At 54.5% G+C, this 108706-nt stretch carries 97 protein-coding genes, 1 tRNA gene and 1 pseudogene; 47 read left to right on the top strand and 52 right to left on the bottom strand.

Annotation, left to right across the window (positions count from 1 at the left end; genetic code table 11):
• The first annotated feature begins 297 nt into the window (after positions 1-297).
• The 10 genes from CMQ96_RS23865 (at position 298) to CMQ96_RS23820 (ending at position 8991) form a co-directional block, all read left to right on the top strand.
• The gene (locus CMQ96_RS23865; protein WP_098067435.1) at positions 298-636 is read left to right on the top strand and encodes a PRD domain-containing protein; all 339 of its coding nucleotides are present in this window, start codon (positions 298-300) and stop codon (positions 634-636) included.
• An 11-nt stretch (positions 637-647) separates the two neighbouring features.
• On the top strand, positions 648-1010 hold the full coding sequence (locus tag CMQ96_RS23860; protein WP_004098072.1) for an SFCGS family glycine-rich protein: 363 nt from the start codon (positions 648-650) through the stop codon (positions 1008-1010).
• A gap of 2 nt (positions 1011-1012) precedes the next feature.
• Positions 1013-1312, top strand: a complete 300-nt coding sequence (locus tag CMQ96_RS23855) for a DUF4312 family protein (RefSeq protein ID WP_098067434.1) — start codon at positions 1013-1015, stop codon at positions 1310-1312.
• 21 nt (positions 1313-1333) lie between these two features.
• The gene (locus CMQ96_RS23850; protein WP_004098075.1) at positions 1334-2110 is read left to right on the top strand and encodes a DUF4311 domain-containing protein; all 777 of its coding nucleotides are present in this window, start codon (positions 1334-1336) and stop codon (positions 2108-2110) included.
• Positions 2111-2122: 12 nt separating this feature from the next.
• Positions 2123-2767, top strand: a complete 645-nt coding sequence (locus CMQ96_RS23845; protein ID WP_004128208.1) for a DUF4310 family protein — start codon at positions 2123-2125, stop codon at positions 2765-2767.
• 42 nt (positions 2768-2809) lie between these two features.
• The gene (locus tag CMQ96_RS23840) at positions 2810-3943 is read left to right on the top strand and encodes an amidohydrolase/deacetylase family metallohydrolase (protein ID WP_082236811.1); all 1134 of its coding nucleotides are present in this window, start codon (positions 2810-2812) and stop codon (positions 3941-3943) included.
• Positions 3927-5045, top strand: a complete 1119-nt coding sequence (locus CMQ96_RS23835) for a DgaE family pyridoxal phosphate-dependent ammonia lyase (protein ID WP_098067433.1) — start codon at positions 3927-3929, stop codon at positions 5043-5045. Before CMQ96_RS23840 ends, CMQ96_RS23835 begins: the two co-directional genes overlap by 17 nt.
• A complete protein-coding gene (locus CMQ96_RS23830) occupies positions 5042-5782 on the top strand; it encodes a KDGP aldolase family protein (protein ID WP_004137220.1) in 741 nt (246 codons plus the stop codon). The genes CMQ96_RS23835 and CMQ96_RS23830 overlap by 4 nt, the downstream gene beginning before the upstream one ends.
• 124 nt (positions 5783-5906) lie before the next feature.
• Positions 5907-7058, top strand: a complete 1152-nt coding sequence (locus CMQ96_RS23825; RefSeq protein WP_098067432.1) for a lactonase family protein — start codon at positions 5907-5909, stop codon at positions 7056-7058.
• A 22-nt stretch (positions 7059-7080) separates the two neighbouring features.
• A complete protein-coding gene (locus CMQ96_RS23820) occupies positions 7081-8991 on the top strand; it encodes a transcription antiterminator (protein WP_098067431.1) in 1911 nt (636 codons plus the stop codon).
• 44 nt (positions 8992-9035) lie between these two features.
• On the opposite strand, the gene CMQ96_RS23815 is transcribed toward CMQ96_RS23820, so the two are convergent.
• Complete coding sequence (locus CMQ96_RS23815) at positions 9036-9428, bottom strand: DUF4280 domain-containing protein (RefSeq protein ID WP_098067430.1); 393 nt, start codon at positions 9426-9428, stop codon at positions 9036-9038.
• A 576-nt stretch (positions 9429-10004) separates the two neighbouring features.
• On the opposite strand from CMQ96_RS23815, the gene CMQ96_RS23810 reads away from it, so the two are divergent.
• A complete protein-coding gene (locus CMQ96_RS23810; RefSeq protein WP_004137212.1) occupies positions 10005-10490 on the top strand; it encodes an Hcp family type VI secretion system effector in 486 nt (161 codons plus the stop codon).
• A 57-nt stretch (positions 10491-10547) separates the two neighbouring features.
• Here CMQ96_RS23810 and CMQ96_RS28960 read toward each other — a convergent pair whose 3' ends face one another.
• Entirely contained in the window at positions 10548-10682 is a 135-nt protein-coding gene (locus tag CMQ96_RS28960) for a hypothetical protein (RefSeq protein WP_255256995.1), read from the bottom strand.
• Between CMQ96_RS28960 and CMQ96_RS23800 the strand changes: the two genes are divergently transcribed.
• Positions 10681-12399: a type VI secretion system Vgr family protein gene (locus CMQ96_RS23800; RefSeq protein WP_098067437.1), complete on the top strand. Its 1719-nt coding sequence runs from the start codon at positions 10681-10683 to the stop codon at positions 12397-12399. The two genes, CMQ96_RS28960 and CMQ96_RS23800, sit on opposite strands and share 2 nt — an antisense overlap.
• Positions 12400-12416: 17 nt before the next feature.
• On the opposite strand, the gene nrdG is transcribed toward CMQ96_RS23800, so the two are convergent.
• The 3 genes from nrdG to CMQ96_RS23785 all read right to left on the bottom strand — a co-directional run bounded on the left by nrdG (position 12417) and on the right by CMQ96_RS23785 (position 16390).
• Positions 12417-12881 (bottom strand): anaerobic ribonucleoside-triphosphate reductase-activating protein, encoded by a 465-nt coding sequence (gene nrdG / locus CMQ96_RS23795; protein ID WP_049131684.1) that lies wholly within the window; start codon positions 12879-12881, stop codon positions 12417-12419.
• Positions 12882-13138: 257 nt separating this feature from the next.
• Entirely contained in the window at positions 13139-15277 is a 2139-nt protein-coding gene (gene nrdD, locus CMQ96_RS23790) for an anaerobic ribonucleoside-triphosphate reductase (protein WP_004128226.1), read from the bottom strand.
• 369 nt (positions 15278-15646) lie between these two features.
• A complete protein-coding gene (locus CMQ96_RS23785) occupies positions 15647-16390 on the bottom strand; it encodes a MurR/RpiR family transcriptional regulator (RefSeq protein WP_098067436.1) in 744 nt (247 codons plus the stop codon).
• A gap of 260 nt (positions 16391-16650) precedes the next feature.
• On the opposite strand from CMQ96_RS23785, the gene CMQ96_RS23780 reads away from it, so the two are divergent.
• The 3 genes from CMQ96_RS23780 to celB all read left to right on the top strand — a co-directional run bounded on the left by CMQ96_RS23780 (position 16651) and on the right by celB (position 19728).
• Entirely contained in the window at positions 16651-16959 is a 309-nt protein-coding gene (locus CMQ96_RS23780; RefSeq protein WP_004137208.1) for a PTS sugar transporter subunit IIB, read from the top strand.
• Between the two features lie 79 nt (positions 16960-17038).
• Complete coding sequence (locus tag CMQ96_RS23775; RefSeq protein WP_049088874.1) at positions 17039-18346, top strand: 6-phospho-beta-glucosidase; 1308 nt, start codon at positions 17039-17041, stop codon at positions 18344-18346.
• Between the two features lie 26 nt (positions 18347-18372).
• Positions 18373-19728, top strand: a complete 1356-nt coding sequence (celB, locus tag CMQ96_RS23770) for a PTS cellobiose transporter subunit IIC (protein WP_004137207.1) — start codon at positions 18373-18375, stop codon at positions 19726-19728.
• Between the two features lie 105 nt (positions 19729-19833).
• Here celB and treC read toward each other — a convergent pair whose 3' ends face one another.
• The 3 genes from treC to treR form a co-directional block, all read right to left on the bottom strand.
• Positions 19834-21489, bottom strand: coding sequence for an alpha,alpha-phosphotrehalase (treC, locus tag CMQ96_RS23765; RefSeq protein ID WP_098067429.1), 1656 nt, complete (start codon positions 21487-21489; stop codon positions 19834-19836).
• Positions 21490-21541: 52 nt separating this feature from the next.
• Positions 21542-22960 carry a PTS trehalose transporter subunit IIBC gene (treB, locus tag CMQ96_RS23760; protein WP_004128239.1) on the bottom strand — a complete coding sequence of 473 codons (1419 nt, stop codon included), beginning with the start codon at positions 22958-22960 and terminating at the stop codon, positions 21542-21544.
• 131 nt (positions 22961-23091) lie between these two features.
• Positions 23092-24039, bottom strand: a complete 948-nt coding sequence (gene treR, locus CMQ96_RS23755) for a trehalose operon repressor TreR (protein WP_049088877.1) — start codon at positions 24037-24039, stop codon at positions 23092-23094.
• 180 nt (positions 24040-24219) lie between these two features.
• Between treR and mgtL the strand changes: the two genes are divergently transcribed.
• Both mgtL and mgtA read left to right on the top strand, forming a co-directional pair.
• Complete coding sequence (mgtL, locus tag CMQ96_RS29060; protein WP_219192905.1) at positions 24220-24273, top strand: mgtA regulatory leader peptide MgtL; 54 nt, start codon at positions 24220-24222, stop codon at positions 24271-24273.
• A 145-nt stretch (positions 24274-24418) separates the two neighbouring features.
• A complete protein-coding gene (gene mgtA, locus CMQ96_RS23745) occupies positions 24419-27127 on the top strand; it encodes a magnesium-translocating P-type ATPase (protein ID WP_098067428.1) in 2709 nt (902 codons plus the stop codon).
• A gap of 67 nt (positions 27128-27194) precedes the next feature.
• Here mgtA and ridA read toward each other — a convergent pair whose 3' ends face one another.
• The 4 genes from ridA to CMQ96_RS23725 form a co-directional block, all read right to left on the bottom strand.
• Positions 27195-27581 carry a 2-iminobutanoate/2-iminopropanoate deaminase gene (ridA, locus tag CMQ96_RS23740; RefSeq protein ID WP_004137191.1) on the bottom strand — a complete coding sequence of 129 codons (387 nt, stop codon included), beginning with the start codon at positions 27579-27581 and terminating at the stop codon, positions 27195-27197.
• Between the two features lie 112 nt (positions 27582-27693).
• A complete protein-coding gene (gene pyrI, locus CMQ96_RS23735) occupies positions 27694-28155 on the bottom strand; it encodes an aspartate carbamoyltransferase regulatory subunit (protein ID WP_004137189.1) in 462 nt (153 codons plus the stop codon).
• A gap of 12 nt (positions 28156-28167) precedes the next feature.
• Complete coding sequence (gene pyrB / locus CMQ96_RS23730; protein WP_004098118.1) at positions 28168-29103, bottom strand: aspartate carbamoyltransferase; 936 nt, start codon at positions 29101-29103, stop codon at positions 28168-28170.
• A 36-nt stretch (positions 29104-29139) separates the two neighbouring features.
• Positions 29140-29244, bottom strand: coding sequence for a pyrBI operon leader peptide (locus tag CMQ96_RS23725; RefSeq protein ID WP_009652331.1), 105 nt, complete (start codon positions 29242-29244; stop codon positions 29140-29142).
• 192 nt (positions 29245-29436) lie between these two features.
• On the opposite strand from CMQ96_RS23725, the gene CMQ96_RS23720 reads away from it, so the two are divergent.
• On the top strand, positions 29437-29889 hold the full coding sequence (locus CMQ96_RS23720; RefSeq protein WP_004137188.1) for a YhcH/YjgK/YiaL family protein: 453 nt from the start codon (positions 29437-29439) through the stop codon (positions 29887-29889).
• 191 nt (positions 29890-30080) lie between these two features.
• On the opposite strand, the gene argF is transcribed toward CMQ96_RS23720, so the two are convergent.
• On the bottom strand, positions 30081-31085 hold the full coding sequence (argF, locus tag CMQ96_RS23715; protein ID WP_098067427.1) for an ornithine carbamoyltransferase: 1005 nt from the start codon (positions 31083-31085) through the stop codon (positions 30081-30083).
• 164 nt (positions 31086-31249) lie between these two features.
• Here argF and rraB point away from each other — a divergent pair, with 164 nt between their 5' ends.
• Together rraB and miaE are read left to right on the top strand one after the other, a co-directional pair.
• Positions 31250-31675 (top strand): ribonuclease E inhibitor RraB, encoded by a 426-nt coding sequence (gene rraB, locus CMQ96_RS23710; RefSeq protein WP_004098122.1) that lies wholly within the window; start codon positions 31250-31252, stop codon positions 31673-31675.
• Positions 31676-31727: 52 nt separating this feature from the next.
• Positions 31728-32486 (top strand): tRNA isopentenyl-2-thiomethyl-A-37 hydroxylase MiaE, encoded by a 759-nt coding sequence (miaE, locus tag CMQ96_RS23705; RefSeq protein WP_004136153.1) that lies wholly within the window; start codon positions 31728-31730, stop codon positions 32484-32486.
• A gap of 98 nt (positions 32487-32584) precedes the next feature.
• Here the strand turns inward: miaE and CMQ96_RS23700 are convergent, their stop codons facing one another.
• The 4 genes from CMQ96_RS23700 to pepA form a co-directional block, all read right to left on the bottom strand.
• On the bottom strand, positions 32585-33088 hold the full coding sequence (locus CMQ96_RS23700) for a GNAT family N-acetyltransferase (RefSeq protein WP_024360506.1): 504 nt from the start codon (positions 33086-33088) through the stop codon (positions 32585-32587).
• A gap of 123 nt (positions 33089-33211) precedes the next feature.
• Entirely contained in the window at positions 33212-36067 is a 2856-nt protein-coding gene (locus CMQ96_RS23695; protein WP_098067426.1) for a valine--tRNA ligase, read from the bottom strand.
• The gene (gene holC, locus CMQ96_RS23690; RefSeq protein ID WP_004098129.1) at positions 36067-36510 is read right to left on the bottom strand and encodes a DNA polymerase III subunit chi; all 444 of its coding nucleotides are present in this window, start codon (positions 36508-36510) and stop codon (positions 36067-36069) included. The genes CMQ96_RS23695 and holC overlap by 1 nt, the downstream gene beginning before the upstream one ends.
• Positions 36511-36608: 98 nt before the next feature.
• Complete coding sequence (gene pepA / locus CMQ96_RS23685; RefSeq protein ID WP_004136151.1) at positions 36609-38120, bottom strand: leucyl aminopeptidase; 1512 nt, start codon at positions 38118-38120, stop codon at positions 36609-36611.
• A 267-nt stretch (positions 38121-38387) separates the two neighbouring features.
• On the opposite strand from pepA, the gene lptF reads away from it, so the two are divergent.
• Together lptF and lptG are read left to right on the top strand one after the other, a co-directional pair.
• Positions 38388-39485 carry an LPS export ABC transporter permease LptF gene (lptF, locus tag CMQ96_RS23675; RefSeq protein WP_004128284.1) on the top strand — a complete coding sequence of 366 codons (1098 nt, stop codon included), beginning with the start codon at positions 38388-38390 and terminating at the stop codon, positions 39483-39485.
• The gene (lptG, locus tag CMQ96_RS23670) at positions 39485-40567 is read left to right on the top strand and encodes an LPS export ABC transporter permease LptG (RefSeq protein WP_004136150.1); all 1083 of its coding nucleotides are present in this window, start codon (positions 39485-39487) and stop codon (positions 40565-40567) included. Before lptF ends, lptG begins: the two co-directional genes overlap by 1 nt.
• Positions 40568-40609: 42 nt before the next feature.
• On the opposite strand, the gene CMQ96_RS23665 is transcribed toward lptG, so the two are convergent.
• Both CMQ96_RS23665 and CMQ96_RS23660 read right to left on the bottom strand, forming a co-directional pair.
• Entirely contained in the window at positions 40610-42112 is a 1503-nt protein-coding gene (locus CMQ96_RS23665; protein ID WP_049088898.1) for a helicase HerA-like C-terminal domain-containing protein, read from the bottom strand.
• An 86-nt stretch (positions 42113-42198) separates the two neighbouring features.
• Positions 42199-43020, bottom strand: a complete 822-nt coding sequence (locus CMQ96_RS23660) for a TIM barrel protein (protein WP_098067425.1) — start codon at positions 43018-43020, stop codon at positions 42199-42201.
• A gap of 361 nt (positions 43021-43381) precedes the next feature.
• Between CMQ96_RS23660 and CMQ96_RS23655 the strand changes: the two genes are divergently transcribed.
• Together CMQ96_RS23655 and iolB are read left to right on the top strand one after the other, a co-directional pair.
• The gene (locus CMQ96_RS23655; RefSeq protein WP_004136147.1) at positions 43382-44887 is read left to right on the top strand and encodes a CoA-acylating methylmalonate-semialdehyde dehydrogenase; all 1506 of its coding nucleotides are present in this window, start codon (positions 43382-43384) and stop codon (positions 44885-44887) included.
• A gap of 18 nt (positions 44888-44905) precedes the next feature.
• Positions 44906-45715 (top strand): 5-deoxy-glucuronate isomerase, encoded by an 810-nt coding sequence (gene iolB / locus CMQ96_RS23650; RefSeq protein WP_004136145.1) that lies wholly within the window; start codon positions 44906-44908, stop codon positions 45713-45715.
• A 196-nt stretch (positions 45716-45911) separates the two neighbouring features.
• Here iolB and CMQ96_RS23645 read toward each other — a convergent pair whose 3' ends face one another.
• Together CMQ96_RS23645 and iolC are read right to left on the bottom strand one after the other, a co-directional pair.
• A complete protein-coding gene (locus CMQ96_RS23645) occupies positions 45912-46769 on the bottom strand; it encodes a MurR/RpiR family transcriptional regulator (RefSeq protein WP_004098142.1) in 858 nt (285 codons plus the stop codon).
• Positions 46770-46920: 151 nt separating this feature from the next.
• Complete coding sequence (gene iolC, locus CMQ96_RS23640; protein ID WP_014227681.1) at positions 46921-48834, bottom strand: 5-dehydro-2-deoxygluconokinase; 1914 nt, start codon at positions 48832-48834, stop codon at positions 46921-46923.
• 526 nt (positions 48835-49360) lie between these two features.
• On the opposite strand from iolC, the gene iolD reads away from it, so the two are divergent.
• The 4 genes from iolD to iolE are packed head-to-tail and all read left to right on the top strand — an operon-like array spanning position 49361 to position 54213.
• Complete coding sequence (iolD, locus tag CMQ96_RS23635; RefSeq protein ID WP_098067424.1) at positions 49361-51301, top strand: 3D-(3,5/4)-trihydroxycyclohexane-1,2-dione acylhydrolase (decyclizing); 1941 nt, start codon at positions 49361-49363, stop codon at positions 51299-51301.
• Positions 51302-51349: 48 nt separating this feature from the next.
• On the top strand, positions 51350-52363 hold the full coding sequence (locus CMQ96_RS23630; RefSeq protein WP_004136140.1) for a Gfo/Idh/MocA family protein: 1014 nt from the start codon (positions 51350-51352) through the stop codon (positions 52361-52363).
• A gap of 41 nt (positions 52364-52404) precedes the next feature.
• On the top strand, positions 52405-53289 hold the full coding sequence (locus tag CMQ96_RS23625) for a sugar phosphate isomerase/epimerase family protein (protein WP_004098146.1): 885 nt from the start codon (positions 52405-52407) through the stop codon (positions 53287-53289).
• 24 nt (positions 53290-53313) lie between these two features.
• Entirely contained in the window at positions 53314-54213 is a 900-nt protein-coding gene (gene iolE / locus CMQ96_RS23620) for a myo-inosose-2 dehydratase (RefSeq protein WP_004098147.1), read from the top strand.
• A gap of 124 nt (positions 54214-54337) precedes the next feature.
• Here iolE and CMQ96_RS23615 read toward each other — a convergent pair whose 3' ends face one another.
• The 8 genes from CMQ96_RS23615 to CMQ96_RS23580 form a co-directional block, all read right to left on the bottom strand.
• Positions 54338-55648: an ABC transporter substrate-binding protein gene (locus tag CMQ96_RS23615; RefSeq protein WP_024360501.1), complete on the bottom strand. Its 1311-nt coding sequence runs from the start codon at positions 55646-55648 to the stop codon at positions 54338-54340.
• Positions 55641-56714 (bottom strand): ABC transporter ATP-binding protein, encoded by a 1074-nt coding sequence (locus tag CMQ96_RS23610; protein ID WP_098067423.1) that lies wholly within the window; start codon positions 56712-56714, stop codon positions 55641-55643. Before CMQ96_RS23610 ends, CMQ96_RS23615 begins: the two co-directional genes overlap by 8 nt.
• 5 nt (positions 56715-56719) lie before the next feature.
• Complete coding sequence (locus CMQ96_RS23605) at positions 56720-57544, bottom strand: phosphodiesterase (RefSeq protein ID WP_024360499.1); 825 nt, start codon at positions 57542-57544, stop codon at positions 56720-56722.
• Between the two features lie 10 nt (positions 57545-57554).
• Positions 57555-58442 carry a carbohydrate ABC transporter permease gene (locus CMQ96_RS23600; protein WP_004136134.1) on the bottom strand — a complete coding sequence of 296 codons (888 nt, stop codon included), beginning with the start codon at positions 58440-58442 and terminating at the stop codon, positions 57555-57557.
• Complete coding sequence (locus CMQ96_RS23595) at positions 58432-59304, bottom strand: carbohydrate ABC transporter permease (protein WP_098067422.1); 873 nt, start codon at positions 59302-59304, stop codon at positions 58432-58434. Before CMQ96_RS23595 ends, CMQ96_RS23600 begins: the two co-directional genes overlap by 11 nt.
• A gap of 190 nt (positions 59305-59494) precedes the next feature.
• Positions 59495-60514 carry an NAD(P)-dependent alcohol dehydrogenase gene (locus CMQ96_RS23590; RefSeq protein ID WP_004108819.1) on the bottom strand — a complete coding sequence of 340 codons (1020 nt, stop codon included), beginning with the start codon at positions 60512-60514 and terminating at the stop codon, positions 59495-59497.
• 129 nt (positions 60515-60643) lie between these two features.
• Positions 60644-61222, bottom strand: coding sequence for a bifunctional 2-polyprenyl-6-hydroxyphenol methylase/3-demethylubiquinol 3-O-methyltransferase UbiG (locus tag CMQ96_RS23585; protein ID WP_098067421.1), 579 nt, complete (start codon positions 61220-61222; stop codon positions 60644-60646).
• On the bottom strand, positions 61222-62235 hold the full coding sequence (locus tag CMQ96_RS23580) for an HNH endonuclease domain-containing protein (RefSeq protein ID WP_098067420.1): 1014 nt from the start codon (positions 62233-62235) through the stop codon (positions 61222-61224). The genes CMQ96_RS23585 and CMQ96_RS23580 overlap by 1 nt, the downstream gene beginning before the upstream one ends.
• A 307-nt stretch (positions 62236-62542) precedes the next feature.
• Between CMQ96_RS23580 and CMQ96_RS23575 the strand changes: the two genes are divergently transcribed.
• Positions 62543-62627: transfer RNA gene (locus CMQ96_RS23575), tRNA-Leu, on the top strand.
• 198 nt (positions 62628-62825) lie between these two features.
• Positions 62826-64088, top strand: a complete 1263-nt coding sequence (locus CMQ96_RS23570; protein WP_098067419.1) for an integrase arm-type DNA-binding domain-containing protein — start codon at positions 62826-62828, stop codon at positions 64086-64088.
• Between the two features lie 181 nt (positions 64089-64269).
• Here CMQ96_RS23570 and CMQ96_RS28715 read toward each other — a convergent pair whose 3' ends face one another.
• From CMQ96_RS28715 to CMQ96_RS23520, 10 genes are all read right to left on the bottom strand, one after another.
• Positions 64270-64776 carry a hypothetical protein gene (locus CMQ96_RS28715; protein ID WP_176519007.1) on the bottom strand — a complete coding sequence of 169 codons (507 nt, stop codon included), beginning with the start codon at positions 64774-64776 and terminating at the stop codon, positions 64270-64272.
• A gap of 84 nt (positions 64777-64860) precedes the next feature.
• Positions 64861-67731 (bottom strand): DEAD/DEAH box helicase family protein, encoded by a 2871-nt coding sequence (locus CMQ96_RS23560; protein ID WP_098067418.1) that lies wholly within the window; start codon positions 67729-67731, stop codon positions 64861-64863.
• Positions 67732-67733: 2 nt separating this feature from the next.
• Positions 67734-69347 (bottom strand): site-specific DNA-methyltransferase, encoded by a 1614-nt coding sequence (locus CMQ96_RS23555; RefSeq protein WP_098067417.1) that lies wholly within the window; start codon positions 69345-69347, stop codon positions 67734-67736.
• Positions 69348-69357: 10 nt separating this feature from the next.
• Complete coding sequence (locus CMQ96_RS23550; protein WP_098067416.1) at positions 69358-71745, bottom strand: S8 family peptidase; 2388 nt, start codon at positions 71743-71745, stop codon at positions 69358-69360.
• 9 nt (positions 71746-71754) lie between these two features.
• A complete protein-coding gene (locus CMQ96_RS23545) occupies positions 71755-72735 on the bottom strand; it encodes an AAA family ATPase (protein ID WP_098067415.1) in 981 nt (326 codons plus the stop codon).
• A 25-nt stretch (positions 72736-72760) separates the two neighbouring features.
• The gene (locus tag CMQ96_RS23540) at positions 72761-75610 is read right to left on the bottom strand and encodes an SNF2-related protein (RefSeq protein WP_098067414.1); all 2850 of its coding nucleotides are present in this window, start codon (positions 75608-75610) and stop codon (positions 72761-72763) included.
• A gap of 221 nt (positions 75611-75831) precedes the next feature.
• Entirely contained in the window at positions 75832-76218 is a 387-nt protein-coding gene (locus CMQ96_RS23535) for a putative zinc ribbon protein (RefSeq protein WP_098067413.1), read from the bottom strand.
• A gap of 140 nt (positions 76219-76358) precedes the next feature.
• A complete protein-coding gene (locus CMQ96_RS23530) occupies positions 76359-76883 on the bottom strand; it encodes an inovirus-type Gp2 protein (protein ID WP_098067412.1) in 525 nt (174 codons plus the stop codon).
• A gap of 246 nt (positions 76884-77129) precedes the next feature.
• The gene (locus CMQ96_RS23525) at positions 77130-77723 is read right to left on the bottom strand and encodes a hypothetical protein (RefSeq protein WP_098067411.1); all 594 of its coding nucleotides are present in this window, start codon (positions 77721-77723) and stop codon (positions 77130-77132) included.
• 95 nt (positions 77724-77818) lie between these two features.
• Positions 77819-78025: an AlpA family transcriptional regulator gene (locus CMQ96_RS23520; RefSeq protein ID WP_000213332.1), complete on the bottom strand. Its 207-nt coding sequence runs from the start codon at positions 78023-78025 to the stop codon at positions 77819-77821.
• Between the two features lie 498 nt (positions 78026-78523).
• Here CMQ96_RS23520 and CMQ96_RS23510 point away from each other — a divergent pair, with 498 nt between their 5' ends.
• The 13 genes and pseudogenes from CMQ96_RS23510 to CMQ96_RS23450 all read left to right on the top strand — a co-directional run bounded on the left by CMQ96_RS23510 (position 78524) and on the right by CMQ96_RS23450 (position 88286).
• Positions 78524-79630: a hypothetical protein gene (locus CMQ96_RS23510; protein WP_141522404.1), complete on the top strand. Its 1107-nt coding sequence runs from the start codon at positions 78524-78526 to the stop codon at positions 79628-79630.
• Between the two features lie 123 nt (positions 79631-79753).
• A complete protein-coding gene (locus tag CMQ96_RS23505) occupies positions 79754-80629 on the top strand; it encodes a GTPase family protein (RefSeq protein WP_098067408.1) in 876 nt (291 codons plus the stop codon).
• Positions 80630-80872: 243 nt separating this feature from the next.
• Entirely contained in the window at positions 80873-81589 is a 717-nt protein-coding gene (locus CMQ96_RS23500; protein ID WP_098067407.1) for a YafY family protein, read from the top strand.
• 35 nt (positions 81590-81624) lie between these two features.
• The gene (locus CMQ96_RS23495) at positions 81625-82077 is read left to right on the top strand and encodes a hypothetical protein (protein ID WP_000734321.1); all 453 of its coding nucleotides are present in this window, start codon (positions 81625-81627) and stop codon (positions 82075-82077) included.
• 71 nt (positions 82078-82148) lie between these two features.
• The gene (locus CMQ96_RS23490; RefSeq protein WP_098067406.1) at positions 82149-82622 is read left to right on the top strand and encodes a hypothetical protein; all 474 of its coding nucleotides are present in this window, start codon (positions 82149-82151) and stop codon (positions 82620-82622) included.
• Positions 82623-82735: 113 nt separating this feature from the next.
• Positions 82736-83557 (top strand): DUF932 domain-containing protein, encoded by an 822-nt coding sequence (locus tag CMQ96_RS23485; RefSeq protein ID WP_098067405.1) that lies wholly within the window; start codon positions 82736-82738, stop codon positions 83555-83557.
• A 30-nt stretch (positions 83558-83587) separates the two neighbouring features.
• A complete protein-coding gene (locus CMQ96_RS23480) occupies positions 83588-84028 on the top strand; it encodes an antirestriction protein (protein WP_098067404.1) in 441 nt (146 codons plus the stop codon).
• Positions 84029-84040: 12 nt separating this feature from the next.
• Positions 84041-84583, top strand: a complete 543-nt coding sequence (gene radC, locus CMQ96_RS23475; RefSeq protein ID WP_098067403.1) for a DNA repair protein RadC — start codon at positions 84041-84043, stop codon at positions 84581-84583.
• Between the two features lie 10 nt (positions 84584-84593).
• Positions 84594-84935 carry a type IV toxin-antitoxin system YeeU family antitoxin gene (locus CMQ96_RS23470; protein WP_098067402.1) on the top strand — a complete coding sequence of 114 codons (342 nt, stop codon included), beginning with the start codon at positions 84594-84596 and terminating at the stop codon, positions 84933-84935.
• 20 nt (positions 84936-84955) lie between these two features.
• Positions 84956-85042: pseudogene (locus tag CMQ96_RS23465) on the top strand (TA system toxin CbtA family protein); the annotation flags it as partial.
• Between the two features lie 463 nt (positions 85043-85505).
• The gene (locus tag CMQ96_RS23460; RefSeq protein ID WP_225733977.1) at positions 85506-85745 is read left to right on the top strand and encodes a hypothetical protein; all 240 of its coding nucleotides are present in this window, start codon (positions 85506-85508) and stop codon (positions 85743-85745) included.
• A complete protein-coding gene (locus CMQ96_RS23455; RefSeq protein ID WP_098067401.1) occupies positions 85726-87441 on the top strand; it encodes an AAA family ATPase in 1716 nt (571 codons plus the stop codon). The genes CMQ96_RS23460 and CMQ96_RS23455 overlap by 20 nt, the downstream gene beginning before the upstream one ends.
• Positions 87442-87443: 2 nt before the next feature.
• Positions 87444-88286 (top strand): hypothetical protein, encoded by an 843-nt coding sequence (locus CMQ96_RS23450; protein ID WP_098067400.1) that lies wholly within the window; start codon positions 87444-87446, stop codon positions 88284-88286.
• 927 nt (positions 88287-89213) lie between these two features.
• Here CMQ96_RS23450 and CMQ96_RS23440 read toward each other — a convergent pair.
• From CMQ96_RS23440 to CMQ96_RS23425, 4 genes are all read right to left on the bottom strand, one after another.
• Positions 89214-89957, bottom strand: coding sequence for a hypothetical protein (locus CMQ96_RS23440; protein ID WP_098067399.1), 744 nt, complete (start codon positions 89955-89957; stop codon positions 89214-89216).
• A 164-nt stretch (positions 89958-90121) separates the two neighbouring features.
• A complete protein-coding gene (locus tag CMQ96_RS23435; protein WP_004098173.1) occupies positions 90122-90556 on the bottom strand; it encodes a VOC family protein in 435 nt (144 codons plus the stop codon).
• 146 nt (positions 90557-90702) lie between these two features.
• Entirely contained in the window at positions 90703-91026 is a 324-nt protein-coding gene (gene symE / locus CMQ96_RS23430; protein WP_098067398.1) for an endoribonuclease SymE, read from the bottom strand.
• A gap of 289 nt (positions 91027-91315) precedes the next feature.
• Positions 91316-92110, bottom strand: coding sequence for a DNA/RNA non-specific endonuclease (locus tag CMQ96_RS23425; protein ID WP_176519006.1), 795 nt, complete (start codon positions 92108-92110; stop codon positions 91316-91318).
• A 386-nt stretch (positions 92111-92496) separates the two neighbouring features.
• Here CMQ96_RS23425 and CMQ96_RS23420 point away from each other — a divergent pair, with 386 nt between their 5' ends.
• Together CMQ96_RS23420 and CMQ96_RS23415 are read left to right on the top strand one after the other, a co-directional pair.
• Complete coding sequence (locus tag CMQ96_RS23420; RefSeq protein ID WP_098067396.1) at positions 92497-93528, top strand: DUF1176 domain-containing protein; 1032 nt, start codon at positions 92497-92499, stop codon at positions 93526-93528.
• A 209-nt stretch (positions 93529-93737) separates the two neighbouring features.
• Positions 93738-94751 (top strand): LacI family DNA-binding transcriptional regulator, encoded by a 1014-nt coding sequence (locus CMQ96_RS23415; RefSeq protein ID WP_004117622.1) that lies wholly within the window; start codon positions 93738-93740, stop codon positions 94749-94751.
• 136 nt (positions 94752-94887) lie between these two features.
• Here the strand turns inward: CMQ96_RS23415 and CMQ96_RS23410 are convergent, their stop codons facing one another.
• The 6 genes from CMQ96_RS23410 to CMQ96_RS23385 form a co-directional block, all read right to left on the bottom strand.
• On the bottom strand, positions 94888-95319 hold the full coding sequence (locus tag CMQ96_RS23410; protein ID WP_098067395.1) for a heme-binding protein: 432 nt from the start codon (positions 95317-95319) through the stop codon (positions 94888-94890).
• Complete coding sequence (locus CMQ96_RS23405; protein ID WP_098067394.1) at positions 95306-96217, bottom strand: dihydrodipicolinate synthase family protein; 912 nt, start codon at positions 96215-96217, stop codon at positions 95306-95308. The genes CMQ96_RS23410 and CMQ96_RS23405 overlap by 14 nt, the downstream gene beginning before the upstream one ends.
• Positions 96211-97038, bottom strand: coding sequence for an SDR family oxidoreductase (locus CMQ96_RS23400; protein ID WP_098067393.1), 828 nt, complete (start codon positions 97036-97038; stop codon positions 96211-96213). The genes CMQ96_RS23405 and CMQ96_RS23400 overlap by 7 nt, the downstream gene beginning before the upstream one ends.
• Before the next feature lie 23 nt (positions 97039-97061).
• Positions 97062-98165 carry a mandelate racemase/muconate lactonizing enzyme family protein gene (locus CMQ96_RS23395; RefSeq protein ID WP_004108723.1) on the bottom strand — a complete coding sequence of 368 codons (1104 nt, stop codon included), beginning with the start codon at positions 98163-98165 and terminating at the stop codon, positions 97062-97064.
• Between the two features lie 52 nt (positions 98166-98217).
• Complete coding sequence (locus CMQ96_RS23390; protein WP_064406608.1) at positions 98218-99669, bottom strand: MFS transporter; 1452 nt, start codon at positions 99667-99669, stop codon at positions 98218-98220.
• A 144-nt stretch (positions 99670-99813) separates the two neighbouring features.
• The gene (locus CMQ96_RS23385; protein WP_049085959.1) at positions 99814-101463 is read right to left on the bottom strand and encodes a signal transduction protein; all 1650 of its coding nucleotides are present in this window, start codon (positions 101461-101463) and stop codon (positions 99814-99816) included.
• Between the two features lie 566 nt (positions 101464-102029).
• Here CMQ96_RS23385 and CMQ96_RS23380 point away from each other — a divergent pair.
• Complete coding sequence (locus CMQ96_RS23380) at positions 102030-103394, top strand: MFS transporter (RefSeq protein WP_024360460.1); 1365 nt, start codon at positions 102030-102032, stop codon at positions 103392-103394.
• Positions 103395-103435: 41 nt separating this feature from the next.
• Here the strand turns inward: CMQ96_RS23380 and CMQ96_RS23375 are convergent, their stop codons facing one another.
• Both CMQ96_RS23375 and CMQ96_RS23370 read right to left on the bottom strand, forming a co-directional pair.
• The gene (locus CMQ96_RS23375; protein ID WP_024360459.1) at positions 103436-104779 is read right to left on the bottom strand and encodes an OprD family outer membrane porin; all 1344 of its coding nucleotides are present in this window, start codon (positions 104777-104779) and stop codon (positions 103436-103438) included.
• A gap of 84 nt (positions 104780-104863) precedes the next feature.
• Complete coding sequence (locus CMQ96_RS23370; protein WP_098067392.1) at positions 104864-105643, bottom strand: histidine phosphatase family protein; 780 nt, start codon at positions 105641-105643, stop codon at positions 104864-104866.
• A 494-nt stretch (positions 105644-106137) separates the two neighbouring features.
• Here CMQ96_RS23370 and surE point away from each other — a divergent pair, with 494 nt between their 5' ends.
• On the top strand, positions 106138-107013 hold the full coding sequence (gene surE, locus CMQ96_RS23365; protein WP_004108710.1) for a 5'/3'-nucleotidase SurE: 876 nt from the start codon (positions 106138-106140) through the stop codon (positions 107011-107013).
• A gap of 66 nt (positions 107014-107079) precedes the next feature.
• Here surE and CMQ96_RS23360 read toward each other — a convergent pair whose 3' ends face one another.
• Positions 107080-108204, bottom strand: a complete 1125-nt coding sequence (locus tag CMQ96_RS23360) for a cupin domain-containing protein (RefSeq protein WP_004133465.1) — start codon at positions 108202-108204, stop codon at positions 107080-107082.
• Positions 108205-108706: the final 502 nt, after the last annotated feature.

The following is a 108706-nucleotide window of genomic DNA, read 5'->3' as shown; positions in this document are numbered from 1 at the left end:
CCCCAAACCCCAAACCCCAAACCGTTCCGCGGGCCCTTGCAGGTGGGTAAGCTGACGTAAAAAACTACCTTCATCACATTTTTCTCTTTTCTACTCAGCGGGTTCCGCTTCAGCATCGCTGGCGTTTTTGTGATATTCATCACGCGAATTTTGTTAAGTGAATACATTCTTTGTGGTTATGTGAAATGAATCACGCCTGCCGCCGTTCTTTCCACTTCGAAGTGGAAAACAACTCGCTACAAACTCTTTCTCCCCGGCATTAGTGTTATCTCCAGAGACATCAACGGGGTAATTCAAGTGAATAACGGAGCGGTAACACACGTCCCAGAGGAGCAGGCCACGCTAACCGAGCAGCTGGCCGATAAGATGCTGCAGCAGGTTTTCGCGCTATTAAGCCGCCGCAACATCGTCCCCAACGACGTGCAGGAGCAAATGCTGACCTCCCACGTTCGGGCGATGGCCCATCGCTCAATCAGCGGCGAGCCGCTGCCGGAAGTGGATGCCAGCCTGTTCGAAGAGATCTCGGAAGATTCAATAATGCTGGCCCGCGAAGTGGTCGCACAGTTCGGCAATCTGCCAGATGAAGAAGCCTGGCTGCTGTCTGTCCACTTCGAAGTCGCGAAAGATAACCTGTAAGGAGCACTCAAATGGAACAAATCACCGTTGTTATTGGCGATCGCCTGGGTAAAGGACAAAAAGTTGCCGCAGGTGCGGAAAAAGCCGGCGCTCGCGCCGTTGTCGTCCCGGGCGTCGCCGCGGATATGAAGCTGGGCGACATGATGAAAGCCGAAAACGCCACCTTCGGTATCTCTTTCTGCGGCAGCGGCGGCGCAGGGGCGATCACCGCGCAGAATAAGCACGGCTACAAAGCAAAATATGGTATGCGTTCCGTTGATGAAGGCGTCACCGCGATCAACGAAGGCTACAACGTTCTGGGCTTCGGCTTTATGGATAAAGAAGAACTGGGCGAACGCCTGGTTGAGGCCTGGAAGAAGAAGTACGGCGCGTGAGCATGAAAGAGCAATTCACCACCACGGTGAGCGTTACCGGCAAAGGCGAGAGCAAAGCGCGCGCTTTCGCCGATGCGCTGAACCATGTTCAGGCGGCGGTGATGAAAACGTCGCCGCACATTCTACTGCGTATTGAACCACAGGATGTGGAGGTTGTTCATGCGCGTGAAGCGGTACGGAGAGAGGCGTTTTTATTCTTCTTTCTGCGCCGCGAGCGACGGAGCTACAGCGTGGAGCTGAAGGTCACCGTCACCGTGACCGCCATTAATCTCGATAAAGTGGATTTCGTCACACAAACCTGATTTTCACCAAAGGGTCAGACTATGTTCCTGATAATTTTAATAAAATCGCTCATCATCGGCGGCCTGGTCGGCGTCGGCGTTGGCGCCGGAGCGGCACGCATGTTTCATGCGCCCACCACGCAGGGGATGGGGGCGTTTCGTACATTGGGCGAGCTGAATTCATGTGAAGGCGATCCGGCTTCCCACTTTTCTTTTGGCCTGGGCTTCTTCTTCAACGCCTGGGCCTCTTCCGTCGCGGCAGGCTCCTTCACGCAGGACGTTGACCACCGCATCATCCCCAACTGGGGGGCGGCGGCCCTGATGATCAAAAACCGCAACGTCGGCGAGACGCTGCACGATCCGAAAAAGATGGCCATCGCCTGCGGCATTATCGGCATGATCGTGGTCGCTTTCCTTAACCTGACCGCCTCTTCAGTACCGGAAGCGCTGCAGGTGACGGCGGTCAAAGTCCTGGTTCCGGCGGCAAACCTGCTGGTGAACACGGTGATGCCGGTTATCTTCTGGCTGGCGGCGATTGATGCCGGTAAAAAATCGGGCTTCTGGGCGACGATTTTCGGCGGCGCGGCGCAGCTGATTATGGGTAACGCCGTACCGGGCCTGGTGCTGGGCATCCTGATTGGTAAAGGCGTAGAAGAGAGCGGCTGGCACCGCGTCACTAAAGTGATGATGGTGGCCATCGTCGCGCTGTTCGTCCTGAGCGGCTTCTTCCGCGGTTTCGACATGAAGATGATTGAATCCTTCCATCTGACCGTGCCGAACTGGCTGGAACTGATCCACAACTCGCTCAGCGGTAAATAACAGGAGCCTCTCATGGAACAAAATAAAGGTTTTTGGTATGCCGACTGGTCGTTCCCGATCTTTGTTGGCCTGCTCTCCTCCGGCGTCTTTGCCGGGACGCATATGTACTACCTCTACGGCATCGGCGCGTTTAACGAAGTCGCTTTCGTGGCGATGCTGAAAGCGGGAATCGATACCGGGGCCTACGGCGCGGTGGCGGCGTTCGGCGCCAGCTTCCTGTTCGCGCGTATTATCGAAGGCTCGCTGGTGGGGATTCTGGATATCGGCGGAGCGATTCAGACCGGCGTCGGCCTGGGCGTTCCGGCGCTGCTGCTCGGCGCGGGCTTTGTTTTCCCGGTCGCCAACTTTGCCGCCTCTCTGGCCACCGGCCTGGTGCTTGGCCTCGCCATTGGCTACATCATCATCCTGGCGCGTAAATTCACCATCAACCAGAGCGACTCCACCTACGGTGCGGACGTCATGATGGGGGCCGGTAACGCCTCCGGCCGCTTCCTCGGGCCGTTGATTATTCTCAGCGCCATGGCCGCTTCTATTCCTATCGGCATCGGTTCTCTGGCGGGCGCGCTGCTGTTCTACATCTGGCAGAAGCCGATCACCGGCGGCGCGATCCTTGGCGCGATGCTCCTTGGGTCAATTTTCCCGGTGGCGATTAGTTAAGTCCTGCGGGCGCATCGGCGCCCGCGTTAACAGGAGAGAGATATGTTTGATTTACTCCTGCGCCGTGCGCGCCTCGTCGACGATACCCTGACCGATATCGCCATCCGGGACGGTAAAATCGCGGCGCTTGGCGAGATTAGCGCCCCTGCGCGCAAAACTATTGCGCTGGACGGCAGCTGTTACGTCAGCGCGGGCTGGATTGACTCCCACGTTCACTGCTATCCGAGCTCGCCGATATACCATGATGAGCCGGACAGCGTGGGGATTGCTACCGGCGTGACCACCGTGATTGACGCGGGCAGCACCGGCGCGGACGACGTGGATGATTTCTACCAGCTGACCCGCGAAGCCGCGACCGAGGTTTATGCCCTGCTTAACATCTCCCGCGTCGGGCTGATTGCCCAGAATGAACTGGCCAATATGGCGAATATCGACGCGGAGGCGGTGAAGCAGGCGGTCAACCGCTATCCGAACTTTATCGTCGGCCTGAAGGCGCGGATGAGCAGCAGCGTGGTGGGCGAAAACGGCATTACGCCGCTGGCGCGCGCGAAGGCGATGCAGCAGGAAAACGGCGGCCTGCCGCTGATGGTGCATATCGGCAATAATCCGCCCGACCTGGATGAAATCGCCGATCTGCTGACCTCAGGCGACATCATTACCCACTGCTACAACGGTAAACCCAATCGTATTCTGACGCCGTCCGGCGAGCTGAAAAGCGCGATTTCCCGTGCGCTACAGCGCGGCGTGCGCCTTGATATCGGCCACGGTACCGCCAGCTTCAGCTTTGAGGTGGCGCGTCGGGCGATTGCTATGGGCATTCTGCCGCACACCATCAGCTCCGATATCTACTGCCGCAACCGTATCGACGGCCCGGTGCGCTCGCTGGCGCTGGTGATGTCGAAATTCCTCGCCATCGGGATGTCGCTGCCGCAGGTCATCGACTGCGTGACCGCCAACGCCGCAGACGGCCTGCGTCTGACTCATAAAGGGCGGCTGGAGGTGGGCTACGACGCCGATCTCACGCTGTTTACCCTCGCGCAGACGCCGACGGTGCTGGTGGATGCGGAAAAAGAGAGCCTTCAGACCGACACGATTCTGCAGCCGCTTGCCGCCGTTCGCGCGGGCAAGGGCTATCTGACCGAACAAGGGAGCGCGGAAAATGCCTTCGATTTTTGAGAAATATGATTTAAAACAGGTTATTAATACCTCCGGTCGTATGACTATTCTCGGCGTCTCCACGCCGCGGCCGGAAGTGGTGGAAGCCGCGATGGCGGGCATGAACCAGTACTTCGAGATGAAAGATCTGGTCAATAAAACCGGCGCGTATATTGCGAAGCTGCTGGACGTGGAAGGGGCGACCGTCGTCTCCTGCGCCTCGGCGGGCATCGCCCAGTCGGTGGCGGCGGTGCTGGTAAAAGACAGCGACTGGCTGCTGGAAAACCTGCACGTGACGCCGATCGAAAACAACGAAATCGTGCTGCCTAAGGGCCATAACGTCAACTTCGGCGCGCCGGTGGGCACCATGGTGGCGCTGGGAGGCGGCAGGCTGGTGGAAGCGGGTTACGCCAATGAATGTTCCGCCGGGCAGCTGGCGGCGGCGATTACCCCGCGCACCGCGGCCATTCTGTATATCAAATCCCACCACTGCGTGCAGAAAAGCATGCTCAACGTGGCGCAGGCGGCCACGGTGGCGCAGCGCCATAATCTGCCGCTGATTGTCGACGCGGCGGCGGAGGAAGACCTCCAGGCCTACTATCGCGCCGGCGCGGATCTGGTGATTTATAGCGGCGCGAAGGCGATCGAAGGGCCGACCAGCGGGCTGGTGATCGGCAAAACCCAATACGTTGAGTGGGTCAAACGCCAGTCGAACGGCATTGGCCGGGCGATGAAGGTGGGCAAAGAGGGGATTATCGGCCTGACCTGCGCCATCGAACACTACCTGACGGCGAGCAAAGAGAGCGGTGAGCAGATGGTGGCGAAGATGACGCCGTTTATTCAGCAGCTTAATACGCTTAATGGCGTGACGGCGCGCGTGGTCTGGGACAGCGCCGGTCGCGATATCGCGCGGGCGGAGATTAAGTTTGATGAAGCGGTGACCGGCGTCAATACCGGTGATTTGGTCAACGCGCTGAAGCAGGGCGAATACGCCATCTACTTCCGCGGCTATAAGGCCAATGAAGGCATTATTGAAGCCGATGTCCGCAGCGTGAACGCGCAGCAGCTGGAGATTGTCTCCCGTCGGATTGCAGAGGTTCTGAACAAGGAGAAAAACGCATGAAACTCACCCCTAATTTTTACCGTGACCGCGTCTGCCTGAACGTGCTGGCGGGCAGTAAAGATAACGCCAGCGAGATTTATGAGGCGGCGGAAGGTCATGTACTGGTGGGCGTGCTCTCCAAAAATTACCCGGACGTCGCCAGCGCGGTGGCCGATATGCGGGAATACGCGCTGCGGATTGATAACGCGCTCTCCGTGGGGCTGGGAGCCGGCGACCCAAACCAGTCGGCGATGGTCAGCGAAATCTCGCGCCAGGTGCAGCCGCAGCACGTTAATCAGGTATTTACCGGCGTAGCGACCAGCCGCGCGCTGCTGGGGCAGAACGACACCGTGGTCAACGGCCTGGTGTCGCCAACCGGTACGCCGGGGATGGTGAAGATTTCCACCGGCCCGCTCAGCAGCGGCGCGCCGGACGGCATCGTACCGCTGGAAACCGCGATTGCGCTGCTGAAAGATATGGGCGGCAGCTCGATTAAATACTTCCCGATGGGCGGGTTAAAACATCGCGACGAGTTTATCGCGGTTGCCGAGGCCTGCGCCCGTTATGATTTCTGGCTGGAGCCGACCGGCGGGATCGATCTGGAAAACTACGGCGAGATCCTGCAGATCGCGCTGGACGCCGGCGTGAGTAAAATTATCCCGCATATCTACAGTTCGATTATTGATAAAGCCAGCGGTAACACCCGCCCGGCGGACGTGCGTCAGCTGCTTTCGATCACCAAACAGTTAGTCAAATAGCGCCGTTGCCCCTTACCCCGGCCCTCTCCCAAAGGGTGAGGGAGAATACCGAACTGTACCCTCGCCCCTTTGGGGAAAGGGTTAGGGTGAGGGGAAACCCTTAGCGAACCATCAAGGAGCCACCATGCCAACCGCTCGTCACCTGCTTGTTGCTTCACTCTCTCTACTCGCCGCCGGCGCCGCTGCGCAAACCCACTACGCCTGGGTCGGCACCTATAACCCCAATGGCGAAGGACTGTACCGCTTTACCGTTGATAGCCAGACCGGGGCGCTGCGCGATAAAGCGCTGGTTGCTAAGCTGCCTAATCTTGCCCAGCTCGCCGTCTCGGCGGATGGCAAAACCCTGTACGCCGCCAGCGAAGTGGACAAGGGCGTGGTTCAGGCGTGGCGCATCGGCAGCAACGGCGAATTGAGCGAGCTCAATCAGGTCGCTTCCGGCGGCGCCGGGCCGGTTTATCTCTCCCTGACCCCCGATGGCCGCCATCTGCTGGTGGCAAACTACGTCAGTGGCAGTATCGCGGTGCTCCCGGTGAAGGAAGAGGGTAACCTGGGCGAAGCGGTGGATATACATCAGGATCAAGGGCCTGTGGGTGCGGAACGCCCGGCGGCGGCCGTCGAAGGCAGTTTTGCCATTAGCGATCATAACGGCCCCCACGCCCATATGGTCGCCGCCGATCCCAGCGGTAGGTTCGTTTACTCCACCGATCTGGGGCTGGACCGGATCTATCAGTACCGGCTGGATAACGCCAGCGGCAAGCTGACGCCGAACGATCCGCCGTTTATTGACGCCTCATCTCCCGGCGCCGGGCCGCGCCACTTTGTGTTTACGCCGCAGGGCGACGGACTATGGCTGATTAACGAAGAGGCATCGACGCTTACCTTCTATCATCTTGATAAGCAAAGCGGCCTGCTGCGCGAGGGGAAAACGGTCTCGGCGCTGCCTGAAGAGTATAAGGGCACCAGCTTTGCCGCCGGCCTGGTCCTGAGCCGCGATGGCAAGCAGCTGTACGTCGCCAACCGGCTGCATAACAGTATCGCCCACTTTACGGTGCTGGCCGACGGCAGCCTGAGTCACCAGGAAGATATCTGGACCCGCGGCGACTACCCGCGCACGCTGACCCTGGACAGTCAGGGGCAGTGGCTGTACGTCATGAACCAGCGTAGCGACAATATTACCCGTTTCCGCGTCGCGCCGAAGGATGGCAGGTTGACGTTCTCCCCGGACTACACTCCGGTCGGCGGCCCGTCACAGATGGTGATATCCGCTCAACCCTGAGCCGTAAGAAAAAGGAACTGACATGCGATTTCCCAATCAACGTTTAGCGCAGCTGTTTACTCTGTTGCAAAACGAAACGCTGCCGCAGGAGGAGCTGGCGCAGCGGCTGTCGGTTTCTACTCGCACGGTGCGCGCGGACATTACCGCGCTGAACGCGCTGCTGCAGCACTACGGCGCGCAGTTCACCCTCACTCGCGGCAGCGGTTATCAGCTGGTGATCCACGATCCGTCGCGCTATCAGACGCTGGAAGAGAGCGCGCCGAAAGCGCAGCACATCCCGCGAACCGCGGCGGATCGCAGCCACTTTTTGCTGGTGCGCTTTTTAACCTCCGCGTTTTCTATCAAGCTGGAGGACCTGGCCGATGCGTGGTTCGTCAGCCGCGCCACCTTACAGGGCGACATGGTTGACGTACGCGAACGTTTTCAGCGTTATCAGCTTACCCTCGAGACCCGTCCGCGCCACGGCATGAAGCTGTTCGGGAGCGAGGTCTCCATTCGCGCTTGCCTGACCGATCTGCTGTGGGAGCTGAGCCAGCACGGGCCGCTGAACCCGCTTATCGGCGAAGAGGCGTTTGACGCCAGCGTACCGGCGCTGCTGGCGGGCGTGCTGCAGGAGACGTTGACCCGCCATCACGTGCGCCTGACTGACGCGGGAGAACGTTTTGTCTGCCTGTACGGCGCGGTTGCCGTGCGCCGCGTGAGCGAAGGGTATCCGCTGGCCGACTTTAGCGCCGAGGATGTGGCGCAGAACGTGCGCGACGCCGCCCGCGAGCTGGCGAGCACCCTGCAACAGCTGGCGGGTAAACCGCTTGCCGCGGCGGAAGAGGAGTGGCTGTGCGTCCATCTTGCCGCCCGTCAGGTGCAGGACGTCGATCCGGGCACCATCAGCGCCGACGACGACGAAGCGCTGGTGAACTACATCCTGCGCTATATCAATCAGCAATATAACTACAATCTGCTGGACGACGCCCAGCTGCATGCGGATTTACTGACCCATATTAAGACCATGATCACCCGCGTGCGCTACCAGATAATGATCCCCAATCCGCTGCTCGATAACATCAAGCAGCACTATCCGATGGCGTGGGACATGACCCTGGCGGCGGTATCCAGCTGGGGAAAATATACCCCCTACGCCATCAGCGAAAATGAGATCGGCTTTCTGGTGCTGCATATCGGCGTCGGGCTGGAGCGCCATTACAATATCGGCTACCAGCGTCAGCCGCAGGTGCTGCTGGTGTGCGATACCAGCAACGCGATGGTGCGGATGATTGAAGCTATTCTTCAGCGAAAGTATCCGCAGCTGGAAATTGCCGCCACCCTCTCGCAGCGCGAATATGAACAGCGGCAAGAAGTCGCGGAAGATTTTGTCATCTCCACCGTGCGCATCAGCGAGAAAGATAAACCGGTGGTGACCATTGCGCCGTTTCCTACCGACTATCAGCTCGACCAAATCGGCAAGCTGGTGCTGGTGGACCGCACGCGTCCGTGGATGCTGAATAAGTATTTTGATGAGGCCCACTTTCAGGTAATTGATGCTCCGATGGATCGGCAGACGCTGTTTGCCACGCTGTGCCAGCAGCTGCAGCGGGAGGGGTTTGTCGGCGCGGAGTTTCATGATTCGGTGGTGGAGCGTGAGGCTATCGTCAGCACCATGCTCGGCGACGGCATCGCGCTGCCTCACGCCCTTGGGCTGCTGGCGAAAAAGACCGTGGTTTATACCGTGATTGCGCCGCACGGCATTGCCTGGGGCGATGAAACCGCGCATATCATCTTCCTGCTTGCCATCAGCAAAAGCGAGTATGAAGAAGCGATGGCGATCTACGATATTTTCGTTACCTTCCTGCGCGAACGCGCTATGGCCCGCCTGGCCGTCACCCGCAGCTTTGATGAGTTTAAAGCGGTGGCGATGGAGTGCGTCAGCCGATTTTGATTTGGCCCTTCGCCACGTTTTCCGTATCTGCCACGTTCACAACATCACGCCACGACCGTCGTCATCTGCCCAGGAAAACGAATCTGAATCACGCCGCCCCATATGCACATCAACTGTGACTGGGCGGTGAGGGCGGGTATATTCCCCACCAGCACCGTGGGTGAGCCTGGCATCCACGGCGCGGGCGTTGTCGGAATACAGGGCATCGGCGTCAGCACACCGAGTGCCGCGGCGGTAGCGGCGGCCACCGTCGGGTTGGCGATACTGTTGCACATCCCGAACGGCAAAATATTCACAAACGGTTTGTTATCCATAATATTCGCCATCGGCATGTTGCTGACGAGGGTGCGGCTGGTGAGCAGTACGTTCAGCATCGACGGCGCAACGCCAAATGAGCACTGCAATAATGCGCCGGTACAAACTCCGGGACAACTCATGGTAATACCCCCAGTTGCCGCCACAGTCGGCGGATGATGACTCGCGGAATAAACTGATGCGCTTTTATAACATTCAGCGCCCGTTTATTAGTTTGAACAGATACTACATAACCAAAGTAATAAATAAAGTAGATGCGTTTTTTGATGCATATCACTATTCATAATTTAACCTGTTAAAGAGTTGATATCAGCGAGCGGTTTTCATCGATGTATATTTTGTTGGTTGTTTTACATCTAATTGATTTTGGTTAATTAATTGTTTTAATTTGATTTTTATCAATTATCATTCGGTGCCTGGCAGTAAAGAATTTGATTGATATTTATTTGTGGTTGTGTTTTTTATATTGCTTATAGTTATCCTGAAAAAATACTATTTGAATAATGGGGCGACAGGATTAGCACTACGAATATTCTCGTAACAGGAATGGGCGAATATAGGCGAAGACGCTTAGCATAAAAGTCATTGTATTAGTTCAATGTGCGTAAAAATAATAGGAATGTGAAAAAAAGCGGTGCGATTCGGCTGATGGCGGAACTGCCGCTACCGGTTGCCGGCTGATTGATAAGGAGCAAAAGATGGATGCGATTTTTTTAAAGCTCGACGATATCGAAGGTGAAAGTCAGGCCAAAGGATTTGAAAAACAGCTTGAGATCATGAGCTACAGCCATAACGTGGCGATGCAGATCGCTAATGACGTCAGTAACACTGAACGTACCTCAGGGCGGGCGCATGTCGGTGAAATGTCGTTGACCAAGTTTGTCGATCTCGCGACGCCAAAGCTCAATGAGTACTGCTGTAGCGGGAAACCGATTACAGAAGCCGTGCTGACGTTGTGCCGTAATGATAACGGAAAAATGCTGCCATTTATCGTATATACCATGATGAACGTCGTTATCTCACATCTGAGCGTTAGCGGCGGTTCCGGCGGCAAACCGGTCGAAACGATGTCGCTGAACTTTACCAAAATTAAATGGGAAATCACCGCTCAGAAATCGGATGGTCAGAAAGAAGGCAACGTCTCTTCCGTTTGGGATGTGGCGATGAATAAGAAAGGTAGCTGAGGGTGGAAGCTTCGCACCGCCTGCCTTTGCGGCAAATTATACCGTTATAAAATCAAGCTACGTAGCGCCGGGTATCAGGTCGAGGATCAGGAGGCTGGTGTTCCTGCGATTGCCGTAGGTAGGTGCGATGGTGATGATGTTTATCATCAGGCTGACCGGCGTTAGCGCTGCTGCTGAAAAGGAATTTCCCATGCCCGAAACCACCATCATCAAACTCACCCTGACCGGCCTTACCGCCGCGACCGCGCGCACCGACTCCCAGCTTAACGGCCTGACCACCGCCACTGTCGCAGGAACCACCTCCGTGCCGTTAATCCTTGATACCGTGCTGGCGACCCATCTAACAACAACGATCAACAATGCCGACTATGACGGGCTGATTGCCGAGGCACGCCAGCTTCCGGCGACCAGCAACGCCGATCGCTATCAGTTTGTGCTGCGCCCCTGGCTGTGGTGGCTGACGCTCTCCAGCAACAACCGCGTTTTTCAGAACCTCAACGCGCAAGAAATTGTCGAGAAGGTGTTTAAGGACGGCGGATTTACCGACTACAAGTTCCAGCTGAAAAGCAAACCGGCGAAGCGTGAATACTGTCTGCAATATAAGGAAAGCGACTTCAATTTTGTCTCGCGGCTGCTGGAGCAGGAGGGGATCTTCTGGTTCTTCACCCATAAAGAAGGCAAGCATACGCTGGTGCTGGCGGATGATAACAGCGCCTGCCCGCCTATTCCCGGCGAGAAAAAAGTCAAGTATCAGGCGGCTCAGAACGGCGGGCGGGAAACCGGAATGATTCGTTCGGCGCAGCTGCGTTTACAGGCTACCGCGCAGGGGGCTCACCCCGGCAGTGATAAATCTGAGCAGCCGAAACAGCTGATCGGCGAAAGCGACTGCCCAGCGCTGATGGCAGGGCACTGGTTTACCCTCGCCGATCATGACGACAAAGCAACCAATATCGACTGGCTCATCACCACCGTCAGCCAGGAATATGACGGCGAACGCTACCGTAACCGTTTTACCGCTATCCCGAAAGCCACCCCGTATCACCCACCGTGCGCCACGCCGAAGCCGTTTATGCCTACGCAAACCGCAACGGTGGTCGGCAAAAATGGAGAAGAAATCTGGACTGACAAGCTCGGACGGGTAAAAGTGCAGTTTCCGTGGGAGCGGGAAGGCAAAAACGATGAGATCGGCTCCTGCTGGCTGCGGGTCGCCACCGCCTGGAGCGGTAACGGCTTCGGCGCGCAGTTTATCCCGCGTATTGGTCAGGAAGTGGTCGTGAGCTTTATCGACGGCGACCCGGATAAGCCGCTCATTACCGGCTGTGTGTACAACGGCGCGAATGCCCTGCCGTATGCGCTACCGGCGAATCAAAGTCAGTCGGGCATTAAAACCCACAGCGAACAAGGCTTTAACGAACTGCGCTTCGACGACAAAAAAGATGCCGAGCTGCTGGCGATGCAGGCGCAGAAGGATTTCCAGGTCACCGTGCTGAACGACAGTACAACCATCGTTGGCCATGATGAGATCCTGAGTGTGAAAAATAAACGCAGCGTAACGGTGAAGGGCGATCAGGAACACGCTATCGACGGTAATGAGACGCATAAGGTAAAAGGCAACTACACGCTCAATGTTGACGGTAATCTGACGATTAAGGTCAGCGGCACGCTCACCCTCGAGAGCGGCAAAACCCTGGACATAAAGAGTGGGGCGGGTCTTAACGCCAGCGCGTCAGGCAGCATGAAGCTGGATGCCGCCAGCATCGCCAGTGAAGCCAAATCCTCACTGTCCCAGAAAGCCGTAACCATCAGCCAGGAAGCAAGAGCGACGCTTACCAGCAAAGCCAGTGCCACCCAGACCGTTGACGGCGGCGGGATGCTGGTGATTAAAGGTGGCCTGGTGAAAATTAACTGATGAACGCCATGCTGGTATTAACGCAAATGGTGCACAACCTGGTTGCTGCTGCCGCGCCAGATTAGCGCCGGGTCTTTGAGATCCTGCACAAATTTGCCATCAACCAGCACGTTGATGAGATCCACCACCTGCATCTGCGCGTCGTTAAGTTCGGAAAGCGTGTAGCCGGTCCATACCCAGATGTCTTTACCGGGGCACTCGGCGCGAACGCGCTGAACCAGTTTAAGGATCTCCGGGACGTTCTGCGGATGCAGCGGGTCGCCGCCGGAGAGGGTGATCCCCTGGCGCTTAACGCGCGTGTCGTTGAGGTCGGCAATGATGCGGTCGGCCATCTCGGCGGTGAACGGCATGCCGGAATTTAGCCGCCAGGTGCTTTTGTTGTAGCAGCCGGGGCATTCGTGAACGCAGCCGGAGACAAATAGGGTGCAGCGGGTGCCCGGACCGTTAACGATATCTACCGGGTAGTACTGATGGTAATTCATTGTTTCCTCTTCTCATTTGACGCTGTAGCGGCGTTGGCTGCGCTCGTGCGCCCAGGTCACTTACTACAGTAAGCTCCCCGGGACTTGCTCGCTTGCCGCCTTGCTACAACGCCAACTGATTTGAGGAAACCCATATAGTGGCGGTAGCCCTGGATAAAAAGCGCGTTGCGCCGCGATCCGGGAACGGCTCCTGAGGGGCCAAACGGCTACTGGTCGGTACCCTCTCCTCGTTGGGGAGAGGGCTAAATCGCGCGGAATTAACCGATCTGCCCGTTACCCAAATGCTTCACGCGGCGCTTCACTTCTTCCTGCTTGCCGGCGTTGAACGGACGCGCGTCCGGGCTCCCGAGGTAGCCGCACACGCGGCGGGTTACCGATACGCGAGAAGCATCGTGGTTGCCGCATTTCGGGCAGGTGAACCCTTTGCTGGTGCACTCGAACTCGCCGGTAAAGCCGCACTCGTAGCATTCGTCGATTGGCGTATTGGTCCCGTAATAGGGTACGTGCTGATAGCTGTAATCCCAGACGTCTTCCAGCGCTCTCAGGTTGTGCTGAATATTCGGGTACTCGCCGTAGCAAATAAAGCCCCCGTTAGCCAGCGGCGGATAAGGCGCTTCAAAATCGATTTTATCGTACGGGTTCACCTTCTTCTCCACGTCGAGGTGGAAGCTGTTGGTGTAATACCCTTTATCGGTCACGCCTTCAATGACGCCGAACTCAGCGGTATCCAGACGGCAGAAGCGGTCGCAGAGGTTTTCGCTCGGCGTGCTGTACAGGCTAAAGCCGTAGCCCGTCTCGTCTTTCCACTGGTCTACCGCTTCGCGCAGGCGCTGAACGATGGCGACGCCTTTCTCACGCAGCGCAGCGCTATCGTACATATGCTTGTTGCCGAACAGCGCGTTGATGGTTTCATGGATGCCGATATAGCCCAGCGAAATCGACGCGCGGCCGTTTTTGAAAATCTCCGAAACGTCGTCGTCCGCTTTCAGACGCACGCCGCAGGCCCCTTCCATATACAGAATCGGCGCCACGCGAGCCTTTACCCCTTCCAGGCGGGCGATGCGGGTCATCAGCGCTTTACGCGCCAGCTGCAGGCGTTCGTCGAGCAGTTTCCAGAACTCGGTTTCGTCGCCTTTCGCTTCCAGCGCGATGCGCGGCAGGTTGAGGCTGATAACGCCGAGGTTATTGCGGCCATCGTGCACCTGTTCGCCGTCCTCGTTTTCCCACACGCCGAGGAAGCTGCGGCAGCCCATCGGGGTTTTGAACGAGCCGGTCACCTTCACGACCTGATCGTAGTTGAGGATGTCCGGGTACATACGCTTGCTCGCGCACTCCAGCGCCAGCTGTTTAATGTCGTAGTTCGCATCGCCGAACTTGTGGTTCAGGCCGTCGCGAATGGCGAAGACCAGCTTCGGGAACACCGCCGTTTTGCGGTTTTTACCGAGGCCCGCGATGCGGTTGCGCAGAATGGACTGCTGAATCAGGCGCGATTCCCAGCTGGTGCCAAGGCCAAAACCGAAAGTCACGAACGGCGTCTGACCGTTGGCGGTATGCAGGGTGTTCACTTCATATTCCAGCGACTGGAAGGCGTCGTAGCACTCTTTCTCGGTGCGGGAACGGGCGTAGCCTTCGGCGTCAGGGATGTGCCACTCTTCGGCAATTTTACGGTGCTTATTGAAGCTTTCGGTAACAAACGGCGCCAGTACTTCATCGATGCGGTTGATTGTCGTACCGCCATAAATATGGCTGGCGACCTGAGCGATAATCTGCGCCGTCACCGCGGTAGCGGTAGAGATAGACTTCGGCGGTTCAATCTCGGCGTTGCCCATTTTAAATCCCTGGGTCAGCATGCCTTTAAGATCGATCAGCATACAGTTGAACATCGGGAAGAACGGGGAGTAGTCGAGATCGTGATAGTGGATCACGCCGCGCTCGTGGGCCATCACCACGTCATGCGGCAGCAGGTGCTGGCGCGCGTAGTGCTTGGCGACGATGCCTGCCAGCAGATCGCGCTGGGTAGGGATGACTTTGCTGTCTTTGTTGGCGTTCTCGTTGAGTAACGCCGAGTTGGTCTGCTCAACCAGGCCGCGAATTTCCTGGTTCAGACGACCGCGCTTTTCACGTTGGCTATCGCGGTCGTGGCGATATTCAATGTAGGCGCGCGCCAGCTGCTTGTACGGCCCGGACATCAGTTGGTTCTCAACGGCGGTCTGGATCTCGCTGATATCCACCTGGGCGCGGCCCTGCATTTGCTGGCTAACGACTTCTGCGACGGTGGCGCAATAGTCTGCGTCATCGACTCCCGCTGCTTTAGCTGCACGTAGAATTGCTTCATTAATGCGCTCTGACTTGAACGGCACTTTACAGCCATCGCGTTTCATCACATGCGGTGTCATGATCACTCCATAATTTTTACAGAACAGGTTATCCACAGAGGCGGAAGGACAATCGAAGCCACGAGGCGCTATAGCTGCCGCCGTTTCCCTCCGATCCCGGCCCTTTTTATCCACATCCCATCACCGCCTGAGTACGATGGGCGTGGTGACATAATAGACTATTAATACAATATGTGGGGCTGGGACGCATTTTAAGTTCTATATGTAGTGCTTTGCATCAAAGATGTTTGCAATTTTATTGATGCAGAACAAAGTAAAAAGAGGAGAGCAGGAATGATGGGCGCTTGCGCTTAATGTAAATTTATCCGCTTATAAAATAAGCAAAAATGGGGCCTGAACGCAGGAAATTCAGGCCCGAAAGGGATAACGTCAGGCGAGCAGCGCGTCGTTAAGCAGGTCGACCAGCAGTAGCAGGGCGTAACGCGCGGCCTGCGCATTCTCAGGCAGGGGCAATAGCGCGGAGGCCATATTGCTCAACGCATGGTTGGCCGGGGTGAGGGCGAAAATCGTCGCTTCCTGTACCCGGGCCAGCAGGGTGGCGCCCTGCAAAATCGCGTCGGCCTCGCCGGTTGCCAGCACCAGCAGGAGATGATCGTCGCTGAGGGTACTGGCTATCATCCGCATCAGGGCGCTGTCCTGGCAGAGATTCATCACGATACCGATGGAGAGCAGCTGGTGCTGAAGCAGCGTCGCCAGCGCGATATCCTGCGCGCCGAGGGCGAAACAGTGCACGGCGCGGGCATTTTGCAGGCGCGTGCGCAGCTTTTGCAGCGTCGACTCGGGCGTGCTGACCAGCTGCTGCTCCAGATTTGTGCTAATCAGGCTTAACTTGTCGCGCCACGCGGCGGGCAGCGCGGCGCTCTCCTCGTTTAGCCAACTGGTGCGACGTTCACAGGCCTGCGCCAGCTGCTTGCGCAAATCACGAATATCTTCGCAGCCGACGGAGCGGGCAAAGCGGGTAATTGTGGCTGCGCTCACGCCAGCGCGCACCGCCAGTTCATCAATCGAAGCGCTGGCGGTAAAGCTTAAATTCTGCAGAATAAATGCCGCGACTCTTGATTCCTGAGCGCTAAAGCGCGCCATGCCTTCCTGTAACTGCCCTACGATATCCATGCTTTCAGCCTCTTTCTCCGCCACCGCCTGATTGAAAATATTTTTCAAATAATGCTGGCTTTTTATACCACTTAATCAGGCGCAACGCCTGAGATTATTGCCGGTTTCGCTTATATGGCGGGGTGAAGAGGTGAAAAATAACGCTCCGATCACGTACGTGAAAAAAATTTTCATATAGCCTTCACCCATACCGGCACCTCGTCTTATAGTCGATGGTGTCTATTTAGCGCTCGCTCAAGCAAAACCCATTGGGAGGAATTATGCCACGTATCGTCCTGTGCTGCGCCGCCGGAATGTCCACCAGCATGCTGGTTAACAAAATGACAGCCGAGGCGCAGCAGCGCGCGCTGGCGCTGGAGATTTATGCCGTGCCCGTTGCCGAGTTTGAACGCGAGTTGCCGAATGCCGACGTGATTTTACTGGGGCCGCAGGTGAAGTACGAAGCGGCCCGACTGACCGAGCTTGCTGCCCCGCACGGGAAAGCTGTTGCGGTAATCGATATGGCGGATTACGGCATGATGCGCGGGGCCGCCGTTCTTGATAAAGCGCTCGCTCTGCTGAACCACTAACGCTTTCCCATCAACGCGTTCATTTCGCAAAGCCGCTGCGGCCTTGCGCGGGGATCTGTACGCCAAAAATGAGGCCACTATGCAAACATTGAAAATTGCCGTCATCGGCGGCGGCAGCAGCTATACGCCGGAACTTATCGAAGGCATTATCCTTCGCCATCAGCAGATTCCGGTCACGGAGCTGGCGCTGGTCGATGTCGAAGCCGGGCGCGAGAAAGTGGCGATTATCGCCGCGCTGGCCCAGCGTATGCTCAAGCGCCATGGCCTCGAACAGGTTAAGGTCAGCGTCCATTTCAGCCTGGATGAGGCCATTCGCGGCGCTAAATTCGTCCTGACCCAGCTGCGGGTCGGGCAGCTGGCGGCGCGGGCGGCGGATGAGCGGCTGGGGCTGAAATATAACCTGCTGGGCCAGGAAACCACCGGCGTCGGCGGATTCGCCAAAGCGCTGCGCACCATTCCGGTGATATTGCAGGTCGCGCGCAAAGTGGAGGCGCTGGCACCCGACGCCTTTATCCTCAACTTTACCAATCCGGCGGGGATCGTGACGGAGGCGGTGAGCCGCTACAGCAGCGCCAAAATCATCGGCCTGTGCAACGTGCCGATCAACATGCAGCATACGATCGCCGGCATGCTGGAGGCAAAAGCAGAGGAGGTCAGGCTGAGTTTCGCCGGGCTGAATCATATGGTCTGGGTACACAAAGTGATGCAGGGGCGGGAGGATGTCACCCGTAAGGTTCTCGACATGCTGTGCGACGGTCAATCGCTGTCGATGAACAATATTAAATCGTTGCCGTGGCCGGCGGAGTTTCTGCGGGCCCTGAAGGCGATTCCCTGTCCCTATCACCGCTATTTCTGGCTGACGCCGGCCATGCTGGCGGAAGAGATTGAGGCGGCGAAAACCAAAGGCACCCGCGCGGAGCAGGTGATGAAGGTGGAACAGGAGCTGTTTGATATCTATGCCCGGCCTGAGCTGGATGAAAAGCCCGAACAGCTTAGCTTGCGCGGCGGGGCCTACTACTCCGAAGTGGCGGTGGAGCTGATTAACGCCATCTACAACAATCTTGGCAAAGAGATGGTGGTGAATACCCGCAACAACGGCGCGATCCACGGTTTTGATGATGATGCGGTGGTGGAAATTAACAGCCTTATTGACGCGCAGGGCGCGCGACCGCTGGCCTTTGGCGCGCTGCCGCCGATCATGAACGGCCTGACGCAGCAGGTGAAAGCCTTCGAGCGCTTGACGATTGAGGCAGCGGTCCACGGCTGCCGGGATAGCGCGCTGCTGGCGCTGGTCAGTAACCCGCTGGTCGGGAATGTGACCGATGCCCGGGCGCTGCTTGATGAGGTGTTAACCATCAACCGCCCCTGGCTAACGCAGTTTAACTAAACTTTTCCGCCTTCGGGGATACCATTATGTCTCGTACTTCATTTATTGAACGCTATGTCATGCCCGCCGCGCTGAAAATCGGCGGCCAGAAGCATGTCCTGTCGGTACGCGACGGCATTATTCTCAATATGCCGTTTATGCTGATTGGTTCGTTTTTCTTGATATTCGCCTACCTGCCGATTCCCGGCTACGGTGAGATGATGGCCAGCGTATTTGGCGATGCCTGGCGCGACAAAATGCTGTACCCGGTCAAAGCGACCTATGACATCATGGCGCTGCTCTCGGCCTTCGGCATTGCCTACCGGCTGGCGGAAAAATATCGCACCCTGGACCCGCTTAGCGCCGGGGCGATGTCGCTGGTGGCGTTTGTGATGACGATCCCGCAGGTGACGCTCTTTACGCCGGCAGATGGTTCAGCGGCGCAACTTGTCAAAGGCGTGCTGCCGGTGGGGATGATTGGCAGCCAGGGACTGTTTGTGGCGATTGTGATTTCGCTGCTTTCCACGGAGATCTACCGCCTGGTGGCCAGCCGTAATCTGGTGATCCGCATGCCGGACGGCGTACCGCCGGCGGTGGCGAAATCCTTTCTTGCCCTGATCCCCGGCTTCTGCGTGCTGGCCGTGGTGCTGGCGCTGCGCCTGATCGTCGAAGCCTCGCCGTTCGGCGATATCAATAGCATGATCACCACGCTGATTGGTATTCCGATGTCGCACGTCGGCGGTTCGCTGCCGGGGATGATTATCTCGGTGATCCTGATTGGCATTCTGTGGACCCTGGGGCTGCACGGCGACACCATCGTGCTGGTGTTTATTCGCCCGGTCTGGCTGTCGAATATGTCGGAGAACCTGGAGGCGTTTCAGAACGGACTGCCGATCCCGCATATCATCACCCAGCAGTTTTATGACCTATGGATTGCGCCCGGCGGTACCGGGGCGCTGCTGGGGCTGGTGATTTTTATGCTGCTGCGCAGCCGTAGCCAGCAGATGAAACAGCTGGGGAAAATTGCCGCGCCGGGGGCGCTGTTCAATATCAGCGAGCCGATGGTATTCGGCATTCCGCTGGTGATGAACCCGTACTTCTTCCTGCCGTTTATTTTGACGCCGGTCCTGTTGGTGATTGTCTCGTATACCGCGATGGCCACCGGGCTGGTGATGAAGCCGGCGGGGATTGCGCTGCCGTTTACCACGCCGATTTTTATGAGCGGCTATCTGGCGACGGGGGGACATATTTCCGGCGCGGTGCTGCAGGTGGTGAACCTGGCGATCTCGCTGGTGATCTATTATCCGTTTTTCCGGGTATGGGATCGCCTGAAGGCAAAAGAAGAGCAGGCGTCAGCGCAGCCGGAAGCCAGCCCGACGCTGTCTGCGGCGGAGCGTATTTAAAGCGTATTCCCGGAGGCGGCGCTTGACGCGCCTGTCCGGGCTACCGGCCCGCAGACGGCTGTGAATCGGTAGCCCGGCTAAGCGTAGCGCAAGCCGGGGAGGGGGTTACTCCTGCAGCCACCATACCGCTTCAAACGGACGCAGGGTCATAGCGGCAGGACGGTTTGCCGCTTCCGCGTAGTTGCTCATCAGCATCCCCCATTCGCCGCCCATCGCTTCCGGCTGCCAGCGCTGAAACTCGCGGCTCAGGTTCGCCACGACGACCAGCGTTTGTCCCTGCCACTGACGGCGGTAGCACCACAGCGACGGATGTTCCGGCAGCAGGTCCTGATAGTCGCCCCAGGTCAGCACCGGCGCGCTCTTGCGCAGCGCAATCAGCTGCTGATAGGTATAAAACACCGATTCCGGGTCCGCCAGCGCCGCTTCGGCGTTGATCTCGCGATAGTTATCGCACAGCGCAATCCACGGCTCGCCTGCGCTAAAACCGCCGTGATCAGCGCTGTTCCACTGCATTGGCGTACGGCTGTTATCGCGCGATTTGCTGGCCAGAATCGCCAGAAGTTCATCCGGGTCCTGACCCTGCGCCGCGCGTTCGATAAACATGTTGTGGCTCTCAACGTCGCGATAATCGGTAATGCGCGTAAAGTGCGGATTCGTCATGCCGATCTCTTCGCCCTGATAGATATAGGGCGTGCCCTGCATACCGTGAAGCACCATCGCCAGCATTTTCGCCGCCGGGACGCGGTACTCTCCCTCGTCGCCGAAGCGGGAGACGATGCGCGGCTGGTCGTGGTTACACCAGAACAGCGCGTTCCACGCGCGATTGTGCATCCCCTGCTGCCAGTGCCTGAACAGCGATTTCAAGGCCACAAAATCCGGGCTCGCCAGCGTCCACTTCTCGCCGCCGGGGTAGTCAACCTTCAGATGGTGGAAGTTAAAGGTCATCGACAGTTCGCCGCCGTCGAGCGCCGCGTACTTCTGGCAATGCGCAAGCGTGGTGGAGGACATTTCGCCGACCGTCATCAGGTTGCGCGGGGTAAAGACATCGCGGCTCATCTCCTGCAAAAATTCGTGCGCTCGCGGGCCGTCGGTATAGAAGCGGCGGCCGTCGCCATCCGTATCGGACGGAAAGGTCTGGTCTTTGGAGATCAAATTGACCACGTCGAGGCGCAGGCCGTCGACGCCGCGATCGGCCCAGAACTCGCACACTTTTTTCAGCTCCGCGCGCACCGCCGGGTTTTCCCAATTCAGGTCCGCCTGCTCAACCGCGAACAGATGCAGATAGTACTGCTCGCTTTCGGCGTGCCACTGCCAGGCGTTACCGCCAAATTTAGAGCGCCAGTTGTTGGGCGGCGTGGTGGGTTCACCGTCGCGCCAGATATAGAACTGGCGATACGGACTCTCTTTATTGAGCGCTTCGCGGAACCACGCGTGTTCGGTCGAAGTGTGGTTCAGCACCATATCCAGCACAATGCGGATCCCGCGAGCGTGCGCCTGAGCGACCAGTTCGTCGAAATCGTCCAGCGTGCCGTAGGTTGGGTCGATAGCGGTATAGTTGGCGACGTCGTAGCCATTATCCACCTGCGGCGAGACGTAGAACGGCGTCAGCCAGATGGCGTCAACGCCGAGCTTTTGCAGATAGTCGAGGCGGGAGGTCACGCCGCGCAGATCGCCGGTTCCGGTCCCGGTCGTGTCCTGGAAACTCTTCGGATAGATTTGATAAATAACGCCGTTTTGCCACCAGAGGGGAAGGGTATTCATATCGCGTTCCTGCTACAGCAAGGGGGCGCCTGGGCGCCCCGAAAATAAGAAGTCAGACAATCTGTAAGGTGCCCTGGCGGAATTTGCGCTGGTAGACGACCGTCGTCAGGACAATCGGCACCACCACGGCGATGGCCATCGCCAGCGCGTAAACCTGCCAGTAGGTTGGCTGGATAGAGAGGATGCCCGGCAGGCCGCCGACGCCGATACCGTTGGCCATTACGCCATTCAGACCGCACAGTAGCCCGGCAAGACCGGAGCCGACCATCGCGCACAGCATCGGGAAGCGGTACTTCAGGTTGATACCGTACATGGCCGGCTCCGTGACGCCGAGGTAGGCGGAAATGGCGGCCGGAACGGAGATTTCGCGTTCATTCTGCTTGCGGCTGGCGATGATGATTCCCACGACCGCCGACGCCTGGGCGATGTTGGATAGCGCAATCAGCGGCCATACCGGCGTCCCGCCCATGCTCTGAATCATCTGCATATCGATGGCGAGCGTGGTCTGATGAACCCCGGTAATCACCAGCGGCGCGTACAGGAAGCCGAACAGCGCGGCGCCAATCGGCGCGAAGCTGCCGGTTAACAGGTGACGCACGGCCCAGGCCACGCCGTCGCCAATCATGCGGCCAAACGGGCCGATAAAGGCGTGCGCGAGGAAGACCGCCAGAATCAGCGAACAGACCGGTACGATCACCAGATAGAGATAGTCAGGCACGATGCGTTTCAGCCGCGTTTCGATAAAGCCGAGCGCCAGTCCCGCCAGCAGGGCCGGGATAACCTGCGCCTGGTAGCCGACTTTCTCAATCGTGAACAGACCAAAGTTCCAGACTTCCGGCACCTGCTGGCCCAGCAGGTAGGCGTTCATCAGTTGCGGAGAGACCAGCGTGACGCCCAGCACGATGCCGAGGATCGGCGTGCCGCCCATTTTCTTGACCGCGGACCAGCAGATGCCCACCGGCAGGTAGAAGAAGATCGCCTCGCCAATCAGCCACAGGAAGTCATAAATAGTTTTCAGCGACGGGTGCATCTGCGCCAGCGTCTGGCCGTTGCTCATCGGTAGATCGCCGATCACGTTGCGGAAGCCTAAGATCAGGCCGCCGCTGATCAGCGCAGGCAGCAGCGGAAAGAAGATCTCCGCGAAGTGTGAAATGAGCTGTTCATGCCATTTCATATTTTGCCGCGCGGCTTTTTTGGCCTGCTCTTTGTCGGCGCTGGCCTGGCCGGTGGTCGCCAGCAGCGCTTTATAGTAGTCGCCAACCTCGGTGCCGATCACCACCTGGAACTGTCCGGCGTTGGTAAAGCAGCCCTTCACCATGCGTAGCTGTTCAATGTCTTTCGGTTTGGCGATGGCCGGATTATTCAGCACAAAGCGCAGACGGGTAATACAGTGGCTGACGGTGGCGATATTGTCGCGCCCGCCCACCAGTTCGATAAGTTTATCGATGTCCTGCTGATTCACTTTACTCATGATGAGGCCTCATGACCGAGGGGGAGAGATAGCATATTTAACTTGAGCTGAATCCTAACCGCTTCGTTTGAATTGCAAAATGGGAACGTTCCCGAAACGCAGCGAAGATCACATAAATCGCTCAGGCGGACTTAATTCAGTACGGCGGGAATGACGATTTGACGGGGCTCACGGTGGCCGGCGATCTGCTCGATCAGCTGCTGTGCCGCCTGGCGTCCGGATTCGGCATAGCCGGGATCGACCGTCAGGATCTCCGGGTGGAGAAACTTCATCAGCGGCGTGCTGCCGACGCTGGCAAGCTGGAGACGATCGATTCCCTGCTGCTGGAGATACTTGCTGGCCCCCAGCGCGAGGGTATCGGTAGCGCAGACCAGCGCGCTGGTCTCTGCCGATAGCACCTCTGCGACGCTTTCGTAGCCCTGTTTCATGCCCAGACCCGGCAGCGCGGCGAGGGGAGTGAGGCGTTTTTTCAGACAGAAATCGAGATAGGCCTGGTGGCGGCGCTGCCCGGTGGTCACATCGCTATGCGGCACGCCGAGGAAGCTGATATGGCGATGCCCGCGATCGTAAAGACGCTGCATCAGCATCCTGATCGACCCTTCATCGTCATAGCAGACGGAGGCGATGCCCGGCGCGTCGCGGGCCAGCAGCACCAGCGTCTCCCGCCAAGGGGTGAGCATCTCTTGCTGGATGCCGGTAAAACCAAACAGCACCACGCCGTCGATATTGCGCCGGGCGAGCATGCCGAGATGCTCCTCGACCAGCGCCGGGGAGAACTGACTTTCCATCATAATCGGATCGTAGCCCTGGGCGTAAAAGGCGGGGAGCATGGTCTGAACGGCGAGGTTTTCCGACAACGAATCCAGACGGGTGACGATGATCGCCACCACTTTATCGCTCTGGCCGCGCATCGCCCTGGCGGAACGCGAGGGCGAAAATCCGTGCTGCTGCATCACCGCTTCCACTCGCTCGCGAGTGCGTTCGCTAACGCCGCTTTCGTTATTAAGCACGCGGGATACCGTCGATTTCCCGACGCCGCTTAAGCGCGCGATATCTTTGATGGTCAGCCGGTTTTGCATGCAGGGTTCTCGTTGTGGTCCGATTAAAGTCAGCCTAATGCTACTCAAGGAAACCACAATGAGCAAAGTCTGGTTTACGTCTGGTTTAGCTACCCGGGGGTATCATCGCCATAATAGCCACAAATAGATTATCGGTGACGATATAATTCGCGCCGTTTGTATTCATTTACCGGAGATTTTATGGACCCCGAACCCACTCCCGACCCTCGATGGAGCCATCTTTTTTTCCGGTAATCCCGCTTAGCGCTGCTTTACCGGAAGCGTAAAGCAGCGACGTCCTTGATGTCCCTGCCATAAAAATAATATGCCTGACAGGTAAGGTTGACCCGCGCCTGTCGGTAGCGCTGCGTTCGCTCGCGCGAGCGCGGAGGGACTGTTTATGTTGAAAAATTTTACCCGCCAGCTGTTTGCCCAGCTTGGCCGTCATTTACCGCGTCGTTTAGTGCAACGCGATCCGCTACCCGATGCCCGCAATCTGGCGAGCGCGCCGATCCCGGATTCTCTCGGTAAGCAGTGCCTGAACGTGGCGGCAATGGATGAGAATGAAATCTGGCGCGCTTTCTCCAGCCATCCGGAAGGGCTAAACGAAGGCGAAGTGGCGCAGAAAATCGCGCAGTACGGCGAAAACCAGATCCCGGCGCAGAAGCCGTCGCCGTGGTGGGTGCATCTGTGGAGCTGCTATCGCAACCCCTTCAACCTGCTGCTGACCGTCCTGGGTATCGTCTCCTACTCGACGGAGGATCTGTTTGCCGCGGCGGTTATCGCCCTGATGGTGGGGATCTCCACGCTGCTGAACTTTATCCAGGAAGCCCGCTCGACCAAAGCGGCGGATGCCCTGAAGGCGATGGTCAGCAACACCGCGACGGTCCTGCGGGTGGTGAACGAGCAGGGCGAGAGCCGCTGGTGCGAACTCCCTATCGACCAGCTGGTGCCGGGAGATATCGTCAAGCTATCGGCGGGAGACATGATCCCGGCAGATCTGCGCATCATTCAGGCGCGCGACCTGTTTGTCGCCCAGGCCTCGCTGACCGGGGAATCGCTGCCCGTCGAAAAAGTGACCCGCACCCGCGACCCGCTACAGACGAACCCGCTGGAGTGCGACACCCTGTGCTTTATGGGCACCAACGTGGTGAGCGGATCGGCGCAGGCCATCGTTTTCGCCACCGGCGGCGGCACCTGGTTTGGCCAGCTGGCCGGTCGCGTCAGCGAGCAGGAAAGCGAGCCGAACGCCTTTCAGAAAGGCATCAGCCGGGTCAGCATGCTGCTGATCCGCTTTATGCTGGTGATGACGCCGATAGTGCTGCTGATTAACGGCTACACCAAAGGCGACTGGTGGGAGGCGGCGCTGTTCGCGCTCTCCGTCGCGGTGGGCCTGACCCCGGAAATGCTGCCGATGATCGTCACCTCGACCCTGGCGCGCGGGGCGGTGAAGCTGTCGAAACAGAAAGTGATCGTCAAGCATCTCGACGCGATACAGAACTTTGGCGCGATGGACATTCTGTGCACCGATAAAACCGGTACCCTGACGCAGGATAAAATCGTGCTGGAGAACCACACCGATGTCTCCGGCAAAGTGAGCGAACGCGTGCTGCATACCGCCTGGCTGAATAGCCATTATCAGACCGGACTGAAGAATCTGCTCGATACCGCAGTGCTGGAGGGAGTGGAACTGGAGCCGGCGCGCGGGCTGGCGGAACGCTGGCAAAAAGTGGATGAGATCCCGTTCGATTTTGAGCGTCGCCGTATGTCGGTGGTGGTGCAGGAGCAGGACAACGTCCATCAGCTGATCTGCAAAGGCGCTTTGCAGGAGATCCTCAACGTCTCGACCCAGGTGCGCTATAACGGCGACATCGTACCGCTGGACGACACCATGCTGCGGCGCATCCGTCGCGTGACCGATACCCTCAACCGTCAGGGATTGCGCGTGGTAGCGGTGGCGACGAAGTACCTGCCCGCCCGCGAAGGCGACTACCAGCGCGCGGATGAGTCAGACCTGATCCTCGAAGGCTATATCGCCTTCCTCGATCCGCCGAAAGAGACCACAGCCCCGGCGCTGAAGGCGCTGAAGGCCAGCGGCATTACGGTCAAAATCCTCACCGGCGACAGCGAGCTGGTGGCGGCCAAAGTCTGCCACGAAGTGGGGCTGGACGCGGGGGATGTGGTTATCGGCAGCCAGGTTGAAGCGCTGAACGATGATGAGCTAGCCGAGCTGGCAAAACGTACGACCCTGTTTGCGCGCCTGGCGCCGCTGCACAAAGAGCGTATCGTGACCCTGCTGAAACGCGAAGGACACGTGGTGGGCTTTATGGGCGACGGCATTAACGACGCCCCGGCGCTGCGCGCGGCGGATATCGGTATTTCCGTCGACGGCGCGGTGGATATTGCCCGCGAGGCGGCGGATATCATCCTGCTGGAGAAGAGCCTGATGGTGCTGGAGGAGGGGGTTATTGAAGGCCGCCGGACCTTCGCCAATATGCTCAAGTACATCAAAATGACCGCCAGCTCCAACTTCGGTAACGTCTTCAGCGTGCTGGTGGCCAGCGCCTTCCTGCCGTTCCTGCCGATGCTGCCGCTGCATCTGCTGATCCAGAACCTGCTGTACGATGTATCCCAGGTCGCGATCCCGTTTGATAACGTTGACGATGAGCAGATCCGTAAACCGCAGCGCTGGAACCCGGCGGATCTCGGGCGCTTTATGGTCTTTTTTGGGCCGATCAGTTCGATATTCGATATTCTGACGTTCTGTCTGATGTGGTGGGTGTTCCATGCCAATACGCCGGAACATCAAACGTTGTTCCAGTCCGGCTGGTTCGTGGTTGGCCTGCTGTCGCAGACGTTGATTGTGCATATGATCCGCACGCGCAGGATCCCGTTTATTCAGAGCCGCGCGGCCTGGCCGCTGATCGTGATGACGCTGCTGGTGATGGTGGTAGGGATTGCGCTGCCGTTCTCGCCGCTGGCAGGCTATTTGCAGCTTCAGGCGTTGCCGCTAAGCTACTTCCCGTGGCTAATTGCCATCCTGGCGGGCTATATGACGCTGACGCAGATGGTGAAAGGTTTCTACAGCCGTCGCTACGGCTGGCAGTGAGCGGGGAGCTTTACGCGCAGAAACAACAAAGGCAGCCGTTGGCTGCCTTTGTTCATACCGCATCCGATTAGCGACGAATGGCGATCGCTTCAATCTCAATCTTCACGTCTTTCGGCAGACGCGCCACTTCCACGCAGGAGCGCGCCGGGAAGGTGGCGTCATGTTCAGTGAAGAAGGCTTCATAGGCGGCGTTCACGGTGGCGAAGTCGTTCAGATCTTTCACGAAAACGGTAGTTTTAACGATATCGCCCACTTTCAGACCCGCGGCTTCAACGATGGCCTTCACGTTGTCCAGCGACTGACGCGCCTGAGCGGCGACATCTTCCGGCACGCTGCCGGTTTTCGGGTCTACCGGGATCTGGCCGGAAGTGATAATCATGTTACCCAGATCAACACCCTGAACGTACGGGCCGATAGCTGCGGGTGCATTTTCCGTCGCGATAGTTTTAGACATGAGTTCTCCTGAATCACAGCATTATATAAATCTTTCGCGTCGCTAACTGCGAAAGATGAGAGGTAAGAGACCCGGCCATTATAGGGAGCCGGGTACGCAATACCAACCTCAATTAGTTCGCCAGAACCACATTATGTGAGAACTCTTTTTCACAATATTTGCACTTCAGCGCGATATCGTTTTCACGTTTTTTTACCGCAAAGCTGGAAGAGACCGGCTCGGCGTGGCTGATGCAGTTGCTGTTGGGGCAAACCAGCACGTTGTTGATGCGATCCGGCAGATGCGGACGGGATTTACCGACCACTTCATAATCATCAATGCGGTTCACCGTCGCCTGCGGCGCGTACAGGGAGAGCTGGTTGACCTGCTCGTCGGTCAGGAAGGTGTTTTCGATTTTGATTAAATCTTTGCGGCCCATTTCACCTGACGGCAGGTTCAGGCCGATGGTGATGCGCTGATCCGTTTCGGTCAGTTTGAACAGGGTTAGCAGCTTAAAGCCGACCTGCGCCGGGATATGGTCGATAACGGTGCCACGTTTGATGGCTTCTACCTGTAATTTGTTGTCGTGTGTCATCTCTTTTTCCCCTTACAGTGCCAGATCGCTATTCAGTACCAGCGCCAGTAACGCCTGGCGCGCGAAGATGCCGTTGCCCGCCTGCTGGAAGTACCAGGCATGCGGCGTTTTATCGACATCGGTGGTGATTTCATCAATACGCGGCAGCGGGTGCAGCACCTTCATGTTGGCGCGGGCGCCTTCCAGATCGGCGGCGCGCAGGACAAACTGCGCCTTCACATTGGCATATTCCGACGGGTCGAGGCGCTCTTTCTGCACCCGGGTCATATACAGAATGTCCACCTCTTCCATCACCTCTTCAATGGCGCTATGCAGGCTCCAGGCAATGCCTTTTTCGTCGAGCATGTCGAGGATGTACTGCGGCATGGCCAGCGCGTCCGGCGCGATAAAGTAGAAGCGGTTGCCGTTAAATTTCGCCAGCGCCTGGGTTAGGGAGTGAACGGTGCGGCCGTATTTCAGATCGCCGACCATCGCGACGTTAAGATTTTCCAGACGGCCCTGGGTCTCCTGAATGGTGAACAGATCCAGCAGGGTCTGCGTCGGATGCTGATTCGCGCCGTCGCCGGCGTTGAGTACCGGAATACCGCCGGAGAACTCGGTCGCCAGGCGCGCCGCGCCTTCCTGCGGGTGGCGCATAACGATGGCATCGACATAGGTGCTGATGACCGAGATGGTATCGGCCAGGGTTTCGCCTTTTTTGCCCAGCGAGGTGTTGCTGCTGTCTGAGAAACCGACCACGCTGGCGCCCAGGCGGTGCATCGAGGTTTCAAACGACAGGCGGGTGCGGGTCGACGCTTCAAAAAAGCAGCTGGCAATCACTTTATGCTTCAGCAGCTCAGGCTGTGGATGGGCTTTGAGCTTTGCTGCGGTTGCCAGTACCAGTTCAAGGTCTTCGCGGCTGAGATCGTTTATAGAAATGATATGTTTTTGATACAGCGGATTAGCCATGTTTATCTCCTGACGCCTGGGCAAAAAAAAAGCCCCTTAAATAAGGGGCTTTACGAATACGGATGCAACGGAAAGAAAAAACGGCAGGCCAGCGCCTGTTTTCAGACGCGGTAAGACGCGATGTCGTACACACTGAACCATAATTCCTCCCGGCAAAACGGGTGGCATTATACGCAGCTCAATTTTCGGATCAAGCGATTAATCCACAAAAGGTAAACGTTTGCCTGGAGAAGAGTGCGGTAATGCAAAAAACCCTGAAAAAGAGGTGGTATGGCAGTGCGAAGGGGGGTATAAAACGGAAAATGAAAAGCTGTTTTATAATCAGAGGTTATTATGATCGTTGGGAACATTCACCATCTGCAGAGCTGGCTGCCGGCGTCTCTGCGCGAAGCTATCGAACACGTTAAGGCCCACGTCACCGACGCGACGCCGCTGGGTAAACATGATATTGACGGCAACAATCTGTTCTATCTCATATCCGAAGATACCACCGAGCCGATGGCTGACCGCCGCGCCGAGTATCACGCCCGTTACCTCGACATCCAGATTGTACTCAAAGGCCAGGAGGGCATGACCTTTAGCGTTCTTCCCGCCGGTGCGCCGGATACCAACTGGCTGGCGGATAAAGACATCGCCTTCCTGGCGGAGGGGGCGCAGGAAAAAACCGTCATCCTCAGCGAAGGCGACTTTGTGGTGTTCTATCCCGGCGAAGTGCATAAGCCGCTGTGCGCCGTCGGCACGCCGGCGAAGGTGCGCAAAGCGGTTGTGAAGATGCTGATGGCGTAAAAAATATCCCGGGCTGCTCGCCGAGGCTATGGTTGTTGCGGTCCGGTAGCCCGGACAGGCGCGTCAAGCGCCGCCTCCGGGAACGCCCACGGGCTGCGGCTGGCGCCTTGCCCGGGCTACAGATCCGTGCGGTTTGGCGGCGGATAGCCCGGATAAGCGCAGCGCAATCCGGGGAAATATCGTGAGAACGCTTACTTACCCAGCGTCGCCACCATCACCGCTTTGATGGTATGCATGCGGTTTTCCGCCTGATCGAAAACGATGCTGGCCGCGGATTCAAATACCTCGTCGGTCACTTCCATCCCGCCGTGCAGGCCGTACTCCGCCGCCATCTGTTTGCCGAGCGTGGTCTGGTCGTCGTGGAACGCGGGCAGGCAGTGGAGGAATTTCACCTGCGGATTGCCGGTCAGCGCCATCATCTCGCTATTCACCTGATACGCGCGCAGCAGCGCGATACGCTCTGCCCACTTCTCTTTGGCTTCGCCCATCGATACCCAGACGTCGGTATAGATAAAGTCAGCGCCCTTCATGCCCGCGGCGATATCTTCGGTCAGCGTAATATTGCCACCGTTTTTCTGCGCCAGCGCCCGGCACTGCTCGACCAGCTTCTCTTCCGGCCAGCAGGCCGTTGGCGCGACCAGACGCAGATCCAGACCGGTCAGCGCGGCGGCTTCGAGCATGGAGTTGCCCATATTATTCCGCGCGTCGCCGGCGTAGACCAGGGTCATCTGGTTAAAGGCTTTGCCCGGCAGGTGCTCTTGCATGGTCAGCAGGTCCGCCAGCAGCTGAGTAGGGTGGAATTCATTGGTCAGGCCGTTCCAGACCGGAACGCCGGCATATTCGGCAAGAGTTTCCACCACTTCCTGGCCATGACCGCGATATTGAATACCGTCGTACATGCGTCCCAGCACGCGGGCGGTGTCTTTAATCGACTCTTTGTGGCCAATCTGGCTGCCGCTTGGTCCGAGATACGTGACGCGAGCGCCCTGGTCAAATGCGGCAACTTCGAAAGAGCATCGGGTGCGGGTAGAGTCTTTTTCGAAGATGAGCGCGATGTTTTTGCCGGTGAGATGCTGAATTTCGATATTGTTTTTCTTATCAGCTTTGAGCCTGGCCGCCAGTTCAAGCAGGGCGGTAATTTCTGCAGGAGTAAAATCAAGCAACTTTAAAAAATGCTTCTGATAAAACGCGGACATGGTTCCCTCACATGGCTTAGACCATTTGTTGAATTAAAATTCACTTTATATGTATGAATATTCATTTGCAACCCCGTGTCATAAATCTTTCGCTCAGAAGGTGGAGGCAATCACGGCGGTATGTGACAATAGAAGCATCTGCGACACATTATGAGGAACGAGCCATGGCCAACCCGGAATTACTGGAAGAACAGCGTGAAGAAACGCGTCTGATTATTGAAGAGCTGCTCGAAGACGGCAGCGATCCGGACGCGCTGTATACCATTGAGCACCATCTCTCCGCCGATGATTTCGAAACGCTGGAGAAAGTGGCGGTAGAAGCCTTCAAGCTGGGCTATGAAGTGACTGAGCCAGAAGAGCTGGAAGTGGAAGAGGGAGATACCGTTATTTGCTGCGATATCCTCAGCGAATCCGCGCTGAATGCCGAGCTGATCGATGCCCAGGTTGAGCAGCTGATGACGCTGGCGGAAAAATACGACGTGGAATACGACGGCTGGGGCACCTACTACGAAGATCCTAACGGGGAAGACGAAGAAGGCGATGACGACGAAGATCTCGTTGATGAAGACGACGACGGCGTTCGCCACTAGGTAGCAGAGGTATACGGCGGTGCGTTATGCCGCCGTATAGCAAGGAATTTTAATGGATTACCCGCAAATACTCGCCCCGATTTTAGGTTTTCTGCATTGCCCAACTCCTCAGGCGTGGATTGATGAAGCCCGTAAACCGGAAAATCTTCCGCTGCTGTTGACCGACCATATGGTGTGCGAGCTGAAAGCGGCGCAAAACGCCATGCTGCTGGTACGTCGATACGTCGCGGATAAAGACGGCGCCGATGAGCTGCTGGCCTGCCTGAAGCCCTACGAGGACTTCACCTACCGCTGGGGCCCGGAGCCGGATTTCGTCGCGCTGCATAAGCAGATAAACAAAAGCGCCATGCCGCAGACCGACGATCCCTGGGGACGTCAGCTGCTCGACAGCATGATTTTGCTGATCAAAGAGGAGCTGCATCACTTCTGGCAGGTGCGCGAAATCATGCTTTCCCGCGATATTCCCTACGTCAAAATCACCGCCAGCAATTACGCCCGTGGGCTGCGTCGGGAAGTGCGTTCTCACGAACCGGTGATGCTGATCGATAAACTGATTTGCGGCGCCTACATTGAAGCCCGTTCCTGCGAGCGTTTTGCCGCGCTGGCGCCATGGCTGGATGACGATCTGCAGAAGTTTTATCTGTCGCTGCTGCGCTCCGAAGCGCGCCACTATCAGGACTATCTGGACTTAGCGCAGAGGATTGCCGCGGACGATATCAGCGAACGCGTGCGCCAGCTTGGCGAGGCGGAAGCGGCGTTAATTAACGCGCCTGAAGCGGAGTTTCGTTTTCACAGCGGCGTGCCGGTCTGAGCGCCAGGCCGCAGCTTCACCGCAGCGGCCTGCGCCCATCACCGATTAGCGTTGTGGTCTTTGTCTGATGCTGTGGCCGGTACAAGGAACACTCAGGGCTACAGTACTTTCAGCATCGTGACTTCGCAGTCAACGTGGCCGGTGCAGCCCAGCGGCCCGTCGATATGCTCAAAGCCGAGATGCTCATATAAACCGACCGCTTCTTTAAGGAAGGCGGTGGTTTCCAGATAGCAGCGTTTGAAACCTTGTTCACGGGCGTAATCCAGGGCCATCAGCGCCAGCTTTTTCGCCAGCCCCCGGCCGCGCGCGGAGGTCATAAAATACATTTTCTGCAGTTCGCAGATATCGGGCTCGCTGCAGGAGAGCGGCGCCACGCCGCCGCCGCCAACCACTTCACCATTCAGCTCAACGACCCAATAGGCGGAACCCGGTTGGCTATAAAGCTCATAGAGTTGATCCAGATTCGGATCGGCGACCGTATAGCCTTTATCGGCGGTCAGACCATATTCGGCGGAAACCTGGCGGATAACGTTAGCTATCGCCGGATTGTCATTAGCCGTGATGCGGCGCAGGGTTAGCGGTAGGGTTGCGCTCGTATTCATGTGAAGACTCATTGCAAAATGATGACGGATAATGTTGTTAATAACATTGCGGAAGGGGAGAGTGCAAGCGAGGATCTTTCACAGAAAACGCCCCTTACCCGGATGGGATAAGGGGCGAGTGAATTACAGCGCGGCGATAACCGCCTGCTGCTCAATCAGCTTCGCTTTCGCTTCCGCGTAACCTTCCAGCTTCTCACGCTCTTTGGCGATCACCGCTTCCGGCGCGCGCGCCACAAAGCCTTCGTTGGAGAGCTTGCTTTCGATGCGGCCAATCTCGCCTTCGATTTTTGTCACTTCTTTCGCGAGGCGCGCCAGCTCATCTTCTTTGTTGATAAGACCAGCCATCGGGATCAGCAGCTCGGCGCCGTCAATAATTTTGGTCACCGAAACCGGACCTTTATCATCGGCGGGCAGCACGGTGATGCTTTCCAGACGCGCCAGGTTCAGCAGGAAGCTACGGTTGTCGTTCACGCGACGAACCGCGGCTTCGCTGCAACCGCGCAGCAGCAGCTCCAGCGGCTTACCTGGGGCGATGTTCATTTCCGCACGGATGTTACGCACGGCGACGATCGCCTGCTTCAGCCATTCGGTATCGGCCAGCGCCGCTTCGTCAACCTGAGACGCATCGTACTGCGGGAACGGCTGCAGCATGATGGTATCGGCAGTGATACCGCAAATGACCTTCACGCGCTGCCAGATGGTTTCGGTGATGAACGGGATGATCGGATGCGCCAGGCGCAGCAGACCTTCCAGCACGGTCACCAGGGTATTGCGGGTGCCGCGCAGTTCAGACTCGGAACCGCCGTTCATCACCGGCTTGGTCAGCTCCAGATACCAGTCGCAGAACTGGTTCCAGGTGAACTCATACAGAATGCCCGCGGCGATATCGAAACGGAAGCCGTCCAGCGCCTCGCGGTAGGCTTTGACGGTCTGGTTGAATTCCGCGAGGATCCAGCGGTCCGCCAGCGACAGGGTCATTTCACCGCCGTTAAAGCCACAATCCTGATCTTCGGTGTTCATCAGCACAAAGCGGCTGGCGTTCCACAGTTTGTTGCAGAAGTTACGGTAACCTTCCAGACGCTTCATATCCCAGTTGATATCGCGGCCGGTAGAGGCCAACGCCGCCAGAGTAAAGCGCAGGGCGTCGGTGCCGTGCGGCTCAATGCCATTCGGGAACTGTTTCTCGGTGCGTTTGGCGATTTTTTCCGCCAGCTGCGGCTGCATCATGTTACCGGTGCGTTTTTCCAGCAGCTCCGGCAGGGAAATGCCGTCGACCATATCCAGCGGGTCGATAACGTTGCCCTTCGATTTGGACATCTTCTGGCCTTCGTCATCGCGGATCAGGCCGGTCATGTAGACGGTTTTAAACGGCACCTGCGGCTTGCCGTTTTCATCTTTGATGAAGTGCATGGTCATCATGATCATGCGGGCAATCCAGAAGAAGATGATATCGAAGCCGGAAACCATCACGCTGGTTGGGTGGAACTGGCGCAGGGCATCGGTATTTTCCGGCCAGCCGAGGGTGGAGAAGGTCCACAGCGCGGAGGAGAACCAGGTATCGAGAACGTCTTCGTCCTGGCGCAGCGCCACGTCGGCGCCGAGGTTATTTTCCTGACGTACTTCGTCTTCGGTGCGGCCAACGTAGACGTTGCCGTCGTTGTCGTACCATGCCGGGATGCGGTGACCCCACCACAGCTGGCGGGAGATACACCAGTCCTGAATATCGCGCATCCAGGAGAAGTACATGTTTTCGTACTGTTTCGGCACGAACTGAATGTCGCCGTTCTCAACCGCTTCAACCGCCGGTTTTGCCAGCACGTCGGCACGCACATACCACTGGTCGGTCAGCATCGGTTCGATCACCACGCCGCCGCGGTCGCCGTAAGGGACGGTCAGGTCGTGCGGTTTAATCTCGTCCAGCAGGCCCAGGGCATCGATAGCGGCAACCACCGCTTTACGCGCGGCAAAGCGCTCCAGCTTCTGGAACTCCGTCGGGATGGCGTTTGAGTAGACGTCAGACTCGTTGCCTTTGGTATCGTAAACTTCCGCGGTTTCGCGGATGTCGCCGTCAAAGGTCAGGATGTTGATCATCGGCAGGGCGTGACGCTTACCGACTTCATAGTCGTTAAAGTCGTGCGCCGGGGTGATCTTCACGCAGCCGGTGCCTTTTTCCATATCGGCGTGTTCATCGCCAACGATCGGAATGCGGCGGTCAACCAGCGGCAGGATCACGAATTTGCCGATAAGGTCTTTATAGCGCGGATCTTCCGGGTTAACGGCCACGCCGGTATCGCCCAGCACGGTCTCCGGTCGGGTGGTGGCGACGACCAGATAATCTTTACCGTCAGCGGTTTTCGCGCCGTCGGCCAGCGGATAGCGGATATGCCACATCGAGCCTTTAGACTCGCGGTTTTCCACTTCCAGATCGGAGATAGCGGTGCGCAGTTTCGGGTCCCAGTTGACCAGGCGCTTGCCGCGGTAGATCAGATCTTCTTTATACAGGCGGACAAAGACTTCTTTGACGGCGTTGGACAGGCCTTCGTCCATGGTAAAGCGCTCGCGCTCCCAGTCCACGGAGTTGCCCAGGCGGCGCATCTGGCGGGTAATGGTGCCGCCGGACTCCGCTTTCCACTGCCAGATTTTATCGATAAAGGCGTCGCGACCGTAGTCGTGGCGGGTTTTACCTTCTTCGGCGGCAATCTTACGCTCAACCACCATCTGGGTAGCGATACCCGCGTGGTCGGTACCGGCCTGCCACAGGGTGTTTTTACCCTGCATGCGCTGGTAGCGAATCATGGTATCCATGATGGTTTGCTGGAAGGCATGACCCATATGCAAACTGCCGGTGACGTTCGGCGGCGGGATCATGATGCAGAAGGACTCTTTGCTTTCATCGCCGTTAGGCTTGAAATAGCCCTGCTTTTCCCAGTGCTCGTAAAGCGGCTGTTCGATATCTTGGGGGTTGTATGTCTTTTCCATTATTTCCAGGTTGCCGTGTTCAGGTTGAAACCAGCCATGCGGTACGCTTTATAACGTTCGCGCGCCAGTTGTTTCAAAGAATCTTCATAAGGGACGAAGTCTATCACTTCTGTGAAAGCGGTGGCAAAATCTGCAAAGTTTAGCCGCAGGCTAATCAGTATATCCCGCGGGCTACTGTTGCGCTTTTGCGGCCAGGCGATCTCCACCGGCGCGCCGCCGCGCGGACCTTCTCCCGCCAGATTATGCGGAACAAAACTTTCCGCTGGCCGCGCCCACAGCGCCTCATCCAGACGAATGGCCTGCTGCTCATCTTCGCAGGCGATGAGCACTCGCTTGCCGCTGCGCCAACGTTCTGCGGCAATGTCACACACCAGTTGTTCAACGGCGCTCAGACCGTCTTGTTGTGTGTCGTTGTCCAGAAGGTAGAACGTTGCGTTTTTCATATATGGGGCTTCTTGTGATGACTTTAAATGCTTAAGCCGGGTGGACCCGGCCTACGATGTACTGTCGTTAGTAGGCCGGGTACACCCGGCACGTTGCATCACTCTTCGCCGGTAAATCCAGCGCGGTTGAGCAGGAACTGCGACAGCATCGCCACCGGACGACCGGTCGCGCCTTTGGCTTTCCCGGAACGCCACGCGGTACCGGCGATATCCAGGTGCGCCCAGTTGTACTTGCGGGTAAAGCGCGCCAGGAAGCAGCCCGCGGTAATCGCTCCGCCTGGACGGCCGCCGATGTTCGCCATATCGGCGAAGTTAGACTCCAGCTGTTCCTGGAACTCGTCGCCAAGCGGCAGACGCCATGCGCGATCGCCCGCCAGTTCGGAGGCGCCGATCAGCTCGTGGGCCAGCGGATTGTGGTTCGACATCAGGCCGGTGATGTGATGGCCCAGCGCTATCACGCAGGCGCCGGTCAGCGTCGCCACGTCGATTACCGTCTCCGGCTCGAAGCGCTCGACGTAGGTCAGCACATCGCACAGCACCAGACGCCCTTCGGCATCGGTGTTCAGCACTTCAACCGTTTGCCCGGACATCGTGGTCAACACGTCGCCTGGTCGGTAGGCGCGACCACCCGGCATGTTTTCACATCCGGCAAGCACGCCGACAACGTTCAGCGGCAGCTGAAGTTCTGCCACCATGCGCATTACGCCGTACACCGCCGCCGCGCCGCACATATCGTATTTCATCTCGTCCATGCCTTCGGCTGGCTTGATGGAGATGCCGCCGGAGTCAAAGGTCAGGCCTTTACCGACCAGCACGATAGGACGCGCATCCTCCGCCGGGCTGCCTTTGTATTCGATAACCGACATCAGTGATTCGTTCTGCGAACCGTTGCCGACCGCCAGATAAGAGTTCATTCCCAGCTCTTTCATCTGCTGTTCGCCGATAACGCGGGTAATGACGTTCTTACTGTAGGTATCGGCCAGCTGGCGCGCCTGAGAAGCCAGATAGGCAGCGTTACAGATGTTTGGCGGCATATTGCCGAGATCTTTTGCCGCTTTAATACCGGCGGCAATCGCCAGACCGTGCTGAATGGCGCGTTCGCCGCTGGTCAGCTCGCGACGGGTCGGGACGTTGAAAACCATTTTACGCAGCGGGCGGCGCGGCTCGCTTTTGTTGGTTTTCAACTGGTCAAAGCTGTACAGCGTCTCTTTGGCGGTCTCGACCGCCTGACGCACTTTCCAGTAGTTATTGCGGCCTTTGACGTGCAGCTCAGTCAGGAAGCAGACGGCTTCCATCGAGCCAGTATCATTCAGCGTATTGATAGTTTTCTGAATGACCTGCTTGTATTGACGCTCATCCAGCTCGCGCTCTTTACCGCAGCCAATAAGCAGAATGCGCTCCGACAGAATGTTCGGCACATGGTGCAGCAATAAAGTCTGGCCAGGTTTGCCTTCCAGCTCGCCGCGACGCAGCAGGGCGCTGATATAACCGTCGCTAATTTTATCAAGCTGTTCGGCGATGGGGGAGAGGCGCCGTGGTTCAAAGACGCCGACCACGATACAGGCGCTCCGCTGCTTCTCCGGGCTACCGCTTTTTACACTGAACTCCATGCACTACGCTCCTGAATCTTAAAGACAACGACGGTGGCTACGGATAGAATTGAAAGCTTTCGTAACTCATGTCCGCTGTTGTGGTGACTTCGTGTTAATCTTAACGTTATTACGGCCTTGGTTCGTCAGAAAAGATCCTGATACGCAGAACCAGCGAGTCATTTAATCTTAGCGATGTTTTCGACGACCAAAGAGAATAAATGACGTTTAAGCCATGAAACAAGCAATTTTCCTGCAATAAAACGGGTTTTTACGGGCGTATTTATAGTGATAATCATAAGATATCTGGTTCGTGAGACGCTGAAAAGCCAGTTGGCGATCCTATTCATCCTGCTACTCATTTTCTTCTGTCAGAAACTGGTCAGGATCCTCGGCGCCGCTGTTGATGGCGATATCCCGACCAATCTGGTGCTCTCGCTGTTAGGGCTGGGCGTACCTGAAATGGCGCAGCTCATTCTGCCCCTGAGCTTATTCCTCGGGCTGCTGATGACGCTGGGCAAACTGTATACCGAAAGCGAAATCACGGTGATGCACGCCTGCGGCCTGAGCAAGGCCGTGCTGGTGAAAGCCGCCATGATTCTGGCGCTCTTTACGGGCATCGTCGCGGCGGTCAACGTGATGTGGGCCGGCCCCTGGTCTTCTCGTCACCAGGATGAAGTGCTGGCGGAAGCGAAAGCGAACCCCGGCATGGCGGCGCTGGCTCAGGGCCAGTTCCAGCAGGCCAGCGACGGCAGCGCGGTGCTGTTTATTGAGAACGTCAACGGCAACCGCTTCAGCGACGTTTTCCTCGCTCAGCTGCGGCCGCGAGGCAACGCGCGCCCGTCGGTGGTGGTCGCGGATACCGGCGAGCTCTCGCTGCGTAAAGACGGCTCGCAGGTGGTGACCATGAATCAGGGCACCCGCTTTGAAGGCACCGCGATGCTGCGCGACTTCCGCATTACCGACTTTAAAAACTATCAGGCGATTGTCGGCCATCAGGCCGTGGCATCCGATCCGAACGATACCGAGCAGATGGATATGCGCACCCTGTGGCGTACCGATACCGATCGCGCCCGGGCGGAGCTGCACTGGCGCTTCACGCTGGTCGCGACGGTGTTCATCATGGCGCTGATGGTGGTGCCGCTTAGCGTGGTGAACCCTCGCCAGGGCCGCGTGCTGTCGATGCTGCCGGCGATGCTGCTCTATCTGGTGTTCTTCCTGCTGCAAACGTCGATTAAATCGAGCGGCGGTAAAGGCAAAATGGACCCGATGATCTGGATGTGGGCGGTAAACCTGCTCTATTTCGCGTTGGCCGTGCTGTTGAACCTGTGGGATACGGTGCCGATGCGCCGCTTCCGTGCCCGTTTTAACAAAGGAGCGGCGTGATGCAGGCGTTTGGGGTACTTGACCGTTATATCGGTAAGACGATTTTCAACACCATCATGATGACCCTGTTCATGCTGGTTTCCCTCTCCGGCATCATCAAGTTTGTCGACCAGCTGAAAAAGGCCGGGCAGGGCAACTATGATGCGCTGGGGGCCGGAATCTACACGATTCTCAGCGTGCCGAAAGATATCCAAATCTTCTTCCCGATGGCGGCGCTGCTCGGCGCGCTGCTGGGGCTGGGGATGCTGGCGCAGCGCAGCGAACTGGTGGTGATGCAGGCTTCAGGCTTTACCCGCCTGCAGGTGGCGCTGTCGGTGATGAAAACCGCGATTCCGCTGGTGCTGCTGACCATGGCGATAGGCGAGTGGGTTGCCCCGCAGGGCGAGCAGATGGCGCGTAACTATCGTGCTCAGCAGATGTACGGTGGGTCGCTGCTTTCCACGCAGCAGGGGCTGTGGGCGAAAGACGGCCATAACTTTGTGTATATCGAGCGGGTAAAAGGCAGCGATGAGCTGGGCGGAGTGAGCATCTACGCCTTTAACGACCAGCGCCGCCTGCAGTCCGTTCGCTATGCCGCGTCGGCCAAATTCGATACCGAGAATAAGCTCTGGCGGCTGTCGCAGGTGGATGAATCCAACCTGACCGATCCGAAACAGGTCACCGGAACGCAGACGGTCAGCGGGACCTGGAAGACCAACCTGACCCCGGATAAGCTCGGCGTGGTGGCGCTGGACCCGGACGCACTGTCCATCAGCGGCCTGCACAACTATGTCACCTATCTGAAGTCCAGCGGTCAGGATCCGGGCCGCTATCAGCTCAATATGTGGAGCAAAATCTTCCAGCCGCTGTCGGTGGCGGTGATGATGCTGATGGCGCTGTCGTTTATCTTTGGCCCGCTGCGTAGCGTGCCAATGGGCGTCAGGGTAGTGACCGGGATCAGCTTCGGCTTCATCTTCTACGTGCTGGACCAGATTTTCGGCCCGCTAACCCTGGTATACGGCATTCCGCCGATTATCGGCGCGCTGCTGCCGAGCGCCAGCTTCTTCTTGCTGAGCCTCTGGCTGATGATGCGCAAATCCTGACGTAACGCGCCCCCTTCCTGAAGTCAGAAAGGGGGCGTTTTTTTAGCGTTTCCGCCCGCCAAGCAAGCTTCCCAGCATTCCCCTGACTATCTGGTTGGTCACCTGACGCACCGCGCTCTTGGCTGCCGTTTGTACGATACCGTCGCGTTTGCCACCGCGCGGCCCGGTGGTACCGAACAGAATGTCTTTTAATCCGCCGAGCAGGCCGTCGTCATCGCCGTTTTGCTGGCCTTTTACCGGCGGCGACTGCTGTTGCTCCGTTGTGCTCTGAACGCCCTGTTGCAGCCTTTCAAAGGCCGATTCACGGTCGATCTCTTCTTCATATTTCCCGTACAGCGACGAGTGGTTAAGCAGTCCGTTACGTTCGTCATCGGTGACCGGCCCCATACGCGAGCAGGGGGCGATAACCATTGCGCGTTCCACTATTGAAGGGCTGCCTTTCTCATCAAGAAAGGAGATCAGCGCCTCCCCCGTGCCCAGCTCCTGGATCGCCTGTTCGGTATTGAACGCCGGATTCGCGCGCATGGTTTGCGCGGCGGTTTTTACCGCTTTTTGATCTTTCGGCGTGAAGGCACGCAGAGCGTGCTGCACGCGATTGCCCAGTTGCCCGAGTACCGCATCGGGAATGTCCGCCGGGTTTTGCGAAACGAAATAAACACCGACGGCCTTAGAGCGAATCAGGCGGATAACCTGCTCGATTTTATCCAGCAGCACCTGCGGCGCATCGTTAAACAGCAGATGCGCTTCATCAAAGAAAAAGACCAGCTTTGGCTTCTCCTGGTCGCCGGCCTCCGGCAGCCGTTCGTAAAGCTCTGAGAGCATCCACAGCAGGCTGGCGGCGTACAGCTTCGGCATCTGGTAGAGCTTCTCGGCGCTCAGGATATTAATCACCCCTTTACCCTCAGCGTCGACGCGCATCCAGTCCTGAATATCGAGCATAGGTTCGCCGAAAAAGTGCTCCGCGCCCTGCTGCTCAAGGGTAAGTAACCCGCGCTGAATCGCCCCAACGGAGGCGCTGCTGATATTGCCGTACTGGTTCTGAAACGCTTTGGCGTTGTCGCCAATGTATTGGGTAATGGCGCGCAGGTCTTTAAAGTCGAGCAGCAGCAGCCCGCGATCGTCGGCGATACGGAAGATGATATTCAGCACCCCGGACTGAACCTCATTGAGGTTGAGCAGGCGCGCCAGCAGCAGCGGCCCGAGATCGGAAACCGTGGCGCGCAACGGGTGGCCTTTTTCGCCGAAAATATCCCATAGAACCACCGGATTAGCGTGCGGCTGCCAGTCCGTTGCGCCGATTTTTTCCAGACGCGCCTGCAGCTTTTCCGAACTTTGGCCCGACTCGGCGATACCGGTGAGGTCGCCTTTCACATCGGCCATAAATACCGGAACGCCGATCTCCGAGAACGACTCCGCCAGCTTTTGCAGGGTGACGGTTTTACCGGTCCCCGTGGCGCCGGTAATTAAGCCGTGGCGGTTGGCCATAGCGGGCAGTAAATGCAGCTGTTTATCCAGCGTGCGGGCAATCAGCAGAGGTGCGCTCATGATCGATTTCTCCATTTATCCTGCTGCGAGTATAGGCAACCTGATGACAAAAGGAGGGAAATCACGCGCGCCTTCGCTTATTCGCTTCAGGCGCAGTGGCGCTGAATTAACGCGATGCTCTGCTCGATTTCGCGGCGGATATCGTCTTCGCTCCAGTTTGCCAGCTCCGGCGCGAAGGGCTCGAACGCATACACGCCCTGATAGCCGCGCGCCTCCAGGTTTTTGACCTGCTCGCAGCTTTGCAGCTGGTCTTTTGCGCTCAGCATGATGCGCTCATTGTCGGTAAGGGCTTCGCGCGGGCGGGTATCCTCTACGCCGGAAAGATGGACCAGACCGATTTCGCCGATATCCACCTGGTTAAACTCCTGCTCCGCCTGCGGATAAAGATGATGATGGAAGGTATCGATCAGCAGCTTAAACGGCACCCGCGCGTCGTGGATTAGCGTTTGCGCCTGCGCCGAGGAGCGCAGCGAGCTCTGCGGGAAACCGAGCGGTTCCACCAGCCCCTGAATGCCGTAGAAGGCGAATAGCGGCGCCAGGTCGCGCAGGGCGTTAAGGGTTTCGCTCGCCGGAACCTCGGTACCATCGTTCAGCGGGCACAGCACCAGCGATTTGGCGCCAACGGCTTTGGCTTCTTTTAACAATGACTCCGTCAGGCTACGAACCTCTGCGGTGCGGCAGTTGAAGGGGTAGACCGCGTTGATCGTGAGGATCTCAATATGGTAGCGGTCAGCCAACTCCCGCACCTGCTGATGGCTCAGGTTGTCGGTTACTTTTCCGCTGGGGAGGTCGTTACGTAGCTCGACTTTGTTCAGCCCGAGGCTGTTCACCAGCCGGAAAAAGGCCTCAATGCTGAGTGACGGGGCGATCTTGCGGTTGATGCAGAAACGTTGCGATGCAATAGCCATTTTGACTCTCCTGAAACGTAGGGATCGAATTCGTTCGAATGCCTCATAGTCAAAACATTTATTCCAAAATTAGCAATGTATGAAATGGCGGTTTTTTGAGCCGACTCGCAAAATATTTTTCTGTTGTGCTTTCATTGCTGCTGGTTCCAGGATGCGCTACGTCTAATCTCTTTTTAACGGACTTTAGCGCGTAAGGCGGCGTTTCCTTACAATAAATTGCGACCATCGTCACCAAAATTGAATTTCATTAGCTATCAATATTGAAATATTAATTTCATTTTACTACGGTTATAGCACAGCAGATCCAGTAATGGGCCGTACTGCGTTGGCCCCCGATACCCCATACAGATGAGGCGAGAGCATGACTATCACAGGAAACTTTATTGGCGGGAAAACCGTTACCAGCGGCAGCAACAAAACAATGCCGGTATTCGACCCCGCGACGGGCAAAGTGGTCCGCGAAGTCACGTTATCGACCGCGCAGGAAGTCTCTGACGCCATTCAGGTGGCGCGTGATGCTTTTGAGAGCTGGTCGCGCACCACGCCGCTGCGCCGCGCGCGCGTGATGTTCAATTTTAAAATGTTACTGGAACAGCATGCTGAAGAGCTGGCGGGGATTATCGTCAGCGAGCACGGTAAAGTGTTTTCCGACGCGATGGGTGAGCTGACGCGCGGCATGGAAGTCGTCGAGTTTGCCTGCGGTATTCCGCATCTGATCAAAGGGGAGTTCTCATCGGATGTCGGCACCGGCGTTGATAGCTATTCGCTGATGCAGCCGCTGGGCGTGGTGGCGGGCATTACGCCGTTCAACTTCCCGGCGATGGTGCCGATGTGGATGTTCCCGCTGGCGCTGGCCTGCGGCAACAGCTTTGTCCTCAAGCCGCCAGCGCTGGCGCCGACCGCCGCGGTGCGTCTGGCGGAATTGCTGAAAGAAGCAGGGCTGCCGGATGGCGTCTTTAACGTGGTGCACTGCAGTAATGAAGACGCTGAGCAGCTCTACCGGGACCCGCGGATCGCGGCGGTAAGTTTCGTGGGCTCGTCCGGCGTGGCGGAGCATATTTATAAAACCGCCAGCGCCTATGGCAAGCGAGTACAGGCGTTTGGCGCGGCGAAAAACCACGCGATTGTGATGCCGGATGCCGATCTGGATGCCACCGTGAACGCCATTATGGGCGGCGCGTTCGGCTCGGCGGGCGAGCGCTGCATGGCGCTGCCGGTGGTGGTCGCCGTCGGCGATGAGACGGCGGATAAACTGATTGCGCGCCTGAAGCCGCTGGTGGAGTCCCTGAAGGTGGGGCCGGGCTGTATGCGCGGAAAAGAGGAGAACGAAATGGGGCCGGTCGTCTCCGATACCCATCAGAAAAAAGTGCTGGGATATATTGATAAAGGGGTCAGCGAGGGGGCGACGCTGGTGGTTGATGGCCGTAAGCCGCAGGTGCCAGGGTTTGAAGAGGGGTACTACGTTGGCGGAACGCTGTTCGACAACGTCACGCCGGAGATGACTATCTGGCGCGAAGAGATTTTTGGCCCGGTGCTGGGGATTGTCCGCGTGGCGGATTACCACAGCGCGCTGGAGCTGGTGAACAGCCATGAGTTTGGCAACGGCAGCGCCGTCTTTACCAGCAACGGCCACACCGCGCGTGAATTTGTCCATGATGTCCAGGCCGGAATGGTTGGGGTCAACGTACCGGTACCCGTTCCCATGGCCTTCCATAGCTTTGGCGGCTGGAAACGCTCCGTATTCGGCGCACTGAACGTGCATGGCCCGGACGGCGTGCGCTTCTATACGCGTATGAAAACCGCCACCGTCCGCTGGCCGCAGGGTCAGCAAACCGTATCTGAATTCAGTATGCCGACGTTAGGCTAATCGGCGAAGGAGAGCGCCATGTCTTTACTGGCTAAAGCAAAAAAAGAAGGGCAGATTCAGCACATCACCCCACAGAGCGCGGGGTGGAAGTACATTGGTTTTGATGTCTGGATGTTAAAGAAAGGACAAACCGTCACCCTGGAAAGCGGCGATCGCGAACTGTGCCTGGTGCTGGTCGCCGGCCTGGCTTCGGTAAAAACCACGCGGGCGGATTTCCCGAACCTCGGCCAGCGTATGTCGCCGTTTGAGCGGACGCCGCCCTGGTCAGTCTACGTGCCGCCGCAGGATAAAGTCGAAGTGACGGCAGATTCAGACCTCGAGCTGGCCGTATGCAGCGCCCCGGGTAAAGGAACTTTACCGGCTCGAGTTATCTCCCCGCAGGACGTGGGCGTAGAGCATCGGGGTAAGGGGCGCAACCAGCGCCTGGTGCACAATATTCTGCCGGATAGCGCGCAGGCGGACTGCCTGCTGGTGGTGGAGGTTTACACCGAGGAAGGGGCGACCAGCTCATGGCCGTCGCACAAGCACGATACGGCGCTGCCGGGCCAGGAAACCCAGCTGGAAGAGACCTACTATCACCGTTTCGATCCGCCGCAGGGTTTTGCCTTCCAGCGCGTCTACACCGATGATCGCAGCCTCGATGCCTGCATGGCTCCCTACAACCACGATGTGGTCATGGTGCCGCGCGGCTACCATCCGGTGGCGGCGATTGCCGGGTATGACAGCTACTATCTGAACGTAATGGCCGGTCCGGATCGCAAATGGATGTTTACCTGGGAAGAGGATCACGCGTGGATCAACAGCCCTGATTATCCCCGCCACGATTAACATTGGTTGATAATAAAAAGGCCGGTTAGCAACGCTAGCCGGCCTTTTTGATCCTATAGCCCGAATAAGATCGTCGTCGCAATTCTGGCACATCCCCGGCTTGCGCTGCGCTTAGCCGGGCTACGGGTTTACCGTCGTCTGCGGACAAGTAGCCCGGATAAGACGTTTACGTCGCCATCCGGGAGGCATGAAAAATTTAAGCCAGCTGCTTCGTTTCTGCATCCTTGCTGCTGTTCAGCGCCAGCGAGACCGCCAGCGTCTGGGCCAGGCACAGCGAGGCCACCTGCGAACGGAAACCATCAACCTGCGCCTCGCGCACCACAAAGCAGACGTCGCTGAAGGCCGCCAGCGGGCTGACCTGGCTGTCGGTAATCGCTATCTGTCGTGCTTTACGCTGCGCGCCGAGCTCCACCAGTTCAACCACTTCCCGCGCATACGGAGAGAAGCTCACCGCCACCACGACATCTTTCGGCCCGACCAGGCTGAGCTGCTCGGTAAACATGCCGCCCAGACCGTCAATCAGAAATGCTTTACGGTCCAGATGGCGCAGAGCGTAGGTCAAATAGGAGGCGACGCTAAAGGAGCGGCGCAGGCCAATAACGTAGATATTCTCCGCTTCCGCCAGCAGCGCGACCGCGCGCTGCAGATCGTCGCCGGAGGTCTGCATCGCCAGCTGCTGCAGCGCCTGGGTATTGACCATGGTGAACATATTCAGGATTTCGGTCGGCGTTTCCGGCGGGGTTGCGTCATCCGTCGTGGTCTGGCGGAACAGACGCGCGCGCTCGGTATAGTTAGCCGTCTCTTCCATCAGATGCTGCTTGAACATCTGCTTCATTTCGTTGAAGCCGCTAAAACCAAAGGCGTTAGCGAAGCGGATCAGCGTGGAAGGGGGGACATCAGCTTGTTGCGCGATAGAGGCCACGGTGTCGAAAGCCACGCTATTGCTGTTATCGAGAATATAGCGGGCTACCTGTTTCAGGCGTTTGCTTAACGTGTCGTAGCGACGCCTGATTTCATCCTGCAAGATGGTAAGTTGGGTCGGATTATTGGCCATAGATTGCGCTCTGAGAAAATGAAAGGAATATAATTTCCAGTGTATCAAATGAAGCGAATTTTTCATTTACTACGATGAAATACGCGATTCATTTCACGAAGATCCAGAAAAAAGCCCGCATCTTCGAAAGAGGATGCGGGCGGGGGCTGAATCAGCCGCGGGCTTCTCGCCAGTAGCCGATGAGCGTAAGGTAGTTGCGTTTCACTTCGTTAATCAGCGCCTCGTCGCTGAGCTCGCCCTGCATCCAGCGCCGTGAAGGCTGGCCAAAAATGGTGCGTCCTACGGCAAAACCTTTGATCATCGGATGCTTCGCCGCTTCGGCAAAACCGGCGCGCAGACGGTCCGAAGGGGCGTCCAGGCCGAGGATTAAGATCCCGCGGCACCAGCTATCTTCTCGCGCGATCAGTTTGCCGATCCTTTCCCATTCCGCGCTCGACAGCGGCGGCAGCTTCCACCAGTCCGGCTGGATGCCCAGCTGATAGAAGTGCTCCAGCATGTCGTGGTAGTGGCGTTCATCTTTATCCGGGCCGTTTTCCGGCAGGATGATTTCCAGCAGCAGCTCATGCCCGGACTTGTTGCACGCCTGCCAGACCTCCAGCAGCAGCGCATCCTGTTCGGCGCGCAGCTCGGCGGGATCGGCCGGATGATAGAAGACCAGGCATTTCACCACGTGCTCCAGCGGCCAGTCGATCAGCTGGGAACCGATGTTGCCATGTTCCAGGCGCAGCGGGCGCGAGCTCGGCATTTCAATCGGCCGACCAATCCACCAGCCCTTGCCGGTGATGGCATTGAGCGAGCGCTGGCCGTAGGTGCCATCGGCGAGGATGCCGCTGCGACCGTCAAGACCGGCTTCGTCTGCGGCGGCTTCCGCGGCCGCCAGCAGCAGCAGCTTCAGTTGCGGAATGCAGGATTCATCACGCCCGGTTTCCAGCGCCAGATCTGCCAGCTGTTTACGGTGGTCAAAGGCGAAAATGCACAGCTCCGGCCACGCCTGGCGGCGGCTGGTGACGCGATGCAGATGGTTGAGGCGATCGTCGATATCCGGACGCGGGACCGATTCTGCCCGCGACAGATAGTCGTCAAGCTCGGCTTTGGTCGGCATCGCGGGCGCGCAGCCGTGGCGTGAAACCACCAGCGCGCCGCAGGCGTTAGCGTAGCGACAGGCCTGCTCCCAGCCTTCATCGTTAAGCCAGCCGCGCAGCAGGCCGGACATAAAGGCATCGCCCGCGCCCAGCACGTTAAGCACGTCTACGCGTACGCCCTGCTGTAGCGGCACGCTATCCCAGCTGTCGGGAATGGCGCCTTCCAGCACCACGCAGCCCATCGGGCCGCGCTTGCAAACCAGCGTCGCTTTCGTGGCGTTACGCACGTTTTTCAGCGCGGTCAGGGTATCGGTGCTGCCGCCGGCAATATGAAACTCTTCTTCAGTACCGACCACCAAATCGAACAGATGCAGGACTTCCTGCAGTTGGCTGGTCACCTGGCCGGATTCAATGAAACGCGTTTCACCGTCACCTAAAGAGGTTAAACCCCAAAGCACCGGACGATAGTCGATATCCAGCGCGGTGCGCAGGCCGTGACGGCGTGCGTACTCCAGCGCCTTCAGCACCGCTTCGCGCGTGTTGGCGTGCGAAAGGTGGGTGCCGGTTACCGCCAGCGCCCGGGAAGAGGCGATGTACTCTTCCTTAATATCTTCTGGCGAAAGGGCCATATCGGCGCAGTTATCGCGGTAAAAAATCAGCGGAAACGTCTCCTGATCTTTAATCCCCAGCATTACTAACGCCGTCAGGCGCTGCTTATCGGTGATCAGATATTCGGTATCGACGCCGGCGCGGCTCAGGGTTTCGCGAAGAAAACGGCCATTATGCTCATCGCCCACGCGGGCGAGCATCGCCGATTTTAATCCCTGAATGGCGGTGCCGAAGGCGACGTTGCCGGAAGAGCCACCCAGGTATTTAGAAAAACTGGCGACATCTTCCAGCCTCGCGCCAATCTGCTGGGCATAGAGATCGACTGCCACCCGGCCAATACAGATGACGTCGAGTCGCTTTACTGCTGCATTCATAGCTAGGGTTTCCTTTTGCATTTCTGCTGTACGGAAGAGTCGGACTGCCGACAGCGTCTCCGAAAACAGCCTGAGGGTTATTGGTTACCCTTAGTTTGAGAAATAAATATTTCATTTGCAAACTAGATCGAAATTAAAAAACCAAAAATGTGAGGGATATACCACTATGCCGCGCTGAGCCTCATTCTGCCTCGGATCCTGCACAGCGGCTGAAAGTTAAACGGACGTCAGTTGAACATCTATCTTTACCTATGATTTTTAAGGGGATATTAAGAGGTGGACCGCGTAATTTGCGCGTTATCCCCGATACAGGATGCGAATGAAACGGGTGAAATGCATAGAGAGTTTGATCCCTCTCGCAAAATGAAATATTTCTTCTGTATTTCTATTTAATGAAAAAAATGTTTGCCTATAATCCAAAAGTATTCCAGTGACGTTAACGATTTTCCTGACTCATCGCTCGTATCGCTGCGCAAGGCAAAACGCTAACCCACACGCAAATACTGAACAATAAGGATTGGGCAACATGGGCAAACTGAGACTGACAATGGCGCAGGCGCTGGTGAAGTTCCTGGATAACCAGTACCTGGAAGTCGATGGCGAAGAGCATAAGTTCGTCAAAGGCATCTTTGCTATCTTTGGCCACGGCAACGTGCTGGGAATGGGGCAGGCCCTTGAACAAGATAGCGGTGAAATGCGGGTCTATCAGGGGCGTAACGAGCAAGGGATGGCGCATGTCGCTACCGGTTTTGCCAGACAGTCCCTGCGTCGTCAGATTATTGCCTGTACCTCCTCCATTGGCCCCGGCGCGGCAAACATGATTACCGCCGCCGCCACCGCGACTGCCAACCGCATCCCGCTGCTGCTGCTGCCGGGCGATGTGTTTGCGACCCGCCAGCCTGATCCGGTGCTGCAGCAAATCGAACAGAGCCACGATCTCAGCATTACCACTAACGACGCGTTTCGCGCGGTGAGTAAATACTGGGATCGCATCACCCGTCCGGAACAGCTGATGAGCGCCTGCATCAACGCCATGCGCGTGTTGACCGACCCGGCGGAAACCGGTGCGGTCACGCTTTGTCTGCCGCAGGATGTCCAGGGCGAAGCCTGGGATTATCCGGAGTCGTTCTTTACCCGTCGGGTACACCGCCTTGACCGCCGCCCGGCCAGCGCCGCGCAGCTGGCGGATGCCGTGGCGGCGATTAAAGCCAGCCGTAAGCCGCTGATCGTCTGCGGCGGCGGGGTGAAATACTCCGGCGCAGGCGAGGCGTTGACCCGTTTTGCCGAGCGCTACGGCGTTCCGTTTGCCGAAACCCAGGCGGGTAAAGGCAGCGTTGTCTCTTCGCATCCGTATAACGTGGGCGGCGTCGGCGAAACCGGCTGCCTGGCGGCGAACCTGTTGGCGAAAGAGGCGGACTTAGTCATCGGTCTTGGCACCCGTTTCAGCGATTTCACCACCTCGTCAAAATGGATTTTCCAGCACCCGGGCGTGCGCTTCCTCAATATTAACGTCAGCAACTTCGATGCCTGGAAGCTGGATGGGATTCCAATGCTGGCGGATGCCCGCGAAGCCCTCACTGCCCTGGACGGCGCCCTGTCCGGCGAATCCTGGCAGGCTGGCTGGGGCGAGCAGATTGAAAGCGTGCAGAGCCGCCAGCTGAAAGAGACCCAGCGGGTTTACCAGGCGGTGTGGCAGGAAACCGCTTTCGTCCCGGAAATCGACGACCATCTGGATCGGGAATCGGTGTATCGCGAATTTCGCCAGATAACCGACTCCACCCTGACGCAAAGCAGCGTTCTTGGCGTACTTAATGAAACGCTGCTGGCGGATGCGGTGATTGTAGCGGCGGCGGGGAGCCTGCCGGGAGACCTGCAGCGCGTCTGGCGCAACCGGGCCACCAACACCTATCACGTTGAATACGGCTACTCCTGCATGGGGTATGAAGTCAGCGCCGCGCTGGGCGTGAAGTTAGCCCAGCCGCAAAGCGAGGTCTATTCGCTGGTCGGCGACGGCTCGTTCATGATGCTGCACTCCGAGCTGGTGACCTCCCTACAGGAGCGCGCGAAGATCAACATCGTGCTGCTCGACAACATGGCCAACGGCTGCATTAACAACCTGCAAATGGAGCACGGGATGGACAGCTTCGGCACCGAGTTCCGCTTCCGCTGCGCCGAATCGGGCCAGCTGCAGGGCGGCCTGGTGCCGGTAGATTTCGCCACTGTCGCTGCCGGCTACGGCTGTAAAACCTGGCGCGTCACGACGCTAGAAGAACTACGCCACGCGCTGGACGCCGCGCGCCGCGAAACCGTCAGCACCCTGATAGACATTAAAGTGCTGCCGAAAACCATGGTGCACAAATACGGCAGCTGGTGGAACGTCGGCGTCGCGCAGTCTGCGCTCTCCGAACGGATCCGCAAAGTGGCGCAAATGATCAATGAAAAACGCGCTCAGGCGCGGGATTACTAAAACAGAACACAAACCCTGAACCCTACAAATCTCGGGAGAAAACCAACTATGTCACTCAAATTAGGTGTCATCGGTGCCGGCGCTATCGGTAAAGAACATATCCGTCGTTGCACTCAGGTACTGCAGGGAGCCACGGTAGTGGCGGTTTCGGACATCAACGAAGAGAACGCGCGCGCCGCGGTTGCGCTGCCGGGCGTGCATGCCGAAGTGTACGCCGACGGTCATGACGTGATTAAGGCCAGCGATGTGGATGCCATTCTGGTCACCTCATGGGACCCCACCCACGAAGAGTACACGCTGGCCGCCATCGCCGCTGGGAAGCCGGTGTTCTGCGAGAAGCCGCTGGCGATGAGCGCGGAAGGCTGCCGCCGTATCGTTGATGCGGAAATGAAAGCCGGTCGCCGCCTGGTGCAGGTTGGATTTATGCGCCCTTACGACGAAGGCTATCTGGCGCTGAAAAAAGTGATCGATGACGGCGACATCGGCGCGCCGCTGATGCTGCGCTGCGCGCACCGCAACCAGTCGGTGGGCGAGAATTACACCACCGATATGGCGATCACCAACACCCTGATTCACGAGTTGGATGTGCTGCGCTGGCTGCTGAATGACGACTATCGCTCCGTGCAGGTGCGCTTCCCGCGCTCCACGTCCCACACCCATGCGCGCCTGAAAGACCCGCAGATCGTGTCGTTTGAAACCAAAAAAGGCACGCTGATCGATGTGGAAGTCTTTGTGAACTGCCAGTACGGCTATGACATCCAGTGTGAAGTAGTAGGGGAAACCGGAATTGCCCGCCTGCCTGAGCCGTCGGCCGTGCAGATGCGCAAAGCCGCTAACCTGTCGACCGCTATTCTGACCGACTGGAAGGATCGCTTTATCAAAGCGTATGACGTTGAGCTGCAGGCCTTTATCAATGATGTTCAGGCCGGCCAGCTGCATGGCCCATCGGCGTGGGATGGCTACGCGGCGTCCGTCGCTGCCGACGCCTGTATCAAAGCGCAGGGAACCAGCGACCCGGTTGAGGTGACGCTGCCTGAATGCCCGGCATTCTACAAACGCTAATCCCGCTTTGCTGACGGAACTTCTTTGCACAGGTAACGACGATGAAAATTGCTTTTGACGTTGATGTTATTAAAGACCTCGGGGTTACCCGCATGGTCCACCAGGTGGCCGAATGGGGCTACAAATACATTGAGCAATCGCCGCACCCGCAGATCAACCCGTTCTACAAGCACCCGCGGGCCAGCCGGGAAATTATGGCTGAGTACAAGCAGGCGCTGCGCGATACCGGCGTGGAGCTCTCTTCGTTTATCTGCGTCTATCGCTGGTCCGGTCCGGATGAGCTGCGCCGTCAGGCGGCAGTGAAAAACTGGAAACGGCTGATCGAAATCGCGGTTGAAATGGGTGTACAGGTGATCAACACCGAGTTTTCCGGCGATCCTAACCAGCCGGAGATTTGCGATGAGATGTTCTATCGCTCCATGGAAGAGCTGCTGCCGATTTTTGAGCGCGAAGGCATCCGCGTTGAAATTCAGGCGCATCCGTGGGACTTCTGCGAAGAGAACAACGAAACCGTCGATATCGTGAAGTCGTTCCGCAGCGATAACGTGAAGTACGTTTACAGCGTCCCGCACACCTTCTTCTATGACAAAGGCGTGGGCGACGTTGAGAAGATGCTGCGCTACGCGGGAAGCGATCTCTCCCACGTGCTGATCGCGGATACCCGCAACCATACAAAACATTGCCGCTATATCGTTAACCCACCGGGCGTAGATGCCGTCGTTCACCAGCACGTGGGCGTCGGGGAAGGGGATGTTGATTTCGACGCGCTGTTCCGCACTCTGCGCGATATGAAATTTGCCGAACAGACCTTCAAGGTCGGCGGTGAGCCAATTGTGGCCACCTCGCTGTTCGGTTACCCGGAAAAAATGAAATACCAGGCAGTGGAAACCCGTGAACTCATCGAACGTGAATTGCTGCGCCGGTAAGGCGCAGCGGCAGGAGCCCCTACTATGAACAAAGATAACGTAAAACTGGCCATCGCCCCGATTGGCTGGACTAACGACGATATGCCGGAGCTGGGCAGCGAAAATACTTTCCAGCAAATCGTCAGCGAAATGGCGCTGGCGGGCTTTACCGGCAGCGAAGTCGGCAGCAAATATCCGCGCGATCCGGCGGTTCTCAAGCCGATGCTGGATATCCGCGGCATTCAGATTTGCAACGCCTGGTTCAGCACCTTTTTTGCTAACGGCCAGCGGGAAAAGACCATTGACGAATTCGTTAACCACATGAATTTTCTGCATGCTATGGGCGCGAAAGTCATCGGCTGCTCCGAGCAGAGCGGCAGCATTCAGGGGCTGGAAAAGCCCATCCTGGAGAATGCGAAACCGTGCTTTAGCGAAGAAGAGTGGCAGCGGGTGGCGGAAGGCTATAACACCCTCGGTCGTCTGGCGGCGGAAAAGGGCATGCAGGTCTGTCTGCATCACCATATGGGTACCGGTATCCAGACGACGGCAGAGATCGACAAGTTTATGTCGCTGGTGGATGACAAAGTCTTCCTGCTCTACGACACCGGACACGCCTGGTATTCCGAAGGCGGCGAAGAGCCGATGCTGGCGATTCTGAAAAAATATCTGCCGCGCATTAACCACGTACACCTGAAAGACGTGCGTCCGCCGGTGATCGAGCAGGTGCGTCGCGAAGGGCTCTCCTTCCTTGACGGCGTGAAGAAGGGGACCTTCACCGTGCCGGGCGACGGCGTCATTGATTTCCGTCCGGTGTTCAAACTGCTGGATGAACATGGCTATAAAGGCTGGATGGTGGTTGAGGCCGAGCAGGATCCGGCGCTGGCCAACCCATTCGAATACGCCGTAAAAGCGCGCAAATATATCCGCGAGACGGCAGGAATCTAATCGTTGTTTCATTTTCAGGCCATACGTCGTATGGCCTGCTTTTTTTTCCTCTGTCGTGACGGCGAAAAAGCGACGCTGAACGTTTCCCTCTCCTTTTGTGAGAGGGGCAGGGAGAGGGAAAAGTTTACTTCACTTCCGCCAGCGCGGTCTTATCGACGTAGGGCTTCATCAGCGCATCGGCTTCCTTCTGCGCCGCCTGCACCGCGGCTTCCGGGGTAACGTTGGCATCATTGACCACCGCGGCCAGCTGGTTTTCCATCGCTTTACGCACGGCAACGGTCTCCCAGGTGGAGTACCACGGATGGGCATACTTCAGCTGTTCGAGGGCGATAGCCGCGCGCGGATCCTGCTGCAGATACGCCTTCATTTCCGGCGTATCGTAGGCGGCCTTACGCGGGGAGAAGTAGCCGGTAAAGCGGCTCCAGGCGCCGTTGACCTGCGGGCTCACCAGATACGTCAGGAACTGATACGCCGCTTTTTTCTGCGCGTCGTTGATGCCCTTGAAGCTCACCAGGCTGGCGCCGCCGATCGGTACCGCGCGCTGCTCTTTGGCCGGCAGCATCGCCACGCCCAGCTCAAAATCTTTGCTGTTCTCGCGCATAAAGCCCAGCGCGCCGGTGCTCAGCATCGCCATTCCGACTTTGCCGGAGAAGAAGCTGGCGCCGATCTGTTTCGAATTCAGCACGCCGGAAGGCATAACTTTGTCTTTATAGACCAGGTTCTGCCAGAAGCGCAGGGCGCCGATGGTGGTTGGCGTGTTGTAATAGACTTCGCCCGGATAGTCCTCGTTAAAGTATTTCCCGCCGTTGGCGCGCACCAGCGCCGAGAAGATCCAGCCGCCGTAATCATCGTTGGTCGACGGCAGCATGATCCCCCACTGGCCTTTGCTTTCGTCGGTCAGCTTTCTGGCGTCCGCCAGCAGCTCGGCCCAGGTTTGCGGCGGCTGTTTGATACCGGCCCGATCGAACATTGTTTTGTTGTAGTAGAGGATCGGCGTCGAGTTATGGAACGGGATCGCATAGGTGGTGCCCATCACCTGGGCGTTTTTATGCATTGCGGGCCAGAACGCCTTCACCAGAAAATCCCCGGCTTTTTGATCGCCATACTGGAACAGCTCATCCATCGGCAGGATCTCATCCTTCAGCGCCAGATCGGTGGTGAAGTTAGCGGACATAATCACCAGCGCGGGCGGCTGTCCGGCCTTCTGCGCTGATTCGGCTTTGATCTTGGTGGTGTCGTAGTTACCGGTAAAGATCCCGCGCACTTCGACATCCTGCTGCGACTCGTTGAATTGCTTAATGACGCGGGTCATCTCCATGGTCAGCTTACCGTCCACCGGCGCCGGAAACATGAAGTCGATCTTCTCTTTCGCCTGCGCCGCGCCGCTCAGGGCAAGGCTGAGCCCAACCGCGAGAGCGGTGAGAGGTTTAAACATGGTCTGTCTCCATCAGTAAATTATGCTGTTTCTCAGCATGAAAAAGATGCACATCGGCAGGTGAAAAGCCGAGGATCAGCGAATCGCCTTTCTCCGGCACCGCGCCGCGATGGCGACGGCTAAAGCGTAGGGTGCCGATGGGGGTGCTGACGTGGAGCAGATAATCGGCTCCCATCAGTTCTCGTTGCAGCACGGTGGTGGGCAGGCGCAGATGGCTCTCCTCCACGCGGTCGCTGATATGTTCCGGGCGAATGCCTAACCACACCCGGGATTCTTCACGGTAGCGCGGCGGCAGCGGATAGCGCAGCTCACCCAGTAATACCTCACCATCAGCGCAGGGCAGCGAGAGCAGATTCATCGCCGGAGATCCGATAAACCCGGCGACAAACAGGTTGGCCGGGTTGGCGTACAGATACTCCGGTCGCCCGACCTGCTGTACGTGGCCGCCGTTCATCACCACGATGCGGTCGGCCATCGACATCGCTTCCGTCTGGTCATGGGTGACGTAGACGGTGCTGGTTCTGAGCTGCTGGTGGAGGTCCATAATGCTGTCGCGCACTTCGCTACGCAGGCGGGCGTCAAGGTTAGAGAGCGGCTCATCCATCAGGAACAGGCGCGGATTGCGCACAATCGCCCGCGCCATCGCCACCCGCTGCCGCTGGCCGCCGGAGAGCTTCGCCGGCTTGCGATCGAGCAGGGTATCCAGCTGCAGCATTTGCGCGACTTTATCCACCCGCGGCTGCCAGCTGGTTTTCTCCTCTTTGCGTACCTTCATGCCGAAAGTGATGTTGTCGCGCACCGACAGGTGCGGAAACAGCGCATAGTTCTGAAAGATCATCGCGAAATTACGCTCTCTGGGCGACATGTCGGTGATGTTCTCATCGTGCAGCCAGATCTCCCCCTCGCTGACCGGCTCCAGCCCGGCGAGCAGGCGCAGCAGGGTGCTTTTACCGCAGCCGGACGGGCCCACCAGCACCACGAATTCCCCTTCGCGAATATCCAGCGACAGGGTGCTGAGGGCCGGTTTACCGTCAAACTGTTTACTGATGTTTTGCAGACTAAGCATGGCGTTTAGCGATCTTCCGTTGGGCAGCTGATATTTTCGTCGTACATCCACGGTCCGGCGTAGTGGGTCAGCGGATGCTGATAGCTCACCCACTGCTCGTCGACCTGGCGATGCATCAGGCATGACGCCGGAGAGAGGTCGTAATACGGTCGGGTATCTTCATGAAAGTAGGGCACCTGGTGGACGGTTCCCGGGATGGTGGAGATGATGGCCTGGCGATACTGGGTCATGGTCAGGCTGTGGTTATGGCCGCAGAAAATGCGCGTCAGCGACGGGAAACGCTCAACCAGCGCCAGCAGACGATGGCCGTTTTCGCAGGCGATAGGGTCCATCTGCGCGTTGCCCAGCGGCAGCGGCGGATGATGCATAAACACCGTCGCCGGTTTATCGCCGCCATCAAACAGCTGAGACTCCAGCCACTTGATGGTTTCCTCGGTCAGCCAGCCTTTCGACGTACCCGCGCGGCTGGAGTCGATAAACAGCAGGCGAGTGGCAAAATCGTCTACCGCGTAGTGCATGTTTTGCGCATCGCGGCCGAGCTGCGGGCACAGCGGATGCAGGTATTCCAGAAACAGCGCTTTATCGTCGTGGTTGCCGGGAATGAGATACAGCGGATAGTTCAGGCTGCCGAGGATCTGGCGGGCGACCTCATACTCTTCCGGGCGGCCGCAGTTGACGATATCGCCGCTCACCACCACCGCGTCCGGACGCTCCTGCAGGGCGTTCAACTGGGAGACGACGTCGGCATTAGCGGCGTTGACGTCAATAAAGCCGTACAGCTTCTGGCCGCGGCTGCGGAAATGGGTATCGGAAATTTGCGCTAACAGCATGAAGAGCTCCTTATTTGATCCCGGAGAAGCCGAAGCTTCGCAGGAACTGTTTCTGGAAGAGGATGAACGCGAGCATCAGCGGCAGGCAGACCATCAGCGTGCCGGCGCCGATGATGCCCCACTGACCGCCGGATTCGGCGCCCATGGCGAACGAGACCAGCCCCACGGTCAGCACCTGTTTGTCCGGGTCGTTCAGCATCATCAGCGGCCACAGATACTCGTTCCAGTGGTAGGTAATGCTGACGGTGGCGAAGGCCAGCACCGACGGCCAGGACATCGGCAGCAGCACGCGGAACAGCACCTGCCACCAGCGACAGCCCTCCATCAGCGCCGCCTCTTCCAGCTCTTTGGGTATGGCCAGAAACGCCTGACGCATCAGGAACACGCCGAACGCCGAGGTGAAGTAGGGCATCATTACCCCAGTGAGGGTGTTGAGCAGGCCGAAGGTTTTCAGGGTCAACATGTTCGGCACCATCATCACCACCGGCATGATCATCAGCTGGACGAGGAACATCAGGAACAGCGTCTTCTTGCCGCGGAACTCGTGGCAGGCGAAGACGTAGCCGGCGGTGGTGATGGTCAACAGCTGCGCGAAGAAGGTGCCGAAGGTGAAGATAAGGGTGTTGGCGTAGAGGCTCAGCCAGTCGGCGCTGTCCCAGGCATCGCGGAAGTTATCCAGCGTCAGCGGCATACGGGGCAGCAGGGAGGCCATATCCTCGCCGAAGGTCGTGGCGCTAAACGAGGTTGCCAGCATCCATAAAAACGGGCTCATCCACAGCAGCGCCAGGCAGCACATTAATACCGTGAGCGTAAAGGGCTGCGAGCGGCGCAGGCGCAGCCAGAGCGGGCGGGATGCGCTGTGCGATCGCAGCGCCAGCGGCGAGATTTCAGCGCTCATAGTGCGCTCCTTTCTCCAGCAGTTTGAGGTTAATCAGCGAGAAGGCAAACAGCCCGGCCAGCGTCAGGAAGGTGGCGGCGGAAGCTTTACCTAAATCATGGGTGTCCCAGGCGAGGTTCTGGATGTAGTAGAGCAGCACGGTCGTGGCGTTATCCGGCCCGCCGCGGGTCATCACCGCCACGTGGTCGATCTGGGTGATGGAGTAGATCAGCGCCGTGGTTATCACGAAGCTCAGGGTCGGGCGCAGCAGCGGCAGCGTCACATTAAAGAACACCTGCGTGCGGGTGGCGCCTTCCATTATCGCTGCTTCGCGCGTGGAGGCCGGAATGCTTTGCAGCCCTGCGAGGAAAAACAGCATGTAGTAACCGGCGAACTTCCACACCCCAATCAGCGCCAGCGCCAGCAGCGCGCTATTGCTGCGCCCCAGCCAGTTGTTGTTCATCGGGCCGAACAGCTTTGCCAGATAGTGGTCGAGCAGGCCCAGGCCGGGCATAAAGATAAACAGCCACAGCGCGGCGGCGCTGACCATCGGGATAATCATCGGGAAGAAGAAGGCGGTGCGCAGCCAGCGGTTGACGCGGTGATTCTCGGTCAGGGCGACCGCCAGCAGCAGGGCGAGCGTCACGCCCGGTACCACCGTCAGCAGGATATAAAGCAGGTTATTCACCAGCGACTGCCAGAAGACGCTGTCGGCGAACAGACGACTGAAGTTCTCCAGCCCGACATACTGGCCGCCGTCGCTGACTATGCGGGTATCGAACAGGCTGTCATAAATCGATCGCCCGAGGGGGAACCAGGTAAACAGCAATAAAAACAGCAGGGAAGGCGACAGTATCAGCCAGGGGAGCCAGGTTTTTCTCATGGTGGCGGACGTCTCATTCAGGCGTTTGTAGAAGCCCGGATTGTGAGAAGGATTGACTGCAAACGTATGGCGGGGAGATGACGGTTTAATGACCAGGGAAACAAGCGCCGGGCAGACGGGCCGCCCGGCATCATCCCGATCAGTGGCGTTCAGGCCGCGCGGCTGCGGCCTGAAGCATGACGAGGAACGATCAGAAGTCGGCTTTCAGCACCACGCGGTAGCGGGCCTTGCCCTCGCGAACGTGCTTCAGCGCCTCGTTGATCTGCGACATCGGGAACAGCTCGGTGGTTGGCGCGACTTTGCTGCGTCCGGCAAATTTCATCAGCTTGCGCAGCTCGGACGGGTTGCCGGTGGCCGAGCCGGAGATGCTGCGGTCGCCGCCAATCAGGGTAAAAGCGGGGACCGGGAACGGCTTCATTACCGCGCCGACGGTGTGGAAGTTGCCGCCGTACGCCAGCGCTTCAAAGTACGGCTGCCAGTCGAGGTCGACGGCGACGGTGTTGATAATCAGGTCGAACTGGCCGGCCAGCGCCTTTAAGGCTTCGGGATCGCGGCTGTTCACTACGCGATCGGCGCCCATTGCCAGCACTTCCTGCTCTTTCGCCGGATTGGAGCTGAAGGCGGTGACTTCCGCGCCCATCGCGTGCAGCAGCTTGATGGCGATATGGCCGAGGCCGCCAATGCCGATGACGCCGACGCGGCTGTTCGCCGTGACGTGATGCATCAGCAGCGGCTTGAAGACGGTAATGCCGCCGCAGAGCATCGGCCCGGCGGATTCAAGATCGACGTTTTCCGGCAGCGGGATCACCCATTGCCAGTCGGCGCGCAGCTTATCGGCGAAGCCGCCGCGGTTGATGATGGTGGGCACCGAGCCTTCCAGACAGTTCACGTGGTTGCCGCTGATACAGGCGTCGCAGTGGCCACAGCTGCGCGCCGTCCAGCCAATGCCGACCTTCTGGCCAACCTTCAGCCCCTTATCCTGCGCCGCGCTGCCCAGCGCCGCCACCCGGCCAATCACCTCGTGACCGGCCACCAGCGGATAGCTCGACATGCCCCATTCGTTGTCGATCATCGACAGGTCGGAGTGGCAGATCCCGCAGTACTCCACTTGCACTTCGACATCTTCCGGCTTAAGGTCGCCGGCATCGTACTCCCACAGCGACAGATCGGCGCCCGCTTCTTTGGCGGCGTAACTTTTAATAGTGCTCATGACAGTTTCCTTGGGTTTGGCGTAGTTAAGAAGGAAGTGTAGAGCATGGGGCGAGGGGACGCTTGGCAGAAGGAGGGGGGAAGCTTGCGTAAGCCGGCTTCTCCGCGAGAGAGAAGCCATCGCGATAGTTCAGCTTTTGATCAACAGCGCGTTGAGCCAGATTTCGCTCCGCTCCGGGCGCTTATCCACCGTCTGCCACATGTTGGCAAGACGGATACCCGCCAGCGGTTCGACCAGCGCCGTCAGCCCTGCTTCATCGAGATCGGTAAACCGCCGCCCCTCTTTTTCTCGCTCGCCTGAACCGTATTTAAATGAGACGTACCAGACGCCGCCGGGTTTGAGGGCCGTAGCCAGTTTGTGCATCACTCCCGGCAGCTCCGCGGCGGGAACGTGCAGCAGCGAAGCGCAGCACCAGATGCCGTCATACCGTGCGCTTTCGCTGATACTTTGAAAGGTCGCCTGACGCACGGCCAGCCCGCTGTGTTGCGCAGCCCGCTCGACCATTGCCGGTGAGGCGTCAAACGCCTCGACCCGGTAGCCCATATCGGCAAAGGCTTTGGCATCGCGTCCGGAGCCGCATCCCGCATCGAGGATCAGCCCGTTCGGTTCAATCGCCCTGATAAAAGGCGCGTACAGAGAGGTCATATCGACAGCGACGGTTGAAGCCACAAAGCTGTCAGCGTTCTGCTGGTAGTAGTTGATTGTCATCAGAATATATCCGTTCCGGCGGCCTGAGGTTCCCATTCATGAAGGAGCGTAATGCGCGCAGTGTTCCAGATTTTGGCGAGGAAGTCATCGCGGCGGGCGGTCGTGTTGCCGGTCTGACGGATTAAGGTTTCACGCAAGGGAAGGTGGCTGGTAATAAAATATTCGTTTCTGTCGCGCAGGCGGCGCAGCAATTTTGCCGACGGTACCCGCATAAACTTGCCTTTCTCCCCGCGGTTGCAGCTCTTGCAGGCGAGAACCAGGTTCCAGACGCCGTTGATATTCGCCACCTCGCCGCGCGCCGCCCACGGGATAAAGTGGTCAACGTCGGCCAGGTTCTCATCTCCGCTTTCGAGACTGATCGGCGCATAGCAGTAAAAGCAGCGGCCTTTTTGGTAGCCGTTCAGGCTGTCGCGACAGCTGGAGATGGCAACTCGTCGGGTATTCAGGGTGCTGAAGAGCTGCTGTTCGGCGGCATCATATTCCACGGCGATCAGGCTGCTGGCGATGTTCATCGCCCACGCCTGTTCCACCAGACGCCAGCGGGCGTCCGTTTCGTGGATCAGGTTCTGGTACTGCTGGCGCTCCGTCAGAGAATAAAAGTCGTCGGTCAGACGGATGCCTTGATGCGTTTTACGCTCGTCGATAAAAAAGCGCCTGGCGATTTCGCCCTGATTCACGTTATGAAATTTATCCAGCACCACGCTAAAGCCGAGCTTAACCGTTGCCGCGATGAGCTGATCCTGGGTTATCTCCTGGCGATTGAAGCGGCTACAGGCGCTGAGATACTGGCTTTTTGGCGACGTGATCTGTTTGGGGGCCTGCTCAAGATGGCGACACAGATGCTGGCTGAACGGCACCGCCAGCTCCTCGAGGCGTATCAGATCGCTACCGTCGCGGCGGATATCGTACAGCGCATGCGCCAGCGCAAACTTATAGGAGGCGACGTTTTTGCCAAAAAGAATAATGCCGCGCCAGTAGTTCTCCAGCGTTGGTTCTATCTGATAGAAGCGCATTGCGGAAATCCTGTTTTGGGAAAGTACCGGCGTTATTACGCGTACTAATAACAGGATCTGATAACAAATTGCCGAAAATGTAAACCGAATTGAGGCGTTTGCAGGATTTTGCGAGCAGACTCGGAGAAAGAGGAAACCGCGAGTGGGAAAGGTGAGAACGAGAGGTTTACTTGCGGAACGTATTGAATGTTGGCCGAAATGCGGCTTGCGCTGTTTTTTTCAACACTTAGCGCGGCAATCGCATTCTGCCGCTTGCGCAGCAGCCAGTGACAGGTATAATCCAGAACGTTTTCCGTATCCTTTCCGTGCCGGAGTGGCGAAATCGGTAGACGCAGTTGATTCAAAATCAACCGTAGAAATACGTGCCGGTTCGAGTCCGGCCTTCGGCACCATCGGAACATCAATAGGCGTCAACGGACGTCTTTTTTTGTGCCTGAAATCCAGTATCCGCAAGGCTTTCCTCGCTTTTTCACTCAACCTAAGTCAACCTGATTCAATCTACATCAACTTACTGATGCGGGTACAACTGCGGGTATATCCCGGTTCGATAATGTTTGTACCCACACAGAACCCTTGAAAGGATACTCATCATGGCTCTGAGTGATGTGAAGGTTCGTTCGGCTAAGCCTGAAGCAAAAGCCTATAAACTAACTGACGGTGAAGGCATGGTTTTGCTGGTTCACCCTAACGGTTCCAAATACTGGCGGCTTCGTTATCGTTTTGGCGGTAAGGAGAAGATGCTGGCGCTGGGGAAATACCCTGAAGTCTCGCTGGCCGATGCCAGGGGGCGCCGGGATGAAGCCCGTAAGCTAATAGCTAATGGCATCGATCCCAGTGAGAACAAGAAAGCCGTTAAGGTAGAGCAGGAGCAAGAGGCGATAACGTTTGAAGTGGTCGCCAGAGACTGGCATGCCAGCAATCAGAAATGGTCTACATCGCATAGTGCTCGTGTATTGAAAAGCCTGGAAGATAATCTCTTTACTACTATCGGTAAGCGGAACATTGCCGAGCTGAAGACGCGTGATCTGCTTGTACCCATCAAAGCGGTGGAATCATCCGGGCGTCTTGAAGTCGCCGCCCGTTTACAGCAGCGCACTACCGCGATTATGCGCTTTGCCGTTCAGAGCGGCTTAATTGACTACAACCCCGCACAAGAGATTGCCGGTGCAGTTGCTACGGCTAAAAGACAGCACCGTGCTGCTCTGGAGCTTAACCGCATACCTGAATTACTTCATCGTATTGATCACTATTCCGGAAGACCATTAACCCGACTTGCTGTCGAACTTACCTTGTTAGTCTTTATCCGTTCAAGTGAACTGCGGTTTGCCCGCTGGTCAGAAGTCGATTTTGAAACGGGCATGTGGACGATTCCAGGTGAGCGTGAACCGCTGGAAGGAGTTAAGTATTCGCAGCGTGGTTCGAAGATGCGAACGCCCCATCTTGTTCCCTTATCGCGTCAGGCCTTAGCTATTCTGGAAAAGATCAAAAGCATGAATGGGAACCGTGAGCTGATCTTCGTTGGCGATCACGATCCGCGCAAACCCATGAGTGAGAATACGGTGAACAAGGCTTTGCGAGTGATGGGCTATGACACGAAAACAGAAGTGTGTGGGCATGGTTTCAGGACGATGGCGTGTAGTTCTTTGATTGAATCGGGATTGTGGTCGAGGGATGCAGTAGAGCGACAGATGAGCCACCAGGAGCGTAGTTCTGTACGGGCGGCTTACATCCATAAGGCGGAACATCTGGGAGAACGTAGGTTGATGCTGCAGTGGTGGGCTGATTATCTGGATGCGAATCGGGAGAAGGGGGTTAGTCCGTTTAATTATGGGAAAACCAATAATAAAACGTGATTATAATTCAAATTGTTGAATGGCGCTGATCATGGGCGGCGGCGTGAAGTGCCGCCTTAATTCTGCCAAAAATGGATCTATTGTAAGGGATAATGATCATTGTTGCCCTTTGTCGGACAATCTGCTCCCTAAAAGCTCATTATGAATAAGCTACAGATTTAGTAGGGAGGAGGTGGGATAGTCATTCTGGCAGAACGAAATATAATAAACTCAAAAATAAACCAATGCTAAAAATATGACGAAAAAGAGAATTTCTTACCAATTCATCCAGGCACGTTCCACTCCATGTGCCATTTCCCCAGCCTAATTGAAATAATGTAGACCATGAAATTAAAATAATACCTAAAGCGCTGACGCTATTTTTCCATGATAGATGGGGTGTTATTTTTAATTCTCCCGTATAAAAACCAATGCCTGCTATTAAAATAATAATGCTAAAAATATAGACTGTTGTCTTGAGTAACAAAGTTCGTAATTCTTTTAGCCTCTGGGGATGAGAGTAGGTATGATTTTTTGGATCAAGACTGTAATTTCCTTGTTCGAGCTTCCGTTGATACTCTTCTTTCTCAAGCTCAAATGCCATTGAGTTTTCGGCTGCGGATAATACAAATAGTTTGGTGTTAGTGATTAAATACCACATGCCTTTATAAACATTCTGCTTTTTAGGGAACTCATTTCCTAGATTCATTTTTTATCTTTTTTTATGTTAAACCATCCTTAGATAGCATTATACCGTCTAAGGATGGTTCTCGTCATTACTCCAAAATGGCTATTATACAGATAAACTATTATTCATCATAAAATCAGCCATTAGTCCAGAAATTGAACGACTTAACTCAATTTCATCATGGGGGATAAGAGCATATTGCCATGATTTCCCATTAAGTTTCTCAGCATTTTGATTTGCAAATTCGCACCAACGGATAGCCGCTCGCGTTTTGGCCTGAACTTCTGGCGTGTCGATTTCTGTCGCTTTTTTCGGTTCAATCAGGCAATAGCCATTGTCCATTTCGACAACGAAATCAGGTTCATAATTTCTACCATTAGCATATTCGATACGGAACTGACCTGGGCGAGGTTTCATCCAACGAATCACTGAGGGGTCATTCTCCAATATTTGAGCTAGGCGGAGCTCCCCATCTACAGAGTCAAATTTCTGATAAGGGTAACAGCATTTAGTAAAACCAGTGAAAATCATCTGGCGGACTTTATTTTTTTCTCCTGCGGGAACTGCAATACGGAAATCTCTCGGTTTTTCATTACCGGCAAAATTGAACGTCGCTGGATGTATTACATCAAAGCCCTGAGTTATACGTCCGGTATAGCCTGTTGGCGTTGTCCACATATTCTGTTTGATTTGCACCCATATAAATTCAGCCAGCTGCCGACCCGCATTTTTCAGAACGGATTCTGCATCTTCCTCCGCCTGATAACTGCACAAATGGTTCACCATCTGTCCGGCCAGTTTGTAAAGCATGTAGGCATGTTCGTCGTAATCAATTTCATCATGGTCGAGCAGATAACGAATGAGATAGTTTTCTAGCCGTTCTTCCGCTTCTCCACCTTCCTGCCAACTGATTGTCCGCTGTTCGTTATTTTCCAGATGCGTGAGTAAGAGCTCTTTACTGCCGGGTTTGAGCGCAATGCGATCTAATCCGGAAAGGTTGAAATCATTAAACCCGTAATTGACTTCACGTTCTGGCAAAACCACGATTCGAGGAATATCGATAGTATATTCCATCAGTTTTTCGGTGATCGTCCCGACCAACTCCTGAACTTCCGTATCCTCCATTGAAAGGAAACTTGGCTGTTCAACTTGCTCTTCAATCATTTCCGTCAAATCGAGTTGATCCGAAGACGATGAGATTTGATGTTGAGTCACTTCCCATTCACGCAAGGCTTGTTGTACCCGTCGAGTTACGTTTGCTTTCACCTCTGGCGCGCTGAGTTGCTGACTGCTGGTTAACCGTTTAGCTTCTTCTGACACCACTTTAAACGTGAGTTCTGCGACTTTACGTTCTGTTTCCGTATTGAGTACCGGTTTTGATATGGAGTTTGTCTGATATATTGCTTGAGGTTCACAAGCCTGCAACCCATTATTATCAATGATTTGATTTCCCAACAGGAATTCAGCCATTGATGGTACGATAATTTGCTGGGGTTTTACTTCTGGAATACCGTTTTCATCATCATCCAGCCCGATATACAGAACTTTCTTGATAATCGAGTCATCGTTATTGGCACGATCGATAATCTCCTGAAAACGGTCATGGGCAATAATCGTCAGGCGATCGACGGCTTCGACGCCGGTTCTTTTGCCGTAGGGAAGGCGCAGTCCTCGGCCTATGGTCTGCTCAGTCAGGATTTCAGAGGCAGAAGCACGTAATGGAACGATAGTGTACAGATTTGTAACGTCCCATCCCTCTTTTAACTTGTTGACATGAATGACGATTTCGGTGTCTTTGTCATGCTCGACGGCCAAAAGTCGCTGCATAGTTTCTTCTGATTCTTCACCCGTTTGGTTCGAGTGAACGGTGATTACTTTGCCTTTGTAAGCGCCATTGAAAAAATCGTCGTGTTCAATGCGTACTTTTAGCCTGTCCGCATGATCGGTATCCTGCGCAACGACTAGCATAAAAGGTTTGACCAGTTTGTTACCGGTGTTGTTGGCAAAGCTGGTTAGTTCCGTTTTCACGTATTCATGATGGTGGATTCCGTCTTCCAGCTTAATTTTTTCCAACTGCTCTTCAGAGTAGTTGGCAGCACGGAAGTCTTTGCGCGTAGCAACAGCTGGAATTTTGACGTATCCGTCTTTTAGTGCACGCGAAAGGGGATAGTGATAAATAATATTTTTAAAATCACGTGGGTTTGCACCTACGGTTTTCGGGGTGGCGGTTAATTCAATACCTAATACTGGGTTAAGATCGTTAAGCGCTTGTGCACCCGCACTAGCATAGTAACGGTGGGCTTCATCCATCAAAACAACTAAATCGGGCAAGTTTGCAAGATAGCTAAAATAAGATTCTCCGACGTATTCCTGAATGCGTCGGATTTTAGCGACTTTGGATTTAGTTGCACCTTTGGCATTTTCCAGCGCGTTGATTTTGGAAATATTGAAGATATTAATGTGTGGAGCTGTTTCGCTGCCAAAAAGATCACCCGTTTTGCTTTCAGCAATCGCATAATCCAGACGAACGCCTCGCCCTTCCTGATAGTCATCACCAGTAATTAGTACCGGTGGTGTTTGTGCCAGTTCAGGAATGCCCTGAAAAACATACTTTGGCGAGCCGGGTAAAAAATCCATCTTAAGTTTTTCATAGATGGTTAAGTTCGGAGCTAGTACGAAAAAGTGGCGACTGCGTCCGGTTAAGTATAGCCAGGCAATCATCGCTCCCATTAAGCGAGTTTTACCTACACCCGTAGCCAGTGCAAAGCATAGTGAAGGGAAGGCTCGTTCAAACCCTTTGACTGTGGGATACTGTTGACGTAGCAATTCAATCCAGCGATTAAGATCGGGATCTTTGCTGAGACCGAGCTGTTCGAGCACATCGCATAAGATGCGTAATGATTCATCCTGCGGATCGCGCAGTGACAGTCGTGCACTAATTCGATTGGCAATTTTTATGGCGTTGCTTTGGCTCATAATTATTCTTCGCCTTCAGTATCTTCGTCGTAGTCAATATCGCCAGGTTGTTCTGAATCAGATAGTACATTTAGCGTAAAGCTATAGTCATCCTGATCCCATTCGCATTTACTCAGAATGGCACGAGGAATTTTTACCAATGTCAGATTAGGAAAGTCTGCCCCTTCGGTCATGAAGGCTTTGCAGCAGATCAACAATGTGCGTTCAGTTCCCACCTCTTCACTTATAACTTTGAGTTGTTCATAAGCCAAAGAACCGGTAGTGACATAGATGTAATCAGTTTCTGTACTGTAACCATGATTCCAGTATTGAGTCGGACTTGGTGCGTAGGTAAAATTCATATGCTTACACATGGCTTCTGCCAGCATTTCGGCGTTATATTCCTTATTTATCACCCAGTTGCCCCAGTTATCTTTTTTGAGTAATGAAGGAGCTAAATGGAAGTAGCGGAATCCGCCACCACCTTGCCAGTTAACAGATTTAGAAATACCGCCTAGATCTTCTCCACTAATTACTTTCTTAAGGCGGGGTACAATATGGGTATTACAGTGTTCGCCTAGCTCAACCATGATCCAACGGCGATCCATTTTGTGAGCGACTGCACCAGTTGTCCCGGATCCTGCGAAGGAGTCGAGGACAAGATCCCCTTTATTTGTAGCGATTGTAAGTACTATCTGTAATAGCCGTTCTGGTTTCGGTGTTGTAAATGGATCGTTGCCAAACAGAGCCAACATTTCTTTCATTGCTTCTTGAGTGTGCCCTGCCAGAGTATGCTTCCATAGTGACATTGGCATCATGCCCTGATTGACATCAGAAAAAAAATTCTTAAGTGCAGGAACTTTATTCTTACCACTTTTTCCCCACCATAATCTATTTTCCTTCACATGCTGAGCATTCACTTCTTTTGACATTGCCCAAACTCGAGTTTTATTCGGCCAGACCTCTTCACCAGTATTGGGGTTTATTATTGGATAATAAAGGTTTGGGCGTTCGTCAGCTGAGTATCTACATGTATAGTCCATTGCTTTCCATGGACCTCTCAGATCATTATCTGGATTCTTGTATCGACCTGTTTGATCTTCCGTCATAGGCAAGTAATTTCTTTGGAAATTGTTTGATTTACTATAACAAAGAATATGGTCATGCACGTAACCAAACCCTTTTGTATCGGGTGGTGGCGAATATCTTTTTTCCCAAGCAATATCACATTGAAAGTTATTTCTTCCGAATACTTCGTCGCATACAATTTTCAGGTAATGCGCTTCATTGTCATCTATTGTGATCCAAATTGAACCATCCTCAGATAGTAATGTGCGTAATATTTCTAGACGATCTCTGATCAGACAGAGCCATACAGAATGTTCTAATCCATCCTCATAATACTTAAATGCACTTCCTGTATTGTACGGTGGATCGATAAAGATACACTTGACTTTCCCTGCATAATTTTGCTCCAACGCCTTTAGAGCCAACAGGTTATCACCATGAATTAGCAGGTTCTCATTATCCGCATCGCCGTAAGATAACTCCTTATCTTCAAGCAGAATACGCGGCTCCAAACGAGGACGCTTATGCTTACCAATCCAGTTAAGTTCTAATTTTTGCTTTGTTGACATAATCTATTTTTTATCCAATACGTGCTCGCGCGCGTTCCTGTTCACGGATCTGCGCCTGAATTTGTGTATAAAGCTGAGCCTGTTCGTTATCACGATCGGTCGCGGTCACTACCAGTGCGTAAGGCTCCTGCTCGCTGCTGAATGCTTCGCCCCAATCTCTATCCTGACGGGTTACAACGATAAACCATTTTTCATTCGGGTTACGCTGACGGAAAGTCCATACTGATGATTGTACCGTACCGCGTTCCCGCTGTTGAGCAGATACAACCCGGTTAGTTTGGGCATCATCGGAGCGGGTTTCCGTTTCACTCTGTGTCTGGTGATTAAAACTGGCCTGTACTTCGTCAAGCGAGCGGCCTTTAACCAGCCGGAAACTGATCCTTGTGGCGGTATAATCCATCCGGGTTGTACGTACAGCAGGTGAGTAAGCCAGTGTCACGCGGATTTCACGGGTTGATCGCTGCGATCTTAAAAAAGAAGCCGGGAAGGGCAGTTCAAAAAACTGATGGGCGTTATTTTCTATCTGCTCTTCACATCGCATGACCACCACATATTCTGAAGAGCGGTATAAAGCATCTTCATCGATGATGCCGTAACCCGTTACCTCACGTTCTATCTCGCGGTTTCTCGTTGTAGGTGCGTTTTTATAACTTTCTCGCATCGCCTGCGGGAAAGCCTGCGTCATCGCCTGAGGGACAGATGCATGATTAACCAGCATTGCCCGTAACATACTGGCGGACATATCCGGGTATTCGTTTAACAGGCGTCCTGCCAGATGCGTAATATACGGTGCGGCGAAGCTGGTACCGCTGAGCTCCTTAAACAAGGTAGCGCCCTGAAACTGGTGATGGCAACTTAATACACCCAAACCACGCATATGCGCCTGCCATTGCCCTTGCCGCACATTGGAAGCGACACTGCCACCGTGTGCCATAACGTCGGGTTTAAACGCCCCTTTTATTGATGGACCATGTCGGGTAAAAGGTGAAGGTTGATTTTCTGTTGCCGGGCAGAGATGCTGAATATCCTCAGGTCTTCGTTGTGCATCGTGCGTTGCGTTATGCCTGGCGATGCTGCCCACTGTCATTACATTGAGTGCAGGAGCTGGATCGATGATAACGCTTGCCTCATGCAACAGGTAATCAGGATACTCATCCCGCCAGCTGCTTTGCGGTACCGGAGGCTCGTCACTACCAGCGAAGTTTCCTGCAGAAACGACAAAGAGTACATTGTACTGCCTTGACAACGTATCTAATAAATACGCTATACCGCGGATATGTTTGCCGTCGTAGGGAGCATTAGCGTTTCCCAATGACAGGTTGAAAATGCGGCAGCCGAGATCGGTAAAATATGCAACAGCGGCTGCAAGCGTAGCTTCAATAGTTTCGGCATTAAATTCAGCCTGCTCGTTCAGTACTTTTCCATTATACAGCCATAGTTGAGGCTGCCAGAAATTGCTCTGGTTACAAGCTTCAACATCACCATACAGCGCAATACTGGCAACGGCAGTGCCATGCCCCTGTTCATCAAACGCATCTTGATCGGGAATAAAGCTGGCGCTTTCAGCAATGGCAGCGCTTAACAAAGGATGGTTGGTATTAATACCACTATCCAGAATACATATCCTGGTCGCATTTTCCGCTGGCGAGCTCAGGCGAGCTGGAAGTGTATTGATGTCCCGGTTAATTTGTTGATAGCTAATGCCACTAGAGGGTGGCAAATCAATAAACCTAACGTCCCGATGAGCTAATAGGTGTTCCGCTTGCGCGAGTGAAACCTCGACCCGGTACATTAACAGGCTGTCCAGATTGACTTTATCCTGCCTGGAAATATCCTGCTCCTGTAACCAGTGCTCAAAACGTGTATACAGATCGATACGTTTGGGATGATGCGCAACTTCGATAGGCCAGAGCTCTACATCCAGTTTAAAGCGTTCCGCTACAGGAAAACCATAACGCCGAAGAGCCCAGCTTTTGCGATCTTCCGCCGACCAGCCCTCGATACCGTCAAGCGCCTCCAGGATCTGTTTGTAGGTTAGTTCTGTATTACCTAGACCGAGGGATGACAGATGTTCTGCAAATGTAGCCAGCCCTTGCTCGTCACTAAAGACTACGCAAACTTGTTTATTTTCCTGACTGACAAACTCTACGCCATGATGTATCAATGCCGAAAAGTTCATCGTGCCGCTGTAGTTCAGCTTGAGTATATATCGACCATCAGCGGCGCTGCCTGGTACCTGCGTCAGCATCGGGCGCAGAGTCTGGAGCTGGTTCAATAACATTTGCCCATGCTGACGTAAATCGCCTCTGCGAATACGAGGCATATTGACTCTGCGGGTCCGTCGGTCATTCTGAAGAGGGGCTTTGGAAATATTTAGATGCTGATAATTCGCCGTCATGGCAGTCCCTTATCGGTGAATTCTGGCGTTCTCTCGCTGCATCGCGTTTTTTAAATCTTTCAGCGTCAGGAATTCCTGATGACGCAGGATCATGTGTTTAGTGGCTCGGCGAACGATGCGTTCGATATCTGCACCACTTTTGCCATGAAGCAAGGATAACAACTCATTATCGTCCAGTTCAAACTGTCGGCGAATGCCGCGTAGCTTTAACGCCAGCAACTCGCGTAACTGCGTCTGATCTGGCAGAGGAAATTCAATCACTTCATCGAAACGACGCCAAATGGCGCTGTCCAAAATATGTTCATGGTTGGTGGCCGCCAGAATTAGACTTTTGCCCTGATAAGCATCCATCATTTGCAGTACAGCATTGACGACCCTGCGTAATTCGCCGTGTTCTCCGCTGTCGCCGCGTTCTTTACCTATTGCATCAAATTCATCGAACAAGACCACCAGCGGATGTTGGGCAATAAAATCAAAAATTTTACGCAGATTTGCGGCTGTTTCACCCAGAAATGAGGATACCAATACATCAAGGCGGACAATTGCCAGCGGCATGTCCAGCTCAAAGGCAATGACCTCCGCTGCCAGCGTTTTACCGCAGCCTGGTGGCCCGAAGAACATGATTTTACTGGCTGCTTTCATCCCATAGCTATGCAATACATCGCTACGCCGGTGCTCTTCAAGGAGCTCATCGATCACTGTAGCACTGGTAGCTGGAAGGATCATTTCATCGAGGCTGCGCTGCGGCTGCCGTAGATCCAACAGTGGCAGCCCCCTTTCTTTGTCTACCGGTGCCGGAGGCAACGTAGGTGAACGCGAAGCCTGAACAATGTGATCGCCATAAAGAATATGCTCCAGATCGTTAGCCAGAAGATGGTGCTGTTTCTGACGTTCCTCATCAATAATGGCTTCTGAAACGCGACGGAACGTAGCAGTGTCGCCCGTCGCGCCCGCTTTTATCAGCTGCCTTAATACTTTACCGTTAGCCATTATTGACTCCTGAAACAACAACACTTCATGCGGAAGGTGAATTCAATGTCCAGCTCACCGCAAATAATTGACTGGACGTTATCTCTGTCGCCAGCTTTTGTTCAACCTCTTCCAGCAGGCGGTCTTCTTCCTGCTCAATTTTTTTCTTTTCATCATGATACTGCAACATGATGTTGTCCCGCTCGCGTTCTAGTGCCTTTAGGGAGCGTTTAGCTTCCATCTTCTCTTTCAGCGAAGGAAGTTGGCGGGCGGTTTTACGCGCTTCTTTAATTTCTGCATCTAACTGTTTGATGCGTAGGTCCAGCGCGATGCGACGATCTTCTGACCAGCGTTCAAGTTTTTCTACTTCTTCATTGTAATAAAGTTCGTTATCACGTTCGACCTGCTGGATAAAAGAATTCCGTAAAACCTCACATTGTGCGGTTAAAGTGGGTAACACAGGCTGTTCTTCGATTGATGTTACCTCTGACAACGGCAAGCGAAGCAGACGGGATGCGGTTTCTTCCGCCACTACCTCACCATTTTCCGTTACGGCAGCGACAAGTAGCTGCTCTCGTTGTTGTTCTTGATTTCCAATACTGACTTTTGCTAGTAACAACTGCCCTGATTGTTGGCAAAGCAATTTTACATCAGCCAATTGTCCTGCCTTGGGTTGGTAGATGAAATGGAGTTTCTGACAAACTGGCAATGTGGAAAGGTCTTTTCCCTCATGTAGGGCCTCATCAATCAGTTGCTTTCCGTATCCCTGATTAGGTCGGAAAAATTCTGCATCCTTTTCATCCGCAACAGGCCAGCTAACGTCATAATACTTTCCCGAGGAACGAAAACCAGTTTCAGAGTGCTGGAAATCGCTATTGTCACTTAGAAACATTTCCGCTAGCAGCAGCAGATTTTCCTGATAAACGTTTAACTGTGCGAGGGTCGTTGTGCGTCGAGTTTTTAGATTTCGGACGACATCTACATCGAAATGTTCAAATAAGGAACGCCGGGTTTCATTCTCCCGGTTTTCCAGCTGCTCTTTGAGTTCATCCTGGAGCTGATTAAACTCCTGTTCTATTTGCTCGTCGGAGCGGCAGTGCTGGTAAATCTCATGGATACGCCGTTCAATATCAACGCCCGACTCTATCGATCCCAGAATATCATCGGATGCACCAAACACGCCTTCAAAAAGCTGGAACTTCTGGCTCAATAGTTCAAAGACACGCTGATCGGCCCGGTTGCCTTTATTAATGAAATTGACCACTACAACATCGTGCTTTTGTCCGTAACGGTGAACACGCCCGATACGTTGCTCAACCCGCTGCGGGTTCCAAGGTAAGTCATAATTGATTAACAGAGAGCAGAACTGAAGGTTGATACCTTCTGCACCGGCCTCGGTACATATCATCAGAGTGCCTTCGTCCCTAAATTTTTCGACCAGCGCCGCCTTCATGTCCGCCGTACGCGAACCGGAAACCCGGCCAGAGTTTTGATGCTTCTCCAACCAGTCACTATAAATCTTGCGAGACGCCGCATCGCTGTTACTGCCGTTGAGCAACACGACTTCGCCTTCATACCCATTGTCTGAAAGCAGTTGCGCTAGCCAGGTTTGGGTGCGCACGGACTCGGTAAAAATGACTGCTTTACGCAATCCACCCAGTTCTACTGTGAATTTGAAAGCCCGACTAAGAACGCTTAACAATGCCTCCGCCTTAGCGTTTTTAGTTATAGATGCCGCTAACGTTTTATAACTTTTTAACTGATCGATTTCTGCCTGTAGAGCCCGAGGATCGATGGTATCTTCATCCTCGATACCTTCTTCATCACTGTAATCATCATAATTTTCATAATCAGTCAGGGCATCTAAGACCGGCATTTTATTTTCTAGACGATGAATCATAGTCTCCAGCGTTCCCTGAATCGCAGTGGACGATGAGGCCAGAATTTTGCGAATGACTAATGTTACTAGATGACGTGCACCACTTTTGATTGCCAGTAGATCGTCTTGCTGCAAATAAGAGGAAACCTGTTTATAGAGAGCTTCTTCTTCATCCGTCGGGCGAAAATCTTCGGTTATTGAATGACGGCGGGTAAAACTGATACCACCTTCCTGCTGAACCTGTCGGCGAAGCGTACGGTTACAGATCTTATTCAGACGTACCCTTAATAACGCTAATTCTGCATCGTCAATATTCTGCCGAGAATAACGGGCCTTAAACGAAGCCAAATCGCCGAAAAAATGTGGGTCAATAACGGAAACCAGACCATAAAGCTCAAGGATACTATTTTGAAGCGGCGTAGCGGAGAGCAGAATTTTTTTCCTGCCAGATAATGCACTACTGAGCTTTTTGGCCGTTTTAGCGCCATCGCTCTTGTAGATATTTCGCAGTTTATGGGCTTCATCCATGACGACCAGATCCCATGGGATACGGGCCAATTCATGTTCTTTACGGGAAGCGAATTCGTATGAACAAATACATATCGCAGCCTCCCCAGTTGCGTTTTCAATGTCAAATGGATTACCACATCCCTCTTTGATCATTTGATTGAAGCTTTTTGCTTCGATAATCCGCGAAGGTAATGAAAATTTCTCTTCAAGTTCCTGACTCCACTGCTTACGCAGCGTTGCCGGAGCAATAAGCAATAATTTCCGGCGTCGTTCTGCCCACTTTTGCGCCAAAATCAGGCTGGCCTCAATGGTTTTCCCCAGCCCGACCTCATCGGCTAGGATAACGCCACTAGATAAAGGAGATGCTAGTGCAAACATCGCTGCTTCTACCTGATGGGGGTTCATATCAACCCGCGCGCTGGCGATGGTCTGTGTAAGTGAGTCCTCGGCTTTGCCGCTTAACGTTAACCACTGTGCCAGATAGAGACACTGATGATTTGAATACATTTTTATACCATTCAGATAGGACGGGATAAGATAGATACCTTATTTTACTTTCACGAGTACAAGAGTTCTAGCTATTGCGTTGTTCCTGCTGTGAGCCTGCGTGCAGAATTAGACCACATCAACATTGTGTGCAGTTCCAGACACTGACTTCTGTACTGGCGGCATGCCCAACGGTGATGTAATGATCCCGTTGGTGGTGATAAAGTATTTCTATATTTTCATCATGCTGCATCTGTTGGTTGGCTGAAGTCTCCGGTGCTACAGGTCAGACAATAGCGTTCACCATAGTAATCGATCGCACATTGTGAGCAGTGCCAATCGGCTTTACTGGCCTTGGGAGCGGCATTGCAGTGGATGAGTTGCAGGCGTCTAACAAGGTGCATTTCACCCGCATCCGGATTGGCATAGGGACAATGCTGTCGACCATTGCTGGTGAGACCCGTTTCGGTGTGTTCGAACCACGGGCGTTCGGTGTCGTATTCAGGATGGTATTGCATTGTGCTGTTGCACAGATGGCAGGTATAGCGATCGTAAGGCGCTGTCTGCGCAGTACGAGCTCCGGTCAGGCGACCGTTACCGTCGAGAGCAATAAAGGATTTAGCAAACATAGTCATGTTCCTGCAGGCAGGCGTAAGCCGTCCTTGAAGGGCAAACAGACGCCATGCGATTGAATGGATTAAGGGGATTGAAAGGGGAACTGCGGAGTGGTTGTCACACTATGAATTGCTGACGTAAAAAACAGACTGACTCAGAAGTCAGTCTTGCGTGGTCGTCCGGTTGCTGGTCGCTCAGGGACCTCATTGCAACCAAACAACGGCAGCCCCTGCTTTTGTTGAACTTTGGCCATATACGCCAGCACCTGCCGGATATTGGCGATACTGCCCGGATCGCTGTAACGCACCGGAATATTGATATTGGCCGTGTAATGCTCTTTAAACTCACATCGGTGATACCAGCCTTCCCGCTCAGTGATATCACTCCAGTGCAAACCTGCTTGTTGAGCCCAGGGATATGTGTTCTGGGTTTTACAGCCATCCAGCCAGAAGACAACGTGAGCGTGGTAGTGGTGATCTTCAGTCCATTCGATAACCCAAAAGAAACCGACCACCGCTTCGGGTTGCATCATACGGTTCATCAGCTTTCGGATATCCCATTCGAGCTGCTGGTGATCCTGCAGGAAATACTTAGCGGTATGATCCTGGTAAAACAGATCTGTTCGGAATGCCCGCAGGCAGGAATAGCGCTCTACCAGTTTGTCGATATGGTTGTTCAGGAGTGACTGTAGAAACCAGTCTGGCTCCCATCAGTTGTTTGTTTTGCATAGGATGAGTTTCTTTAGTGCTGGCGAGGGCCAGCCAGTGGAATACGCCAGGCCTTCAGCAAGGGCCATGGCTGGGGGAACTGCATGGATTTAGGGGATGGTTGTAAAAAGGGAGTGCCTATTAATTATATTAATTAACCTAAATTAATTTTCACTCCCCAATAACCCTCAAATCCCTTGCAGGACTATGGATGAAGCCTAACGCAGCGGTTCAGCTGTCGTTCGCCACGCAAAGCAGACGTACTCGTCCATCAGGCTGGTCAGCGCAGGGTTTTCCGCCTGTCGGTTATTGATCCAGATATCCATCTCTTTGTCTTTTTTGAACCTGAGGTTGTCGGTCCAGTCATCAAGGCAATTACCCAGCATCAAATCGTACCAGCAAAGCCAGACCAGCTTCAGACGCAGCTCGCTACCGCTGAACTGGCGGAACAAACTGATGAGCTTATTTGCCAGAGGGCGTTGTTTTAAACGCACGCACTCAGACAGCAAAATCCCCTCCAGCATGGGATGGTGAGCCAGCAGATGCTCCTGGGTAAATAAACTGACGATCAGGTCATCATTAACAGTCAGTGGGGCTGCTGCTCTGCCATAAATAATCCGGTGCAGACACTGGGGAACAACAGCAATAACCTCTTCCTCTCCCGGAAACTTAAGGCTACCAACCGTCAGGGTATGGTGATGATATATATTCTGGTGGCACATACCCGATCTGACCGTCAGCTTCGTAAAATCGGTCAGCCAGGTCTGGTAACATTTATAAAGTTCTTCGTAACGAGGCTTGTAATCTTTCATGTTCATATTCCTTCTGGCTTAAATGACAGACAGCAGAAAACCTCCGGAGCAACCGGATAGTCATTATTCTGCTGAGGGTTTAGTCTGGTGGGAGGTTATTTACGGGACTGATCGATTCGTTCCTGTAGCCAGTTTTCGACTTCGCTTTTTAACCATCGGGAGCTTCGGCCCAGCTTGATGGGTTTGGGAAAGACTCCATCCTTAATGAGCTTATAAATCCACTTATCTGTCATTTGCAGCAGACTGGTGATAAATGCCATGTCAACGAACTGGTCTTCGGTCAGTGAGGGGCGGGTAGTCATGATTCGTATCTCCGGTTAAGAAAGGTAAGCCGGATTAGTGAAGTTTGATAACGACCACTGCTCCGACATACCTACCGGGCTGATACGTAAAAAAAGCGAGGTACATTGACCTCCTGTCGCCTCCGGTCAACTGCAGAAAGTGGTCACCTCGTTTCATAACCTTTTTGTGACCACACGCCCGGGCCCGCTCAAACAAATACCTACGCAAGAAGAAGCCACTTACCACGATCTTTTTCCGTAAAGCCAGAAATGAAAAAACAAAGCAACCAAAGCTGACAATACGATGTAAAAATCCGTAAAAAAATAGCTGCAAAGCCCATTCCACCGTTGTTTAAACCATAAAATACCCTACGGATTTATTATGCTTTTTAATCATATTTTATTTGTTTAATGTTTGCTTTCACTATGTGATCATCTGTACTGTTTTCACTATTTTGTTGATGTTAAAATTCACTTAAATCAACACAAATACAAATGATAATTATTTAATATATGACAATGAAAGAGAAATCAGAAAAAGAAATTGAGAATGAGAATCGATCAAATAGAAAATATAAAACTCTCAGGGGACTGGAAAAAGAACTGAGGTGGTTAAAAAAAGAACAGAGGGCGTGTCACTTTTTTCTGTTCCATCTGATTACGGAATATCCACTATGGACAGTGCCGGGTAATAAAAAAGCGGACGGCACAAATTTAAGCGAATTATCAGCATCAGAAAAAGAATTCCTGGGCAAAATAACATTTCATTCTGATACCCCATTAAAGCAGGCAGAACCTGAATTTTTACCCTTATCAGCGGATATACTCGAAGAATTAGAAAAACGCATTGACGAACTTCCTGGCATTAAAAATGAAGCTAAAGAAGATATATTTATTGAAGATAGTCAGAGGGGAAATACTAATCTCTGTACCAAAGAACGAGTTAATAATGATAGTAATGTCAGTAAATTACCGCCAGCAGATATATTGTTTGCAAATGGTATAGCTAACCCGCACTCAGAGGAAATAATAAAAAACAGCCTCTACAGTATCATTTATATTTTATATTTTACATGTCAGGATGATAATCAAAGGCTAAAGATAATAGACAGAATTACCCTGTTGTGGGGTGAGTGTCGGAAAAGATATCCATTTCCTTTTGCCTGGCTCAATAGTAATAACAAAGAGCATTGCCAGTGGCTCTGGGACGAAATGCATAAGCGATGTATCGGTGTTCCATTCCTCGCTCGTGACCATATTCAGCAGTGGCATTTTCTTGTGGCAACATTCGATAACTGGAAAGGCTGGACAATGATTCAGAGAGAGTATTTAACGGAAAAGAATCCGAAACGTAATACAGGAAAACTCCTTTCGGGCGGTCTCGATCCGGACAGGGTAGAATTTGAACACAAAACTATCCTGCTTGATGAGCTTAAAAGTGCATGGGAGCAAAAGGAAAGAAGAGTCAGAAGAGCGAAGGAACCAGCCGCTGTGAAGTTGACCAAAGCGGCTCAAAAAAAACTTGAGTATATTGCGCACGTAGAGAAAACCATACCGAAGGAAATCCTTAACGAGCTGATTAACAATGCTTTTAATGATGCGAAGAGTAAATCCCGGCAATCATAAAGCAATATGATGGTGGCAATAAGCTTCATTCAAAATAATTTCAGACAGATATTATCTCCGTGAATCCCCCGCCTCCCTGACCGGTGCGCGGGGATTTTTTATTTTTCACGCTGAGAACCCTGTATGACTAAACCTCACGGCCTTCAGGCCCTGGAACAACCGCTGGCGTCGCTTCCCGATACGCTTCGCCAGCTTATTCTTGAACGTATTCAGAACCTCACCCACTACGAGCCGGTGATTGGCATCATGGGAAAGAGTGGTGCCGGTAAGTCCTCGCTCTGTAACGAACTCTTTCGGGGAGAGGTCTCTCCCGTCAGTGATGTGAATGCCTGTACCCGTGACGTGTTGCGCTTCCGGCTGCGCAGCGGTCGTCACAGCCTGGTGATTGTTGATTTACCGGGTGTGGGAGAAAACGGACAACGGGATCAGGAATACCGCGCCCTGTACCGGCGTATGCTGCCGGAGCTGGACCTGGTGCTGTGGGTCATCAAGGCCGACGACCGGGCGCTGTCGGTGGACGAGCAGTTCTGGCGCGGTGTGATGCAGCCTTACCAGCAGCAGGTGCTGTTCGTGCTGAACCAGGCCGACAAAATCGAACCCTGTCACGAATGGGATACCCGAACCAGCACGCCTTCAGCGCAGCAACGGACAAATCTTCAGGAAAAGCAGACCGCCATTACCGCAATGTTTAAGCCGCACCACCCGGTCTGCGTGGTATCCGCCTGCAGCGGCTGGGGCGTGGAGGAGATGGTGGCAACCATGATGCGCTGTCTGCCTGACCGCGCCACCAGCCCGTTGGTGACACAACTGCAAGGGAGATTCTGCACAGAGCCGGTAAAGTCGCAGGCCCGTGACAGTTTCGGTGAAGCTGTGAGCCGGGTTTTCGATACCGTAGAATCATCTTCGTTCATGTCTGCATCGCTGAAAACGGTGATTCGTAGCGTGCGTGATGCGGTGGTGTCGGCCGCTCGGGCCGTCTGGGACTGGATATTCTTCTGATATCGCAATTTTCTCTGCGAATGATGAACTGGTTGTTAATGATTTGTTGATTGTGGACACGTCCTTTCCATTGCGTTTTATCATCAACTAAATCAGGAGAAGCATCATTATCTGTCAGACGAGCGCTCATAAGGCCGGGCTGCTCATAAAAAATAGTTCCGATGTTGTCCATACCCTGTCCACCCCTTCCTTTAAAGTAATCATTATTAATTCAGATAGTTAACTTCTCAGGAGAAATCTTTCATGACGCTTCAGGAGCGGCGACATGACCGGCTTGCCGTCAGGTTGTCGTTGATTATCAGCCGTCTGGTGTCCGGTGAAACTCTGTTTATTCGCAAACTGGCAACTGAATTTGGGGTGTCAGAGCGCACGTTACGTCGTGACTTTCGGGAACGTCTGATGTATCTCGACCTGGATTATTACCAGGGGCAGTGCAGTCTGCGCTCAGATATTCACAGTACGCGGCAGGAAATAGATATTCTGACCTTCGCTCACCGCACAGGGTTGGCCGGGGTTTTCCCGGGCTTTGACCGGCGACTGGTCAGCAGCCTGCTGGACTGTGATGAGCGACCCTGTCTGGTATGGCATCAGGACAGACCTCATCCCCCGGCAGGAAAGCTCTGCTTCTACAGGCTGGTCAGAGCTATTTCGGGATGTCAGCGCATCACCGTTCTGACTGAAGGGGAGCGTCATGAGGCCATCGCACCTTACCGACTAATCGCTCTTAACGGTTACTGGTATCTTGTCGCTGAACATAACAGGCAATTACGTGTCTTCCGGCTGGATGAGATTCATCTGGTAATGCCATCGCGGGAAACATTTATTCGCAGTGAGCTTCTCTATCAGCTGTCGGAGGACAAACATTTTATCTCTGCCTTACCTCATTTCCGTTTTATTCAGCAGTCGCTGAATTCATTTTCTCCATCAGAAAGTCGGGGGCAATCCGGACAAACTGATTAGAGATGGTCTCCACAATTGAATGTAAGGTTAATCTAATGAAAAAATTGAAATTATTGTCTTTACTACCAGTCATGTTTTTCCCCTTACTTATCGCAGGTAATGCTCACGCAGCACGTCCTTATAGCGGGTTCCTGCCTGCGGCAGTGAATAATAAAAGTGGGAATATATTCTGGTGTGATGCCCATCGACAGGTCAGAAAACTGTGTACAGCGACGGAAGTAGATTCAATGGGATGGTTTATTGTTGTTCGCTCGAAACCTTCCAGAGATTGTCCGGGGGGAATATGGGGGTGGATCACTCCCAGTAAAGACGATGTGGCAACAGGGTATACCATTACGCCAGGTAAAGAATTCAATCTCACCATGAAGGATATGTGCAGTCCCGATATGAAAGTAACGTTCCGCCCGAATAAAAAGGACCCTCGTTATGACGATCTTGTCGGGATTTATGCCGGAAAAGAAGCGTTTCGCTACAAACAAATAAAATAATCCAACTGTTTTTTCATTACTTTATTGTTTTAAACAACAAAAGCTTTATTACATGATTTGAGGACAACATTATGAGACTGCCTTACGTAATAGTTACATTAGCTATGCTGGCTTCTGTATCAACAGCACAGGCTATTCCCAATATGTGGACGAGTGGTTTTGGGATGGGGGTGACGGAATACATTATCAGTAGCCCCGAGAAGGTCATTTTTAACCTCAACTGCACCGGTAATCCGGATGAGCAAAACATTCTGCAGCATGGCGTATTAGTAACCCTGCCCAATGGTACGATGCTGGATTCTCACGATGACGGAACCGACATCACCGTGGTGATGGATGACAGCCAGTATCCGTTACCGTCATCCCTGGGCTGGCGAAACGGTGATAATGCCTGGGTGTCATTTATTGACGCACTGGGGCAGACAGCAAATTTCGATGTTTATGTCAGCGATAAAAAAGTAGGCACTTTCAGTCCGGGTCTGAAGAATACGCAAAAAGAGCTGTCTGACCTCAGTGAGTGCCGGACCACACACTACAGCGATTAATTATTCACACTTCAGACCTCTCCAGCCCGCTACGCATCAACACCAGATAGCAACAGGCCATGTTCCTTCGGGAACATGGCCTTTTTATTTCATTATCAGATAAGGAGTTACCCATGCGATTAGCCAGCCGCTTTGGCCGTATAAACCAGATACGCCGTGACCGGCCTCTGACCCACGAAGAACTGATGAGTCATGTCCCCAGCGTGTTCGGGAGTGACAAACATGAATCGCGCTCGGACCGTTATACCTATATCCCGACCATCACCATCCTCGAAAGTTTGCAGCGGGAAGGCTTTGAGCCGTTCTTTGCCTGCCAGGCAAAAGTTCGCGACCAGAGCAAGCGGGAGCACACCAAACACATGCTTCGCCTGCGTCGCGCCGGTCAACTGACCGGCCATCAGGTACCGGAAATCATTCTGCTTAACAGCCATGACGGCTCATCAAGCTACCAGATGCTGCCAGGATTGTTTCGCGGCGTCTGTACCAACGGCCTGGTCTGCGGCCAGTCATTCGGAGAAGTGCGGGTACCGCATAAAGGTAATGTCGTCGAGAAGGTGATTGAAGGGGCTTACGAGGTGCTCGGGGTCTTTGACCGGGTGGATGAGAAACGCGATGCAATGCAGTCGCTGGCGCTGCCTGCACCAGCCCGACACGCATTGGCAAATGCCGCGCTGAAATATCGCTTTGGTGAGGGCCACCAGCCGGTCACGGTATCGCAGTTGCTGACCCCTCGTCGTCGGGAGGACTACAGCGATGACCTGTGGACCGTCTACCAGCGTGTGCAGGAGAACCTGATAAAAGGTGGTCTGTCAGGGCGAACCGCTCAGGGGAAAAGCAACCGCACACGTGCTGTTACCGGCATTGACGGCGATGTGAAGCTTAATCGCGCCCTGTGGGTTATGGCAGAAAACATGCTCGAATTTTTCGGGCGTTAAACAACCGTTCCCGCATAAGGAGATAGTTTAATGGATACACAAAACCCTGAGTTCGCTGAGCAGGCAGCAATTACTGCCTCGGTGGTCCCTGACGAGCTACGCATCGGCTTCTGGCCGCAGCACTTTGGCTCCATCCCACAATGGATAACCCTTGAGCCCCAAATCTTCGGCTGGATGGAGCGCCTGTGCGCTGATTACAGCGGCGGCGTCTGGAGTTTTTACACACTCAACAATAGCGGCGCATTTATGGCTCCGGAGCCTGACGGTGAGAAATGGACGTTGTTCAACCCGATGAATGGCAACGGCGCGGAACTTACTGGAGAAGCGGCAGGGATAGTCGCCTGCCTGATGGCATACAGCCACCACGCTTGCCGCACCGAGTGTGACGCGATGACTGAACACTATTATCGCTTACGCGACTACGCGCTGAACCATCCGGAATGCAGCGCCATTATGCATCTCATCGACTGAGGGATACCGAACATGAATACCGCATTATCCCCGCTGTCATCTCAGCCTGAACTCTTTCCACTGGCGATTATGGCCCAGCATGGTTGTTTGCTCCCCGCGACCTCCGGATTAACCCCCTATGCCCAACGCACCATTCGTCGTGCCATCAACCTGCTGGATAAATATCTGCGCCAGCCCGGCATATCCTTTACTTCAAGTACGGCAGCCCGTGACTGGCTTCGGTTACAGCTGGCCGGACAGGAGCGGGAAGTGTTTATGGTGCTCTATCTCGATAACCAGCACTGCTTACTGGAGAGCGAAACGCTGTTTGCCGGTTCGGTTAACCATGTCCAGGTCCATCCCCGTGAGGTAGTGAAGTCAGCGCTTCGCTTCAATACTGCAGCTGTCGTGCTGGCGCATAACCATCCATCCGGTGATCCGGAGCCCAGCCAATGCGATCGCAACATTACGGGCAGGCTTAAAGAAGCGTTAGCACTGGTTGATGTGAACATTCTCGATCATCTGGTTGTCGGTTCAGATGGTATTGTGTCGTTTGCAGAGCGAGGCTGGATATGAGGGTACTTCAATGAAATCTACAGACTCAGAGAACGATTCATTTCTCCAGTGGGGGCTGAATCGTAATGTGACGCCTTGCTTTGGCGCTCGTCTGGTACAGGGGGGAAACCGGCTGCACTATCTGGTTGACCGGGCCAGCATTACCGGTGAATTCAGTAACGCAGAATCTTTGAAGTTGGATGAAGTATTCCCACATTTTATCAGCCAGATGGAGTCGATGTTGACTACTGGTGAAATGAATCCTCGCCATGCCCACTGTGTCACCCTGTACCACAATGGTTTCACCTGCGAAGCCGATACACTTGGCAGTTACGGCTACGTATACATCGCCATTTACCCCACTCATCGTTAGCTACTTTCACAAGAGCAAATATGAAAACTCTACCTGCAATAACTCCGCAGGCGGCGACGCTATGTCTGTCGCCCGTGGCTGTCTGGCTAATGTTACTTACTCATCTGCTATCGGCATAGTCTTTACCAAGATGACTATAAACGGTGGCTTAGCGTCCGCTTCGTGCTAGGAGCGGACTTTTCTAACGCCGCTGATGTATTAATCTTTGGAGAGCAGTCCTTATTTATAAGATAAATTTACAGGTAAGCTGAGTTTTACAGGGGCAATTTGGATATCGGAAATTGTTGTACGGCAAGCCTGTCTTTCGAACAGGCTTATATATAGCAATGAGGTTTACTCCCGCGCAATTAACAGTTAACAGTTTTCCATCGATTTTGTCTAATCGGATAACTTATTTAAGAGCGAAAACCTAAAAGCGATAGTCACTGGCGTTAAATCAACCACTTACGCACCACCATTGGTTAAATAATGCGCTTCACGTACAAAAATTTCCGATATCCAAACTGACCCCTAAAGGAGTTGCATGATGAAAACCATTAAGATCACTCCCCCTGACGGTCTGGAGGGTAAGTGGAACTGGTCCTCAATGTTACCGACGACGTCAAGCTGGATGAGGTAGCGGAAACTATACGTAGTTTGCGCCAAGATTCAGCAACCGGAACCGTTAACACCGTCGAAGCAGACAGCTATTTTGTTCTTCGCAGTGCCGAGCTTGCCGGGTGGTATGTGAAATGGCCATCTATTGAGGGCGGTGACGAAGACGATGATAATTTTGGTTATGAGCTGAGCGATGATTTTATGGTCAACTAACGAGAAAGCCCGCTTTGTAGTCAAAAAATTAAAAATTTTAACCCTACATAAATTGTTGGTAGCGGAAAATTATGTATTTTTGTATAATTTATTTTTTCAAAATATATTGATGGGGGGTAAAAAATTGAAATTTGTAAAAGCTGATATACTACCTCAAGTTGGTCTTGGTAATACAGTTTATTTAATGAAAAGTAGTTGGAATGATTGGTATTATTGGGAAACTAAGTACCTTCTTCTTTACAGTGATAATCAAGGGCGTTATAACACAATAGGAGAGGTGAAAATTGGCCAAGATCGAATGAAGCCAGAATCAGAGTGTGTATCGAGCGAAGAAAAAATTTCGTATTGTAAACCGATAGTTGATGATGTATCTGAAGGATTCTCTGATGATTATTTTTCATTAGGTCAAACTGAAAACTATTATGAAACTCTAAACTTATTATCTCCCGGTGTTAAAAAGGCCATTCTCAAGGGGATGAGAGATATTTCTTATGACTTGAATATTTATCGTAAGTTCAGAACCCACCCTGCTATGATTCATTCTGTTCTTAGAGAAATAAGCGAAAGACATATATTTGATAGTTTGCATAATCTTGCAAAAGGGCACGAAAATAATAACGAATTCAGATTTTCATATTTATTCCCCTTTACTGACCATGAAGATAAAGAAGTTCGTTTAAGTTTTGGTGTGGTTCCGAATACAATGCCACCGAGCAATATACATGCAATAATAGGAAGAAATGGAGTTGGTAAAACAACTTTATTTTCTGGGTTTATAAAAGGCGTTATAAGAAATAAGGCACTGGAGGATAAATACGTCGGACTTCTGCAAGTGCCTAACGATATTGGTGAATGGATTAGTAAACCGGAATATTTTACATCACTAACTCTTCTTTCCTATAGTCCCTTCGATAAATTTGGTCCTGTGGCTCCGAGCGAAATACCCAGCGGCTTAAAGTATGAATATATTGGTCTGATGGAACGAGTTAATGGAAAACTAATACCAAAATCGTTCGATACCTTACATAAAGATTTCTGTGAAAGTATGCGAGAATGTCTCGTCGGCGCGAGAAGAAAAAGATGGAAGGACTGTCTTCTAATTTTAGAAAATGATCCTCTTTTTAAGGAAATTGGAATATCTAACCTCGCAGAGCTTATCATAGATGATACAGCTCAGGATTGGAGCGATAAGGTACGTGGATTTCTAAATAAATTTAGCTCTGGACATTTAGTAACATTAATCAGTATCACTAAGTTAATCGAAGTTACCGAAGATCGTTCTTTAACTCTTATTGATGAGCTTGAAGCTCACTTGCACCCACCTCTTATATCTGCATATATTCGTGCAATTTCACATTTGATGAGTGAAAGGAATGGTGTAGCGATTGTAGCGACACACTCACCCGTTGTACTTCAGGAGGTTCGTTCAGATTGTGCCTGGATTTTAAACAGGACGGGTAAGTATGTAAGCGCAAATAGACCACAGATTGAAACTTTTGGAGAGAATGTTGGTACCTTAACAAGGGAAGTGTTCAGTCACGAAGTAGTAAATACAGGTTTTTATAAGATGATTACTGATGCATCTGAGGCTTATAGTGATTTCGATGCGTTGAATAAGCATTTTGATGAGAAGTTAGGCGGAGAAGCAAGGGCCCTAGCTCGCTCACTGATTCGTATTAAAAAGAGTGAGAGTTAACAATGATACATTTAACTCTTCCAGCATTTGATGATCTGGATATTTTTAAAAAATGCGCAATTGCACATGAAAAAATCACATTATATGACTACAACGCGGTAATGCCATTAATAAAGGGTTTGTATAATGACTATCATACTCTTCTTCAAAGTGGTGACATTGTAAAACTGCAAAGATCGAATGCTTTGGGTAAATTCAATGATGCGTTAATGAAGTCGTTATACTCTCAGCATTTGGTAGGTAAAGGTGCTATTTGTAGAGATTATTACGATAAACTGCTAGCATCTTCACCATATAAAAAATGCCCTATGTGCTCAGAAAGCATAGTGACAGCGATTGACCATCACGCCCCAAAGCAAACTTATTATGCTTTTTCTGTATTTACAAAAAATCTTGTCCCAATTTGCTCTAGGTGTAATGAAGCTAAAAAAAATACAATGCCTAACTCGCTTAAAAAGCAATTTATACATCCATATTATGACGACTTCTCGAAAGAAACATGGTTTGAAATGATATTTCTAAGTAAAGACCCAATAGAAATAGATTTCATTTGCCTACCAAATAAACAATATGATGAAAAAGTAAGGCTAAAGCTTCATAGCCATTTTACAAAGCTAAAACTGAATGAGCTTTACTCTTCCAACGCATTGGTAAAGTTGGGAGATTTAAAAAATACATTCTCCAGTTTCCTGACAACTAAAGATTGGGTTTCTGTTAAAGAAGAAGTTGAACATATGTTTGAAACTGTTCATCGTAGACCAGATTCGTGGGAATATGCTCTTTACAAAAAACTCTTGGCAGAAAAATGGTATATCGAAGGTGGGTTCGATAATATAGAAGAGTGAAAGTTGGGGCTCGCCGGTATAACTTATGGGTGAGTCTTCGATTAGTTAAGTACAGTAAATAGTATGATTGGAGTGGTAGGAGAGACCGACCGGCACAAAATTAATATCATCATCTAAATCCATTGGGGCTCACTTTGCTGCTGAGTCGGACCTCTGCCGCTAAACTGAATCGCCACTGATCTTCAAGGCACTCTAATAATAGTATTTTCACGCATCACTATTGCATGCAGTCATAGTGTCCGCTTCTCGCTCATAGCAGACTACAAGCGTTTAGATTCTGCCCACCTTGTACCAGAAGTTGTCAATGCTAGTATTGCGATGTATCGATCAACAAGTGAAGGTTAGGAGAAATGATTGTAACTAGGGAAAGTATGAAAAAATGGATCATCGAGTGTCTTCAGGAACGGGGTGGTAGTGCTTGGCCACGTGAAGTCTCAAAGTATGTATGGGACAGCTACGAGGCTGAGCTTAGAGATTCGGGCGATATGTTGTATACGTGGCAATATGACATTCGTTGGGCCGCTCAACAGTTGAGAAACGAGGGTACTCTGAAACCAGTAAATAGACGCAGAGATTTGCCATGGGAACTAGCATAGCAAAGTAAGGTTAATGTTAACGTTCATATCTCGGCTAGATCTGACTTTTTTCTGAGTGGATACGAATTGATTCCTCTGAAGATAACTTTCTTGCCTGCGTGAATATTGCTTTGATAGCCATATCGGTGTTCTACTGATATGGCTTTATACCCACTCGCAATGTCTATTTTTTGTACGGATTTTAACTTGTGGGTACAAGTGCGGGTATAACTATTTATTCCTCTTTATAAACTATATTGATATCAGTCTATTGGGTGTAAAATTCGAGTCCGGCCTTCGCACCAAATCCCCCAATCAGTCCACTAAAATACTTTTTTGTATCTGCATTTCATCATTTGAAAACCTCCTGTTGAGGCGTCTGTTCTTCTGGCTCCGATGTGGCTAGCACAGCGCGCTCCCCACTTTCCACCCCCGCTTCATCCTCACACCACCTTTCAAACAGCCTGGCGAATCTGGCGCTTTGCCAGGTTTCTCCAACCTGGCTCAAGATAAAGCCAGTGACCACAATAGCGGAAATAAAGTAAAACAGTGAAAATGCGATAACCGAATTTACGCCCCCGCTGGCCAGTAACGATTGTATTGTCGTCCACCAGGCGCAAGCAAAAATGACGATTGAAAATAGCCAGAAACACCCGCTAACGATGTGAAAATTTTTAATTTTTTTAGCATCTACAGAAAAATGATTTTCTTCACAACGATATAAGGATGGGTTTTTAAGGAAACTTATTAATCGTATATCATATGAGCCGATATTTTTATCAGCGATAAAAGCGATCAGCTGATGGGCGTGCCAGACAGGAAGAGTAATCCCGATCTGCTCATACAAAAACTTTATTTGTACTGTCTGATGCGTCCTCGAGAGTTTAGTGTCGGGTATGTCAGCGTTCGCTATCTCAGCGATTTTATTCAGCACCTCTATTTTCGTTTCAATAGGTACCTTTTCGAAGCGAATTTTTCGCTTTGCTGGCGGGCTGGACATCACTTTTCCCGCCCAGTCGATGATCTTTTTAGCCACATATAAAACCGCGGGTAGCAATACCAGCTTTGCAATATCTATCTCGTTAATGGCTCCCATCGTTATTCCTTTATAAAATGAATACGCAATGAATTTACAACACTGAATTTATTTTATGTAGCCCTCATTATTATGAGGGCTTCGATATGGCGAATTCCTGGGCTGGCTGCTGGTCTGACTTAATGCCAACCGCCCAATACGGCCCTGCCCGGAGGTCGTTATGCTTAAAGACTGAAGCCAATCTCCACCGATGCCGCACTGCGTTCCCCCTCGCCATGGTAAACCGCTTCGATGTTGTTACCATCGGGATCGAGTACAAAGGCCGCGTAGTACCCCGGGTGATAAGTTCGCTCACCGGGCGCTCCGTTATCACTGCCGCCGTGTGCCAGCGCCGCCTGGTAAAAAGCATCCACCGTCTCACGATCCCTTGCCTGGAAAGCCAGATGATGGCGTCCTGTCGGCTTACCTGCGGAACCGGGGCTATTAATGGATGAAACAACAAGCTCATCAGCCCAAAAATAATCGTCGTAGGTATTCACTACAGGGATCTCAAGGACCGCCAGCACGGCTGTATAAAACGCTTTGCTAGCCTCGAAATCATTTACCACAAGCTGGATATGGTCGATAAGCCTGCCGCGATGTAATCGGTAAGTCTCCATGATGGTTTCCTCATTCAGTCGTATTAACAGGTATTTATCCGTTATCTAAAAGGAGCGTTGTACGGATTTGATGGATGAGTACAGGTCCGGAGTGGCGATATAGAGAATGGCATTAAAATCCTGTCTGTCACCGCAATCCTGACCCCTCAACCCCGTCCCCCAATCACCCCGATAAACTCTCTGACCTGCTTCTGCTTCCTGGCCGACAGCTTCTCCACCCTGCGCATCGCGGCTTCCAGCTCCGGTTCCGGCTCAACCGCCGTCAGCACAATACAGCCCTCCATCACCCGCACCTCCACCCGGGTGCCGGTCGTAAACCCTGCCGCCGCCAGCCACTGGCCCTTCATGACCAGCGCCGGAACAAGGCGACGATCTGGCAAACGTCTCACATAACTCACCGTCAACTGACGCTTATTTTTCTGCGATACTTCTGGATCAAACGAATCTACAATACAATCAGCATTAGTCATGGTTGCTATTCCTGGTAAATAGTAATTGTGATCAGCGGTGCGGGTGTGTTGGCGCACATTCGCACCGCGCTAAATAACACCTGTAAACCTAACCAGTAATAAAAATAAAGTCCAGACTTTAATCGGACATAATAAACGCTTTTAACCGCAAATTAAGAATTAACAGAATACGTGACGCTATTAATTAGCGCCTGTGGAAAATGCCTTTCCTGATATTGCTGAAATAACCGCAAAGCAGATTCAAAAAACAAAAGCGAGATAATGCGCGCAACAGGATGCCCATGCCCAATTACGGGCACCCCATCTCTTTAGCCAGCGTACCCTTCCGGGACTTCAGGCGGCGGGCGATACCTGCCGGCAGGGCGGACCAGAACGAGAGCGCCGGATGAGTCCGCCGCTCAATCTCGTCCACCGTAACCTGATAATCACAAAAACTGGCGCTTTTGGGCGTCGCCTGATCCAGCAAAAACGCCGCGTATTCGCCTTTATCCGGACTGGAGCCGATAAAAATAATCTTCCAGTAGCCGCTGGGAAGCTCCACCTCGGGCGCGGCGGGCAGGGTGGCGATATGCCGTTCGAACAGCGGCCCGGTAACGGACCACACCGCCGCCACGTCGCGGCGCTCGGCGAGGGCGCGCTCCTTATCCTCCAGCCGCGCCCACGCCCCCTGATTCAGGTTTGAGGCCTGCGGGGTGATATTGGAAAGATAGTTTAACGCCTGCCAGTCTGTGCTGGCGCCGAGCCCGGCGAGCGGCGCCTGATGCCCGCGATCGACCGTCAATGCTGCGCTGGCCCCTTTATATGCCGCGGGTGTAAGAGTATCCGCAGCGGGTAAATCCGGATCGCGCTTCCAGCTGCGCGAACGCCCGCTGGCCAGGCTGGCTTTGGTGATTTTATACGCCACCCAATTGGCGAATTTGCGGTGGCTGTTGTTGTTGAGCGTATAGGCTTCGCGCACCAGCGTCTGGTCGTTTCCACCGGACGGGCAGCCCACTTCACAATTATCTACGTGGGATAACCCGGCAGCGCACGCGGCGGCAAAAAATAACGACGGCAATACGCTGAATATTCTGAATAGCTTCATGTTGTTGATGACGTCACAGAGAAGATGAATCGATGCATAAAAAGAAAAACGCCCAGGGTAATAGGCGCGTTATTCACATATGAATCGCACAGATGAAGTGAGAGAATAAAATGAGTTAGCTGGTCGCAGCCGCGTGAAATATCACAAGGTGATTTAACATCACGCCGGATGATATTTTTTGATGTTTGAGATGATAGTGAATGAGAGCACATGACGCTCTGTTCGTTATTTTCTTTGCGCTGCACAGATGTGAGAATGCCCAACAAAGCGTCAAGCGGTCATGCATTCATGCGGTTGTCTGAAAAATTGTACCGGCAGGGGAAAACACTTCTCTCGGCGAGGTGGTTTACTCAGACTACACGAATGACCGATTAAGGAGAGAAGTTATGAAAAAGGAACGCTGGAGAGGCGTGTTGGCACTGGCCATACTTAGTCTCCCTGCGCTGGCGGAAACAGGCGTTTCATTCAGCCACAAAGACTGGGAAGTGGTGTGTGATAACACGCTGACCTGCCGGGCGGCGGGATACAGCGCTGAAGAAGGAAGCGGAGGTTCGGTGCTGCTGACCCGCCAGGCCGGAGCGGGCACTGCCGTCTCGGGAGAGCTGATGCTGGCGGAGGTGACCGACGGCGACATTCTGCCGGGCAAACTGACGCTGTGGATCAACGGCCAGCCGGCAGGCGATGTGAAGCCCGTAAAAGAGAGCTGGCCGCTGTCGGAGAATCAGGCCCGGGCGATCGTTAACGCCATCAAAGGCAGCGGGAAGGTCGAATTTACAGGCGGGGAGGCGCCGTTTGAGCTTTCCGGCGAAGGTGCTTACGCGGTACTGCTGAAAATGGACGATGTTCAGGGGCGAATCGGCACGCCGGGCGCGTTGACCAAAAAAGGCGACAGGCCGGAAAATAGCGTCCGGGCAGCGATTCCCGCCCCGGTTATTCACCGGGTCATGCCTGAGAAAGCGCAGGAGAGAGCGTTAACCGCGCCTGAGCTGGCGGTGCTCAAGCCGAAGCTTCTGGCCACGCTAAAGAACGATGATTGGTGCGATCGCCTCCAGCCTGAGGAGGGAGCGAAGGCTGAAGCTATTAGCCTGACGCCGCTGGATCACGCCCATTCTCTGATTTCGGCCTTGTGCTGGCGGGCGGCCTATAACGAGGGATATGGCTATTGGGTTGTGGATAGCAAACTTGAGGGCAATCCGACGCTTATCACCGTCTCCGGTTCTGAGTATGGCGACGGCGAGATTTTTATGAGCCAGAAAGGGCGAGGGCTCGGCGATTGCTGGGGGACGGCGAGCTGGCTCTGGGATGGCACAACGTTCCGCAAAAGCCGTGAAGCGACCACCGGGATGTGCCGCTATCTTCGCCTCGGCGGGACGTGGGATCTCCCCACCTGGGTGACCGAGGTTAAACCGGCAAAGTGAAATAGCGCGGCCAGAATCTCTCCCGGCACACACGCCGACAGAGAGGACAGGGAGGATCTTAACGATCGTCCGCGTAGCGGGATCGCGATCGACAGCGCCAGTGGCGTCAGAAAACTGACGCCTTGTTCAAAATAACAGCGCGGCTAATGTATTGCTAACTCGAATTAGTTTATGATTAAGCCGTTCTGTTCGTTATGGAAAATGAGTTTATGGCCAAAACCGTTGAGCAAGTCGCCAGGGCGCTAGAAATCTCGATTACCACCGTGCGCCTGGTCCTGGGTGGCAAAGCTGAGCAGTATCGCATCAGCGCTAAAACGCAGCAGCGTATTAATGATTACATCGCCGAGAACGGGCTGGTCGTTAACCATATCGCCCGCAGCCTGAAGCTCAATAAAACCGAGACCTTAGGGCTGGTGATCCCGCGTTTATCCAACCTGTTTTTCTCCACCCTGGCGGAAAAGCTCGAAGCCTGCTGCCGTCAGGCGGGGTATCAGCTAATGATTGCCTGCACCTACAGCGACAGCGAGCATGAAAACAGTCTGGTTGAAGGGCTGCTGGCGCGCAACGTTGACGGGCTCTTCGTGGTGCCCTCTACCCGGGAAACGCAGCTGCATCATCAGAAGGTGGCGCGCAAGCGGCCGCTGGTGCTGCTCGACCGCGATTTTGGCGAGAGCGACGTGTCGCTGGTGGTGAGCGATAACTACAACGGCAGCAAAAAGCTGGTGCAGGCGATGACCCAGGCGGTGGACGTCTCGCCGATTTTTTTTATCGCCGGGGATACCCAGCAGCCGTCGATCCAGCGTCGTCTGCAGGGCTACCTGAGCGAACTGCCCGCGGGCAAGGAGTGGATATTGTCCGCCAGCCATAACCGTCAGGAAGAGGGCAAACAGCTGATGCTCGATTTTCTCCGTCAGCACCGCGAGCCGCCGAAGGCGTTTATCGCCTCCTCTCTGCCCATTCTGGAAGGGACGCTGAGCGCGCTGCGGGAAACTTACGGCTTTATTCCGTCGGATATTCCCATCGGCACCTTCGATGAACATCAGATGCTGGGATTTCTGCCGAACGCGGTGTGGTCGATGCGCCAGGATGAGGACGCCTGGGCGCAGCACGCGTTTCATCTGATGCAGCAGAAGCTGCAGGGCGAAAATGCCGATGTGAAGATCACCGTGCCGATGACCCTGATTCACCGCCCGCTGTCGGTAGAGAAGCAGCGGAGCCAGTAAATGACACGGCTTGTGTGAACACGTCAATCCCCGGCCGCGCTATGCTGGCCGGGGCTACAAATACCGCAGCCTGCGCGCGCTGGTAGCCCGGAAAAGGCGCGGGCGCCGCAATCCGGGAACCCTTAACGATCCCTCATCAAGCCAATCGCTGAACAAACCGCGCCGCCAGCCCGGCGTCCAGCTCCGGCGGCAGGCCGCTGATACCGACGCCGCCAATGGCCAGCCCGTCGACGATCACCGGCTCGCCGCCCGGCATCGCCAGCAGCTGCGGGTCGTTAAATACCGCCAGCCGCAGGGCGCCGGCGCTGACCTCTTGCGCCAGCGTTGCCGTCGGACGGCGAAAGCGCAGGGCACTCCAGGCCTTGCGCTGCGCCAGCTGGCGCGGTAGCGGCGGGCAGCGAGCGTGCGCGCCAAAGGCGATGAGCTCGCCCTCCGGCCCGACAACCGCCACCGCCAGCCCCCGGGTTCGCGCATCGCTTTCCGTCTCCTGTAAAAACTGCGCGACCTGCTGGCATACAACGCTATCGTTCAGACGGACCTGGGGACAGAACGCGTCATTGTCCGGCATCGGCGATATACCTCCGTAAGCGCAGATAGAGGTCATCCAGCTCGCCTTTCTGCGCTGTCGTCAGCGCCACAAACGGCTCGCGGGTGGGGCCGGTATCGACGGTCTCTTTCGCGGTAAGATACTTCGCCGACTGGAACACGCCGCGCGCGACCAGCTGCTCCACCACCTCGTTGATCTGCTGCTGCAGGCGCTGCGCCCGGGCGATGTCGCCCTGCTGAAAAGCGCTGCGCAGGGCGAGAAACAGCTCCGGCTGCAGGTTAACCGTGGTGCCAACCGTGGCCGTCGCGCCCGCCGCCAGGCTGGAAAGGAAGATCTCATCGAAACCGTTAAAAAAGACTTTCTCCGGGTAGCGGGCGATCATGCGTTCCAGCGAATAGAGGTTATGCGAAGTATGCTTCACCCCCAGAACCTGCTCATCGCCGAGCAGCGCGTCGGCGCTCTGGGCGTCCAGCTCGACGCCGGTAAACTGCGGAATGTTATACAAAATCACCGGAATCGAAATGGCGTCCAGCACTCGACGGTAGTAGGCGATAATCTCCTCGCGGCTATATTTGTAGTAGTAGGGCGGCACCAGCGACACCGCGCTGGCGCCGTCCTGCTCGGCGTGCTTCGCCAGCTCGACGGCATCCCGGGTGCGCGGCGTCCCGACGTGGGCGATCACCGGCACGCGACCGCCCGCCGACTGCACCAGCGTCGCCAGCACCTGCCGGCGCTCATCGAAACGCAGCAACGGCCCCTCCCCGGAGGAGCCGCAGCAGTAAAAGCCCTCAACCCCGCGCGTCAGCTGGGCGCGGGCGAGCGCGTCCAGCGCCGCGTAGTTCACCGACTCATCGGCGTGCATCGGCGTCACCACGGCGGAGATAATGCCGCGAAAAACCTGCCATTTATCGCTTACCATGCGGTCCAGCCTCCATCCACCACCACGTTGGAACCGGTCATATAGACCGAGGCGTCGGAGAGCAAAAACACCACCGCGCCGTTGTACTCGTGGGCTTTCGCCATCCGCCCGATGGGGATACGATTGGTGTAGTTTTTCTGGAAGCGCGGGTCCTGATCGCTGCGCTCGACGCCGGAGAGGGTCAGAGTATTGACGCGAATGCCGTCGCGCCCCCAGTAGGTGGCGCAGTAGCGGGTAAAGTTATACAGCCCGGACTTTGCCGCCGAATAGGCCACCGGTTTGACGAACGGAATGCCGGTGTCCTCTTTTTTGTAGCTGTAGATATCCTGCACCGGAGAGACCACGCCGTAGATCGAACCGACGTTGATGATCGAGCCGCCTTTGCCTGCCTGCTTCATGCGTTTGCCGACCTGCTGGGTCATCAGGAAGGTGCCGACCAGGTTCACTTCCACCACCTCGCGGAACACCTCTTCCGGGAACTCCTCAAACGGCCCGGAGACTTCCGGCGGCGCGCTGGGCTGGGTATCGACGCCCGCGTTGTTGACCAGGCCATCCGGCACGCCCCACTTCGCTTCAATGCTGTCCAGCACCCGGTTAATGCTGGCTTTATCGGTAATATTCACTTCCGCGCACAGCAGGCGGTCGGAGTCCTTAATCGCCCCCAGCACGCGGTCGACGCGCGCGGCATCGACGCGGGTGGCCAGCGCCGCCACTTTCGCGCCGCGTTCGTGTAACGTCTTCACGTACTGCGCCCCCAGCTGTCCAAGGCCGCCGGTCACAATGATGACCTTGTCTTTAACCGAGAATAACGTGTCTTCCATTGTCCTTTCCCCTCACTGCGTGGTTAGATTTTGTGGGTTGCGAGGTAATCACGATCGAGAATAATGCCGTGGCCCGGCCGTTCGCTCGGCACGTAGTAGCCGTCCACCTCTTCGCCCGCTTCGGCGATGATGCGCAGATCTTTCCAGCGCCCGCCGTCGGTCATCTCGGCGTATGAGATATTCGGCACCGTCGCCAGCAGGCTGGCGCTGAGTTCCATGACAAAATGCGGCGTCATCGGCAGGTTGTGCGCGCGGGCGACGGCGGCGATATCCAGATAGCCGGTGATCCCGCCGACGCGGCCGAGATCCGCCTGGATATAATCCGCGCTGCCGCTCTCGATGTACTGCGTAAACTGGTTTAAGTTATAGACGTTTTCTCCCAGCGCGATAGGCGTGGCGCTGCGTTCGCGCAGCCGCAGGTGGCCGGCGATATCGTCGGAGGGCAGCGGCTCCTCAATCCACAGCAGGTTAAGCGGCTCGAACAGCTTGAATGCGCGCAGCGCCTGCGGGAAGTTCCAGCCCTGGTTGGCGTCCACCGCCAGCGGGAAGCCCGGCACCGCCTCCTGAATCTTACGCAGCCGCTCCACGTCCTCTTCCAGCGTCGGTTTGCCCACTTTTACTTTCGCCGCCAGATAGCCGGTGCTTTTCCAGCGCTTGACCTGGTCGATCACTTCCTCAATGGACAGATGCAGGTTGATGCCGCTGCCGTACAGCGGAACGCGATCGCGTACGCGGCCAAGAATGTCGATGATCGGCGCGTTGAGGGTTTTGCCTAACAGATCCCAGTAGGCGATATCCAGTGCCGCCAGGGCATGGGTAGTGACGCCCGCGCCGCCGACGTCGTGTACGTGTTTATACGAGCGATGCCACAGGCCGCGCGGGGAGAGCGGCTGGCCAATAACGTCAGGGATAATCTCGGCAATCAACGCAGAGATGGTTTTCCCGCACCAGCCGGAAGTGTGGCTAAAGCCGGTGCCGACGTGGCCGTTAGAACCGTAGACGTCAACTATCGCCACTTCGATATCGGTGACGTGGTGAATTTGATCTCCCCACGGGCCTTCCGGAAGCGGAACGCGGGCGGTCATCAGTTCGATATTTTCAATCACGGGCATTTTTGTGCTGTTCATCTGATTCCTTCCTTTATGGGTTCAGCGGGGGCCGCCCCTGCGGCCCGGGCGGTTAATGTTTGGAGGCCGGGGATTCATGACCCTCCAGGGCGATTGCCGGGCTGGCGTCATGCTCTCGATCGTTCTCGTCGCCCACCGCATGGCCGAAGACTTCCGGTAGCAGGAAGATGGAGGCGAGGAAGGCGCAGAACGGCGCGATAGCGATAATCATCGAGGCGACGGGTACGCCGACCGCTTCAAACAGGGCCGGGAAGACCAGGGTGGTAACGAAGGCGGTGACCTTGACGATGGTGTAGCCGATGCCGGAGGCCACGCCGCGATAGCGCGGTTTTGCCACCAGCGAGATCACCGTCATGCCGCTTTCGGAATCCCAGTAGTGGCCCCACAGCATTAGCGCCGCGCCGAAGATGATAAATGCGAAGCTGCTGCTGTAGACGCCCCACGCCGATATCGAAATACCGATGGTGACCAGCAGGAAGCCGTATTTGCTCAGTCCCTTATGCCCGAGCTTCGGCAACAGCAGCGGGCCGACAAACGCCGAGAGCGCGGCGATACAGTTCACCGCCAGCAGGGCGAGGTTATTCTGGATCTGCCCGGAAATCCCGATGGTGACGAGGATCAGCGGCAGGAAGAAGGAGAAGGCGTAGTTTTCAAACGACTGCACGGCGCAGGAGAACCAGCCGAACAGGGTGGTGCGGCGGGTAAAGGGACGACGGAACAGATCGTGCAGCGTCTCTTTGAGCGTCGGGTCGGCGATGGTGACGTTTTCATTGGGCAGAATGTCGTCCAGCAGACGGCCATCCTGTTCGCCGTAATAGTCACGGGAGGCTTGTTTCGCTTCGATAAAGCGGCCGCGTTCGACGAACCACGCCGGCGTCTCCGGCAGCTCCCGACGCATAAACAGCAGCAGGCAGGCCGGGATCGCCGGGACCGCCAGCACGATGCGCCAGATCATATCCGGGTGAACATCAAGCGCCACCAGCGTGGTGACCAGCAGAATGGCGGCGATAATCCCCAGCGCGAACATAAACTGCCAGCGGTTAGCCATCACTTCGCGCTTGCCCTTCGGCATCACCTCCATAATGTAGGTAAAGCCGTTAGCCACGTCCGCGCCCACCGGGATCCCGGCGAGGCAGCGAATAATCGCCAGCCAGTACATATTGGGCGCCAGGCCCTGGAGAACGGCGAAGATCGCGAACAGGATCATCGACCAGAGGAAAATTTTACGCCGTCCGAGCTTATCGGTCAGCCAGCCGCCGAGCAGCGCGCCGACCACCGCGCCAAGCTGGGTGCCGGCGGCGGTAAAACCAAGCAGCCAGCTGCTGGGCTCATAAATATCTTTCAGGGCGAATAAAATAAACGCCATGGAATAAATATCCCATGACTCAATTAATAATGCGGTGATCATTAGCCATCCCGCTTTGGTGCAGCCGGGGGCCTCCTGCTGATCGAGCCGTTTCTTTGCCTTCTGGATAATAAATTCAATATGTTGCTGCTGATACATATAATCCTCTCTTATCCGGGCAGGCGGAGGGCCCGCCCGGACAGATGCGCGTTGATCCGCTCTTTATGGACGATAAAGAGACGAATGCAGCGGATGTTTGTCAGGATCGCTAACAACGTAAAAATTACATAAGCGAATCAGTTGTTATTTCATTAATAAATGCGCATCGCCTGCGATAAAGACTTTCATATTTTGCGTCAGCGCCTGGGCAATAAAGGCGTTCAGCACTTCGGATAACACCTCCTCTTCTACATAAGCCAGACTGAGATGGTTGCTCTGGTGGCCCGCCATTAAATCGTCGCGCGAAACCCCGTCGAGAACGGCGTTGAGTAATGGCCACTCGTAGTTGGTTGCCCGGCGGCGGCGTTCGAATTCGTCATGCGGCAGTTCGACGGCGGTGCCGGTGCCGATATGCAGGATCACCTGAGTGCCTTCGTAGTGCGCGCGCGCCCAGATAAAGCGTCCGGCTTTGCCCTGCCCGGCAATGGTCGAGCCGCCGTAGGGGAAGAACATCGCCGGCTGGCGATAGCCGGTGGCCCCGGCGATCCCGCCCTTCAGATGGGCGAACGGCACCGCGCCGGAGATCTCCAGATCCCAGTAGAACGTGCCGTTGTATTCGCTACCCCAGCGGATATCGTGAAGGGTGGTTTCACTCGCCATGCCCAGCGCGCCGAGCAGCTTCGCCAGCATCACCTGCGGGATGGCGCTGCCCATATCCACCTCGTTGATGCAGGGGATCGGCGCGTCCGGACAGACGATCTCGCCGTTCTCATCCGGGATCGGGAAACGTTCCGCGTTGCCGATGGCGCCTTCGGCAAAATCCGAGGCGGCGCAGCTGTCTTTGAGCCCCTGCTGATACTGCACGCCCACCGCCGTCAGGCCGAAGCGCTTCACGAAGCGCGCCATGGCGATCATCATTGCGCACTGTTCCAGTACCTGCTCCTGGGTCAGATCCTTCGCCCCGTCGGCGCCGAACCGGAAGCGCATGCCGCGGGTCTCATACCAGTCGAGACAGGCTTCGCGCAGGTCGGTCGGCACCTTGTTCATTTCAACCAGCAGCGCCGATTGCGACAGCGACTCCACCGGCATCCCTACGTCGATCATCGCTTTTTGCGGGAACACGCCGTTGATCATCCCCATACAGAAGGTATCGAACAGCCCGACAATGGCCTTGTGTTTGAGGATCGACTGTCCAACCTTCACGCCAATCTGTCCGGCTTCGCTGGCCAGCAGCGGCGCGCTGGGCGCGACCGGATGCAGATAGCCGAGCTTATGGCTGAGATGGCCGTCGCGCAGCCAGGTGTCCAGGCCGCGAATAAACGCCTCGTCGGCGAAGGTTTCCGACCACAGCCGCGAGTAGTTGCGCTCCAGGCTGGTGAGGCAGCCTGCCATACAGAGCATGCCGACGAGGCCCGGCCAGGTGCCGTCAAAATTGGCGAGCAGCAAAATAGGGCCGCGATGATGTACCAGCGAAGGAGCAAGATGATGGGAGTATTGCCAGGCGGTAAGCAGGACAATAATCGGCGCATCCGGATCGATCCCGGCGAACAGCTCGCTGCCCTCTTTCTGGCTGCTGATAAACCCGTGACCGCGCCGCTCGTTGACCGGATGGGCGCGGCGCAGGCGATAGCCTAATGTTTCCAGCGCCGTTTCCAGGCGCTGTTCAAACTGCTTCTGCGTGGGCCAGCAGGTGACGTTAGCCGGTTCGCGGAGATCCGCATTGGTCACCATCAACACTTCGCCTGGCTGCGGGGTAATAAGTTCGGCTTCCGCGGGTAACGTTAAATTCAGCATGTGAATTTCTCCTGTAGGGGATAGGTCGCTTAGTTATCGTTGAGCGTGCTGCGCCGGGGTAAGCGCGGCATCAATCGCTTTATTGCTGGCTAATTTCTTTGGCTAACTCGAATTAGCAAGTTAGGTCAAAAAAAAGACAGGAACAAACTCTTTACCGGGGATTTGTGATGGCTATCAATGTGAAATTATTAACTTATTAATATTTAACTCTTTATTTTAAACGGGAGGTCAGGTGACCGGGAACGCTTGCTGAGGCGGCATCTAGGCGGGCAGAAAAGCGGGCGGGAAGCACAGCGGGGATGGTAAATCAGCGTTTAATATTTAATTAATTGAATTTAATAGATTGTCTGCGTTGTATCTTGAGCGATTTGTCTCGCGGCGCTGGCGCGGGTGTTAAAATTTAACCGATCCTGGTCACACTCTTTTAGCATTTACGTTGTGAATCTCTGTCTCTTGTTATAATTAGCTAATTCGAGTTAGCTTGCCGGCGATTTTCCCACGCCAACGATGTGTTAGCCAGGCGCTGCCCGACTTAACAATAATGATTCAGGACAGAGGATTTAATGATGACTATGCTTACCTCGCCCGCCATGACCCCTGCAAAAAATGAACAAACATCGCAACAAACCCATGAAAGAAGAAAGCTGCTCACCGTGCTGGGCTCCGGTCTCTCCGGCACAACGATTGAGTTCTATGACTTTTTTATCTACGGCACCGCCGCCGCGCTGGTGTTTCCGTCGCTGTTTTTTCCTAACCTCTCGCCGCTGATGGCGCTGCTGGTATCTTTCCTGACGCTGTCGATTACCTTCGTCAGCCGGCCCATCGGGGCCATCGTATTTGGCCACTATGGCGATAAGATCGGCCGCAAAAAATCGCTGGTTCTGTCGCTGATGATTATGGGGATTTCGACGTTTTTCATAGGATTAATCCCCAGCTACGACACCATAGGTAACGCCGCGCCGTTGATACTTATCTTTTTGCGCCTCTGCCAGGGCTTTGCCATCGGCGGCGAATGGGGCGGGGCGACGACGCTGATCACCGAGTATGCGCCGCGCCATCGCCGGGGCTTTTTCGGCACCTTTGTTCAGTTGGGCAACGTGCTTGGCCTGTTTATCGCCACCGGCGTTTTTGCGCTGGTGGTGATGCTGCCGGAGGAGGACCTGATGTCATGGGGCTGGCGCGTGCCTTTCCTGTTAAGCATCGCGCTGCTGTTCGTCGGGATGTTTATCCGCTCAAGGATCGAAGAGACGCCGGTGTTTCAGGAGAATCAGAAACAGCAGCAGAACGCGCCGAAAGCGGCGGAGCAGAAGTTTCCTATTCTCACCGTGCTCAAACATCACCGTAAAGCGGTATTCCTGGCGATGGGTATGCGCATGGGGGAGATTGTTCTGGGCTGGCTGACGGTGGCATTCTTTATGTCCTACGTGACCCGGGAACTCAACTTTACTCGCGAAACGGCGCTGAACGGGCTGCTGCTGGCCAGTTTTGTCGGCATTTTTACCTTTCCGTTCTTCGGCTGGCTTTCCGATAAAATTGGCCGCCGACCGGTCTATCTGGCCGGCGCCGCTATCACGCTGATCTTTGCCTTCCCGCTGTTCTGGATGATCGACTCCGGCTCGGTGAAGATGTTTATGTTCGCCACCACCTTCTGCTATTCCGTGGGGCTGGGCATGATGTTCAGCGTCCAGCCGGCCTTCTTTTCGGAGCTTTTTGACACCAGCGTGCGCTATACCGGCGTGTCGCTCGGCTTCCAGCTGGCGAATATCGTCGGCGGCTTAACGCCGATGATCGGTACCTTGCTGCTGGTGTGGTCCGGCGGCGCATCGTGGCCCATCTCGCTGTTTCTCGCCTGCATGGCGCTGATTACCATCCTGTGCGTCTGCGTGACGCGGGAAAGCTATAACGATGAGCTTAATGAGGTGAAGAAGTAGCCGGGGAGGGTTGCCCCGCCATGAGCGGCGGGGCGGGCGTATCAGAACAGATTAAATTTATATTCGATAATCACTTCCGAAGAGAGCGAATTGGCCCGGCTGTAATGGCCGTCGGTGAGCACCGGCGTTTTGCCATTCATCTTATAGGACCAGCCCGGTCCGAACATCGCCCAGACGGTGAGATTTTTCAGTCTTGGGTGCGTCGGTACCCAGCGGCTGAAGGCGTTAATTTCCCCGGTACGGACGTGGTTGCCGCGGTAGTTAAACTGGGCGATGTTGCCGGCGAGACCGATCGCCAGCTCCGGCGTCAGGTTATAGTCCGACATATTAGAGAGAACCAGTTCACCGTCGCGCATATAGTCGTTGCCGGCATAGGCCATTGAGATAAAGGTTCCGCGCGAGTTTTTACTCATATGGCGCGGGTAGAAGCCTACTTCATTGGCCTTGTTCGCATCGGTATAGCCCAGACCCCACTTGGTGCTCCAGTTGTCCGCCTGCCACTTCACATCCATGGCGATGTGCCAGGCGTCGTCGTCAAAGTCACGCTTATTCGCCGGCATCGCTTTATACTCGTCCAGCGCGTGAGTGGCGTAGACCTGAGTTCCGATGTTCAGCGCTTTTATCGGCTTAATATTGGTGAACAGAATATGGCGGCGCAGATAGTTGTCGCTTTCACCATAGCCGTACTGCATGTTCAGGTGCTCGCTTTGCCACAGAATATCGCCGCTGGCGATATGGTTAATATACTGCCCGCTGTTGGTCTGGAAGCGTTTCTTATCCGGCGAGTTACGATCCATCGCGCTTTCGATGTACGCGCCGCGCAGCGTGAAGGGGCCGTAGTTCACCGCGCCAGTCCAGCCCAAATAGGTGGTCGGGGAGAGGCGGGTCGAGTTGGAGATGACGCCAAAGTTTTTCATCGTCTGCCAGCCCCAGCGGGCGTTCAGTTGAGTGTCCGCCAGGCGATACTGCAGCTTGATGTTGCGTTGACCGAATTTGGAAAAGCCCTCAGCGTTGCTCTTTTTATTCCCGCTGCCGTTGTTATACAGCACGCCGCGGGAGTTAAAGTAATCGCTGGCGCCGAGCTTTACCGCGCCGTAGTAAGTGGCATCAAAGCCAATAATATCGGCAAAATAGCCGGACTGATAATCGACGGCGACGCCCTGACCCCAGGCATTATGGACTTTCTTTGGCTCGGTCTCTTCTTCCTTAAGATATTTCCAGTAGTTTTTAAACGACAAATTCATATGGGACTGGCTGAATAACGGATCGTCGAGCACGGTATCGATATTATCGCGCTCCTTCAGACTGTTAGTGGCCGAAGCTGACCAGGCGCTGGCGGGAATAGCCAGCAGCATAATGGCGACTGTTGTAGTATTGATTTTCATAATAAACCCCAGAGTAGGGACGCAGCGATCCAGGCGAGGTGTTTTCGCCTGAAGTCTGCCGTAATAAATAATTAAGCGTGGGTATTATTTTTTATCGAGAGCCTGTTTTCCGGCTTCAACATATTTCATGGTGCCAATTTCTGGAACGGTATATTTGCCGTCTTTATAAACAATTTTCACCACCGCGGCATTGGCAAGCGGTTTGTTTTTCGCGTTATCGTCGGTTAAATCGGAAATCATAATCTGCATTGCGGTACCGGATGAAATCGCCAGCACGTTTTTATCGCCCCGGGCCTGCGCGTTTTCAACGATAGTGTGCAGCGCTGCCTGGGTACGGGTTTTTATCTGCTGATAGTTTTCCGCCATGCCTTTGGGATCGGCTGCTGCCAGCGCATTCTGGTTGGTATCGACGGCCAGGGTGCCCGCTTTCATCTGGCTGAACAGCGCTGCGCCATCTTTAAGCCCCAGCTGTTTAGCGCCGGCATCGGCCATATCTTTGTTATAGCCGCCTTCAAAACCGCCGAAGAAGGCTTCTCGCAGGCCGCTTAGCTCGGTAAGTTTGTAATCACTTACTCCGGCTTGCTTAAGGATCACCTGCATGGTTTCACGCTGACGTCCGGCATCGCTGGAATAGAAGCTATCAAACGGAATACCTTTAAGCCCCTCGCCGAGATAACGAGCGACGCGAATGCCGTCTTCGGTAAGCGGGGAGTCCACCCAACCCTGCACGCGGTCAAACGTATTCAGCAGCGTTTTGCCATGACGAGCGAAATAGATATTCACGCCATCATCGTTTTTAACTTCCGCCGCACAGCAGGTTGCCGCGCCTGCCGCCATCATTAATGCTATTAGCCACTTCTTCATATAACGCTCCACCTGAATGGTCTTTTTATAAGCAAAAAAAAACCTACGTCAGATATTCGACGCGAAGCATAAATAAGGTTATGTTCGCTCGAACTCGATGACGTAGGTTTCGCCTGTTCTAAACAGTAACAATCCAACAAGGGCGACGTTAGCACTAATTATGCAAAAAGACATCCTCTATTTATTATTAATGTCAATAAATGTGATCGTCTTCATGCAGGTAATTTTGCTGATTGAGTTGTATCTTAAGTTTAATTTTCAGATTAATTGGTAATTTTTGGCTTAAATAATTATTGAGGATTGATCTCCGTCACAAAATAATGATGTCTGCTCTGGACTCTGCCGCGCACTGGCGTTATTTTCGCTGCACTCTGGGATTGTTACTGACCACAGGCAAAACCTAAGACCCCTGTCCGCCAATGAGGCGTGCGGCAGGAGTCTTAGGTTTTTTTTTGCGCCGAAGAAATACCTCTGCTACCCAACAAGGAGTGATGATGAGAACGAAAATCCTGACTGCCGCCATTCTGGCGTTATCTGCCGCTGGCGTACAGGCTGCTGAAAAACCGTTGAAAATACTGCTGGTTAACGACGATGGCTGCCAGTCTGTGGGAACCACATCGCTGCAGGAAAAACTGGCGGCCAAAGGATATGACGTCTGGATGGTGGCGCCGGCAACGAATCAGAGCGGGATCGGGTCGGCAATTACCTTTAAGACGGGTAAAGTTTTTGATGTCAAAAAAGCCGCTGATAAACGCTACTGCTTCCCCGGAACCCCTGCCGATGCGCTGGATTTTGGCCTGTGGGGCGTCCTGAAAGACGCGCCGCCGGATCTGGTGATTTCGGGCGTCAACGATGGTCCCAATACCGGTATGGCGCAGGTTAACTCCGGTACCGTGAGCGCCGCGGCTCGCGCCATTCGCTATGGCTTCCCGGCGATTGCCGCCAGTATTGGCTACCGATTCACGGAAGAAGAGATGAAGAACAAATGGCCGAGCACGCATAAGTACTGGCCTGACTCGGTGGATTACGTCGTTTCGCTGGTCGATAAACTTAACGCCGCGCATAAACCGGGAAGCCCGATTTTGCCGCAAGGGTCCGGTTTGAGCATTAACTATCCGCCGCTGCCGTCGGCTGAAATTAAGGGCGTTCATTATATTGAGAATGAACAGTTCCCCGCGCCACAGATTGGTTATGAACTGCTGGCGGACGGCACCGCAAAACAGACGATGAATCCGGAAGCGATAAAACCGGCGGAAGGGGATAATGACTCGGGCTGGCTGAACAAGGGGTATATTACTTACACCCTGTTTGATGGCTCATGGAACGCGCCGCAGTTCCAGGCGCAGTATGAGACGCTGCTCGGAAAATAATGCCGTAGTGATATAAAAGAAGAAGGCGCTATTCGCGCCTTCTTTATATGAACCGATGATGAAGCGCTATTCGTCGAAGAACCAATAGCCCTGGTTAATCAAACGGGTCAGCTCGGCGATAAAGGCCGGATTGCGCAGCGCGCGCTCGCCTAGCTCATCCTTACCCAGCAGGGTATAGCGGCACAGCGCATCCAGAGCCGCAGGTTCGGTTGGCTCCAACTGTTCACTATTGACAAAAAAGTCATCGCCGATGTGCAGTACCCGCAGGCCGCTCAGGCGAGTCAGCATTTCGCCTCCCTCCAGCGCGTCGACAATCTCTTCTTCTGCATAAGGCGGTTCAGCTGGCGCAATATCCAGCTCGTGGCGCGGCGTGGTAGCAAATCGTCCAAACCACTGACGGAAATCTTCCGGCTGGCTAATCATCTCGATCATCATGCCGCGCAGTCGTTCCAGTTCATACTCTTCAACCCGGCCCGGATGTTCGCGGCAGGTTAAATCTGGATCGCTGTAGTGCTCGCCGCCGAGATCGTTTTCCAGCGCGTAATCGGCAAAGCTGCTGATCAAATCGCGGCCGTTTGGCCCGCGGAAGCCGACGGAGTAGTTCAGCGCCGTTTCGTGAGTGATTCCGTCGTGCGGGAATCCCGGCGGAATGTACAGAATATCGCCAGGCTCCAGATCCTCATCAATAATCGGCGGGAACGGGTCGACGTGCAGCAGCGCCGGATGCGGGCAGAACTGACGCATCGGCAGCTTATCGCCCACGCGCCAGCGGCGGCTACCCATGCCCTGAATAATAAAGACATCATACTGGTCGATGTGCGGGCCCACGCCGCCGCCCGGTACGGAAAAGGAGATCATCAGGTCATCTAAACGCCAGTCCGGCAGTACGCGGAAAGGGCGCACCAGCTCAGCGGCGGGCATATGCCAGTGGTTTACCGCCTGAGCCAATAGCGACCAGCCGGTTTCGCCCAGACCATCAAAATGTTCAAACGGGCCGTTGCTGGCCTGCCATTGACCGTTCTTGAGGCTCACCAGTCGACTATCGACCTCCGGTTCCATGGCCAGCCCGGCCAGTTCATCCGGGGTAATCGGATCGACGAAATTCGCGAAAGCCTTCTTTAATACCACCGGCTGCTTTTGCCAGTACTTTTCTAAAAACTCCGGCCAGTTAATGTTGAGTTGATAAGCCATAGGTTCATACCAATAAGAAGAAACGGGCCTGATTATAGAAATAGGCACCCTTATGCCGCTTTGTCATGGGTCAAGGCTGGTGCTTAATTCATCATTTGACGTAACGGCATGCGATAGAGGGGCGATCGACTGGCGGATATCGTTGTTTTTCGCAAAAGTTCGTTTTTGGCTGAAATGCCCTACAGGCAGCATGGCGTCTGGGTTTTCTCGATTTTGAGTAACGGGCGCGGGGTGCGAAAAGTTTAAATTATGAGCGTTTGATAAGTTTTTTGTATTTTAAGGGTTGCTATATCCCGGGAGCTCCCTATAATGCGCTCCCACTGACACGGCAGATGTGAATCACTTCACAAACAACCCGGTCAGTTGAAGAGAAAAAATCCTGAAATAACGGGTTGACTCTGAAAGAGGAAAGCGTAATATACGCCACCTCGCAACGGTGAGCGAAAGCCGCGTTGCACTGCTCTTTAACAATTTATCAGACAATCTGTGTGGGCACTCAAAG

Origin of the sequence: Klebsiella sp. MBT K-1, assembly GCF_002556465.1 — a bacterium.
GTDB lineage: Bacteria > Pseudomonadota > Gammaproteobacteria > Enterobacterales > Enterobacteriaceae > Klebsiella > Klebsiella grimontii.
Note: the sequence above shows the minus strand (reverse complement) of the source record. Positions and strands in the feature narration are given on the sequence as shown.

Bases quoted from the DNA above. Each gene is read 5' to 3' on its own strand.
- CMQ96_RS23860 (WP_004098072.1), top strand. From the start codon at position 648: ATGGAACAAATCACCGTTGTTATTGGCGATCGCCTGGGTAAAGGACAA.
- CMQ96_RS23855 (WP_098067434.1), top strand. From the start codon at position 1,013: ATGAAAGAGCAATTCACCACCACGGTGAGCGTTACCGGCAAAGGCGAG.
- CMQ96_RS23850 (WP_004098075.1), top strand. From the start codon at position 1,334: ATGTTCCTGATAATTTTAATAAAATCGCTCATCATCGGCGGCCTGGTC.
- CMQ96_RS23845 (WP_004128208.1), top strand. From the start codon at position 2,123: ATGGAACAAAATAAAGGTTTTTGGTATGCCGACTGGTCGTTCCCGATC.
- CMQ96_RS23840 (WP_082236811.1), top strand. From the start codon at position 2,810: ATGTTTGATTTACTCCTGCGCCGTGCGCGCCTCGTCGACGATACCCTG.
- CMQ96_RS23835 (WP_098067433.1), top strand. From the start codon at position 3,927: ATGCCTTCGATTTTTGAGAAATATGATTTAAAACAGGTTATTAATACC.
- CMQ96_RS23830 (WP_004137220.1), top strand. From the start codon at position 5,042: ATGAAACTCACCCCTAATTTTTACCGTGACCGCGTCTGCCTGAACGTG.
- CMQ96_RS23825 (WP_098067432.1), top strand. From the start codon at position 5,907: ATGCCAACCGCTCGTCACCTGCTTGTTGCTTCACTCTCTCTACTCGCC.
- CMQ96_RS23820 (WP_098067431.1), top strand. From the start codon at position 7,081: ATGCGATTTCCCAATCAACGTTTAGCGCAGCTGTTTACTCTGTTGCAA.
- CMQ96_RS23815 (WP_098067430.1), bottom strand. From the start codon at position 9,428: ATGAGTTGTCCCGGAGTTTGTACCGGCGCATTATTGCAGTGCTCATTT.
- CMQ96_RS23810 (WP_004137212.1), top strand. From the start codon at position 10,005: ATGGATGCGATTTTTTTAAAGCTCGACGATATCGAAGGTGAAAGTCAG.
- CMQ96_RS23800 (WP_098067437.1), top strand. From the start codon at position 10,681: ATGCCCGAAACCACCATCATCAAACTCACCCTGACCGGCCTTACCGCC.
- CMQ96_RS28960 (WP_255256995.1), bottom strand. From the start codon at position 10,682: ATGGGAAATTCCTTTTCAGCAGCAGCGCTAACGCCGGTCAGCCTGATG.
- nrdG (WP_049131684.1), bottom strand. From the start codon at position 12,881: ATGAATTACCATCAGTACTACCCGGTAGATATCGTTAACGGTCCGGGC.
- nrdD (WP_004128226.1), bottom strand. From the start codon at position 15,277: ATGACACCGCATGTGATGAAACGCGATGGCTGTAAAGTGCCGTTCAAG.
- CMQ96_RS23785 (WP_098067436.1), bottom strand. From the start codon at position 16,390: ATGGATATCGTAGGGCAGTTACAGGAAGGCATGGCGCGCTTTAGCGCT.
- CMQ96_RS23780 (WP_004137208.1), top strand. From the start codon at position 16,651: ATGCCACGTATCGTCCTGTGCTGCGCCGCCGGAATGTCCACCAGCATG.
- CMQ96_RS23775 (WP_049088874.1), top strand. From the start codon at position 17,039: ATGCAAACATTGAAAATTGCCGTCATCGGCGGCGGCAGCAGCTATACG.
- celB (WP_004137207.1), top strand. From the start codon at position 18,373: ATGTCTCGTACTTCATTTATTGAACGCTATGTCATGCCCGCCGCGCTG.
- treC (WP_098067429.1), bottom strand. From the start codon at position 21,489: ATGAATACCCTTCCCCTCTGGTGGCAAAACGGCGTTATTTATCAAATC.
- treB (WP_004128239.1), bottom strand. From the start codon at position 22,960: ATGAGTAAAGTGAATCAGCAGGACATCGATAAACTTATCGAACTGGTG.
- treR (WP_049088877.1), bottom strand. From the start codon at position 24,039: ATGCAAAACCGGCTGACCATCAAAGATATCGCGCGCTTAAGCGGCGTC.
- mgtA (WP_098067428.1), top strand. From the start codon at position 24,419: ATGTTGAAAAATTTTACCCGCCAGCTGTTTGCCCAGCTTGGCCGTCAT.
- ridA (WP_004137191.1), bottom strand. From the start codon at position 27,581: ATGTCTAAAACTATCGCGACGGAAAATGCACCCGCAGCTATCGGCCCG.
- pyrI (WP_004137189.1), bottom strand. From the start codon at position 28,155: ATGACACACGACAACAAATTACAGGTAGAAGCCATCAAACGTGGCACC.
- pyrB (WP_004098118.1), bottom strand. From the start codon at position 29,103: ATGGCTAATCCGCTGTATCAAAAACATATCATTTCTATAAACGATCTC.
- CMQ96_RS23725 (WP_009652331.1), bottom strand. From the start codon at position 29,244: ATGGTTCAGTGTGTACGACATCGCGTCTTACCGCGTCTGAAAACAGGC.
- CMQ96_RS23720 (WP_004137188.1), top strand. From the start codon at position 29,437: ATGATCGTTGGGAACATTCACCATCTGCAGAGCTGGCTGCCGGCGTCT.
- argF (WP_098067427.1), bottom strand. From the start codon at position 31,085: ATGTCCGCGTTTTATCAGAAGCATTTTTTAAAGTTGCTTGATTTTACT.
- rraB (WP_004098122.1), top strand. From the start codon at position 31,250: ATGGCCAACCCGGAATTACTGGAAGAACAGCGTGAAGAAACGCGTCTG.
- miaE (WP_004136153.1), top strand. From the start codon at position 31,728: ATGGATTACCCGCAAATACTCGCCCCGATTTTAGGTTTTCTGCATTGC.
- CMQ96_RS23700 (WP_024360506.1), bottom strand. From the start codon at position 33,088: ATGAATACGAGCGCAACCCTACCGCTAACCCTGCGCCGCATCACGGCT.
- CMQ96_RS23695 (WP_098067426.1), bottom strand. From the start codon at position 36,067: ATGGAAAAGACATACAACCCCCAAGATATCGAACAGCCGCTTTACGAG.
- holC (WP_004098129.1), bottom strand. From the start codon at position 36,510: ATGAAAAACGCAACGTTCTACCTTCTGGACAACGACACACAACAAGAC.
- pepA (WP_004136151.1), bottom strand. From the start codon at position 38,120: ATGGAGTTCAGTGTAAAAAGCGGTAGCCCGGAGAAGCAGCGGAGCGCC.
- lptG (WP_004136150.1), top strand. From the start codon at position 39,485: ATGCAGGCGTTTGGGGTACTTGACCGTTATATCGGTAAGACGATTTTC.
- CMQ96_RS23665 (WP_049088898.1), bottom strand. From the start codon at position 42,112: ATGAGCGCACCTCTGCTGATTGCCCGCACGCTGGATAAACAGCTGCAT.
- CMQ96_RS23660 (WP_098067425.1), bottom strand. From the start codon at position 43,020: ATGGCTATTGCATCGCAACGTTTCTGCATCAACCGCAAGATCGCCCCG.
- CMQ96_RS23655 (WP_004136147.1), top strand. From the start codon at position 43,382: ATGACTATCACAGGAAACTTTATTGGCGGGAAAACCGTTACCAGCGGC.
- iolB (WP_004136145.1), top strand. From the start codon at position 44,906: ATGTCTTTACTGGCTAAAGCAAAAAAAGAAGGGCAGATTCAGCACATC.
- CMQ96_RS23645 (WP_004098142.1), bottom strand. From the start codon at position 46,769: ATGGCCAATAATCCGACCCAACTTACCATCTTGCAGGATGAAATCAGG.
- iolC (WP_014227681.1), bottom strand. From the start codon at position 48,834: ATGAATGCAGCAGTAAAGCGACTCGACGTCATCTGTATTGGCCGGGTG.
- iolD (WP_098067424.1), top strand. From the start codon at position 49,361: ATGGGCAAACTGAGACTGACAATGGCGCAGGCGCTGGTGAAGTTCCTG.
- CMQ96_RS23630 (WP_004136140.1), top strand. From the start codon at position 51,350: ATGTCACTCAAATTAGGTGTCATCGGTGCCGGCGCTATCGGTAAAGAA.
- CMQ96_RS23625 (WP_004098146.1), top strand. From the start codon at position 52,405: ATGAAAATTGCTTTTGACGTTGATGTTATTAAAGACCTCGGGGTTACC.
- iolE (WP_004098147.1), top strand. From the start codon at position 53,314: ATGAACAAAGATAACGTAAAACTGGCCATCGCCCCGATTGGCTGGACT.
- CMQ96_RS23615 (WP_024360501.1), bottom strand. From the start codon at position 55,648: ATGTTTAAACCTCTCACCGCTCTCGCGGTTGGGCTCAGCCTTGCCCTG.
- CMQ96_RS23610 (WP_098067423.1), bottom strand. From the start codon at position 56,714: ATGCTTAGTCTGCAAAACATCAGTAAACAGTTTGACGGTAAACCGGCC.
- CMQ96_RS23605 (WP_024360499.1), bottom strand. From the start codon at position 57,544: ATGCTGTTAGCGCAAATTTCCGATACCCATTTCCGCAGCCGCGGCCAG.
- CMQ96_RS23600 (WP_004136134.1), bottom strand. From the start codon at position 58,442: ATGAGCGCTGAAATCTCGCCGCTGGCGCTGCGATCGCACAGCGCATCC.
- CMQ96_RS23595 (WP_098067422.1), bottom strand. From the start codon at position 59,304: ATGAGAAAAACCTGGCTCCCCTGGCTGATACTGTCGCCTTCCCTGCTG.
- CMQ96_RS23590 (WP_004108819.1), bottom strand. From the start codon at position 60,514: ATGAGCACTATTAAAAGTTACGCCGCCAAAGAAGCGGGCGCCGATCTG.
- CMQ96_RS23585 (WP_098067421.1), bottom strand. From the start codon at position 61,222: ATGACAATCAACTACTACCAGCAGAACGCTGACAGCTTTGTGGCTTCA.
- CMQ96_RS23580 (WP_098067420.1), bottom strand. From the start codon at position 62,235: ATGCGCTTCTATCAGATAGAACCAACGCTGGAGAACTACTGGCGCGGC.
- CMQ96_RS23570 (WP_098067419.1), top strand. From the start codon at position 62,826: ATGGCTCTGAGTGATGTGAAGGTTCGTTCGGCTAAGCCTGAAGCAAAA.
- CMQ96_RS28715 (WP_176519007.1), bottom strand. From the start codon at position 64,776: ATGAATCTAGGAAATGAGTTCCCTAAAAAGCAGAATGTTTATAAAGGC.
- CMQ96_RS23560 (WP_098067418.1), bottom strand. From the start codon at position 67,731: ATGAGCCAAAGCAACGCCATAAAAATTGCCAATCGAATTAGTGCACGA.
- CMQ96_RS23555 (WP_098067417.1), bottom strand. From the start codon at position 69,347: ATGTCAACAAAGCAAAAATTAGAACTTAACTGGATTGGTAAGCATAAG.
- CMQ96_RS23550 (WP_098067416.1), bottom strand. From the start codon at position 71,745: ATGACGGCGAATTATCAGCATCTAAATATTTCCAAAGCCCCTCTTCAG.
- CMQ96_RS23545 (WP_098067415.1), bottom strand. From the start codon at position 72,735: ATGGCTAACGGTAAAGTATTAAGGCAGCTGATAAAAGCGGGCGCGACG.
- CMQ96_RS23540 (WP_098067414.1), bottom strand. From the start codon at position 75,610: ATGTATTCAAATCATCAGTGTCTCTATCTGGCACAGTGGTTAACGTTA.
- CMQ96_RS23535 (WP_098067413.1), bottom strand. From the start codon at position 76,218: ATGTTTGCTAAATCCTTTATTGCTCTCGACGGTAACGGTCGCCTGACC.
- CMQ96_RS23525 (WP_098067411.1), bottom strand. From the start codon at position 77,723: ATGAAAGATTACAAGCCTCGTTACGAAGAACTTTATAAATGTTACCAG.
- CMQ96_RS23520 (WP_000213332.1), bottom strand. From the start codon at position 78,025: ATGACTACCCGCCCCTCACTGACCGAAGACCAGTTCGTTGACATGGCA.
- CMQ96_RS23510 (WP_141522404.1), top strand. From the start codon at position 78,524: ATGAAAGAGAAATCAGAAAAAGAAATTGAGAATGAGAATCGATCAAAT.
- CMQ96_RS23505 (WP_098067408.1), top strand. From the start codon at position 79,754: ATGACTAAACCTCACGGCCTTCAGGCCCTGGAACAACCGCTGGCGTCG.
- CMQ96_RS23500 (WP_098067407.1), top strand. From the start codon at position 80,873: ATGACGCTTCAGGAGCGGCGACATGACCGGCTTGCCGTCAGGTTGTCG.
- CMQ96_RS23495 (WP_000734321.1), top strand. From the start codon at position 81,625: ATGAAAAAATTGAAATTATTGTCTTTACTACCAGTCATGTTTTTCCCC.
- CMQ96_RS23490 (WP_098067406.1), top strand. From the start codon at position 82,149: ATGAGACTGCCTTACGTAATAGTTACATTAGCTATGCTGGCTTCTGTA.
- CMQ96_RS23485 (WP_098067405.1), top strand. From the start codon at position 82,736: ATGCGATTAGCCAGCCGCTTTGGCCGTATAAACCAGATACGCCGTGAC.
- CMQ96_RS23480 (WP_098067404.1), top strand. From the start codon at position 83,588: ATGGATACACAAAACCCTGAGTTCGCTGAGCAGGCAGCAATTACTGCC.
- radC (WP_098067403.1), top strand. From the start codon at position 84,041: ATGAATACCGCATTATCCCCGCTGTCATCTCAGCCTGAACTCTTTCCA.
- CMQ96_RS23470 (WP_098067402.1), top strand. From the start codon at position 84,594: ATGAAATCTACAGACTCAGAGAACGATTCATTTCTCCAGTGGGGGCTG.
- CMQ96_RS23455 (WP_098067401.1), top strand. From the start codon at position 85,726: ATGATTTTATGGTCAACTAACGAGAAAGCCCGCTTTGTAGTCAAAAAA.
- CMQ96_RS23450 (WP_098067400.1), top strand. From the start codon at position 87,444: ATGATACATTTAACTCTTCCAGCATTTGATGATCTGGATATTTTTAAA.
- CMQ96_RS23440 (WP_098067399.1), bottom strand. From the start codon at position 89,957: ATGGGAGCCATTAACGAGATAGATATTGCAAAGCTGGTATTGCTACCC.
- CMQ96_RS23435 (WP_004098173.1), bottom strand. From the start codon at position 90,556: ATGGAGACTTACCGATTACATCGCGGCAGGCTTATCGACCATATCCAG.
- symE (WP_098067398.1), bottom strand. From the start codon at position 91,026: ATGACTAATGCTGATTGTATTGTAGATTCGTTTGATCCAGAAGTATCG.
- CMQ96_RS23425 (WP_176519006.1), bottom strand. From the start codon at position 92,110: ATGAAGCTATTCAGAATATTCAGCGTATTGCCGTCGTTATTTTTTGCC.
- CMQ96_RS23420 (WP_098067396.1), top strand. From the start codon at position 92,497: ATGAAAAAGGAACGCTGGAGAGGCGTGTTGGCACTGGCCATACTTAGT.
- CMQ96_RS23415 (WP_004117622.1), top strand. From the start codon at position 93,738: ATGGCCAAAACCGTTGAGCAAGTCGCCAGGGCGCTAGAAATCTCGATT.
- CMQ96_RS23410 (WP_098067395.1), bottom strand. From the start codon at position 95,319: ATGCCGGACAATGACGCGTTCTGTCCCCAGGTCCGTCTGAACGATAGC.
- CMQ96_RS23405 (WP_098067394.1), bottom strand. From the start codon at position 96,217: ATGGTAAGCGATAAATGGCAGGTTTTTCGCGGCATTATCTCCGCCGTG.
- CMQ96_RS23400 (WP_098067393.1), bottom strand. From the start codon at position 97,038: ATGGAAGACACGTTATTCTCGGTTAAAGACAAGGTCATCATTGTGACC.
- CMQ96_RS23395 (WP_004108723.1), bottom strand. From the start codon at position 98,165: ATGAACAGCACAAAAATGCCCGTGATTGAAAATATCGAACTGATGACC.
- CMQ96_RS23390 (WP_064406608.1), bottom strand. From the start codon at position 99,669: ATGTATCAGCAGCAACATATTGAATTTATTATCCAGAAGGCAAAGAAA.
- CMQ96_RS23385 (WP_049085959.1), bottom strand. From the start codon at position 101,463: ATGCTGAATTTAACGTTACCCGCGGAAGCCGAACTTATTACCCCGCAG.
- CMQ96_RS23380 (WP_024360460.1), top strand. From the start codon at position 102,030: ATGACTATGCTTACCTCGCCCGCCATGACCCCTGCAAAAAATGAACAA.
- CMQ96_RS23375 (WP_024360459.1), bottom strand. From the start codon at position 104,779: ATGAAAATCAATACTACAACAGTCGCCATTATGCTGCTGGCTATTCCC.
- CMQ96_RS23370 (WP_098067392.1), bottom strand. From the start codon at position 105,643: ATGAAGAAGTGGCTAATAGCATTAATGATGGCGGCAGGCGCGGCAACC.
- surE (WP_004108710.1), top strand. From the start codon at position 106,138: ATGAGAACGAAAATCCTGACTGCCGCCATTCTGGCGTTATCTGCCGCT.
- CMQ96_RS23360 (WP_004133465.1), bottom strand. From the start codon at position 108,204: ATGGCTTATCAACTCAACATTAACTGGCCGGAGTTTTTAGAAAAGTAC.